The following is a 115,343-nucleotide window of genomic DNA, read 5'->3' on the forward strand; positions in this document are numbered from 1 at the left end:
CTGGGCCGAAGGGCAGCCGATGGATTCCAGGTAAGCCCGCTGCCACTCCTCTTCCACCCCCTCGGCCACCACGTGAATGTCGAAGTGGGTGCCGATCTCCACGATGGTGGCAAGAAGAAACCGGCTTTTTTCGTCTTCGGGGACCAGGGCGGCGATAAAGGAGCGGTCGATCTTCAGGGTGTCCACCGGCATGTTCCGAAGGTAGTTGAGGGAGGAGTAGCCGGTTCCGAAGTCGTCCAGGGCGATGGAGATGCCCATGGCCCGCAGCCGGTCCAGGGCGGCCACAGCCCCGGAGAGATTTTTCATGATGGCGGTTTCCGTCACCTCAAGTTCCAGCCACCCGGGCTCACAGCCCGTCTTTTTCAACATCTCCATCACCCTGTCCGGGAGCCTGTTGTCCCTGAAGTGCCACGCCGAGACATTGAGGGCAAGGCGCAGCGGGGGCTTGCCGGCCAGGGCCTCGCGCTCTTTGTTCCATATCGCCACCTGGGTGCACCCGGTTTCCAGCATCCACATATCCATGGGCACGATGAGGCCGTTGCGTTCGGCACAGGGGATGAACTCCGCCGGGGAACAGATCCCTTTCTGGGGATGGCACCACCGAATGAGCCCTTCCATGCCGAGGAGGGTGTGATCCACCATGTCGACCCGTGGCTGGATGTACATGGAAAACTCCTTTTTTTCCACGGCGGTGCGCAGGTCCTGTTCCATCTCGAAGCTTTGCCTGGCGTCCCGGTCCAGGCGGTGGGTAAAGAAGCTGTAGGTATCCCCCTGCTGCTTGGCCCGGTACATGGCAAGGTCGGCGTTCCGGATGAGCGTTTCTGCATCTTCCGCATCATCCGGGAATCGTGAGACCCCGATGCTCAGGGTGACGTGGAGTTGGGTGGCGCCGAGGGCAAAGGGCGCTCCGAAGGCGTCCTCCAGGCGGTAGAGGATGGCAAGGATGTCCTGGGTGCCCCGGATCTCTTCGGACAGGACGATGAATTCGTCGCCCCCCATGCGGGCCACGGTATCGCTGGTGCGCATGGTGCTCACCAGCCGCTGGGCCACCAGGGTGAGGAGCTTGTCGCCGCAGGGGTGGCCCATGGTGTCGTTGACGCTTTTAAAACCGTCCAGGTCGATGAGGAACAGGGCGATGGGGCGCTGCTTGCGCCGGGCCACGTCCAGGGCGTGGGTGAGGGTCTCTTCAAAGAAGCGCCGGTTGGCAAGGCCCGTGAGGCTGTCGTAGAACGCCTGGCGGCGCAGCATCTCTTCTGCCTTTTGCTGGCGGGTGATGTCGAGGATGGAGACGATGTGCTCCCGGGTTCCCGGCAGGCGCATGATGTGAATTTTGGCTGTGTGCGTCCCCCCGGGAAGGTCGTGGAAGGTAACCACCACGTTGTCTTCAAAGGAGATGCCGGTTTCTTTTTTCTCCGACAGGTAGGCCTCGATCCTTTCGCGGTCTTCGGTGTTGAGAAATTCAGACCAGTGCCGCCCCTGAAGCTCCAGGGGGCTTCCGGCTCCGGAGTACCGGAGGAACTCCCGGTTGAGCTTGGCGATGTGGCCGGTGGCCGAGAAGAGGACACTGGGGGTGGCGGAGTTGTGAAACAGGGTGCGGTAATGGGATTCGGAACGTTTGGCGTCTTCCAGGGCCGACTCCAGGGCCTGGATGTCCGTGAAGGTTTCGATGCGCAACGGTGTGCCGTGGTAACTGGTGGCAGTGGTGGCCCGAAGGACGTGGCGGGGCGAGTCTCCCCGGAGAATGCCTTTTTCCTGGTGAGGGCCTCCGGGCCTGTGTTCTCCGCTGCCCGAGAGATGGAACAGCTCGTCGGCTCGGTGTCCCACCAGCTCCTCCCGGGTTTTTCCCGTCATCTTCTGCATGCAGGTGTTGGCCTCATGGATGGTGTCGGACCGGGCATCAATCATGAGGATCCCCACATTGAGGGCGGTGAGGATGTTCTGGTTGAGGTTCTCCTCTTCCACGATGCGCTTGAAGACCTCGTTGATATCCATGGCCAGGGCCGAGAGCTCGTCGTTTCCACGTGGCTGGACGTTTTCTACCGGGGTCCTCGGTGCCGCCACAGGGGCCACCTGGTGGCGCAGGAAAAGGAGCCGTTTGAGCAGGGTCCGCTGGATGAGCAGGTAGGTGAGAAGGCTCAGCATCAGGCCGGTAAAAAGGATGCCGCCTTCGGTGAGGTTGACAAGGTTCCTGCCGGCAAGGGCGATGGTGGCGCTGCCCGTCAGGGTCAGTGTTACGGCGTCCTGGCCCGTATTGCCGGGGAGAGAGCCGGTGCAGAAGTAGTGGGACCGGTTGTCCGTGAAGGCGAACCGGATGGTGGCCGACGCCGTGGAGGCCGGGCGCGCGGCAACGGTGATCCTGGTGTCCGGTTCGGGAAAAAGGTCGGCAAAGAAGGTATCGCTGAGTTTCTGCACCATGATGAGCCAGCCACGGGACGGTCCGGTTTCATCGCTTCGAAGGATCGGGGTGCCAGCGATGATGTGCAGGGCGTCTTCACAGACGAAAAAACCGGGGGGCAGTGTGGCGTCCGCTCTCAGGCCCCTGAGTTCCCGGAGCAGGGCGCCGATGGTTCGGGCCAGAAATGGTGGCGGGGGCGCCATGGTTTGTGCTGAGTGATCGTAAAAGCCTTCCCACCGCGGTTCGCCTTCAAGGGGAAAAAAGCCGATGTAGCACAGGCTGGCGTCCACATACGTGTCTGCCATCAGGTTGCTCTCCATGAACCAGGGGGCCTGGTGGTCCATAAAGGCGTAGGTGTCGTTCCAGGAACCCCAGTCCCTGGTGAGCATGTGCAGGTTGTTTCGGCTGTTGTCCAACAGACGAAAAACAAAGCTGAGGCGGCTACGCGCCCTGTGCTCTTCAAGGGTGCTGAAGCGGGTTGTGATGGTGCGATCGGCAAGCTGGTAAAAGAGGCCGATGGAGATCACCACTGCGATGAGAATCGAGAGAATTGTTTTCTGGCGAATACCCATGGGGCCCCTTGTGATTTATCCCGGGTAAGGGACGGCGCAAGCTGAACCCGGGAAGGCCGAGTGGATGTGCCGATATGGCCTCGACCCCGACGTGCGTGGCGGTGAGATCCCTGCGTCCAAATGAGGACACGGCGCAAGCGACCTGTGTGCAGACATGTTGTTGGTGGAGATGGCATTTATTTTAGCCTGAACCGCAACACGGGTCAAAGGGAAACGCGGGGCGAATGGGCCGGGGATGATTGGTGATTTTAATGGCGATCCGGCTGGCATACGGGCGTTTTTTTGAGAGAAACGGCCGAAATACATCTCTATGAGCAGAGGATGGGCCTTGCTAAGGAGCGGTGTTGCAGGTACCCTGAATCTATTTCATATGTGTAATGAGTAGGTGCAGCAACATCATCATATCGTATCAATCTGCGGACTCCGGCAAAAAGGGGGGAGCCGCCATGACGCAACGGGGGGGGAAGGCATGACCATGTGGATGGATGAGGGCATCACGCGTTTTTCAGAACAGGCAGCCAGGTTGTGGGCCGATGGGGAGGGGCTTGGGGACGAGGTCCTGTTCGGCCGCCTCTGGGAACTTGCGGCCGGGGCCGGATTGTGCCGTGTGGGCATCCCCGAGGCCTACGGTGGAAGGGGCGGGGCCGGGCCGGAGATTTCCGAGATGGTACGGCGGCTCACCCTGGCCACGGGGAACCTGGGGCTTCCCCTTGCCCTGATGATTTCCCAGCTGGTGGCCCATTTTATGCTGGGGGCCCTGGGCAGCGACTCCCAGAAAGCAGCCTGGCTTCCTCCCATGGCTGAAGGGCGCTTCCCTTCGGCCTTTGCTGTGTCCGAACCCAAAGTAGGGGCCCATCCGGGTAAGCTCACCACCTACGCCGAGAGAGTCGACGATGGGTGGCGTCTCACCGGTATGAAATCGTACATCTCCAATGGGCCCCTGGCTGGTCTTGCGGTGATGGTTGCCGTGGTCGGGGAGGAGAAGGGGCGAAAGCAGTTCAGTGCTTTTCTGCTGGACGGTGACACGCCGGGTGTGGAGCGCTCCGATGCCATGGCCCTGCCTTTTCTGCGGCCCTCCCTTCACGGGAATATCCGCCTCGACGGGGTGGCCCTGGGCGCGGGATCGGTGCTGGGCAAGCCGGGAAACGCCTACCGTGAGCTTGTGCTTCCCTTCAGGCGCTTCGAAGATGCCATGATGATGGGGTGTGTGACAGGTGCCCTGCGGTTTGTGTTGAACAGGCTCGGCGATACCGCGGCGATGTTTGACGATGCGGTCTGTGAGACAGCCGGAAAACTGGCAGCCCATGTGACGGCCCTTGAGCGGGTTGCGCGGGTGAGCGCGGCCCTGACGGCGGACGTGTCGCCGTCTGCCGAGGAGGAGTCCACGGCCCTTTTGATTCATTTCCGGCAGGTGGCGGGCTGTTGCCGAGGCCTGGTGACGTCCCTTGAGGAGGCCGGGGTGGCCTTGGATCCGGCAAGCCGTGCCGTCATGGATGACCTTGCCGCGACATCGGGAATTGCCGCAAACATCGCCAGGGCAAAACAGGTCAAGCTCGGCAGGGCCTGCCTCACTGGAGAGGCGGAACCCTATTTTTAAATGAATCATTGAATAAAAAGTTCATTGATCTATAATTGACCGGGTAGAAAGTGTATTTGAACGCCCCGAAGGGAGACGCATGCCTGTGTCACGGTGATGGGCTGAAAGGCGTCGGCTCTTTTAATTGCTTGACCTGGTCTATGCTTGAAGTGTAAACAATGATAACTTAGCGGGAACATGGTTAATGACAGGGCAGGTTTCGCGCGGAGGGCCGGGGGCGACCGCAGCGAGAAGCGCCCTGAATGGACGTCATCAAACATGCAAGGAGAGGTTTTTTTAATCACAGGGGGGAGCATGGAACTCAACGCACATAGCGTGCTCACGGAACATGACGTGGCAGCCAAGCGTCTTGCCGAACTGGGCAACGGAACACGTCTTGCCATCATTCGGTATCTTGTCAACGAAGGGCCGGAAGGCGTGCCGGTGGGGCAGGTTCAGAAAGCCCTGGGAGTACCGCCTTCGACCTTGTCCCACCACATTGCACGCCTCATATCTGCAGGCCTTCTGCGCCAGGAGCGGAACAGCCGCACCCTGTATTGCCATGCCGAGGTGTCGGCCATTGATTCCCTGGCTTCGTATATCCGCTCCGCCTGCCTGAGCCCGGAAGCCGTATAAACGAGTCGGTGGATACCCGTTATGTCCATGGTGTAGCCGGGGCTCGGTACGATGATCACGTCTCTGTCCCCCCCTTATCCCTTTCTAAGGACCCACCATCCAGGATGTTGCCCAATGGCCCTTCTGCCATGGCCCGCTACCGTTCCGTGTTGACAGACGGTTGGGCATGGGAGACTTGGCATCTCTGCCGCTGGATAGCGTTCGTCACAACCCGGGGGCTGCGGCCGCCCCTGTCCTTGTCATGAACCTGCCGACACGATATGATTAAACGATCAATCCGTTTTTTCGTCGCGATATGTCGTATCGTGTAACGAAATCATTGAATCGTCCACCGGAATACGCAGGGTGGGGTCATCCGTGAGGGGGAGGTGTTGTGAAACGATTCACAGACAGCCGCGTGTTCATTGCAGGGGTCTCTTTGCTGTGTTTTTTGCTTCTTGCAGGGGGCAGCGAGTGCCTGGTTTACCTTGGAAAGGATCGCTGGCAGGCCCGGGAACGGGAGGCCTTGATCAAGGAGGCCGGCCGGGTTCGAACCCTTCTGGAGTCTGAGATCAACACCACCCTGAACCTGAACCTCGGGCTGGTGATCTACGTGGCCACCAACCCGGAGGTGCAGCCCGAGACCTTTGAGGTCATTGCCCGTCGCCTGATCCGAAGGACCCCCCATATCCGCAATATCGGCCTGGCCAGGGACAACGTCATCACCCACATCTACCCCCTGGAGGGGAACGAAGCAGCTTTGGGCTTTCGTTACAGGGAGAGCGAGGCCCAGTGGCCCATGGTGGAGCGGGCCATTGACACCCGGCGGACCGTGGTGGCAGGTCCCGTGGAACTGGTGCAGGGGGGGCGGGCCATCATCAGCAGGAGCCCCATTTATCTTACCGACGGGGACAACTCGTATTGGGGAATCTCCAGCATGGTGATGGATGTGGACTCCCTTTATGCGGCCAGCGGACTCATGGATGCCGGTTCCCTGGTGTATGCCCTGAGGGGAAAAGACGGCATGGGCGCCCAGGGAAAGGTGTTTTACGGGGACCCGGACCTGTTTGAACGCAGTGACGCGGTCCAGCTTCCCATTTCTCTTCCGGTGGGGACATGGCTCCTGGCGGCGGCGCCTTACCGGGGCGCCGTTGTCTACAAAGCCGAGGGATTCCTCCGTGCCTCCGGGCTTGGGCTCTCCCTGGTCATCACGGCCATGTTGTACGCCCTTCTCTCCTCCCTTTCCAGGATCCGTTACCTGGCCCATCACGACCCCATTACCGGGTTGCCCAATATCCGGTATTTCGAGGCCTACATCAAGCAGCTGATCACCGTCAATCTGTACAAGGATGAACCCTTTGCCCTTTTCTATATCGACCTGGACCGCTTCAAGCCCATCAACGAAGCTTACGGCCACAAGGCGGGAGATCGGGTTATGAGGGATGCGGCGGAGCGGCTTAAGGAGGTGGCTTCGGACGAGGCGCTGGTATGCCGCATGGCGGGCGATGAATTCGTGGTGGTGGTTGAGACGGTTCGAACGCGTGAGCAGGCCAATGCAAAAGCAGATGAATTGACGGAAAGCCTGGTGAGACCCTACACCCTTGCGGGCAGAGGGGATGTCTCCATTGACGCGCGGGTAGGGGTGAGCCTCTTCCCGTCCCAGGGCGTGACCTCGGAGATTCTCATCCGGGAAGCGGATCTGGACCTCTCCTTAAGAAAAGGGGAGCCCTTCCTTGCCACCGAGGGACAGACCGAGGCCTGATCTGCCCCTTTTTTCCCTATGACTGCGTACCGTCCCGGTAGGCGATGACCTCAATGGTCTCCCGGGTAATCATCCCTTTGACCAGAACGGACTCCAGATCCCTAAGAAAATCCTCAATGCGATGGGGGCGATCCACAATCTCCACCACCACGGGCAGGTCCTCGGAGAGACGCAGGATTTTGTCCGTGTGGATGCAGCTGCTCGCCCCGAAGCCCATATGGCCGCGAAAGACCGTGGCGCCTGCCATTTTTTTCCGCCTGGCCTCTTCGACAATCCACTGGTACAGGGGCGACCCCATGTGGCGGGCCTGGTCTCCGATGTAAACTCTCAGACGCTGTGCTTCCTCTTGAATGGGCATGGTACCTCCTGAAGTGACGGTTTCGGTTGATCAGATCAGGCGGGCCAGGGCGGCACCTGCGGCAAACAGGGCGAGGCCTGCTCCCACCTGAAAGACGATGTTTCCCATGGCCACCCACCATTGGGCTCCCACGGCCAGCTGGCCGGTCTCCGAAATAAAGGTGGAAAAGGTAGTGAAAGCCCCCATGAATCCGGTGAGGATAATGGTACGGGTTTCGGCACCGATGACCATACGGTCGGCCCCCAGTGTCCAGATCAGTCCGAAGAGGAAACATCCGATGATGTTGACGGTTGCCGTTCCCCAGGGAAACCCGCCTCCGGCGAGGCGTTGAACCAGGCCTGCCAGCCCGTATCTGGACAGGGTGCCCAGGGATCCGGCCGCAGCAATGCAGAGAAGTTTCTGATAGAGGATCATGGTGTGGAATCTCCCAGTGATGCCCGGCAGGGTCTGCCGGGATTTTTACGCATAAAAAAACCCGCAGTCGGCGGGTCTGTCTGGTGGCTGGATGCCCCCGGACAGACACAAAGGTACCGTCGGCAGGAGTCATCAGCCCAAGGGCAGTTTGTTCCGGTGCAAGGTCGCCGGATGCTGGGGAACTCCATCCCCGTGAAGATGTCCTAACCTTACTGGAAGGGGGGCGGTTCGTCAAGGCGGACGGCGGGGGGTGGCAAGGCCCGAAGGGCCACTTAATGGAAAATACGTGGGGCATTTTGCAAGGCATGAAGGCCCCTTGGAGTCGCTGAGGCACGTTGTTTTTCGGCGGCTTTTTTTTGTGGAGTTACTGTATAAATCCCTAAAAAATATTGACAATCAGAAGCTCTGGCGGTAAAAGCTCAATCCATATGCATTGGTTCTATATTATGTTAATGTATATCAACCAAGTATACTTAGCGGGAGAGAGGTGGCACAGCCGAGTCGCAGCGGCGTGCGAAACCATAACGCAGAGGAAGCTATGAAAAAGATTGTCATTCTTGGTTCCGGAGCCGGTGGAACCATGGCCGCCGCCCATCTGAGAAAACAGCTCAGCGTCGACGAATGGCGCATCACCATTGTCGACAACGATGAAGAGCACCACTACCAGCCCGGTTGGCTGTTTATTCCCTTTGGCATCTACACCCGTGACGATTGCGTGAAACCGAAGCGAGACTTTATTCCCAAAGGGGTGGAGTTCCTTCTGGATGAGGTTGTGGGGATCAATCCGGACCAGAACTACGCGGAAACCAAAGCCAACGGAAAGCTCCCTTATGATATCCTCATCGTTGCCACCGGGTGCGATATCGCACCGGATGAAGTGGAAGGCCTGGAAGAGTGGAAGGCCGACCCGGAAGGCAACGAGCACACCATCTTCAGCCTCTCAGGGGCCCTGGCCCTTGCCAAGCGCCTGAAGCGCTTTGAAAAGGGCAAGCTGGTGTTCAACATCGCGGAGATGCCCCACAAGTGCCCGGTGGTCCCCATGGAGTTTGTTTTCCTTGCGGACTGGTACTTCAGGGAAAACGGGGTACGCGACGACGTGCAGATCGAGCTGGTCACCCCCAACACCGGCATCTTCACTAAGCCCATTGCCACCAAGGTGCTCTCCAAGACCGCCGAGGAGAAGAACATCCTGGTCAAGCCCAACTTCGACCTGGCCGAGGTGGACACGGCAGGCAAGCGCCTGATCTCTCCCTCGGGTGAGACGGCCGATTACGACCTCATGGTCTCCACCATGCCCAATCTGGGGGCGGATTTTATCGACGAGTCCGGCCTGGGAGACGGCATGGGGTACCTCATGACCGATCACCACACCCTCAAGTCCGTGAAGTACGACAACATCTATGCCGTGGGGGATGTCTCCAACGTGCCCACCTCCAAGGCGGGGTCCGTGGCCCATTACCAGGCGGAGCTGGTCACAGAGAACATCCTGCGGGAGATTGAGGGGCTGGAGCCCAAGGCCTCCTTTGACGGCCACTCCACCTGCTTTATCGTCTCGGGTTACGACAAGGCCTTTCTCTTTGACTTCAACTACAAGACCGAGCCTCTTCCCGGCAAGTACCCCTTCCCGGCCCTGGGACCCTTCGACCTTGTGGGGGAGTCCCACATGAACTACTGGGGCAAGATGATGTTCAAGTGGGTGTACTGGAACCTGCTTCTCACCGGTAAAGAGTTGCCCCTGGAGCCCCAGATGTCCATGGCAGGCAAGTTCTGGCCCGCATTCGCCAAGTAGGAGGGGCCACATGACCAACGAGGAACTGATACTACAGAAACTTGAAAAGCTCGATCGCCTGGAAGAGCAGCTGGCCCCCATCATCCAGGGCCACAAGGCCCGCACCGAGCTCATGGCGGACCTGGCTCCCCTGGGGCGTCAGGCCGCCGACCTGGTGACCCGGGGCCTTCAGGAGGTGGAAACCAGCGTTCAACTCGACGATGTGTTGGAGCTGCTCACCATGGTGGCGCGCAACACGCGCAACTTTTCCTATGCCCTGCGCCAGTTCGAGAGCCTCCTGGACTTCATGAAGGACATGGCGCCGCTGATGAAATCCACGGTGCCCAAGCTCGTCACGTATCTGGATACCCTGGATCAGCGGGGTGTGTTCCGGGTTCTGAAGATCTGGATGGTGGATTTTAGGGAGAAGATCGCCGCCAACTACGGCCCGGAGGAGTCCGAAGAGATCATCGACGGCATCGTGGCCTTCATTGGCCTTGCCAGGACCCTCTCCGATCCGAAGGCTGTAGAATTCTTGAGGCGCGCCGCAGCCCTGCCCGGCCTGGTGGACCTGGACAACGCTCCCAAGGTGGGGCCGGCCGGTCTTGCCGTGGCAAGCTTCAGCGACGAGATGAAAGAGGGTCTCGGGGTGGTGGTGGAACTCACCAAGGCCCTGGGGAAACTCAAGGATAGCGAAGACGAAAGCGAGTAAGCTTTCTCATCGGCGGGATAAGAACAGGGCGGTCCATTTTGGGCCGCCCTTTTTTAACTGTGGGGATCCATGAGGTCGGAGATGGTGACCTGATCGAGGTTGGCGTACAGAGCCTCGGTGGCCTCTTTCCATGCCTGGCGGAACCTGCAGCTGGGGGCCTTGATGCAGGTCTCCGGCGAGCTGATGCACTCCACAAGCTCGTCCTGCCCTTCAAAGAGGCGCACCACGCGGCCCAGGCTGATCTCCTCCGGGGGGACGTTGAGCACATGGCCGCCCTTGGGCCCTCGCACGCTCCGCACAATACCGGCCAGCCGCAACAGGCGAATCAACTGCTCCAGGTATTTCATGGGAATGTCCTGACGGCGTGCGATTTCGCTGACCTGAAGGGGAACTTGCGTGGCATGGTGCCGGGCAAGCTCAACGAGGATGCGGGCACCGTAACGACTTTTCGTGGAGAGTTTCATGGGGATCCTTGGATGTGACGATTCATATCAACAAAGTCAAGTTAATGGAGTTCCCGCAGACGTGTCAATGTTTTTATGGGGTCCCGGTTTCCATGGGCCGGCCCCCGGGCAACAGGAGGAAAAAGATGCCGGATGCTTACCTCGTAGAGATTCACAGATTTCTCGCCGAGAAAAAAAAGGAAGCCATAAAAGGCCTGGAAGGGGCGGACGACGCGCTGACGCGGGCCTTCTACAGGGGCATGCTCAATGAAGTGGCGGCCATGACGGCCCACGTCACGGAGAGATACAACATGGCGTTCCGTGATTACGGGGAGGCCGTGTAATGAGCCATACCCATCTGATCGAACTCTACAGCTACATCGACGAAAGGCGCAGCAACGCAGAGACCCTGCGCACGGAGGCCGGGTCCTCCGATGCCGACCGTGAAGCGGCCCGGGGGGCAGAGACCTTCCTTGCCGATACCGCGGCGTTTCTTTCGTCCCGCTACCACGGCAAGCTCCCCAAGCGGCTTCGCGCCAGGCACCTTCCCCGGTAACTGTTGACGTTCCCGGCAATTGTGCCTTTTTGGTCCCTTTTATCTGTGATATGAAACATGGTTTTTAAGTTATAGATATGCAGAAGGAAAGGGGAGAGCCCATGCTCGGTACGATTGTCAACGCATGCGCCATTGTGGCAGGGAGCCTTACAGGCCTGGTGTTCAAAGGCGGCATCGCCGAAAAATACAAGGAGACGGTGATCCACGCCGTGGCCCTGGCCGTGGTTCTTGTGGGGCTTAAGGCCGCCTTTGCCTCCGAGGCCCTTCTCGTGGTGATTCTCTCGCTGGTCATTGGCGCCCTCATGGGCGAGTGGATGGATATCGAAGGCCGTCTCCAAAGGCTCGGGGAGTGGCTGGAGACAAAGGTCCCCGGCGGCGAAGGGTCCCTTGCCAAAGGATTTGTCACGGCCAGCCTGGTCTTCTGTGTGGGCTCCATGGCCATTGTGGGAGCCCTTGAGAGCGGGCTCACCGGCAACCATCAGACCCTCTACGCCAAGGCCATTTTAGACGGCATCATCTCCGTGATCTTCACCACCACCATGGGCATCGGCGTGATCTTCTCCGCCGTGGCCGTGTTCATCTACCAGGGAAGCATTACCCTCACCGCCACGGTCATGAAGCAGTTTCTCACCCCTGAGGTGGTGGCCCAGATGACCTCCGTGGGCGGCCTTCTCATCCTCACCATCGGCCTCAACATGCTTAACGTCACCAAGATCCGTGTGGGCAACATGCTCCCTGCCATCTTCCTGCCCCTGATCTGGTTCATCGCCAGGGGCGCCTTGCCTCTCTTTTCTTTTTAAATCATGCCTCCGGCGGGTCGCTTTTTGAAAAAAGCTCCGCAAAAACGTTCCAGTTGCCTCGTCTTCCGGCACCCAGGGCCGGAAGACGAGGCCGGTTTACATGATTCGTGAAACCTGTTTGTCTAACTTTTCAAAAGTTTGGCCCCCGGCTGGGCCGTCGGAGGCACGTTTTTTAGCCCTTGATCCCCCTGGGGCTCTCTTTCAAAAATGCCTGGAGTTTTCTTCCCGCCTTTTTGCCGGGCTCCACACCAGAGGGACCGGCGATGCAGCCACCTTCACATCCCATGATCTCCACAAAATTGCCCGGGCATTTCTTTGCATAGGATTTCAGTTTTTTCACCGACCGCTTGTCCAGGCCGTTGACGGCCACAGGCTCTATGGCAGCGCGTTCCCCGATATAGGCCTTGATGCCCTCGGTGACGCCGCCGGAGACGGGAAAGCCGCGGCCCTCGGCCAGGCCTGCCAGGTCAAAGTCGGTATCCACGCACTGGAGGATCTCGATGTTGCGCGCGGCCAGCAGGGCTCTTAGTTCCCGGAAGGTGAGGACGTGGTCCACAAAGGGATCGTCCGAGGCCTCTTTGCGTTTGGCCACGCAGGGGCCGATGAAGACGGTGACGTCGTCGGGGGCCTCTTCCTTGGCGGTCTGGGCCGTGTAGTGCATGGGGGTTCGGGTGTCCGAGACAAAGGGCTTGAGTTCGGGCAGGTGTTTTTCCACGCACTCGGTGTAGGCGGGGCAGCAGGAGGAGGTCATGAAGGGCGCGCCCTCTTCCATGCGTTCCACAAACTCGTCGGCCTCAAAGGCAGCGGTCTTGTCGGCTCCTGAGGCCACCTCAAAGACATGGGAGAAACCGGCGGCCTTCAGGGCGCCCACGAGCTGTCCCATGGTGGAAGGGGTCTCCCCAACGATGGCCGGGGCCACCAGGGCGGTGACGCGTTTCCCTTCGGCCATCTCGCGGATGACGTCCACCAGCTGGGAACGCTCCAGGATGGCGTTGAAGGGGCAGGCGGCCAGGCATTTTCCGCAGAAGATGCACTTGTCGTAGTCGATGGTCTCCTTGCTGTTGCTCATCTTGGAGATGGCCCCGGTGGGGCAGGACTCCTCGCAGGGGATGGGGATGCGTACGATGGCGTGGTAGGGGCAGACATCCATGCACTTGCCGCACTGGACGCATCGGTCCGGGTCGATGATGGACTTGCCGTTGACGAGTTTTACGGCACCCTTGGGGCAGACATCCACGCAGGCATGGGTGAGGCACCCACGGCAGGCGTTGGTGGCCTCGTAGCGGGTACGCACGCAGCCGTTGCAGGCCTCGTCGATGACCGTCAGCACGGGGTTGGGGGCGGACTTTCGGGAGAGGCTTAACTCCGCGTATCGGGAGAGGGGCACCATCTCGTCTTCTTCCTCTTCGATGCCGAAGCCCAGAAGGGCCATGAGCCGGTACTTCAGAATGGCTCGGTCCCTGTAGACACAGCACCGGGAGTGGTCTCCGTCCCGGGGGCGCATCTCAACGGGGATGCGGTTGACGGTGTCTGAAAAGTCCTGGGAATCAAAGGCCCGGATGAGGCGGACCATGAGCTCAAAGTGGGTGGTGTCACTGTAATTCTTGAAAAACACGGGCGGTTCCTTGGGTTTTGGGTCTGTCTGTGATGCATGTGGCGTAACGCCGTATACGTGCATCCATTGCCCTGTATGTAGCACAGGCTTCTAAGGAAACATGTCGCCTCGGGGACAGGACGCACAAGAAAGCCGCCCTCCACACTCTGGCCCGACGGCCGTGGAAGAGGCTTGTGAACATCATAAAAAATCAAAGCGGTTGTATATCGGATTGCCCCGGGTCGGGTCAATACCGGATTGGGGCTTGCGGGGAAGGGACGCAAAAACGCCCCTGGCCCACAGGGCCGGGGGCGTTTTTTTCGTTAGGTTATCGCTTGTTGATGGGGACGTAGTCGGTGGCAATGTTGCCGGTGTACACCTGGCGGGGCCTGCTGATCTTCCAGTTGGGGTCGTCGGCCCCTTCCTTCCACTGGGAGATCCAGCCGGGCAGTCGGCCGATGGCAAACATCACGGTGAACATCTCCGTAGGAATACCCATGGCCCGTAAGACAATGCCGCTGTAAAAGTCCACGTTGGGGTAGAGGTTCTTGTCGATGAAGTAGGGGTCGGTGAGAGCCACCTCTTCGAGCCTTCTGGCGATGTCCAGCAGGGGATCCTCCACCTTGAGCTTGGGCAGGACCGTGTCACACATCTTTTTCATGATCCTGGCCCGGGGGTCGTAGGTCTTGTAGACCCTGTGGCCGAAGCCCATGAGGCGGAAGGGGTCGTCCTTGTCCTTGGCCCGCCTGACCACATCCTCGATGTCCGCACCGCTCTTGTGGATGTTGGTGAGCATCTCGATGACCGCCTGGTTGGCTCCGCCGTGGAGGGGCCCCCAGAGGGCGGCGATGCCTGCGGAGATGGCTGCGTAGAGGTTGACGCGCCCGCTGCCCACCACGCGGACAGCCGCCGTGGAGCAGTTCTGCTCGTGGTCGGCGTGGAGGATCCAGAAGACGTTCAATGCTTCCACGATGTCCGGGTCGAGCTCGTAGGGCCGCACCGGCGAGTGAAACATCATGTTGAGAAAGTTGGCGCAGTAGGAGTAGTCCGCCCGGGGGTAGACCACCTTGTGGCCCCGGGAGATCCTGTAACTCATGGCCGCCATGGTGCGGATCTTGGAGAGGAGCCGCAGGAAGGTGCGGTTGATGCCTTCCGGGTCCGTGTCTTCGAGTTCGGGGTAGAAGCTTCTCAGGGCGTTGATCATGGCCGAGAGAATCCCCATGGGGTGAGCCCGCCTGGGGAAGTTCTGATAGAAGATCTGCATGTCTTCGTGGATGAGCGAGTCATCGTTAAGCTGAACGCTGGTGCGGGTGAGCTCCTGTTTGTTGGGGAGTCTTCCGTTGATGAGAAGGTAGGCGGTCTCGACGAAGCTGGAGTGCTCGGCAAGCTGTTCCACCGGGATGCCGCGATAGCGCAGAATGCCCTTTTCGCCGTCCATGAAGGTGATGGCGGACGTACAGCTGCCCGTGTTGCCGAACCCGGGGTCCATGGTGATGTACCCGGTTTGCTGGCGCAGTTTGGTAATGTCGAAGGCTTTTTCCCCTTCAGATCCCTCAATCACGGGGAATTCGTAGGTCTTTCCCTCGATGATCATTTTTACCACTTCAGACATGGTATTCCTCCTTTTAACGGTTGCCCTGCGGGGCTGTGCGGATACAGCTTCGGGAAGGTACCGAAGACAGCTTCGGGAAGACTCCGGCCGTGCTGGTTTTTTCGTTAAGCGGGCGGATGCGGTCAGCCAAAGGTGCGGTTCAGCCGCATGCTCATGATTCTCCGACAGGTGGTTCGGGGCAACGTGTTTCGGGTGTCCGGGTGACGCGACCGGATACCGAAATGGCGTTGTTCAAGGCGTGCCATCAAGTGTTCCACGAAAAGACTATCCCCATAGATCCGTGGAGTGAGGCCCCGTGCATGCGCGATTGCTCTGCGCATGTCGTCTATTTAGGTCTTCCGCCCTTGGGTCGGCTCGGTGATAAAACAGTCAATCATCCCATTTGCGTGCCTTTTCAGGGTGCAGGGGGGATCCGTTTCATTTTCATTTCGTGTTGTTGATCATTGCTAATGAGCCTGTCAGAGTGAGGTCAACGGCCTAAAATATCTGATTCATCCTTTGCGGTCAAGGGGTTCACGCGTTCTCTTTCCGGAGACGCGCTTTTTTTCATGGGCCGCGCAAAGAAGATGAAAGCTTGTTATTTAAGCGGTATTCGGCTATTTTGACCTGATTTTACGATGGCATCTCACTGTTTTATAAACGAAATGCCTCAAGGATTGATGTTCCCGGACGATATAGGGGACAACGGGGATGTCCCGCCATAATGATCGGCCCAAAATGATGGAGGAAACAATACGTATGAAACGATGGTTATTCATTCTGCTTGCAGTGGCAGCTGTGATGGTGCCCGGGCGCTCCTTTGCGCTCCTCGGGCTGGTAAGTGTGGAAGGGGCTGTGGGAGGGTTCATGCCGACTCCGTCCGGTGACTTCCAGTACAACGGCGGAACCAGTGGGGATGTGGAATCCATTCTGGGCTTTGACGACGAGGTGTTCCCCGCGGCCCGCCTTCGGGTGGAACTTCCCCTGGTGATTCCCAATGTCTACCTCATGACCACCCCCATGGAGTTCGAGGGGAATCTCTCCGAGGAGTTCAAATTCGGGGACGACACCTTTTCCGCCAACTCCGAAACCAAGCTGACCCTTGAGCAGTATGACATCGGCCTGTTCTACGGGGTCCCCTTTGTGGGGCTGGCCACCCTGGGCCGTGTGGGCCTGGACGTGGGCCTCAACGTACGGATCCTTGACATGGAGGCCGAGATGACCGGGCTCGTGTCAGGTAATCTCACCACTCGCACCGAAAGCGTCACCGTGCCCGTTCCCATGCTGTTTGTGGCAGGCCAGCTCAACCTCATCGGGGGCTTTGCCCTGGAGGCGGAAGTCAGGGGCCTGGACGTGAGCTATGCCCGCATCATCAGTGCCATCGGCCGCGTGAAATACAACACCATGGGGCCGTTTTTCGTGGCCGCCGGGTACCGCCACGAAGAGGTGGAGGTGGATGAGGACGACTTTGACGTCGACCTGACCTTTGCCGGACCCTTTGCCGAGGTGGGATTCTCCTTTTAGTCCGGTCCTCAGCGTTGGTGTGATGATATGATCAAAAGCGGCCTCCTTTGGGGGCCGCTTTTTTATTGGACGCCCATCTCCCTGAGGTCCGCCTCAAGGGCGGCTTTGTTAAAGACCTTGCCCCTTCGCCATACACCCTTGTACTCCAGGGTGGGCACCACCCATTCCCCGCCGTTGATCTCCGAGACCTTGTCCACGATCTCCTTTGGCGCGGTTTCGATGTTGATGGAATCAAAAGGGATATTCTGTTCTTTGAGGTACGCCTCTGTCTTGATGCAGTGGGGGCACCAGGAGGCGGAGTAAACTTTCAGCATGGGTTTCCTTTCTTAAAAAACGCCGGGCCCGGAGGGGAAGGGGCTTGGCGTTTCGTCATTCCGGTATTGTTGATCTTTTCCGGTAAGTGTGGCAGTGTGTTTTCCAGTTGATTTTTAAGGCATCCCGTAAGCAACGTACCGACTCCGTTGCAGATGACCCTGGCGTGGAGAGGTTTACCGGGGAAGTATATCATACTTACAGGGCCGTCCGGAAAAAGTCGACGCCTGAAAATGACCGAATCCCTGTCCGGAGTCACCCACATCATGCGGATGTCAGCAAGGCTGTCCTCGGCAGCGGGGCGGCAACGGCGGGTTTCGTCGCCAATTCATATTCAACTTGTACAGGAATTCTTCATGATGAAAAGAGTATCGATCATCGCTGCCTCCCTTTTTATGATTACCGCTTCCCTGTTGTCTTTCGGGTCCTCGGCATCTGCCGAGGGGCTCAGTCTGGGGATCTCAGCCAACAACCGTGCCGTGGGAACCAACGCCAGCATGTTGACGAGCAGCCCCCTGGGGACCCTTGAGGTCGGCGCTGGGCTGATGTACAACGAAGACCGTTACACCATCGGCAGTGGCCTTGTCAGCGTGAAAAGCGACAACCTCACCCCCGGACTCCGTTACGGCCTGGGCTTCAAGTACGTTCTGGGCTCCATGAAGAACAAGGCAAAGACCGAGCGGGCCGACCTCAGCGCCCTGGGCTTCAACCTCGGCGCCGGCTACGAGCTGCCGGCCACCATCAACCCCTTTAACATTCCCATCGAGGTGACCGGCGACATGACCCTTGCCCCCGAATCCATCACCTTCGATGAGACCAAAGGGTACATGGATTTCACCGTGGGCCTGCGCTTCTACCTCATCGAAAATGCCTACCTGACCCTTACCCACACCTATATCGACGCTGAATTCGACACCGGGAATTCCTGGAGTCGCTACATCAATGAAACCATGTGCGGCGTGGTGCTGACTTACTGATCCGTCAGCGCGTGCAGTGACGGGAAAGCATGTGAGGGTCGGCCACCGGGTGGCCGACCCTTTTTTTATGGCGAGCAGGGCACTCTTCGGATTCAATGGACCTGCCGTGCCGCCGACCCATTTGCCTGACGAGGCAGGAGTGATCGATGGAAGAAAAAGAAGGAACGGGCCTGGGGCTGAGAGCCCGCATCACCATATGGATCTCTGGGGTCCTTGTGGTCATGGCCCTGTTCTTTTATGCCTTTGTGCATTATCAGACACGGTCCGTTTACACAGCAACCCTTGATGGGGCCCTGCTGGCCTGGGGAGAGGGTGTCTCTCCGTCGGGTACGGTGCGTGCCGACGGGGCCCTTTCCATGGGAGGGCTCGTCCAGGGGGAGGGAACCCCGGAGACGTGGGCGCGATTCGGAAATGCCACGGGTGTCCCTGTGGCCGAGCTGGCGGCCCATGCGGACCTGCTGGCGGAGGCAAGGCGACAAGGCCGGGCCGTTGGCCGGACTGCAGCGCTGCCCAGCGGTACCGTTCGCCTCATGGCCCTGCCTTCCAAGGAAGATGGCGGCAGGGGCCGGTTGGTGTTTACCCCGGTTTTTACCCGTCCCGGAGGCACCGAAGAGCTTGGGTCCCGGTTTGCCGTGGCTGCGGTGTGTCTTTTCGGGGTTGTCCTGGTGGGTGGCTCTCTGTTTTCCTGGTTTTTGATTCGCCCCATTGAGGAGCTGCGGGATGTCTCGGAGAAGATTGCCGAAGGAAACCTTGACGAAGGGGTGCGGTTTTCAGGAAGCTCCGAGTTTGTTTCCCTGTCCCGGAGCATCAACCGCATGCGACGGGCCATTGCAGAGATGCTCCATGACTCCGAGGGCCAGAACCGGGCCCTGGCCGATAAGGGAAAAGAGCTCGAATCCTCCAACAAGGCCCTGGAGCGGGCCATCTTCACAGCCAACCAGATGACGGCCGAGGCCGAGATCCGAAGCTATGAGCTGGAGCACGAAATCGTCCAGCGCCACCAGGCGGAAGAGGCCCTCAGGTCCAGTGAGGAGAAGTACCGGACCATCGTGGAGAACATGAAGGAGGGGTATTGTGAGGTGGACCGGGAGGGCTGTGTCACCTTTGTCAACACCGCCATGTGTGAGATCTGCGGGTACGAAGCAGACGAGATCCTGGGGATGCACAGGGGCCGGTTCATCGCCGAGGAGAGCCGGGACGAGGTACTGACCCGGTTTGCAAGGATCCTCAAAGGCGATGAAGAGATGGCCGAGTTCGATTACCCCATCATCCGAAAGGGTGGGGACCGGCGCCATATCGGCGTGTCGGTCTCCGTCATCCGGGACAGCACCGGGGAGCGCACCGGGTACCGCACCATTGTGCGGGACGTGGAGGCACGGAAACGCTACGAGCAGGAACTGATCTACATGGCCTACCACGATCCCCTCACCGGCCTGAAAAACCGGAAGGGCTTCTACGAACGCCTGGAGACGGATATCCTGAGGGCCAAGCGCTACGGAGGGCAGGTGGCCCTGCTCTACATCGACATCGATCGGTTCAAAGAGGTCAACGACACCCTGGGGCACGAGGCCGGAGACGAGGTGCTCCGGGAGATCACCCGGCGCCTGGTGGACAATCTTCGCCAGTGCGACTGCGTGGCACGGGTGGGGGGCGATGAGTTTGCCGTGGTCCTGGACAACGCCGACGGCTGCGATGTGGAGGTGGTGGTGCGCAAAGTGGCCGTGATTCTGGCCCAGCCATACAGCGCCGGAGGGAGGGACGTGGCCTATGTCTCTGGCAGCGTGGGGGTGGCCGTCTTCCCCGACGACGCGGTGACGGCCAGTGACCTGATCCGGTATGCGGACAGCGCCATGTACGAGGTGAAACGAAGCCGCAAGATCTCACGGTGCCATGGCCGTATGAAAGGAGTGCATGCCTGATGGAATCCATACCGACAACCAGCTACAAAAACCGGTTTCCCTTTTCCCTTTCCGTGCCCTCCTGGCTTTACCCTGCGGGGTATGAGGAGAACGTGGCCCGCGTGGCCCCCTTTGTGGACGGGGTGGAGCTTCTCTTTTTCGAAGGCAGGCCCGATTGCCTGCCGGAGGCGAAAACCTTCCGGGCCCTTGCCTCCCTCCAGCAGGCCTACGGCCTCTCCTACAACATCCACATGCCCATCGACGAGAACCTGGCCTCGGTGGACCGTGCCGAAAAGATCCGGTCCCTGGACGCCCACAAGCGGGTTTTCGAGTTGACGGCACCCCTTGCTCCGGTGACCCATACCGTCCACCTGGAGCGCCCTTCCGGAACGGATCCCGAGGCGTGGTCGGAAGCCGCCCACAGGAGCCTTGAAGCCCTTGCAGGGGCCATGGACCCGGCCAGGGTCACCGTGGAGACCCTGGACTACGACCTGCTTCCCCTGGCCGACACCCTGGAGTCCATGGGCTACAGGATCTGCCTGGACCTGGGCCACCTGATTCACTTTGGCCTCCCCGTTGAAGAGACCATCCTCCGCCTTGGTCCCCTGTGCCGCATGGTTCACCTCCACGGCGTTGCCAACGGAAAAGACCACCGCGCCCTTCCCCTCATGGACCCTTCACTTTTTCACCGCCTCCTTCCCTTTATGTCCTCCTACACCCACACCCTCTCCATGGAGATCTTCAAAGCTGCCCCTTGCTTTGAATCCATCGATTTTCTCGCCACCCATTTCTGATACCGCCAGCCTTTTAGGGCTATGCCCTAAAATAATAATACATAACGATACCCCACCTTAAATTCGTTATGTGTCGAAGCAACGATCAAAAAATCATGCTGAGGACTTATGGGATGATCCCATCATGTGTAATTTATTCTTGGCATGGCCCTTATTTGTTTCCAGAAGAATGAAATGGGCCTCTCCTGCAAAAACGGTTGCCACATGTCATACCCCACGCGAATGCCCCGAAACCGTTTGCGGGATGTTTGCCTCCATGCATTCGCCAGAGGGTTTCCAGGTGCCCCCACCTGGCCGCCGGAGGCAGGCTTTTCCTGGCCCCTTTAACCATAGAAGGCATCTGAATGGTTTAATACGCTGGTCCTGGCCCCTGCTTGACACGTCCGGATGGGTGGTTAATTTTTCCGTTGAACGCATCGATAAGGACGCTAAAGCTTCTGCGATGGACAAAGCGAAACGCTGTGAAGGCCCGACCGTGGGGGAAGGGTCTTTCAGGACGAAAAGGAGTGGATGATGCGATTTGATCGATTGACGGTGAAGTCCCAGGAGATGATTCAGGAGGCCCATGAGATGGCCTCGCGCAAGGGCAACCCACAGATTGAACCCGAGCACATGCTGGCAGCCATGGTGGGGGACCGGGAGGGGATTGTCCTCTCGATTTTCCGAAAAATGGGGGTTCCTTTAGAAGGGCTCTCCGGTCAGCTGGCCGAGCTCATGGGGCGCCTGCCCCAGGTGAGCGGGGCCGCAGGGGACGCCGCTTTATCCCGGGAGTCCAGGCAGGTCTTAAGCCAGGCCTTTGACGAAGCCGAGACCATGAAAGATGAGTACGTCAGCGTGGAACACCTTCTCCTGGCCCTTGCCGGGTGCGGGAAAAAAGGGATGAAGGAGCTTTTTGCCCGGTTCGGCCTCACCCGGGAGTCCCTGCTTTCGGTGCTCATGGAGATCCGGGGCAGCCAGCGGGTCACCGACCCCAACCCGGAAGCGACCTACCAGGCCCTGGAGAAGTTTTCCCGGGATTTAACGGCGTTGGCCCGCGCCGGCAAGCTGGACCCGGTCATCGGTCGGGACGAAGAGATCCGTCGCGTGGTGCAGGTGCTCTCCAGGCGCCGGAAGAACAACCCGGTGCTTATCGGGGAACCCGGTGTGGGCAAGACCGCCATTGTGGAGGGGCTGGCCCGCCGCATCGTGGAAGGGGATGTGCCCGAGATCCTCAAGAACAGGCGCCTTGCGGCTCTGGACATGGGGGCTCTGGTGGCGGGCGCCAAGTTTCGGGGTGAGTTTGAAGAGCGGCTGAAGGCTGTCCTTAAAGAGGTGGAGGATGCCGACGGCGAGATCGTCCTGTTCATCGACGAACTCCACACCGTGGTGGGTGCCGGTGCGGCAGAAGGGTCCATGGACGCTTCCAACCTGTTGAAGCCTGCCCTGGCTCGCGGTGTGTTGCGCTGTGTGGGAGCCACCACCCTGGATGAGTATCGAAAATACATCGAAAAGGATGCGGCCCTGGAGCGGCGTTTCCAGCCGGTTTTTACCGCAGAGCCCAGTGTGGAGGACACCATCTCCATCCTGCGCGGGCTTAAAGAAAAGTACGAGGTTCACCACGGGGTGCGCATCAAGGATTCGGCCATTGTGGCGGCCGCCACCCTCTCCAACCGCTACATCGCCGATCGGTTCCTGCCGGACAAGGCCATCGACCTCATTGACGAGTGCGCCTCCCGGCTCCGCATTGAGATCGACAGCATGCCCGCCGAGATTGATGAGATGATGCGGCGCATCACCCAGCTGGAGGTGGAAAAGCAGGCCCTCACCAAGGAGAGCGACCGGGGTTCCAAGGACCGGCTGGAGGCCCTTGAAAAGGAGCTGGGACAGCTCCGGGAAGAGGCCAACAGCAAGAAGGCCCACTGGGCCAACGAAAAGGCGATAATCGATGGGATCCGGGGTCTCAAGGAAGAGCAGGAACAGCTGGGGATAGAAGAGGAACGGGCCGAGCGCGAAGGGGACCTGGCCAAAGTGGCCGAGCTCCGTTACGGGCGAAGCGATGAACTCAGGAAAGCCCTGGATGAAGCCAAGGAGACCCTTTCCGAGCTCCAGAAAGACCGGAAAATGCTCAAGGAGGAGGTGGACGACGAGGACGTGGCCGAGGTGATCTCCCGCTGGACCGGCATTCCGGTGGCCAAGATGCTGGAAGGGGAGATGGAGCGCCTTTTGGCCATGGAAGAGGGGTTGGGCAAGCGTGTGGTGGGTCAGAAACGGGCCATTTCGGCTGTTTCCGACGCGGTGCGCCGCGCCCGATCCGGGCTCCAGGACGCCAACCGGCCCGTGGGCTCCTTCATCTTCATGGGCCCCACCGGGGTGGGCAAGACCGAGCTGGCCAAGGCCCTTGCCGAGTTTCTCTTTGACGATGAGCGGGCCCTGGTGCGCATCGACATGAGTGAGTACATGGAGAAACACGCGGTGGCGCGGCTCATCGGGGCGCCTCCGGGGTATGTGGGCTACGACGAAGGCGGGTACCTCACCGAGGCCATCCGAAGGCGGCCCTATGCCGTGGTGCTTTTCGACGAGATCGAAAAGGCCCATCCGGACGTCTTCAACCTCCTGCTCCAGATTTTGGATGACGGGCGGATGACGGACAGCCAGGGACGCACCGTGGATTTCCGGAACACCCTCATCATGCTTACCTCCAACATCGGCAGCCACGTGATCCAGGAGTACGGCGGCAAGAACCGCCCGGAGATGGAGACCAAGGTGGAGTCCATGCTGCAGGCGTCGTTCCGCCCCGAGTTCCTCAACCGCATCGACGAGACCGTGATCTTCGACAGCCTGACCCGGGAAGACCTGTCCCGCATTGTGGAACTTCAGCTCAAGCGGGTGAGCGAGCGCCTCAAGGCTCGGGGCATCGGCTTTTCCGTGTCCGAGGCGGGGGTGGCCCACCTGGTGGACGCCGGGTACGACCCCGTGTTCGGAGCCCGGCCCCTGAAGCGCGCCATTCAGCGGGAGGTGGAGAACCCCCTGGCCGTGGAGATCCTCAAAGGGCGTTTTGGGGACGGCGACAGTGTGGCCGTGGATGTGGGGGGCGATGGCCTTGAGTTTCGCATGGGTGATGAGTCAAGATAGCAAATAGAAGTTTCCTTTTCGAGGAAGCTGGAAAACACTCAAAGGTCGGAACAGCAGAGTAATGGATGCTGTTTCGACCTTTTTTTATGTAATTTAGGCGGCGCTTCGGACGGTGCTCGGAAGTGAAATATTTGCGTAGGATGATTGGGTAAATGAGGATTATTCTGCTTTACTTTGATATGGGGATCATGTAATCATGCTTATTTACGACTCCCTCGTAAAGTGAGGAAATATCCGCCCCGTGGGGCGGTACGGTATAGTGAGACCCGCGTCCGCAGGGATGCTCGGAATATGGCCGACGCCATGCACCGACCTGCGGACCATCGCAGTTCCGGCCCGGATTTCGCCATCGCGCCACCGCAACGAAAAAAAGACCCACGCCGCAGGAATCGCCGATACATCGGCACTGGGGAACCCCTGCGGCCGGGATTGCGGGTGTGGCGAATCCTTCCTAACGATTTAAAGGAGTTAACTATGGGGAAAACAATGAAGACCATTGACGGCAACACCGCTGCCGTCCATGTCGCCTACGCCTTCAGTGACGTGGCGGCACTGTATCCGATTACGCCTTCAACGCCCATGGGCGAAACCGCCGACGCGTGGGCAGCCGCATCCCGGAAAAACATTTTTGACCAGGAAGTGATGGTTCGCCAGCTCCAGTCCGAGGCCGGTGCGGCCGGTGCGGTTCACGGGTCCCTGGCAGCCGGGGCGCTGACCACCACCTTCACCGCCTCCCAGGGCCTCCTGCTCATGATTCCCAACATGTACAAGATTGCAGGGGAGCTTCTGCCCTGCGTCTTCCATGTGTCGGCCCGTGCTGTTGCCGCCCATGCCCTGTCCATCTTCGGGGATCACCAGGACGTCATGGCCGTTCGGCAGACCGGTTTCGCCCAGCTCTGCTCCGGCAACGTCCAGGAAGTCCAGGACCTGGCCCTTGTGGCCCATCTGGCCACCATCGAGAGCCGGGTGCCCTTTGTCCACTTCTTTGACGGGTTCCGAACCTCCAGCGAGATCCAGAAGATCGAGATGATCGATTACGAGGATATGAAAGACCTCGTGAACATGGACGCCCTGGAAGAGTTCCGCGCCAACGCCATGAACCCTGAGCACCCCGAGATTCGTGGCACCGCCCAGAACCCGGATATCTACTTCCAGGGTCGTGAGGCCGCCAACCTCTATTATGAGGATGTGCCCAACATTGTGGCCGAGTACATGGAGAAGGTCACCAAGCTCACCGGCCGCCCCTACCGTCTCTTCGACTACGTGGGCCACCCCGAGGCCGAACGGGTTGTCATCGCCATGGGCTCCGGCTGCGAAGCCCTGGAAGAGGCTGTCTCCAAGCTGACCGCCATGGGTGAGAGGGTAGGCCTCGTCAAGGTTCGCCTCTATCGTCCCTTCAGCGCCGAGCACCTCCTGCAGGCCATTCCGGCCACGGCGTCCACCATCACCGTTCTGGACCGCACCAAGGAGTCCGGAAGCATGGGCGAGCCCCTCTACCTGGATGTTGCCGCCGCGTACATGGAGATGGGGGAGATGCCCCAGATCCTCACCGGTCGCTACGGCCTGGGCTCCAAGGAGTTCACTCCTGCCATGGCCAAGGCGGTCTTCGACAACATGAAGGTCACCGGGCCCAGGAACCACTTCACCGTCGGCATCAAGGACGACGTCTCCTACAGCTCCCTGGAAGTGGACGAGAGCTTCGATGCCGGCATCGAAGGCACCGTCAACTGCAAGTTCTGGGGCCTTGGCTCCGACGGAACCGTGGGTGCCAACAAGAGCGCCATCAAGATCATCGGCGACAACACCGACATGTACGCCCAGGGGTACTTTGCCTACGACTCCAAGAAGTCCGGCGGCATCACCGTGTCCCACCTGCGTTTCGGGGACGAGCCCATCAAGAGTACCTACCTTGTGGACAAGCCCGATTTCGTGGCCTGCCACAAGTCCAACTACGTCCACCTCTACGATGTGGTGGATGGGATCAAAGAGGGCGGCACCTTCCTTATCAACGCCCCCTGGACGGCCGAGGAAATGGAGGCCGAGCTTCCCGGTTCCCTCAAGAGTATCCTGGCCGCCAAGAAGATCCGTTTCTACGCCATCGACGCGGTGAAGGTCGCCGCCAACGTGGGCCTTGGCGGACGTATCAACATGATCATGCAGACCGCCTTCTTCAAGCTGGCCAATGTGATGCCCTTTGAGGAGGCCATTGCCCTCCTGAAAAAAGACATCAAGAAGACCTACATGAAGAAGGGCGATGCCATCGTGGACATGAACATCGCCGCTGTGGACCAGGCCCTGGAAGGTCTTGTGGAGATTCCCGTTCCCGAGGCGTGGGCCGAAGCCAAAGATGCCGCCTCCGAAGCCGAAGAGGCACCGGAGTTCATCACCGATGTGCTTCGACCCGTCAATGCCCAGAAGGGTGACTCCCTGCCCGTCTCCACCTTCCCCGCCGACGGTGTCTTCCCCGTGGGTACCTCGCGCTACGAGAAACGCGGCGTGGCCATCGAAGTGCCTGAGTGGATCGCTGAAAACTGTATCCAGTGTAACCAGTGCTCCTTTGTCTGCCCCCACGCGGCCATCGTTCCCATTGTGGTGAGCGATGCTGAGCTGGCCGATGCGCCGGAAAGCTTTGCCACACTGCCCGCCGCCGGCAAGGAGCTCAAGGAGTACAAGTTCCGCATCCAGGTCAACGCCATGGATTGTCTGGGCTGCGGCAACTGCGCCGACATCTGCCCGGCCAAGACCCCGGCCCTGGTGATGAAGCCCATCGCCTCCCAGGCCGAGGCCGAGGCGGACAACTTCGCCTTTTCCAAGACCGTGGAGTACAAGGAAGGCCTGCTCAAGCGCGAGTCCGTCAAGGGCAGCCAGCTCATGCAGCCCCTTCTGGAGTTCTCCGGTGCCTGTGCGGGCTGCGGGGAGACCCCCTATGTGAAGGTCCTCACCCAGCTCTTCGGCGAGCGCATGACCATCGCCAATGCCACTGGTTGTTCCTCTATCTGGGCGGGGTCCGCCCCCTCCTTCCCCTATTGCGCCAACAAAGACGGGTTCGGTCCCACCTGGGGCAACTCTCTCTTTGAAGACGCAGCCGAGTTTGGTTACGGCATGGCCCTGGCCACGAACCAGCGGCGCCAGAAGCTTGCCGACCTCATGGCCGAGGCCCAGGATTGCGAGATCTCCGACGAGATGAAGGCCGCCATGAAGAACTGGTCCGAGAACATGGGCGACGCCAAGCTCTCAAGGCAGTACGGGGACGAGATCAAGGCACGCCTTCTCACGGAGATGGGAGACCCCATCCTCGATGAAATCGATGCCATGAACGACCTGTTCACCAAGAAGTCCCACTGGATCTTTGGCGGGGACGGCTGGGCCTATGACATTGGTTTCGGCGGCCTGGACCACGTCATTGCCTCCGGGGAAGACGTGAACATCCTGGTCATGGATACCGAGGTCTACTCCAACACCGGCGGTCAGGCCTCCAAGGCGACCCCCACCGGTGCCGTGGCCAAGTTTGCCGCCTCCGGCAAGAAGATCGGCAAGAAGGACCTTGGCCTCATCGCCATGAGCTACGGCTATGTCTACGTGGCCTCCGTCTCCATGGGCGCCAACAAGCAGCAGCTCATGAAGGCCTTTATCGAGGCGGAGAACCATCCCGGACCTTCTGTGGTGATCTGCTACGCCCCGTGTATCAACCAGGGCATCAAAAAAGGCATGGGCAAGACCCAGGAAGAGATGAAGCTTGCGGTGGCCTCCGGGTACTGGCCCCTGTATCGCTACAACCCTGCCCTGGCCGAAGAGGGCAAGAACCCCTTCATCTTTGAATCCAAAGAGCCCGACGGCACCATTCAGGACTTCCTGGCCGGCGAGAACCGTTTTGCCAGCCTGGAGCAGATGTTTCCTGAAGAGTCCAAGAAGCTCCGCGGTCAGATCGAGATGGAGTTCGCCAAGCGCTACGAACACTACAAGCGCCTTGCCGAGTAACCCGCAGGGATTTGGGTCGCGGTAATACAGCGATCCTTCAGGGTGAAACACCTTGAAAACGTAAGGTAAACAAATCAGGCAGGGGTCTCTTGCGCGGTGCGCAGTTGGCCCTTGCCTTTTTTTCTGGTTTGATGTTTGATGACCTGCGGTATCGCACATGCTTTACGCTTCGTGCCCCAGGCTCATCACATGTGCTTACGGATTGCGCCGTGAACCCTGAAGGCAGGCTGGTGTCTGTGTGAAACCTGGTTGTTGAATTTTTTAAAAAAAAGTTGGTCCCGCCGGCAGGGCCGCCGGAGGCAATGGGGCTCAACATGATCTATATATAAGGAAGGGCTTTATGGAGTTTTTAACCGGCGGAAACGAAGGATGCAGCGGGTGCAGCGCTGCCCAGACATCATGCAACCACTGCGGCGCCTGCTGCACCGGGGGCGGCCCGGTGCTGCGGTCCCAGGATGAGCGGCTTATCAAGACAGGAAAACTCGACCTTTCCGTGCTGTACACCCTGAGGGCCGGAGAGCGCATGTTCAATAAAGAGTCCCTGAAGATGGAGCCCCTGGCCACGGATCAGATCAAGATCAAGGTGGACCCCGAGACTCTGCGCTGCCTGTTCCTGACCCCTGAGAACCGCTGCGACATCTACAGCCAGAGGCCTTTTGAGTGTCGCTCCTTCAAGTGCTGGGACGAGCGGGAGATCGTGGAGGTCTACGCCTCGGATACCCCCTTGTGCCGCGAAGACATCATCGGCGGGATCAAGGGGCTCTGGGATCTGGTGGCAGACCACCACGAGCGCTGCAGCTATGACCTGCTGGACGAGCTGATCCGGAAGGTGGACGACACCGGCGACCAGGAGGCCGCTGAAAAGGTTTGTGAGATGATCGCCTACGACCGGAGCCTCCGGGAGACCCTGGTGGAGAGCGGCAGGGTCAAGGCAGAGATCCTTGATTTTCTCTTTGGGCGGCCCTTGACCACCACCATTGTGATGTTCAACTACCGCATCGAGTCACAGGACGGCAAAGATGTCCTTGTGGCTGTCTCCTGAGGCAGAGCGCGTTCGTCGGCAGACTGCTATAGCACCAGTTAAAAAAAGCTCACCGGGAATTCCCGGTGAGCTTTTTTTATGGTGCGTGGTTCGTGTTGCCTTTATGCCGGGCGTTTTACGGGCTGCTTAGAGAAAATCTTTCTGGTACAGCTGGTAGACGTACGCATGGTACATGTGGTTGGCGATGCGCAGGGGCATGTTCCATGTGCCTCCGCAGAACATCAGGTGATCCAGCCAGTAGACCTTGTCGGCATTGCCGTAGCGGGGGCAGGTGGCGAAGGGGGAGCTGTCGTTCATCTGTCCGTCGGTGTCCACCAGGGGGCAGTTTTTGACATTGATGTGGGTGATGTTGGCCACCATCTCTTCGGTCACGGGCTGGCTTGCGCTGTCGATAATGCCCTGCTCAACCAGGGTGGCTGCGGTGAGGCCGGCTGCGTTGAAGCAGGTGGTCTTGACCCCGGTTTTCAGGCCGGTGATCTGCGCCAGGCCACCGCCCAGGCTGTGGCCGGCAATTTCCATGGTGTAGCTGTTGGCATCGGCAAAGGCCTTCAGTCCCACGGCAAGGTTTACAGCTTTTTCGTACTGCACCGAACCGATGGAGTTTACGAAAATATTGAGGGCCTGCCTGACGTCGGCAATCCAGTCGTTGACGTTGAGGGCTTCGGTGCCCCTGAAAACCAGAACAAGCTGCCCGGGGTTGTGGATGTTGATGTACACCTTTGCGTCCAGGCCGTCCCAGCCGCCCACATAGGTGTCCAGCAGGGTTGTCACTGCCGAACGCTGTGCTTCGGTCATGTAGTTCAGGACGTTTTCATCCCGTACAACATTGAGGTAGTTGGATGAATTGCCCACAAAGTCGAGTTTGTTCAGCAGGAAGGGCGCCAGTCTGTCCAGCATCCAGTCCCAGGCGTTGTCGTAGATCCGTGCCGTGAGGTTGGCCATGTCCAGGATGTATTCGTATTCAACCTGGGTCATCTGGGGTGGGAGGCCGGAGCCATCAACGTCCCTGCCATCGGCCGCAAGCGCGGACCCGGTTAACACAAAGAAAAAACCAATCATCATCACAAGTCGTCTCATTTCACCTAATCTCCTTTAGCAATGGTTAGAATTGATGCAGTGCTTACATTGTATGATCGGCGCACAGTATGCGCGGTGGTTATCATATGTGAGATGGCCCAGCCCGGCGGTGGGATGGCCGTTTGTCAACAATGGGTTAAGGGTGCATGTCGCGCCGCATGTGGCTTGCGTTTGCCACTGAATTTAGGCGAACGCAAGGGCCTGAAGGGAGCATCGGCGACCGATACCTAAGGGCAGGTGGAGGGTCGCGATGGTTTCAACGTATTCTTGCGGGTATTTACCCCTTGGCTCCGGTGCTGCTCGTGCAGCGATGCGTTTTCATGGTGTAGTGAAATGGATACTTGGTCTTTTTTATTGATAAATGCCATATTTCTAATAACATCGAATCATTAAATATTGATCATGGGATGTGCCAATGATTAAAGGGTGATGTCAGTCATATATATATCTACATTTTATGTGTCAATAATAATTTCTAAGGTGGTGCGGGTGTGAGTTAAGGGGAAGATGACTTAAGGCATGGGCGAACGCCATCAAAAGGCTGGGTGTTGTCTTCTTTCAGTTCTGCGGAAACAGGTTAACCACCTGTAAGCTATCGACTTTGGCGTCGGGGATTAAAAGTCGGGGCGGGTGTTGGGCAGGAAGTAGCGCATGGGGTGGGACCTGACCTCGGTCAGTTTTTTTTGGTCAATGTCCACGAGGTGGAGGCCTTCTGTAAGGCGTGGAGGTCCCGCAAGATGCCCCGAGGGGTCAAAGGCCAGGGCCAGGGCCGGAAAGGAAAGGTGCGCTTCGTTGGTGCCGCACTGGTTGACGGCAGCCACCCAGAAGCTGTTGTCAAAGGCCCGGGACGGCAGGTGACGCATCCAGGAATCGTATTTCTCTTCGCTGGTGCCCCTGGGGGAGGCGTGGGGTAGGATCACAAGGTCTGCGCCCTGCTGGGCCAGGTGGTGAAAGGCCAGGGGGAAGTGGGCGTCGTAGCAGAGCATCATGCCAATGGAAAACCCCTTGAAGGAAAAGAGGGGCAGGCCGGTGCCGGCGCTGTAGAGTCCCTTTTCCGGCGGGGCCAGGTGGAGCTTTCGGTAGGTGGTGTGACCTCCGTCCGGTAAAAGGGCTGTGTGGGAGGCGAACAGGTCACCGGAGGAGGCCTTTTCCGCATACCCGGCAAGGATCCCTAAGCCGGTTTCGTTTACGGCCTCCTGAATGATGCAGAGGGCCTCCCTTTCGGTGATGGCCCGCTCAAAGGCACCGGTTCCGTTGGCATAGCCGGTGAGGGAGAGCTCGGGAAAAGCGATGAGGTCGGCCCCGGCCTCCCGGGCCTTGCGACTGCTGCGGTGAAGGGTGTCTCTGTTGCCGGAAGGGTCGGCAAGGGAGGCGGGAACGGCGGCCAGGGCAAGGCGCAGGGTTTCCATGGCTACTCCACGGTGAATTCGGCGCGAATTTTAAAGATATGGGTGGCTGGCAGGTTGTAGATACTGGTGACCCCGGTACGCTCGGCAATTTCGGCCAGGTTGGCCTCAATCTGGGCCACGGAGTCTTCGATGAAGGTGAACCAGACGTTGAACTCGTCATCCCGGACGTAGTTGTGGGTAACGCCTTTGTAGCTGTTGACCACCTCGGCAAAGGTCTCAAGCTTCTCCTCGGGAACCCTGGCCCCGCAGAGGGTGCTGTGAAAGCCCACTTTTTCGGGGCTGAAGTTGCCGCCGATACGGCGGATGATACCCATCTCCTTGAGCTTTGCCACCCGCGTGATCACCTCGGCTTCATCCATGGACAGCGCGTCGCCGATGGCGGCATAGGGCCGTTTGCAGATGGGAAAATCGGATTGGATGTGGTTGATGATCTGCTTGTCCTTCTCTTCGAGGGTCATGTACGGATGCTCCTTTGGCCGCTCATGGGTAATCGCCTGGCAGGGCCTTATAATAAAGGGGGCCTGCGTGTCGTGTTTCTTGAATTCGATATCTTATGATGCCGGGGCCGTTGCGTCAACCGTTGGGGCCGGGCGCCATCGGGTCAACGCATTTATCCATTCAGTTGCCTCCGGCGGGTCGCTTTTTGAAAAAAGTTCCGCGAAAACGTTCCGGCAACCAAGGCGCTTGTCTTCTGCTCCTTGATAAAGAAGAATAAGAGGGGCTATGCGCCTGTTGGTGCCGCAGCCCTTCAGGGCCTTACCCCGGAAGGCACTTGAGGACCACCCGGCGTTTGCGGGGGCCGTCGAATTCGGCAAGGTAGATGCCCTGCCAGGTGCCGAGGACAGGGCGTCCCTCTTGGATGAAAATGATCTCGGACGAGCCGGTGAGGCTTGTCATGACGTGGGCATCGGAATTTCCTTCCAGGTGCCGGAAGGCCGGGTGATCGGGGAACGCCTTTTTCAGGGCGTAGATCACATCTTCCTGAACGGCGGGATCGGCGTTTTCATTGATGGTGACGGCAGCGGTGGTGTGGGGCACGAACAGGAAGAGGACGCCGTCGTGGCAGCCCCATCGGTCTATTTCTGCCTGCACGTCAGAGGAGATATCCACCAGCTCTTTGTTTTTTGTGGTCTGGATCAGAAGGGAAGTCTGCATGGGCGTTTGGGAAAGGCTTATAGGGTGAGGGGCTTAAACCAAAAAAGGCCCCGCCGTTACCGACAGGGCCTGATTTGATAAACTTAAAAACGGCGTCCGGTGACTATACGCAACCGGTGGGCTTGGGAAGACCAGCCATTTTGCAGGCGCCTTTGCCGGGGCCTGAGGGGAACAGCTCGTAGATGTGCTTGAGCTTGAACTTGGTCAGCTTGGAGAGAACGCGAACCATGGGAGCGATACCGTTTTTACGGTAGTAGTCCTGAAGAACGTCGATAACGAGCTTGTGCTCGTCGTTCAGCTCTGCAATACCTTCTTCTTTCATAACGATCTCCAGCCACTCTTCGGTGAACTGGTTGAAGTCAAGAAGGAAACCATCCTCATCTACGTCAAACGACTTTCCGTTGTATTCAATTGTCTCGGCCATTGAATCAAAACCTCCTGTTGAGAATTATCAATTTGAAAGGCTTATCCCTTATTTTGTCCTGTCCACTTCGAAGAGAAGAAATACAGTAAAGAAAGGGCAATGTCAACCCGTAACATACAATATGTTACGGGTTTAACCGCCTATATTCGTTTACTGATCCTCTTCCGGCATCTCATTGAGCTTGTCGAGGGTGAAGACGGGGCCGTCTTTGCAGACCAGCTCCTTGCCGATGTTGCAGCGACCGCACATGCCGATGCCGCATTTCATTCGGTTTTCGAGGCTCATGATGATGTGATCAGGCTTGTAACCAAGCTTGTCCAGGACAGGCTTGGTAAACTTCAGCATCATGGGGGGGCCGCAGAGGATGGCGTAGGTATCGTCATCGGCCTGGGGCGCCTGGGTTTCGGTGATGGTGGGCACGAAACCGGTGTGGTATTTCCAGTCGGGATCATCGGTGCCGTCAACGGTGAGGTTGAGGTTGATGTCGTCCCGTTTTTCCCACTCCACCAGCTCATCCTTATAAAGGATCATGCCGGGGTTACGCGCACCGTAGATCACGTCCAGTCGGCCGAAGCGCTTGCGGTTTTCGGGCTCGAGCAGGTACTTGATGGTGGAACGCAGGGTGGTAAAGGCAAAACCGGCGCCGATGATGACGATGTTTTTGCCTTCGAGGTCCTCGATGGGATACCAGTTGCCCAGAGGGCCTCGGATGCCCATGATGTCGCCTACCTTCATGTTGTGAAGGTGGTCGGTCACTTTACCGGTACGGAACACGGTAAACATGACAAAGCCCTTCTCGGAAGGGGAGGAGGCGATGCCAATGGGGATTTCACCCTGACCGGGGATGGAGAGCTCTGCGAACTGTCCAACCTTGTAGGCAAATTTCTCTTCATCTTCCGGGTTGAGAAAGACAAACTTAAAGGTTCTGAGCGTTTTATCCGCGGTCGCAACCTGAATGTCGTCAATGCGAACGGGATACGCCTTATAAGGATTCTGCACAGGTCTTCTCCTTTTTTTAGCTGGCGGCTTCGTAACCGTTCATCTTGTTACAGATGCTGCGGATATCAATGTTGGCAGGGCACTGCTGAACGCAGCGGCCGCAGCCCACGCACATCAGGCCCTTGTCGTACTTGTCGACAAAGTACTTGAGCTTGTGCATGAAACGCTGACGGAAGCGCTGATGCTTCTGTTCCCTGGGGTTGTGGCCGGAGCCGTGCAGGGTGAACAGAGAGGTCATGCAGCTGTCCCAGTTTCTCATGCGCACGCCGTCGTTGCCCTTGTTTTCGTCCTGGATGTCGAAACACCAGCAGGTGGGGCAGGCGTAGGTGCAGGTCCCGCAGTTGATGCATGCAAAGGAGAGTTCTTTCCAGAACGGTGCATCGTAGAGATCGAGGCTGTTTTTGCCCCGAAGCTTGGAGGACTCCACCTTGCAGGTGATCTTGGCTTCGGCTTCGGCTTTTTTGGGCTCGAAGACAGAGGCATCGCCTTCGGCTGCCCAACCGGCCGCTGCCAGGAGCTTCTCCCCTTTTTCCGTCAGGGCTTTGGCCTCGTAGGCATCGCCGCAGTCGGAGAGGAGAACGTCGAGGCCTTCCTCGTGGTAGGGGCCGCATCCTGCGCTGGTGCAGAAGCAAGTGTCGCAGGGGGCGTCACAGGCCAGGCCCACAAAGGTGGTGGCTTCGTAAGAGTCCATCCAGAAGGGGTCGCGGTAGTCTTCGGTGTCGAAGTTCATGCGGACCAGGGCCAGGGCCTTGGCGTCGCAGGGTCGCATCCCGATGACGGCCCGGGGGGAATAATCCTTGGGGGCGTCCTTGAGGAGGTGGTGTTCCGGATCAGACTCGTCCAGGCTGTACGTAAACATCGGCTCGGACTGGGGGAAGACCACGGACTTGGGGGAGAGACGGGTGTTGGTGTACGCCATGTCCGGCGTTTCGTCACTCGTCAGTTCCTTGTATTCGTGGGCATCACCCTGCATCACGGGGCCGAAGAGGCGGTAACCGCTTCTCAGGCTGTCAATCCCGCCGGCCCATGTATTTTTATCAATTTTGATGACCTTCATGATATTTGCCCTTGTTCATATGATGGTTCATTCGCTCAGTTCAGATAACACAAGAGAGGCGAACGGGATTACATGATGAATTTTTCGGGATCGTCCAGCTTGAAGCTGTCCAGCGGCGGACGCTGGTCGACGGTAAGTCCCGCTTCCCAACCGTAGAGCTCGTAGCAGTCTTTTTCGAGCTTCTTGGTGAAATTGCGCACCTTGATGTTCTGGGGGCAGGCCGCTTCGCAGGCGCCGCAGTCGGTGCAGCGGCCGGCGCAGTGGTAGGCCCTCAGGAAGTGGTAGGTGCGAATATCGATGGGATCGGTTCCTTTGCCTACCCACTGGGGTCGGGACTCATCCACGAAGCAGGTGGGGCAGTAGCACAAGGGGCATGCGTTCTTGCACGCGTAGCAGCGGGTGCAGCCGGAGAGGAGCTCTTCGAAGAAGGCCCATTTCTCCTGGGTGTCCATGGCTTCAACCTTGCGGACGTCTTCGTAGCGGTCCACGTCCTTCTGCTCTTCCACGAGGTCGGCACAGAGCTCGTCGTAGATGACGGGGTTTCTGTGGAGACAGGTGGCGCAGTTGGCCTGAAGCTGCTCGGGGTTGTTCTTGTCCACCATCCCTTTGCAGGGCACGCCGATGATCACAAGCTGATCGCGGGAGATCTTGTTTTCGATGATGTGGTTGACGATGTTTCGAGAATCACATCCCTTGGCGATGATGGCGATCTTTTCCGTACGGCCGGTGATGTAGTTGGCCAGGTTCAAACGGCAGTTTGCATCCCAGACAAGGTCTTTGGCATCTTCGGCTTTGGTGATCATGCAGGGCTCGTTGGTGTTGGCCACGGTTCCTTTACGGAATCCAACAACGCACTCGACGGTGCCGTCGTTCAAGAGCCTTTCCGATATCTCTTTGATTTTTCCGATGTATGATTCCATGGCTTAACCCTTCGCCGCGCTCTTTTTCACGTAATTGGTATTGGGACCCAGGGCCTTGACGGATTCCGTGACCTTGGTCACCACGTCCACGAACTTGGTGGACTCGGCGGACGAGATCCAGGAGAACTGCAGGCGGCCGGGTTCAACGCCCATATGCTCCATGAGGTTTTTCATCAGGGCGAACTTTCGACGTGCGTAGTAATTACCTTCCAGGTAATGGCAGTCACCGGGATGTCAGCCGGAAACCCAGACGGCATCAGCTCCTTCGCGCAGGGCGGCCAGGAAGAATTTGGGGCTCATGCGACCGGAACAGGGGATCCGGATCACGCGGACGTTGGCAGGGTACTGGGCTCTGCCCACACCTGCGAGGTCAGCGGCTCCGTAACTGCACCAGTTACAGAGAAAGCTGACGATTTTCGGTTCGAATTCAGCCATTTTTATTTAGTCTCCTTTGAATCCCGCCCCTTCGAAACTCGCTCGGAAAGGGCGGGACAAACAGGTTTAATGCGAATCTGTCCTTACGCTTCGTTCAGGGCAAAGATCTGCGACATGATCTGGTCGTTATCAAAGCCCCTGTGGCGAATGGCACCGGATCGGCAGGAGCCGACGCAGAGGCCGCAGCCCTTGCAGAGTACGGGGTTGATCTGGGCCTTGCCTGCGTCTCGGCCTTCGGTCATGAAGGAAGGCGCGGAGTAGGGGCAGACGCTGACACAGATCCCGCAGGAGCTGCAGAGCGCGGGGTTCACATGGGCGACCTGGCCGCTGGTGTGAATGGTCTCACGGGCCAGCAGGGTGATGGCGCGGGATGCCGCTGCCTTGGCCTGGCCGATGGCTTCGTCAATGGGCTTGGGATAGTGAGCCATGCCGCAGAGGAAGACGCCGTCGGTTGCGAACTCGCTGGGACCCAGCTTGGCGTGGCGTTCCACGAAGAAGCCGTTGTCGTTCATGGGCAGCTTGAAGAACTGGGCAACCTTTTCATCCCGGTAGGGCACCACGGCGGTGGCCAGGGAGAGGAGGTCTGCTTCGATCTCAACTTCGCGCCGGAGAACGTGATCGACGGTCTTGATGGATACCTTGTCTCCGTTGACGGCGACAACAGGCTTCTTGTCCACGTCGTAACGGATGAAGATAACGCCTTTTTCGCGTGCTTCGCGGTAGAGATGCTCGCGCTCGCCGTAGGTCCGGATGTCGCGGTACAGGATGTATACGTTGGCAAGGGGATTGCGGCGTTTGATTTCCAGGGCGTTGTCGATGCTGTGGGTACAGCAGACACGTGAGCAGAAGGGACGCTCGGGCTCACGGGAGCCGACGCACTGGATAAATACGGCTGAATTCACGGTGTTCAGCATCGGATCGTCGGCCTTGAGTTTTTCGTCCATTTCAAGGCTGGTGACGATGCGGTCGCTGGAGCCGTAAGAGTATTCTGTGGGGGTGTAGGGCTGAGCCCCGGTGGCCATGACGGCAACCCCGTGCTTCAGGACGGTCTCCGCTCCGTTGGAAGCGAGGGTGGATTCGAAGTTGCCCACGAAGCCTTCCACGTTTTCCAGGGTGGTGTTCAGGTGAACGGTGATGTTGTCGTCCTTGGTCACGTCGTCGATGAGCTCGACCAGCTTCTCTGCCACATTCTCGCCGGAGGCGGTGCGGTAGAGGCGGTTGGCGTTGCCGCCAAGCTTGTCTTCGCGCTCAACGATGTGGGTGGCGTATCCCTGACGGGAGAGGCTCTGGGCGGTGGTGATGCCCGCAAGGCCCCCGCCGAGGACCATGGCGGTCTGGTTGACCTGGAGCTCGGCTTCTTCGAGGGGCTGGAAGAGGGCGACCTTGGCCACGGACATGCGAATGAGGTCCTTGGCTTTTTCGGTGGCCATCTCCGGCTGATCCTTGTGTACCCAGGAGTCCTGGTTACGGATGTTGGTCATCTCGAAGAGGTACTTGTTGAGGCCGGCGGCCAGGAGGGTCTCCTGGAAGAGGCCTTCGTGGGTCTTGGGCGTACAGGCGGCAACCACAACGCGGTTGAGGCCCTTCTCCTTGATGGTCTCAGCGATCTTGTCCTGAGTATCCTGTGAACAGGAGAAGAGGTTGTTGGCCACGAACTCCACGTAGGGGAGGGACTTGGCGTACTCGGACACAGCCTCCACGTCCACGGTGCCTGCGATGTTGGTACCGCAGGAGCAGACGAAGACGCCGATCTTGGGTCGTTCGCCGCCCACGTCGAGCTGGGGCACCGTCTCGGCTTCCTTGGTCACGGTGTTCCGTGCCGAGGCGATGGACTCGCCGGCCGCGGCAGCTGCCGCACTGGCGTCCACGATGGACTCGGGAATGTCTTTGGGGCCCTGGAAGGCGCCGCAGACGTAGATACCCTCACGGCTTGTGGCCACGGGGTTGAAGGCGGAGGTGGCGGCAAAGTTGCTGGGGGTAAGCTCAATGTCCAGCTTCTTGGCCAGTTCCACGGTTTCCGGAGCCGCCTCGAGACCGATGGAGAGGACGATCATGCCGAAGACTTCGGTCTTGATGGTGCCGTCTTCGGTGACGTAGCGTACTTCCAGGTCATCGGTTTCAGGAATGGGGTTGATGGTGTGTACGCGGCTGCGGACAAACCGGATACCACGATCCTTGCTCTTCTCGTAGTACTCTTCGAAGTCCTTGCCCGGAGTACGCATGTCCATGAAGAAGATGGCGCAATCCAGATCGTCCCCGTTGTGCTCCTTGGCCATAACCGCTTCTTTGATGGCGTACATACAGCAGACGCTGGAGCAGTGGCCGTTGTCGCAGCGGTTGATGTCCCTTGAACCGATGCACTGGAACCAGGCGATCTTCTTGGGCTCTTCGCCGTCCTTGCTCCGACGGGTCAGGTGACCCTGGGTGGGGCCTGAAGCGGAGAGGATACGCTCGAATTCCAGAGAGGTAACAACGTTGGGGAACTTGGTGTACTGATAGGTGTCGAAAACGGAAGGATCAAAGGGCTTGAAGCCAGTGGCCAGGACCACGGAGCCGACGTTGAGGGTGGTCTCCTTGGCGGTCATCGTGTAATCGATGGCGCCGGTGGGGCAGACCTTCTCGCAGTTTCCGCACCTGTCCTTGGTAAGCTTGAGACAGGTGTCGGGATCAATGGCGTACTTAAGGGGTACGGCCTGATCATACTCGACGTAGATGGCTTTTCGCTTGATCAGATTAGCGTTGTAAGGGTCCGTGACCTTCTTGGGGCATTTTTCGGCACAGAGACCACAGGCGATACATTTGGACTCGTCCACGTATCGGGGCCTCTCGTTTAAGGTAACTTCAAAATTACCTGCCTCGCCCTGGATGTCGATCACGTCAGAAAGGGTTTTTAACTCAATGTTCAGATGCCGGCCGACCTCGACCAGTTTAGGTGAGATAATTCACATTGCACAGTCGTTGGTCGGAAAAGTCTTGTCCAGCTGGGACATGACACCGCCAATGGAGGCCCCTTTTTCGACCAGGTATACATAATAACCTGAATCGGCCAGATCCAGGGCAGTTTGCATACCGGCGATACCCCCCCCGACGACCATCACGGATCCGATTACATCCTTAGACATGGCTTCTTTCTCCTGTTGAATGGTGCGCAGGCGCATTCAAATCGCTGAGAACGGCCTTGCAGTGTTACAGAATATTCCAAATAAACCTGAAAAGTTATATTTCCAGAGTCGACGAGCGCGCTGGCTCGCAGCTATCTTACCTTATATTAAAGATAAAATGAGCAAATACACTTACTACCCGCTATATTGGGTGTTGTCAATAGAATTATATTTATATATTAAGGGACTAAATGTCCGGTATCCGTGCGGCTGTTCAATGGTGGACAACGGGAGAAACCGGCGTGAATCCGTTTAGGCTTGTTTACATTATTTACTGGTATGAATAGAAAAATTGTTGTGATATGTGGACCCACCGGTGTAGGAAAAACCTCTGCGGCCATAGAGGTTTGCAGACGGTTTTCCGGGGAAGTGGTCGGGGCGGATTCCATGCAGGTTTATCGGCAAATGGACATCGGCACGGCCAAACCCACCGAAGAGGAGCAGCGTCTTGCCGTTCATCACATGATTGACGTGGTGGACCCTGATGAACCTTACGACGCCGCCCTTTTTGCGGCCCAGGCCGATGGGGTGATCGACGCCCTGTGCGATGGCGGGGTGTTGCCCGTGGTGGCCGGCGGTACCGGCCTTTATGTGAAAGCCCTGGTTCACGGGCTCTCCGAGGCGATCCCGTCGGATCCCGTCATTACCGAGAGGCTTACGGCCGAGGTGGAGGCCTCGGGGCTTGCCCCCCTTTACGCCCGATTGGTTCAGGTGGACCCGGCGTATGCTGATAAAATAAGCGAAAACGATCCGTTGCGCATTGTTCGTGCCCTCTCTGTTTTCGAGGCCACGGGCAAGCCCTTCAGCGCCCACCACGCAGAGCACGCCTTTGCACAGGCCCGCTACGATGCCCTCAAGGTCTGTCTCTTTTCGGACCGGGAGACCCTGTACGACCGCATCAACCGGCGCGTGGACCTCATGGTGGCCGAGGGCCTTCTGGACGAGGTCAAAGGGCTCCTTGCCCGTGGCTACCACCGGGGCCTGAAGTCCATGGGGTCCATCGGGTACCGGCACATGGTGGAGCACCTGGAGGATGGCGTGCCCTGGGAGGAGACTGTCAGGCTCCTGAAGCGGGACACGCGGCGGTTTGCCAAGCGGCAGCTCACCTGGTTTCGGGCCGACCCCGACATGATCTGGCTGGACCCCGGGGATACCGAAGGTCTTTTTGCGGCCGTGGAATCGTTCCTTGCATGACAACCCACTATATTAAGGATGGCCAAAGGGTATGGCGATAAAGAACCCGTTGATAAAAAAAGGGGCCCGGGCACTGCTTTTCCTGGTGCTTATTCTGTGTTTGGTCGGTTGCGGGCAAAGGGGGTACGGCCCTGAGCGGGTCCTGCCGGAAGATGAGCAGCTTTTTGTCCGTGCGGAAGAGGCCTTTGGCGCACGGCGATACGACCAGGCGCTGGAGATGTATGCCGACGTGGTGGGCCGTTATCCCGATAGCCATGTGGCCGCTGCAGCCCTGTTGAAGCAGGGGATGATCTACGGCCTTACCGGTGCCTACGGCAAGGCCGACGTCGCTCTGGCCCGGGTGGCCGAGGTATATCCCGAGAGCCCCCTTGTGCCTGTGGCTCTGGTGGAGTCCATGATTCTTTCCTATCGCCGGGGAGATTTTCCCGGGGTGATCCGAAAGGGTGCGGCCATTCCAGATACCCTCTCTCCATCCGATTATCTGATGCGAAAATACGCCGTCATGGGGGATGCCTACCTGGCCCTGGGGGATACTGTGGACGCCGTGGGCGCCTATTTCAAGGCGTGCGAACTGGCCCATCCTGCAGAGCGCAGGGGGGTGACGGTCCGTCTCCGGCAGACCGTGGCCAACCTGACCCTTTCGGAAACCCTGGAGATGCTTTCGCGGGTCCACGACAAGGAGAAAAGGGGGTACCTGCTTCTGAGGCGCATGAGGGCCCTGGCGGAGGACGGGCAGGGTGACGAGGCCCTCCGGGGGGCGGTGGAGTTTCTGAGCCTTTACGCGGTTCACCCGGTGCGTGATGAGGTGGTGGCCTTTCGGGAGGCCCTCAGCCAGACCCATTTTAACCCCAGGGTGCTGGGATGCCTGTTGCCCTTTACGGGCCGGTATGCCGAGTACGGGCGCCAGGCACGGGAGGGGATTGAGCTTGCCTTCCAGTCCATGGCCGCTGACGAAAGGTATCGGGATGCCCAGTTGATTTTCCGGGATACGGGCTCCGATGACGAGACGACGCGCCAGGCTGTTCGTGAGCTGGTGGAGGCAGGGGCCGCAGCCATCATCGGTCCGGTGGGCAACGTGGAGAGCGCCGCGGCCGAAGCCCAGCTCAGGGGGATTCCCCTCATGACCATGACGGGCAAAGAGGGGATCACCGCCTCCGGCGACTTTGTTTTCCGGAACTTCATAACCCCCAGGATGCAGGTTCGCTCCGTGGTCTCCTACGCCTTTGAGGTGCTGGGCTTAAACGATTTTGTGATCCTCTATCCCGATGAACCCTATGGCCGGGATTTCATGAACCTGTTCTGGGATGAGGTGGAGCGCTACGGGGGAGAGATTCGCGGGGTGGAGGCCTACGCGGCCGGTACCGTGGACTTTTCACGGGCCATCAAGAAACTGACCGGGCTCTGGTACGCCAAGCCCCAGGTTCCCACCGGCATGCAGGCCTGGGGGCGTGTTCTGCCCGAAGATGCCAAAGGCTCGGGCCAGGTGGTGGACTTTGAGGCGATCTTTATTCCCGACGGACGGAAGAATCTTGAGATGATCCTGCCCCAGCTGGCCTTCCACGATTTAGGGGGTGTGTACACCCTGGGTACGAACCTCTGGCACAACACAGCCCTGAGAAAAGGGGTGTCCGGCCATCTTGGGAACAGCATCATCCCCGACGGTTTTTACGCGCGGAGCCGCGACCCGAAGGTCAAGGGCTTTGTAAGGGCGTTTAAAGGCGCCTATGGGCGAACCCCCGATTACATCGAGGCCGTGGCCTTTGACTCTGCTTCTTTGATGTTGAATATCCTCCTGGATTCGGCACCGGCATCCCGTGGTGCGGTCCGTGATGCCCTTCTGGCGGTGAACGCCTATCCCGGGGTCACCGGAACCACCTCCTTTGACGGAACCGGCGATGCGGACAAGGTCCTGACCCTTCTGAAGGGATCGAGGCGGCGGTTTGTGGAAGTGGGGAGGTAGAAAAAGAGGGGATAGGTAAAAGGGCATAGGTAAAAGGGGGCGCGTCGGCGCTTCACCACTTTAAAAATGGATGTGCCGCCACGCTGTTTCCGAGAATCACTTTGGAGCGCGTGGCGGCAACCGAAACGTTTTTGCGAGGCTTGTTTTGCCAAGTCGACCCGCGGAAGCGTTTTTTTTATGCCTTTTCCGGGGCGGGGTTCTTGAGGGAGCTTTGGCCCGTGGCCTCCAGCACCGTGGCCCAGAGCTTTCCGTCGGGGTCCACTTTTTTGCGCTGGGTGATCACCTCGTCCATGGGCACATGGACAAAGTGGTTGTTCCAGTGGCTCACCACCATCTTGGTTTTGCCCGCCATGCCGGCGTGGACCGCGTCGCGCCCGAGAAAGCTGCAGAAGACGTGATCGTTGGCGTTGGCCGGAAGGCTCCGGATGATGTAGCTGGGGTCGATGTACTTCAGGCTGACGGGGATCCCCTTCTCCTTGAAGTAGGCCATGATCTTGCTCTTGATGAGCAGGCCAATGTCGTAAAGCTTGACGTTGCCGGACGCGTCGTGCATTTTTTTGCGCCCTTCAAAGAACTCCTGGCCTGCGCCTTCGGCCACCACCACCACGGCGTGGCCGCGAAGGGTGACCCGTTTTTCCAGGTTTTCCAGGAAGCCGTTGGGGCCGTCCAGGTCAAAGGGGACCTCGGGGATCAGCACGAAGTTGACGTCCTGGCGCGCCAGGGCGGCGGTGGCCGCAAGGAAGCCGGATTCCCTTCCCATGAGCTTGATGAGGCCGATGCCGTTGGGGTAGGCCTCTGCCTCGTTGTGGGCTCCGCTGATGGCCTGGGTGGCGATGTCCACGGCCGTGTCGAAGCCAAAGGAGCGGGCCACGAGATAGACGTCGTTGTCGATGGTCTTGGGGATGCCGATGACGCTGATTTTCAGGCCGCGCTTGGTGATGGCCTCCGAGATCTTGGATGCGGCGGCCAGGGTGCCGTCGCCCCCGACCATGAAGAGGATGCCGATGTGCATGCGCTCCAGGCTGTCCACCACCTCTTCGATGTCCTGATCTCCCCGTGAAGATCCTAAAATGGAACCTCCGCTGTCCAGGATGTTGGTGACGGTTTCCGGGGAGAGGTCCACGGTGCTGTGCCCGTATTTGGGGATGAACCCCTGGAGGCCGTGCCGGATCCCGCAGATGTGCTTCACGCCGTAGCGGTGGTAGAGCTCCAAAACCACGGACCGGATGATGTCGTTGAGGCCGGGGCAGAGGCCGCCGCAGGTCACCAGGGCGCATCGGAGCTTGCTGGGGTCAAAGTAGATCTTGCGACGGGGCCCGGCTGATTCAAAGGCGGGGGCGGGGATGTCGTCGGCTTTGAGTTGGGCCACATGCTTTTCGTTGACGTGCAGGAGGATCCGCTCGTCGTCGTCCACGAAGTAGGCCCCGCATTCACCGTTATTCGGTTGCAGGAGGGGGGAGGGGATCTTGGCTTCACCAAGGGTCTGGATGGTGGTGTCGATGTGTTCGAATCTCATAATCACTCCCATCATGGCGTTGCGATGTGCCCCCGCATCCGGTTAGGGATACGGGGGCGTCGGGTATCTGTCATGATCCGATGCCGGATCAACGGATTTTTCGGGTGAACCGCGGGCGTCCCTTTTTTGCGCCCGGTCAAAAAGGAGAGGGGATCAGTTGCCGTTGAACTGAAACGCCCCTTTTCCGAGGATGTCGTGGAGGTGGAGCAGGCCCTTGACCCTGCCCTGGTCGTCGGTGGCGGGCAGGACCGTGATCTGGTGCGCTTCCATCATGTTGAGGGCGTCGTAGGCCGGGGCGTTGATGGCCACGGACCGGGGGGACCGGGTCATCACCTCGGAGACGGGGCGGGCAGGGTCGAAGTCCTCGGCTGCCATGAGGTGGCGGACATCCCCGTCGGAGAGCAGCCCTAGGAGCAGGCCCTTGTCGTCGGTGATAAACACGGCACCCAGGCGACGGGCGTCCAGGGCGGCCAGGGCGTCGCCAATGGAGGCGGAGGCCGCCACCAGGGGCACCATCTCGCCGGTGACCATCATCTCGGAGACCTGCAGGGAGAGCCGCTGGCCCAGGGCGCCCCCGGGGTGGAACTTTTTGAAGTCGTCGGGCTTAAAGCCCTTGGCGTCGATGAGCACCACGGAGAGGGCGTCGCCCATGGCAAGCTGGGCCGTGGTGCTGGAGGTGGGGGCAAGGCCCAGGGGGCAGGCTTCCTTTTCCACGCCCGTGTCGATGACCAGGTCCGCGTGCTGCCCCAGGGTAGACTTGGGGTTGCCCGTGAAGGCCACCACCGGGCAGCCAAGGGCCTTTATGCTGGGCAGCAGGTGGTTGAGCTCGATGGTTTCACCGCTGTTGGAGATGGCCAGCACCACATCTTTGGGGGAGACCATGCCGAGGTCGCCGTGCATGGCTTCCACCGGGTGCATGAAGACAGCGCGGGTTCCGGTGCTGCTCAAGGTGGCGGCGATTTTACGTCCGATGAGGCCGGATTTGCCGATACCGGTAATGATGACGCGCCCCTGGCTTTCCAGGATGGCGGTTACGGCTTTGTCGAAATTGTCGTCGAGTTTATGGGTCAGGTTGAGGAGGGCATCGGCTTCGGTGCGGATAACCTCGGCGGCCTGTTGGATTCGATTCATGGTGTTGTCCTTCAAGATGGTCTGTATGTATGGAATGCACCATGGACACATATGGACCGTGTGTCCATGATGTTGTGGTTTTGTGTGGGCCTTGCGAAAGGTCGGCTCATCACCTTACTTTCGTAAGTGGCATCAAACGGGCCAAAGATCAAGGGAAAAAGCCGCGCGGGGCCATGGGGAGATGTCCCCTTTTCCGGCGGCCTCAGCCATCCGGGGCACCGGATGGTGCCGGGGATCAAGCATCGGCGCAGGGGCAGGGGCGGTGCCATTTTTTAAAAGTCCCCATGAATTTGAATTTGACAAATGGGGCTGAGTTCTTTTATAAATATTTGGTTTAATTTTGATCTATTGAGATACCATGAGTCGGCCCCAGGGCCAAAATCTGTGATATGGAGAGTATATCCAATGATTTGTACAACAGTTCGAAACGGCAGCGATTGCCCTTTCATGACCAAAAGCGGTTGCTCCTACGAGGGCGGCGTCTGCAAACCCATTATCGAAAAGTGCGAAGGCTGCGGCCGCATCGGTGAGTTCGCCTCCGAAAAATACTGCACGTCCGCACCCGATCCCGATGCACGCTGGAAAAACGGCAACTGCAACCTTGCCACCCACGTGAAGAACGTGATCGTTGAGAAGAAGCAGAAGATCAACCCCATCAAAGCTTCAAAGCGTGGGGGAAGATAGCGTATCGAGTCGATGCAGAGCCGATCATAGATGCGCCTTTTCGGACGATTCAAAAGCCCCCGCCTTTTCACCTTTGTGGTACAACGACGGGGGTTTTTTTATCTTTTGGTTATTGCCTGGAGAATAGGGGCGGCACCTTGCCGCATGACACGTATATGATGAAGATGTGGCTGGTCCACATCGGAAGTGTCGAACCGACACAGATTTGAAGGAGCCTGATCCATGAACGAAATCGCCAGACAGCTGAATGAGGAAATCGCCCAGGGTAATGGTTATCTGATGGAGATGTTGTCAGAGGTTGGTAAAAATCTCTTTTTTCCCAAAGGGATTCTGAGCCAGTCCGCTGAAGCAAAACAAAAAGCGCACCGGATCAACGCCACCATCGGCATTGCCAAGGAAGAGGGCGGCATCATGCGTCTTCCGTCCGTCATGGACAGCATCGAGGGGCTGGCACCGGAAAACAGCCTGACCTACGCCCCCTCATTCGGTATCCCCGGACTCCGCGCCGCCTGGAAAGAGGCGATGTACGAGAAGAACCCCTCCCTTGACGGTGCAGAGGTGAGCCTGCCCGTTGTGACCTGCGGCATCACCCAGGCCATCAGCGTCATGGCCGATGTCTGGGTCGACCCCGGCGACGCGGTGATCCTGCCGGACATGATGTGGGGCAACTACAACCTGATCCTCTCGGTTCGTAAAGGCGCCACCTTGTCCAAGTACAACCTCTTTACCGAAGCCGGCGGCTTTGACCTGGCCGCCTTTGAGGCCAAGGTGAAGGAAGAGGCGGCGGCTCGCGACAAGATCATCGTGCTCCTCAACTTTCCCCAGAACCCCACCGGGTATACGGTGACCAATGCCGAAGCAGCCAGGATCGCCGACATCCTCGAAGAGGTGGCCAAGGGCGGGACCAACGTCATCGCCGTCACCGACGACGCCTATTTTGGCCTGTTCTACGAAGAAGACGTCCTCAAGGAGTCCATCTTCTCCCTCATCAGCGGTCGCCACGAGCGCCTCATGGCCATCAAGATGGACGGGGCCACCAAGGAAGATTATGTCTGGGGCCTTCGCGTGGGCTTTCTCACCTACGGCATTCCCGCCTGTGATAACCAGGCCGGTGTCTACGACGCCCTGGAGAGGAAAACCGCCGGTGCGGTTCGCGGTAGCGTCTCCAACGCCTCGCACCTGAGCCAGTCCATTGTCCTGAAGGCCATGCAGACCGAAGGCTACGCCGAGTCCAAGGACGCCAAGGGCGAGATCCTCAAGGCCCGCGCCAACAAGGTGGCCGAGGTGTCCCGCGATGCGAAGTACGCCGACGCCTGGAGCGTCTACCCCTTTAACTCGGGCTACTTCATGTGCATCCGCCTTAAGAACACCGATGCCGAAACCCTGAGACTCCATCTCCTGGATACCTACGGGGTGGGCCTCATCTCCCTGGGGGCCACCGACCTGCGCGTGGCGTTCTCCTGCATTGAGATCGAGGACGTTCGCGAGCTCTTCGACACCATTTACAAAGGTGTCCAGGACCTGGCGGGCTAACCGGTTCGTTTGTTGCACCCGGGCCTGACCTCGCTCCGGCCCGGGCTTTTAAGTGCCCTGCAGACTCTCTGCTGTGCGGGGCGGCACATGTGATTGCCCATTGGAGTTTATATGGTCTTGTTGACCAAAGGCGCACGGGGTCGGAAAGGGATCTACAACGCCGGCAAGTGGTTTTCCTACTTTTTGATCATTGGCCTCATTGCCGGGTGCGGATCTGTCCTTTTTCACTACCTGTGCCAGCTGGGAATCCACTATTTTATGGATTTCATGGCAGGGTACCGTCCCACGCCTCCCGCCGGAGAGCACCATCTCCTCGAACCCACCACCCGTCCTTTCAATCGGTGGATCCTCCTGTTTCTTCCCGCCCTGGGCGGTCTCGTCAGCGGCTGGCTGGTCTACACCTTTGCCCCGGAGGCCGAAGGCCACGGCACCGATGCAGCCATCGACGCCTACCACAACAAGGGCGGCTTCATCCGGAGCCGGGTGCCCATCATCAAAACCATTGCCTCCACCATCACCCTGACCACGGGTGGGTCCGGTGGCCGGGAAGGCCCCATCGCCCAGATCGGGGCGGGCTTTGCCTCGTTTCTGGCCACGCGTTTAAATCTGTCGGACCGGGAACGCCGCATCATGATGGCTGCGGGCATCGGCGCAGGGGTGGGCAGTATCTTCCGTGCGCCCCTGGCAGGGGCTCTGTTTGCTTCGGAGGTGCTCTACCGGGACCCTGAGTTCGAGTCAGATGTGATTATTCCTGCGGGGATCTCCTCGGTGGTGGCCTACTGCGTCTACTGCCTGGTTTATGGCTGGGGGTCCCTCTTTGAGTCCCCGGATTTTCTCTTCCGAAACCCCCTGGAGCTCGGGCCCTACCTGGTGCTGGCCGGGGTGCTGGTGGCCACGGGCTGGTTTTACGTGAAGGTGTTCTACGGCACGGAAAAGGTGTTCAAAAACCTCACCGGGGTGCCCAACCACTTGAAGCCTGCCATGGGAGGGCTCTGCACGGGCATCATCGGGTTTTTCTTTTCCCATACCCTGGCTTTCGGCTACGGGTTTATCCAGACGGCCCTCACCACGGGACTGCCCATCACCATGCTGCTCACCCTTGCCATCGGCAAGATCTTCACCACCTCCTTTTCCATCGGATCCGGGGGCAGCGGCGGGGTCTTCGGTCCGTCGGTGGTCATCGGCGGCGCCATGGGCGGCGTTGTGGGCCAGATTTTTCACCAGATCATGCCGGGGGTGGTAACGGCCCCCGGGGCCTTTATCATCGTGGGCATGGCCGGTTTTTTTACGGCTGTCTCCAACACCCCCATCTCCACCATTATCTTCGTCAGCGAGATGACCAACTCGTACCATCTCCTGCTGCCGAGTCTCATGGTCTGCTCCATCTGTTTTCTCATGGGCCAGAAGTTCACCATCTTTGAAAACCAGGTGAAGACCAAGGTGGATTCCCCGGCCCATGCCGGTGAGTTCATGGTGGATATTCTCCAGAAGCTTCGGGTAAAGGACCTCATGCCTGCGGTAAAGCAGGTGCCCCACGTCCATGAAGAGATGGGCTTTCTTGCCTTCAAGCGGTTCTTTTCGGAGACCAAGCAGCACTACTTTCCCGTGATGAACAAAGAAGAGCGCCTGGTGGGCATCTTTTCGTCCACAGACATCCGGAGTGTGATTTTTCTTCAAGAGGTGGAGCACCTCATTGTGATGCGGGACATCGCCACCACCGAGATTATCACCACCACCCCGTCCGAAGATTTAAACGCGGTGCTCCAGAAGTTTACTCAGAAGAACATCGACAGCCTGCCCGTGGTGCAGGAGCATGACGCGGGCATCCTCATCGGCATGCTGGATCGTCGCGACGTCATCGCCACCTACAACCGCCAGGTAGAACGCATGAAAACCACCAGGGGCTAAAGCCCCTGGGGATTGCGAATGCTCCTTGGGCTCGTTCCTCGCCCGCGTCGCATTCGCGTACGGGCTGCGCCCGTGGGAAAACGTGGGGTGACGGATAAAAAAAAGGGAGACCACGTCGCTGTGACGTGATCTCCCTTCTTTATTTGTAAGCCACGGGCGTCAGCCCGTCAGCGAATGTGATGAGCCTGAGGCACGAAGGCGAAAGAGCATTCGCGAACCTGGGGTCCAGGGGCTTAGCCCCTGGCCGCCGGAGGCATCGCTTTTGTCTGTTTTGTTTTTACAGCAGGTCGAGCAGCTCCAGGGGGTGGTTGATGAGGTGTTTGGCGCCGCTCTCTTCGAGCTCTTTTTGTTCGCGGAAGCCCCAGAGGACGCCCACGGGGACCATGCCGGCGCCCACGGCGGTTTTCATGTCCACGGCGGTGTCGCCCAGGTAGAGCATCTCCTCGCCTTTGATGCCGGTGGTCTCAAGGATCTCCAGGGCCCCTGCGGGGTCGGGCTTTCTGGGGACGCTTTCCCGGGCGCCCAGGACCTGGTCAAAGGTCCAGCGGGGCATGATGTCGGCGACGCACTCCCCGGCGGATTCGTGGGGCTTGTTGGTGAGGACAAAGAGTTTGATGCCTTTATCCGCAAGGGCGGTGAGGAGCTCGGGGATCCCATCGTAGGGATGGGCGATGGTGCCGGTGAGCTTGTGGTAGATGGAGAGGAATCGCTCCAGCAGGGGCTCGAACTTGTCGGGGTCGGCTGTGACCTCTTTGGGGGCGGCCCGCTCCACCAGGACCCGGGCCCCGTGGCCTGCAAAGTATTTGAAGGCGTCTTCGGGGTGGGTGGGGTAGCCGAAGGCCGCCAGGGTGCGGTTGGTGGCGGTGGCGATCTCTTCCAGTGAGTCGATGAGGGTGCCGTCCAGGTCGAAGACGACCCCTTTGATATGTGTTGTCATGAATGGTTCTCCTAACAGGGGCCGAGCCAGAGGCCGGCGGGGTAGAGGGGGGAGTCGGTGAACTCTCTCGGTGTGTGGGGCGTGTCTTCATACACCACGGATACGAGGAACAGGCCCCGGGAAGGGGCGGTGGCACCGGCGTGTTGTCTGTTGCAGGATGCAAGGATTTCCCTGAATCCGTCCGGGGTGGTGCGGGAGAGTCCCACATCCACCAAGGTGCCCACCAGGTTCCGCACCATGAATTTTAAAAAGCCGCTGCCGCAGAAGGTGAGGGTGATAAGCCCCTGACCGTGGTCGTGGACGCAGGCCTCAAAGAGGGTGCGCACGGTGGTGGCCCGGGGGCTGCCCGTGCCTTCGAAGGCTTTGAAATCATGGGTGCCCGCAAGGCATGCTGCCGCCTGCTGCATGGCCGGTATATCCAGGGGATTCCGGATGTGCCAGAAGGTGTCGGCGCTTACGGCCGGTGCCACCGGGCGGTTGATGATGCGGTAGGTGTAGCGCTTGCGCCGGGCGTTGAACCGGGCGTGGAAGGTGTCTTCTACCTTTTCGCATGCGTGGATGGTGATGGTCTCCGGGAGCATGCTGTTGAGGGCGTCCTGGAACTTTTCAGCGGATATGGCGGTGTCTGCCTTGAAATGGGCCACCTGGGCCACGGCATGGACGCCGGCGTCCGTGCGGCCTGAGGCGATGACGGTGACGGGTCGGGTGACCATGCGCGTCAGGGCCTTTTGGATCGCCTCCTGCACCGTGGGCTGGTCGGGTTGGATCTGCCAGCCGGCGTAGGGCGTTCCGTGGTATCCGATGGTCAGTTTGAAGGTGGTTTCCATATCAGATGCGGTTGATGGGCACGCAGGCCATTTTCCGTTCAAAGGCTTCGTCGATGAGTTCCTTGAGCCGTTCGGGGCGATAGCTTGTGTTGCAGGACCTGCAACGAAAGGTGACGCGGGTTCATGACCGCTGCACCTCAAGGGGGCTTCCGCATTCGGGGCACTCCCCGTGGGTGTCGGTTTGATTGAACATTTCAGAGGTTTCCTGTACATAGGGTAAGGGGCGCGCCGCAGTGAAGGCGCGGCCCCGATTTTTTGGGCCGGAAAGCGGCCCGGTGATCGCCATAGGTATATAGAAGAAACGGAGCGGATTCAACCGCTCTTTGGAAGGAGAAGGGGTTGTGACTGAGATTGAGGGGGTGCGCCTCCAGAAATACCTGGCCCATGCAGGGGTCTGTTCCAGGCGGGCTGCCGAAACCCTGATCAAGGAGGGGGCAGTGACCGTGAACGACCGGGTGGTGACGGAGCTGGGGTCCCGGGTGGATCCGGCAAAGGACCGGGTCTGCGTGAAGGGCCAGGCGGTTCGCACCGAAGAAAAACGGGTCTACCTTGCCCTGCACAAGCCCGTGGGGGTGATCACCTCCTGCAACCATGGGGATGCCAGGGTGGTTACGGACCTGGTGGATGTGCCGGAGCGGGTGTTCCCCGTGGGGCGTCTGGACCGGGATTCGTCGGGGCTCCTTATCCTCACCAACGACGGCAGGATTCATCACCGGCTCTCCCACCCCTCCTTTGACCATGAAAAAGAGTACCGGGTGCGGGTGTCAGCCGAGATTTCGTCCTCGGAGCTGTCCCGCATGGAAAAGGGGATACGCCTGAAGGAAGGCATGACCCGGCCCTGCAGGATTCGTCGGGAGGACAGGGACCGTTACACCATTGTGCTCAAAGAGGGTAAGAATCGCCAGATCCGGCGCATGGCGCAAAGCGTGGGCCATGAGGTGGTGACCCTGAAGCGTGTGCGCATGGCCAATATCCGGCTGGGGCAGTTGAAGCCCGGACAGTGGCGCCATCTCTCGCAAGGGGAGGTGGCCGAGCTCTTGAAGCGAACCGGGGTAGAGGCTGGCAAAGGGAGGCGACGCAGGTGATGGGCTTGTTTGGGCGCAGCACAGGATACAGGTATACGCCCCTGGGTGAGTTTTACTGCCCGGGATGCCGCCAGACCTCAGAGTGTCAGTCCATGGAGACCCTTACGGTGATCCGGCTGCTGGGGATGCCTGTGCGCACACGTTCCGAAGATGCCGGCCTGGTGCGCTGCCTTCGGTGCGGCGGGGTCTTTGACCGGGATGTGACAGCCCATAGCCCCACGGTGACCCGTGACGGGTTGAAGCCCGCGCTTTTGGCTGTGGTGCTGGCGATGATGGATGCCCACGGGGAGAAGGGCTGCTTGAAAGGAGCCGTTGACTCCCAGTTCATTGAGGACGTGACTGGGGTTGTTATGGATGCCGATGCCATGGCTCTGGAAACGCGTCGTTATGAAGCCGACCCCGATGCCCTGGGAGAGCGCCTGAAGCGTATCGCTCCGTATCTTGCCAACGCCGAGAAACGGATGCTCCTTGAGTCGGCCCATCGTGCGGCCCAGGCAATGGGGTATGTGTCCGGTCAGGCGGCCCTGTTGCAGCGCATCGCCTCTCTCCTTGAGGTCCCCGATTCCCTGGTCCGGGCGGCATACGATGCGGCCTCGGGTACTTGAGTGGCGACAAGGTTTCACTGATCGCGCTATTCTGTGCCCGTAGAAGGCGCGCATGGCAGTCATAAAAAAAAGGACACCCCCAGGCGGGGTGTCCTTTTTTGGTTTTGGTGCGAGAGGCAGTCGTTCAGGCTCGGCCTTGATAAGGCTTACCGGCTCGTGAGGGCGGCCCGGGCTTCTCCGGCCACGTAGAGGGATCCTGCCACGAGGACCAGTTCGTCCTGCCGGGCTGTGGAGCGGGCGGACTGGATGGCCTGCGCGATGTCGGGGATCACCGAGACGTCGCGGACGTATTTGGACGCAGCGGCCCGCATGGCTTCCGGGTCGATGCTTCGGTCGGTTTTGGCCTTGACGAGGATGACGCGCCTGCAGAAGGGCAGCAGGTTGGCAAACATCTTGGGATAGGCTTTGTCGTCGAGGATGCCTGTGACCAGGGTGATGTCCCGGCCCCGCTGCTCGTCTTCAAGGTACTGGACGAGGACTTTTATGGCTGCAGGGTTGTGCGCCCCGTCAATGATGGTCTCCGGGTTGCCGGCGACTCGCTCAAGGCGTCCGGGCCAGGGGGTGGTGGCCAGGCCCTGGCGAATGGTCTCGTCAGCGATGCGGAATGTGTCTCCTTTTCTCAAGGTGGCACAGGCTGCCACGGCAAGGGCGGCGTTATCCACCTGGTGCCTGCCGAGCAGGGAGGTGGTGAGGTCGCTGATGGAGATGCCGCTGCAACGGCAGCTAAAACCCTTGTCGGAGCGTCGGGTGTGGATGTCCCGGCCCAGGCGGATCACGGGGGCGTCCAGCTCCCGGGCGGTCTCTTCCACCACGCCGATGGCGCTGGCCTGGCGCACGCCCACGATGGCGGGGATGCCCTGCTTGATGATCCCTGCTTTTTCGTAGGCAATTTTGGCGATGGTGTCGCCCAGGTGGTCCTTGTGCTCCAGAGAGACGTTGGTGATGACCGACAGGGCCGGGGTGACGATGTTGGTGGCGTCCAGTCGGCCGCCCATGCCCGTTTCGATGATGGCCACCTCCACCCCTTTTTCGGCGAAGAGATCAAAGGCCATGGCTGTGGTCAGCTCAAAGAAGGTACCGGAGCGTTCTCCGACATTGGCGGCTTCCACCCGGTTGTAGCTGGCCACAACGTCTGCATCGGTGACCATCTCGCCGTCCACCACGATGCGTTCGTTGAACCGGACGAGGTGAGGAGATGTATACAGGCCGGTACGGTAGCCGGAAAGGGTCAGGATCCGAGATAGATAAGACGCCACGGAACCCTTGCCGTTGGTGCCCGCCACATGGATGACGGTGAATTTTTTCTCCGGGTTGTCCAGGCGTTCAAGGATCCCTTTCATGGTGTCCAGGCCCAGGATGATGCCGAAGCGGCCGAGTTTGTACATGGTGTCGAGACAGCGCTCGTAGTCGGATTGCATTGTCATGGTGGATGTTACTCTGAAGATGTTGGTGGTCTGCCAATACAAAAAACCCGGCTAAATGCAGAAAATGCCTAAGCCGGGCCTTTTGAAAAAGAATCGATAGCGATACAGGAAACTGTCAGGCCTTAGCGGTTGCGGGCACTGGCAATCCTCTGTCGACGCTGCGCTTCGCGCTGCTTGCGGCGTCGGAATTCGCTCGGCTTTTCGTAGCTCTTCTTGAGCTTCAGCCGCTTGAAAAGGCCGTCGTTCTGAATTTTTTTCTTCAGAATACGCATGGCTTTTTCGAGATCGTTATCGAGTACTTTAACTTCGATTTCCTTCAAATATATCGCCCCTTTCTCAACATCAGAGGCCGGTGATCTCTTGCGTTCGGCGTGATGGTTAGTCTGTATACTATTAAAAAGTAAACTCCTGTAAGGATAAAACAAAAAAAAGGTGATGGCAAGAAAAAAATCCTGCCATCACCTTTTCGGTGTCTTGCTGTCTGAAAGCCTCGGCCCAGGGCCGTTTGCGTATCCTACAGCTTGGAGATGAGTTCGTCGGTGACGGACTTCATGTCTTTTTCACCGGCCAGGGTGATGTACTTGGTGGCATCGCTCTTGGCGGCAACATCTTTGAAGTAGTAGGCCGCAGCCAGGGTGCCGTCCACTTCGTTGTAGTAGATGGAGTGGCGTTTGTCGATGGCTGCGTCATCCTGGTCGTCGGCGCGGGAGGTGAGGGCTCCGCCGCAGACGCGGCATTTGTCGCCATTGGGCTTGATGGCTTCGATGCCGATGTTGTTGGGGTGGTTGGGGTCGTTTTCGCAGAGGCGTCGGCCGGTGATGCGGAGCTTGGCAATCTCTCGGTCCAGGACAATCTCAACCACGTAGTTGAGTTCCATGCCGGCGGCCTTGAGGGATTCATCGAGTTTTTCGGCCTGCACCTTGTTTCTGGGGAACCCGTCCAGGAGCCAGCCGTTGGCGCAGTCGTCCTGCTTGAGGCGATCAAGGATCATGGGGATGGTGATGTCATCGGGTACGAGGTCACCGGCGTCGATGTAGCTTTTTGCTTTTTTGCCGAGTTCAGTACCGCCCTTGATGTTCTCGCGGAAGATGGCGCCGGACTCGATGTGGGCAGCATTGTACTTGTCCTTGAGGATGGATCCCTGGGTGCCTTTTCCGCTTCCGTTGGGGCCGAAAAATAAGATGTTCATGCGAAAATCCTTTCAGTTAAAGGGGTAAACGATAACCATATACAATTTTGGGTGGACAGAGTCGTTGCTTCGCGGCCCTGTCTCCTTTGGTCCGTGCGGGGTGCAAAGAAGGGGTTCCTCGCCTGGCCGGTACGAATTATTAGCCAATGGTTTGAAAAACGGCAACGCCTTTCGGCGGCTGAGTCTGATTGAGGAATCCATTCTTCGATTATTTTTTACATAATCATCAAAAAAGTTTAAGTAATAGAATGTAGGTGGCTTGTCAAGGGGAGGGATACATTGTATGGGAGGATGGGGGCTGATTCAGGGCGAATTTTCAATGACGTCCTGGGTGTGGTGTTGCGCAGAGAGTTCCCTGTGGTGTGGGGTGTTGCGAGGTTTTTTTTGACGTATTGGGGCGCCTTTCGGGCTCTGATTGATGGCCCGACGCGCTGGCGCCGGGTGGAAGGATGATGCGGGGATGGTCAAGGTTGGGTTGACCGGGGGGGCTGCCTCCGGAAAAACGACGGTATGTCGCCTGTTCAGGGAAAAGGGTGTGGCGGTGTCCATTGCCGATGAGCTGGCGCGGGAAGCCGTGAGCCCGGGAAGTCCGGGGTTTGATGCGGTGGTGGCCTGGTTTGGTGACGGTGTGGTCGGGGCGGACGGCGGCCTGGATCGCCCCGCGTTGAGGCGGAAGTTGATTTCCGACCCTGAAGCGCGACGCGTTTTGGAGTCCATTGTGCAGCCCGAGGTCATTCGCCTGATGAAGGTGTTTCTTGAAAGGGAGGAGGCGTCGGGGGCGGTGATGGCTGTGTGCGAGGTGCCCCTGCTTTTCGAATTGAACCTTGAAGCCATGTTTGATGTGACCCTCCATGTGGGGGTGGATCGCGCCACCCAGTGCGCCCGGTTGATGGAGCGGGATGGCGTTGCCGAGGCGGAGGCCCTGCGGCTTCTGGATCTTCAGTTGCCGGATGGCGACAAGCGGGATCGGGCTGATCTGGTGATTGAAAATATGCGGGGGCTTTCCGAATTGAAAGGGGCATTTTATAAGGTGTTTGAAAAAATTGTAAAAAAATGAGGTGCCCATTTATAAGTCCTTGACATGCCGCGCGCGGGATTGTATCTAACCAATAAAACCGCTCTTTTTGTTATTACCAACGTCATGATCCTTATAGGACCTGCAGAACAGACACTCACCTTACAGAAATCATGGTAAAAAATCTGTAACACATCCCGGCCTCACAGGTGACCTGTGTGGCACGATGTGCCTTCCGAAGGGGCCTTTTTATGTTTTCCATTGCGGGTAATACGGAAGGAGTGGGTATTATTGCACCGAATCAATACGGATTGGGACGACGCTGATTGTTGTTCTGGATGAGCATATAAACATGTGGGGAAACTGTTGATGAACATTGTTGAATTGAAAGCGATGCGGATTGAAGAGCTGGCCAAGATGGCGCGGAGTCTCAATATAGAGGGTGCCGGCGGTCTTCCCAAGCAGGAGCTCATTTTTATGCTGCTCCAGGCCCAGATTGAGCGGGAGGGTCAGATTTACGGGGAGGGTACCCTGGAGGTGCTTCCCGACGGGTTCGGTTTTCTTCGGTCTCCGGATTGCAACTACCTGCCCGGGCCCGATGATATCTACGTTTCCCCTTCTCAGATTCGCAGATTCAACCTCAAGACCGGGGACACGGTTTCCGGTCAGATTCGCCAGCCCAAGGAGTCTGAACGCTACTTCGCCCTCCTGAAGGTGCAGGCGGTCAACTATGAAGACCCCGATGTGGCGCGTGAAAAGATCTTTTTTGACAACCTCACGCCCCTTTACCCCGAAGTAAAGGTTCAGCTGGAGAACGACAAGGACAACTACTCCACCCGCATCATCGAACTCATGGCTCCCATCGGCTTTGGTCAGAGGGGGCTCATCGTCTCCCCTCCCCGTTCCGGTAAAACCATGATCCTGCAGACCATCGCCAACAGCATGATCAAAAGCCATCCCAATATTGTTCCCTTTATCCTTCTTATTGACGAACGGCCCGAGGAAGTGACCGACATGGCTCGCTCCGTCAAGGCTGAAGTCATCAGCTCGACCTTTGACGAGCCCGCCGAACGTCACGTTCAGGTGGCTGAGATGGTTATCGAGAAGGCCAAACGCCTTGTGGAGCACAAAAAAGATGTCGTGATCCTTCTGGACAGTATCACCCGTCTGGCCCGTGCTTACAACTCGGTGATGCCTCCGTCGGGCAAGATCCTCTCCGGTGGTGTGGACTCCAACGCCCTGCACCGTCCCAAGCGTTTCTTCGGCGCGGCCCGAAACGTGGAAGAGGGCGGCAGCCTTACCATCATCGCCACGGCGCTTATCGATACGGGCAGCCGTATGGACGAGGTGATCTTCGAGGAATTCAAAGGAACCGGCAACATGGAGCTGGTTCTTGATCGCAAGCTGGCTGATCGCCGCATGTTCCCTGCCATTGACATCAAAAAGTCCGGTACCCGAAAAGAGGAGCTTCTGGTTGAGAAGGGCCAGCTCGACAGGATCTGGATCCTGCGCAAGCTTTTGGCATCCCTCAACACCGTGGACAGCATGGGCTTTTTGCTTGACAAGATTAGCGGAACTAAGGATAATATGGAGTTTCTTGATTCCATGAATTCATGATACCACCGCTGCCTATCATCGGCAGCGTAAGGCGGCCCTTCGGGGTTCCCCTCAGGTGGTATGTTTTCATATATTTATCTTTTAAGGAGTTTTACCTCATGAAAAAGGGCATTCATCCCGAATACAAAGCAGCCACTGCCACCTGCGCATGCGGCAACGTCATGACCGTGGGTTCTACCCGCGAAGAGATCAAGGTGGAAATCTGCTCAAGCTGCCATCCGTTCTTCACCGGTAAGCAGAAGCTTGTGGATACGGCTGGTCGTATCGATCGTTTCCGTAAGAAATTCGCAAACTTCGATGCCAGCAAGGTTGGCAAGTAAGTATCGCGACGAAATCAAGACCGTATGGCTTGGGAGAAGAAGGGGAATCGGTTTTTACGATTTCCCTTTTTGTCGTCCGGACGGCGGGTCCGGGCAACGACGGTGCGAACACTTCCCTTTGTGTGCCGGTGGCGCATGACAAAGGGGTAATGGGGCAGGCAAGATAATGTTTGGTAAACTCGAAGGTGTGGAAGACCGGTTCATAAAACTGGAGCAGCTTCTCAGCGATCCCGCTGTGGTCAGCGATCGGGTTCAGTATCAGAAGTACATCAAAGAGCACGGTGAGATCACCAAGCTGGTGGAAGCGTATCGTCGGTACAAGAAGGTTGTGGCTGAGCTTGAGGAAGCCCGGGAGCTTCTCAACGACGACGATCCCGATATGAAAGAGATGGCTGCAGAAGAGATCGGCCCCCTGGAAACTCAGGTGGAGGAGATGGAAGGGGAGATTAAGATTCTCCTGGTTCCCAAGGATCCTCTGGATGAGAAGAGTGTCATCGTGGAGCTTCGCGCCGGTACCGGCGGGGACGAGTCCTCACTGTTTGCCGGGGACCTGTTCAAGATGTACACCCGATATGCCGAAGGTCGGGGTTGGGGTGTGGAGGTCATGGACTCCCACGGATCCGATGTGGGCGGCTACAAGGAAGTCGTCTTCCAGGTGAACGGCAAGGGCGCTTACAGCTCGTTCAAGTATGAGAGCGGGGTTCACAGGGTTCAGCGCGTTCCCGCTACGGAGACCCAGGGGCGTATCCATACCTCTGCCGTGACCGTGGCGGTGCTTCCCGAGGCGGAAGATGTGGAGCTGAAGATCGAGCCCAATGAACTGCGTATCGATATTTTCAGATCCTCCGGCCCTGGCGGTCAGAGCGTCAACACCACGGACTCCGCGGTCCGTATTACGCACCTTCCCACGGGTATCACAGCCACCTGCCAGGATGAAAAGTCCCAGCACAAGAACAAGGACAAGGCCATGAAGGTGCTTCGGTCCCGTATTCTGGATAAGATGATCCAGGAGACGGAAGCCGAACGTTCCGCCGCCAGGAAGGGCCAGATCGGCAGCGGGGACCGCAGTGAGCGTATCCGTACCTACAACTTTCCCCAGGGTCGCATGACCGATCATCGCATCGGGCTGACCCTCTACCGACTGGATGCCATCATGGAAGGGGATATCGAAGAGATCATCGCATCCCTTAGAACCCACGCCCAGGCCCAGGCCCTCCAAAATGAACAAACCCTCTGATTTGCTGTTTGAAACCTCTGCCACCATCGCCCAGGTGTTGGCGGAGGCTGCCCGTCTTTTTGAAGATGCCGGTGTGGATTCCCCGAAGCTTGCCGCGGACCTTTTGATGATGCATCATCTCAAGGTGGGGCGTGCCGGTCTTTTGTTGAGAAAAGACGACCCTGCTTCGGCGTCGCTGAAGAAGGGGTACGAAATTCTTGTCCGGAGGCGGCTGGAGCGGGAGCCCATTGCCTATATCATGGGTGAGACCGGGTTCTGGGATCTCGATTTGACGGTCGCCCCGGGGGTGCTGGTGCCTCGGCCCGATACCGAAACCCTGGTGGAAGCGACTCTGGAGGTTTTGCAGGGTGGGGATAAGGGAGTGCAGCGCGTTGTGGATCTGGGAACAGGGTCCGGTGCCATTGCTCTTTCCCTTGCCAAGGCGTGTCCCGAGCACACGGTTTTGGCAACGGACCGTTCCACAACGGCTCTTGGTGTGGCTCGGGAAAATGCCCGGCGTAACGATCTGGAAGGTCGCGTTTCCTTTATTCAGGGCGTCTGGTTCGCTCCCTTTGTCGAGGCTCCGCTGTTTGATGTGGTGGTCTCCAATCCTCCCTATATTCCCACGGCGGATATCGATCTGCTGGAGCCGGAAGTGGCGGTTTTTGAGCCTCGCCTGGCCCTGGACGGCGATGCCGACGGTTTGCGGGATCTCTCCCTGATTATCTCCGGGTGTCGAACGCACCTGAAACCTGGTGGATGGCTTCTCCTTGAAATGGGCTGGGATCAGCGCGAGGCGGTTCGCGGGCTCCTTGAGGCGGAAGGAATTTTTGATTCCATTCGCTTTTTTGATGACTACGCAGGCAACAACAGGGCGGTGCGGGCTCGTCGCAAGGCTTGATGTCTCTGTGCGGCTTTGAGGGTGTCGGCGTTGTTTCGGCGGGGTATGGAAACGCTTGGCTAAGGTCTGTTTGTTATGCTTTCCAGAGGGTTTTTTTTTTGTGGTCCCGCCGGAGGCCTTTTAAATCTGGGCAGTTGTCTTTTCTTTCTTTTCCCATGCCGCAGGCGCGGCGTCATTTTTCCGGTCTTCCGTGTTCTGGAGGGGCGGTCTTCCTTGTATATCTGTTGGGTTCTCGCTGGTCGATGCCGGGGTTTTTTGATGGCTGGTTGGATTGCCCTTGTCATGCGTCTCTGGACCTGTTATGAATGTTAGGATTTATCGATCGAGGCGCATTTTTGCGCCCGACGGTCCGAGCGTGCCCTCCGGGGTGCCAATTTTCAAGCGGCGTCAACAGCCGCTTTTGTTTAATTTGCCCGATTCACGGGCAGATGCATTTTAATGACACACGCCTTCCGACCCGTATCAGGTTCTTTCCCCGTTTTATCGGGGCGAGTTGATTCCGGGGATGACGGGGGCGGTGGAAAAACCAAAGGAGTAAGGATATGTCTTACGTAAGCATGAAAGAGCTTCTCGAAGCCGGATGCCATTTCGGTCACCAGACCAAACGCTGGAACCCGAAGATGAAGCCGTATATTTTCGGCGCCCGCAACGGTATCTACATCATCAACCTTCAGAAGTCCGTCGGGATGTTCAAGAACGCCTACGACTTCGTCGCTGATGTGGCCGCTGCCGGAAAGTCCGTACTTTTCGTGGGCACCAAGAAGCAGGCCCGAGAAGCCATTTACGAAGAAGCCAACCGCGCTGAGATGTTCTACGTGCAGAACCGCTGGCTCGGCGGCATGCTCACCAACTTCCAGACCGTTAAAACCAGCATCGAGCGCCTCAACAAGCTCAATGAGATCCAGAACGACGGAACCATTGAGAGCTACACCAAAAAAGAGCGCCTCAAGCTCGGTAAAGAGCGCGACAAGCTGGAAGCCGTTATCGGCGGTATCAGCTTCATGAACGGCCTTCCCGGTGCCATCGTCATCGTGGACCCCAAGAAAGAGAGCATCGCCGTCAAGGAAGCTCAGCGTCTCAACATTCCCATCGTTGCTCTTGTGGATACCAACTGTGACCCGGATCCCATCGATTACGTGATCCCCGGTAACGATGATGCCATCCGCTCCATTCGTCTGATCACCTCCCGCCTTGCCGATGCCTGCATCGAAGGCCGCAAGCGCTTCAACGAAAAGCGTGCTGCCGCAAGCGACAAAGGCAACGACGAAGTGGAAACCAAGGCAGCAGCTGTTGCCGAGGCCGCTGCAGGTGACGCAGAAGGGCCCGTGGTTGAAGTGATCCGTAAGAAAACCGAGAATGATGCCCCGGCAGCAGACGCCGCGGCCGATAATGCAGGAGAGTAGTCATGGCAGAAATCAGCGCAGCAATGGTAAAAGAACTTCGTGAAAAGACCGGCTCCGGAATCATGGATTGCAAAAAAGCCCTGAAGGAGAGCGACGGCGATGTGGCCAAGGCCCTCGACTTCCTCCGGAAAAAAGGCCTGGCAGCCGCTGCTAAGCGTTCCGCCCGAGCCACTTCCGAAGGCACCGTCATGAGCTACATCCACATGGGCGGCAAAATCGGTGTTATGGTTGAGATCAACTGCGAAACTGACTTCGTTGCCAAAAACGAAGACTTCCAGGCCTTCGCCAAAGACATCGCCATGCACATTGCAGCCGTCAACCCTGCCGGTCTTGCCCCTGAGGACATTTCCGAAGACGTTGTAGCCAAGGAGCGGGAAATTTACCGTGAGCGCGCCCTTGAGCAGGGCAAGCCTGAGAACATCGTGGACAAGATCGTTGAAGGTCAGGTCCAGAAGTTCTACAAGGATTCCTGCCTCATGAGCCAGGCTTACGTAAAGAATCCCCAGATCACCATTGAGGACTATACAAAAGAGGTTATCGGCAAAATGGGCGAGAACATCCGTATCCGCCGTTTCGTCCGTTACCAGTTAGGAGAGTAGATGACAGCGGCGAAGCCTGCCTTCAAGCGTGTTCTTCTTAAATTAAGTGGTGAAGCTCTGATGGGTGATCAGAGCTTCGGTATCAGCCCCGACATGATGAAATACGTCGCCGAAGAGGTGAAGTCGATTCATGAGCTGGGCGTTGAGGTGGCCATTGTCGTTGGCGGCGGTAATATCTTTCGGGGTATCGCCGCAAGCTCCTACGGCATGGACAGGGCACCTGCCGACCATATGGGGATGCTGGCCACCGTCATCAACAGCATCGCCCTTTCCGGTGCCCTTGAAAAGATCGGCATTCCCACCAGGGTCCAGTCCGCCATCAGCATGCATGAGGTGGCCGAACCCTTTATTCTCCGTCGGGCGGTTCGCCACCTGGAGAAGGGACGCGCCGTGATTTTCGCCGCAGGGACGGGCAGTCCCTACTTCACCACCGACACGGCGGCGGTGCTTCGCGCCCAGGAGATCCATGCGGAACTCCTGATGAAGGCCACCAAGGTGGACGGCATCTACGACAAAGATCCTGTCAAGGAGAAGGACGCCACGTTCTTCCCCCGGATCAAGTACATGGAAGTCTTGGAGAAGCAGCTCAATGTCATGGACATGACTGCCATCTCCCTTGCCATGGACAACAACCTGCCCTTGTCGGTGTTCAATCTCTCCGGCAAGGGAAATATTTTCAAAGTGGTCACCGGGGCCAAGGATGTAGGCACCCTGATTGACAACTGATGATCTTACGGGTATGAATGAGATCAGGTTCGCGATACGCGGGCCTGATCTTTTTCTGTTTCAGGGGGAGGCACCGGACCTGAGCTCTGACCGGTCTTTGATCCCTTTTTATCCCCCCCCTTGCCATACCTGATTTTACAACCATCTAATCTAATCTTAATGAAGACAGGAAAGGTGACGATATGATCAACGCGCTTCTCGAAGAGACCAGTGAGAGAATGGGCAAAACCATGGACGCTCTTGAAAAAGAGATGGGACGTGTTCGCACCGGTCGCGCCTCGGCCAATATGCTCGACAGCGTGAAGGTGGACTATTACGGTACCCTGACCCCCCTGAACCAGATGGCTTCCGTCTCTGTTCCGGAACCTCGCCTGCTCGTCATTCAGCCCTGGGATGCTACAGCCCTCAAAGAGATCGAAAAGGGCATCCTCAAAGCAAACATCGGCCTGACCCCCTCCAGCGACGGCAAGCTGATTCGCATCTCCGTGCCCCCCCTCACCGAGGAGCGGCGTAAAGAGATCGTTAAGCTTGTGCACAAGACCTGTGAAGACCACAAGGTGGCGGTCCGAAATATCCGGCGCGATTCCAACGAGACCCTGAAAAGCCTGAAGAAGGACGGGGAGATCTCCGAGGACGATCAGTTCAAGGCCCAGGATCAGGTCCAGAAGGTCACCGATGATTTTGTGGGCAAGATCGACGCGGTTTACAAAGACAAAGAAAAAGAGATTCTCGAGGTTTGATGGAACGAGAGCTTCCCGACGGACTGTCAGCAGACCAGCTGCCCGAGCATGTCGCCTTTATCATGGACGGCAACGGCAGGTGGGCCAAAAAGCGGGTGATGAACCGTGTCAAGGGCCATGAAAAGGGCGCGGGCGCGGTTCGTACGGTGGTGGAGAGCTGCACGAAGTTCGGCATCCCCTACCTGACCCTCTATGCGTTTTCCACGGAAAACTGGCAGCGGCCGAAAAAAGAGGTGGATGCCCTTATGGGGCTCCTCACGCGGTTTCTTCGAAACGAGAAAGCGCAGCTCGTCAAAAACGGCGTCCGCTTGACGGCCATCGGTGAGCTTCATCGCCTGCCGGAGGAGGTGCGGCGCGAGCTCGACCTGGCCATGGAGGCAACGCGTCACAACGAGCGCCTGACCCTCTGTCTGGCCCTGAGCTACGGCAGCCGTTCCGAGCTGGTGGCGGCGGTGCAGGGCATCGCCGACGAGGTGAGCCAGGGGCGTCTCCGGGCCGCCGATGTGGATGAAGAGATGGTGTCACAGCATCTGTTTACCCGCGGTATCCCCGATCCCGACCTGGTGATTCGTACCAGCGGGGAGATGCGCCTCAGCAACTTTTTGCTCTGGCAGTGCGCCTACAGCGAGATATTTTTTACCGAGACCCTTTGGCCCGATTTTAATGAATCGGAGTTTGCTTCCATTCTCAAGGATTTCCAGGCGCGTGAGCGCCGCTATGGAAAGGTGCTTCAGTCCTGAGTCGAGAGTGAACAACGTGGGTACCCGAAGGGAGTATCGGCTGCCGCATGCGGCGGGACCGGTCTCCCTTTTGCTGTATTAAAAAGGATGTGAAACCCATGCACCTGAAACGGATTCTTTCAGCGGTTGTCGCGATTCCCCTGCTTTGGCTTTTTATCTTAAAAGGCGGGGCCCTGCTCTTCACACTTCTCATCATGGCCGTGGCCGTGATCGCCCTGTCCGAGTACTACCCCCTGGTGGACGATACAGCCGACCGGTTCGATGCCCTTCCCCTCCTCGGGTACGGCTCCTCCCTTGTCATGGTGGCTTTGGCCCATGGCATGTCCAACCCCTGGGGCGCCCTTTTGGGTGTGATGTTCCTCAACATCCCCTTGGGCGGCTTTTTCCTTCTCTCCCGGTTCGAGACCGATCCCAAGGTGGTCAAACACCTTTTGACCCACATCTTCGGCCTTTTGTACATTCCCATGATGCTGGCTGCCGTGATGCGACTTCGCCTGGACCCCGAGCACGGGGTGATGTGGATCTTTACCCTGCTTGTGACCGTGGCTGCCTGCGATACCGGCGCCTTTTACGCAGGGACCTTCTTCGGCAAGCGCAAGCTCTGTCCGGCCGTAAGCCCGGGCAAAACCGTGGAGGGGTTCATGGGCGGCATGGCCGGGGCCCTGGTGGCCGGGTTTGTCATGAAGGCTCTTTTCGTCCCCGAACTGGGCTGGTTTGCCTGTTTGTTGCTCTTTCCCCTGGCCGGGGCTGTGGGGCCTCTGGGCGATCTGTTTGAGTCGTCCCTGAAACGTTCGTCCGGCCTCAAGGATTCCGGTCAGCTCATTCCGGGCCACGGCGGCCTGCTCGATCGTATCGACGCCCTTCTCTTCGCGGCGCCTCTGTTCTATTTCTTTATGGTGCTTGGCGCCTGAAGGGGAGTCCCATGAAATACCTGACCCTGCTGGGATCTACCGGGTCCATTGGAAAAAACGTCCTCGAGATTGTCCGGATGTATCCGGACCGCTTTGCGGTAAAAACCCTGTGCGCCGCCACCAGCGTGGAGCTGTTGGCGGAGCAGATCCTTGAGTTCTCGCCGGAGCTTGCCTGCGTCATCGACGAGGCCCACCGGGACCGCCTCAAGGCGCTTCTTCCGCCTTCGTGCGCCACAGAACTTCTCTTCGGGGAGAGCGGGTACAAGGCGGCCGCTTCCTGCGACGGTGTCTCCATGGTGGTTTCCGCCTTTGTGGGGGCCGCAGGCCTTGTGCCTACCCTTGCAGCCATTGAGGCCGGAAAGGCCGTGGCCCTGGCCAACAAGGAGACCCTGGTGACGGCAGGGGATCTGGTCATGCCCCTGGCCGCTGAAAAGGGCGTGCCCATCCTTCCGGTGGACAGCGAGCACAGCGCCATTTTTCAGTGCCTGAACGGTGAGAACCCCAGGGAGGTGAGTAAGCTGATCCTCACGGCCTCAGGAGGGCCGTTTCGAGGCACACCCAGGGACGCCATGGGGGATATTTCCCTGGCCCAGGCTTTGAATCACCCCACCTGGAGCATGGGCAAAAAGATCACCATCGATTCGGCCACCCTCATGAACAAGGGCCTGGAAGTTATTGAAGCCCATCATCTTTTTGATGTGGAGGCCCAGCGGATTGAGGTTGTGGTCCATCCCCAGAGTATTGTACATTCCATGGTGGCCTATGTGGACGGGGTGGTGATGGCCCAGTTGGGGCAGCCGGACATGAAGGGTGCCATCGCCTATGCCTTGAATTATCCCAGCCGCATGGACATCGGCATGGATCCCCCGGATTTTGCAGCCCTTGCCGCCCTGACCTTTGAAGCACCTGACTTTTCGAAGTTCCGATGCCTGAAGCTCGCCTTTGAGGCGGCAGGTGCTGGCGGGACGATGCCGACGGTTCTAAATGCCGCCAACGAAGTGGCTGTGGCCTCTTTTCTTGAAGAGCGCATCGGTTTTCTCGACATTCCCCGCATTATCGAAGCAACCATGGATGCCCACCCCGTGGTCACCCGGCCCGCCCTGGACCATGTTCAGGAGGCCGATGCCTGGGCCCGGCGTAAAGCAACCGAATTTATTTGCCCTTAGCGGCATCAACCATGCAGGACAATTCATGACGACCAACCTTTTTTCCATCATCATTGTATTGGGCGTTCTCGTCTTTTTCCACGAACTGGGGCACTTTCTTGTGGCCCGCCTGTTCGGCGTGGGGGTGGAAAAGTTCTCCCTGGGCTTCGGCCCCCGGATCTTTGGCCGCAAGGTGGGCATGACCGAGTACCTGGTCTCTGCCATTCCCTTAGGGGGATACGTCAAGATGGTGGGGGAGGAACCCGACGCTGAGATTACTGACGAGCAGCGGCACCTCTCCTTTACCCACAAGGCGGTGTGGCAGCGGATGCTCATCGTGGCCGCAGGGCCGGTCTTTAACCTGGTGCTGGCTGTGGTGATTTACACGGGCCTTTTTGGGGTGCACGGGGTCAACGGCCTTGCCCCGGTGGTGGGCCAGGTGGTGGCGGATACCCCGGCGTCCCGGGCTGGTCTGGCCTATGGCGACCGGCTCACAGAGGTGGGCGATGAGCCCGTGACCCTCTGGAGCGATGTGGTGGAGGCCATAGAATCCAGCAGCGGAAAGCCCCTTTTCCTGACCTACGAGCGAGCCGGAGATACCCGCACCGTGGAGCTCACCCCAGAGGCATCCACCTCCCGGAACCTGTTCGGAGAGGAGGTCCCCTCCTGGGCCGTGGGCATCGGTCCTGTCCAGGATCCCATTATCGGAGGGATCCAGAGTGAGTCACCTGCCGAAAAGGCAGGCCTTAAGGTCAAAGACCGGCTCCTTGCCGTGGATGACACCCCCCTTTCAGTGTGGACCGATGTGGTAACGGCCATTACGGGGAGCAAGGGCAAGGCTGTCACGCTGCGGGTTTTAAGGGATGGCAAAGAGCTTACCGTAAGCCTAACGCCGGAGCAGCTCGACGGCAAAGAGGGCGCCTGGCGCATCGGTATCGCTCCGTATTACGAGGTGGTAAACAAGCGACTCGGATTTTTCGGCTGCATCACCGAAGGGGTTGCCAAGACCTGGTTCCTTGGAAAGCTCATGGTGGTGGGTCTTGTGAAGATGGTGAAGGGCAGCATTCCCGCTGATCTGGGCGGCCCCATCATCATCGCTAAGATGGCCGGGGACCAGGCCCGTGTGGGGCTCTCTTCCCTGATCTCTTTTATCGCTTTTATCAGCATCAACCTGGCCATTCTCAACTTTTTGCCCATTCCGGTACTGGACGGGGGGCATCTTCTCTTTTTTACCATTGAGTGGATCACCGGAAAACCGGTGAACGACAGGATCCGTGAGACGGCCAGCCAGGCCGGGATGTTTCTCCTGCTCTCCCTTATGGTGTACGTTTTTTACAGCGACATCATGAAACTCTTTTTCAAATGATGATACCTGAGGGCGCGCCTTTTCTCGGCAATGCGTCCCATGACGTGTGATATGAAAAGGCCCCGGGAGAGATTCCGGGGCCTTTTTTTGTAAAGAGTGAACAGTGAGAGTGAGTCGTGAATGGTAAATGGTGAATAGAGAGTCCATGCGGTGGGAGGGGATGACAGGCAAAAGGGTCTCTCCTGCCCGCCACCAAATTTCATGATAGACCGTTTAGGTCTTGATGGAAGCAAGGCCTGACAACCGAAACGTTTTTGCGGAGCTTTTTTCAAAAAGCGACCCGCCGGAGGCTGAAAAGATGAATGACTACCGATTGAAATTAACAACCACCGAGGCTGCCACGGGATATTTTGCCGTGGTGCCCGAGGGCGTGGAGAGCCTCGATGCGGCCCTTACGGCCCTGCGCAAGGCCCCCATGGACGCCTTTATGCGCCAGGCTGCCCTGACCCTGCTGGGTGCTCTGGGGGAGGAGGGGATGACCGAAAAGCTTAAGGGGGCCGATGAGCTTCTCAAGGGGCTTCTCTATGAGGCAACCCTTGCCTTTGATGCATTTCCGGCCATTCGGGAGGCTCTTGAGAAAGAGGGCTGGACCCCGGAAAAGGTGGAGAGCCCCTTGATCTATGCTCGCTTTGTGTCGGCCCACGGAGTATCTGCCCACCCCTGGGCAGAGATGCTGCAAGGCAATGCGGACCGTCTGGAAGAACTCCCCTTTATTGATGAGGCTCCAGTTTTGCTGACGGCCCCTGGCCCCATGGGGCCTTCCGAACCCCTTCCCGTGGGGAGCATGGCTGATCAGGTGCGCCAGGAGGTTCCGCCGGTCCAGCGGGTTTCGGCTGCTGAGACAGCCTCTGTGGCCAAGGCCCGGCTGGAAGCAGTGGGGATCTTCAACGGCGGTGAAATGCGTCACCAGGCCTCCCTCTCCCCCTTTGCCCTGCAGAGGAAGTGGCAGGTCTCGACGCGGGTGAGCCAGGGAGATCTGGCCTACACCCTCACCGGTGAGCAGACCAGTTACGGCAAAGGGCTCTCGGTGGCTGATGCCAGGGCCTCCCTGTACATGGAGATCGCCGAGCGCCTGAGCTCCTATGCCTCCATTGAAGGCGGACGCGTGGTGAGCACGGTCAACGACCATGAGGTGACCAGGGCCCGCTACAGCGAGCTTCTGGCAGGCGGAAAAAGAGCGCTGGACCCCAACGCCTTGATGCTGGATGTCCCCTATGGGGACGAGCCCCTCCATTGGATGGAAGGCGTGACAACAGTCCAAAGGGCAGAGGTACCCATCCTGGTTCCGGTTCAGGCGGTGTTTCTCTTCATGAATCTCGACGAGCCCGGCCTTTTCTCCAGCCTGGGGTCCACGGGGCTTGCTTCGGGGAACACCCTCGACGAAGCGTGTGTTTCCGGCCTCTACGAAGCCCTGGAGCGGGAGGCCGAAGCCACCCAGCCCTACGATCCGGCCCTGTGCTTTGAGCTCTATACCGCCAACGAAAACCTGGGCCCGCTTCTGTCCGCGTACCGCCAGGAGGGGGTGAACCTGTTTTTCCAGGAACTCACCGGCCGTCTGGGCGTGCCCATCTGCAAAGCCATGGTGATAGATCATGAGGGCGTCGTGGCCAAAGGGTGTGCGGCCCATCTCAACGCCAGGCGGGCCGCGGTTTCGGCCATGACCGAGGTGCCCTTTGCCTTTCCCGGGGGCGAGGCGTCCATGGCCCCTCCGGCACGACCTGTTCCCGTCCACGAAGAGCAACTCCCCGATTACTCCACGGGCTCGGCAACAGGGGACAAAAAGCTTCTTGAGCAGCTTTTGGGCAAAGAAGGGTTTGCTCCTGTGTATGTGGACCTCACCCGAACGGATCTTGAGATTCCCGTTATCAAAACCCTGGTCCCTGGCTTTGCCTTTACTGCCGATTTCGATCGGTTTACCCGCCTGAGCCCGAAGATGATCAGCTGCGCCTCAGCCATGATGCAGGCAAAACACTGCAAGTCGTAATGTTTATGGGTGACTTTTGTTCCTCTTTTTACTATGAGTAAAGTCAAAAACCATCAAGTGGCTGCCTCCGGCAGGCCGCTATATTGAAAAAAACTCCGCAAAAAATTTTCCTGAATGCACCCGCAGGTCGCTTTGATCTCCCTTTGGGGCGATCAAAGCGACCTGCGGGTGCGACATAGTTTCGGCAAAGCCTACAAAAGGCTTACCCAAGATCTGTTTATCTATTTTTTCAAAAGCTTGGTCCCCGGCATGGCTGCCGGAGGCGATTGTGCGCGAACGTCAACAAAAAGGCATCTTGCATATGTCCACCGGCATCAAGACAAGCATCAGTGTGAACCTGGCGTTTCTCTTTCTCTTTGCCATGGGGGTCACCGCCTTTTGCGCCTTGACTCTGGTGCGTCAGGTCATGGTGAAAAAAGAGGCGGAAAGGGCCCTGCATTTGGTACGGGCTGTAACGGACTACGGGTTCGACGAGGCCGGGAAGCGAGACGTTGATAGCCTTCGGTTGGTCCTCGGGGGCATGGTGGAAGGAAGCGCCGTGACCCTGGTGAAGGTGTCCCTCCTCGACGAGCAGCTGAGCTACGGGTTCGGCACGGATGAGCGCGGGGCAGAGGCTGGGGAGGCCATCGAAAAGGCCGTGACAAGGGGAGGGCCGGTTCTTGTCAAGGGGGCTGGTATGGGGCTGTTGGGACTGGGTGGGGCTGTGGTTGCAGCTGTTCCTTTTGAGGCGCCTGTTCGGGGTGGTGTGGCCGCGGTTGTGGATACGGGCAAGGTGAGTGCCTGGCTCACCGACACCATCAAGCTTCTACTCCTTTATATCCTCATCAACCTTGTGGTGGTTACGTTTGCCGGGGTGAGCCAGGTTTCCAAGGTAGCCGTCAAGCCGGTGGCGCGGCTTCTCGCAAAGGCCGAAGATGCCGGAACCGAAGATCCCTTCATGTTTCAGGAAGAGGCGGGCAGCGAATTTTCAAGACTCTCCATGGCGTTGAACACCATGGTCAGCCGCATCAACGCCGACCGTGAAAAGCTTAAGATTTCGGTCCGGGAGCTGAAGGAGCTCAATACCGAGCTCTCCCGGGCCCAGGAGGACGTAGTCCGTGCCGAGAAACTCTCGGCCATGGGGCGCCTTGCCTCTGGTGTCGCCCATGAAATCGGCAATCCTTTGGGGATCATCACCGGGTATCTTTCCCTTATCCAATCCGCTGAAACCGATCTGGAACGTTTTGATTATATCGCCCGAACCAACGAGGAGTTGTCACGTATTGACGGCATTATCCGGCAACTCCTGGATTTTAACCGCAGTGGAGACTGTGGGGACAAAGACGTGGTGGCTGTCCATGACCTGATAGCCGAGATTCGCGAGCTGGTTCGTGTTCAGCCCCTGTTGAAAGATATTAACGTTATGACCAATTTAGGGGCCCATGACGATGGCGTCATGGCCACCACAGGCGCCTTACGCCAGGTGTTTCTTAACCTGGTGCTAAACGCGGCCGATGCCATCGAAGGTGCCGGCAGGGAGAATGGTTCCCTGGTGATCTCCACCCGCAACGTAGTTGAAGACGACAGGCGCCAATACCTTGAAGTCGTGGTGGAAGACAACGGCGGTGGGATTTCGGATGCGGACCTGCCCAATATCTTTGATCCGTTTTATTCCACCAAGGAGCCAGGGCAAGGTACCGGGCTGGGGCTCTCTGTCTCCTTTCTTATCGTGGAAGGACTCGGCGGGAGCCTGCGTGCTGAAAGCCGGCATGGCGAGGGCGCTCGCATGATTCTGTGCCTGGAGACGTCGAAGGGGGCAGCGGTTTAGTTGCCTCCGGCGGGTCGCTTTTTGGGAAAAAAGCTCCGCAAAAATTTTCCGGTTAGATCATTAGAAGAGCTCAAGATTCAGGAAACACCTTCGAATAGTCAAAAAACGTACGTGAGACCTGTTTGTCTAACTTTTCAAAGGTTTGGCCCCCAGCAGGGCCGCCGGAGGCATGTTTTTTCAGAACTCATTTAGAGGGGGATGGGGTGGCGGGAAAGATCCTGATCATTGACGATGAGAAGAACATGCGGCACATGCTCTCGGTCTTGCTGGAAAAAGAGGGCTATGCCGTGGAGACGGCGGCTTCAGGGGGGACCGGTGTTAAGATGGCCGGCAGGGCCGCGAAACTTGATTCTCCCTATGATTTTATCCTCCTTGACGTGAAAATGCCCGGTGTGGACGGGGTCTCCCTGCTCAAGGAGAACAAGGCGGTTTTTTCGCGCTCCATGGTGATCATGATGAGCGCCTACGGCACCATCGACACCGCGGTTTCAGCCATGCGACACGGAGCCTTTGACTTCATCTCCAAGCCCTTCAAATCCGACGAGGTGACCCTTCTCCTCTCTCGTGCCGCAGAGCACAGGGATCTCAAAAACGAAAATCTCTATCTCAAAGACCAGCTGGGCCTCATGGAAGGCCGGTTTCGGTTCTCCAACATGGTGGCAAAAAGCGATAGCATGAAGGATGTTTTTGTCCTGGCACGCAAAGCAGCACGGTATGCCACCACGGTCTTGATCTCGGGCGGTAGCGGAACGGGCAAGGAACTCATCGCACGCGGCATCCACACGGCGAGCGAACGGGCCCAGGGGCCCCTGGTCCCCGTGAACTGCGGCGGCATTCCTGAGACCCTCATGGAGAGCGAGCTTTTCGGGCACAAAAAAGGGGCCTTTACCGGGGCTGTTCAAGACAAGAAGGGGCTTTTTGAAGAGGCCCACGGCGGAACCCTTTTTTTAGACGAGATCGGAGAGCTGCCTCTGGCCATGCAGGTCAAGCTCCTTCGGGTGCTTCAGGAGGGCGAGGTGCGCCCCGTGGGAGGCGTTCAGACCCGGAAAATCGATGTGCGCGTCATCGCTGCCACTTCGCGGGATCTGCGGGCAGAGGTAGCCCAAGGCGCCTTTCGCGAAGATCTCTTTTTTCGCCTCAACGTTCTTCCCCTTGACCTTCCCCCATTGTCGGAACGCCCAGAAGACATCCCCCTGCTGTGCGAACACTTTCTGAAGATGTTTAACCGCAAGCTCGGCAGCAGGGTGATCGGCGTCTCTCCAGCCGCCATGAAGCGTCTTTTGGCCTACCCCTGGCCCGGCAACGTCCGTGAACTGGAGAACGCCATGGAGCGCGCCGTGGTCCTTGCCAACGGCGATCAGGTTGAACCCGATACCCTGCCCACAGCCATTGTAGGAACACCCCAGGAAAGACCTTGTTCAAAGGACGAGTTTTTCCTTGACGGATTTTCCCTCAAAGCCGCTGTACGAAAGCTCGAAGGGATAATGATTCGCCGCGCCCTGGAAGAAACAGGCGGCAACCGCACCCAGGCCTCCAGGCTTCTTGAAATCAGCCATCCCTCCCTCCTGTCCAAAATGAAATTTCATCATTTAAAGTAAGTGTCGGGACGAAAAGTACACCAAGAGTCAACGTATCAGTACAATACACCTTGAAAGTCGTTATTCGACGTACTTTATCCATCACCCCTCCAGTTAAGTCACTGTGGCTTTCATGGGTGTTTTACTATCCCAAACCACGGCCCCGCCGTCGCATCGTCACGATGCAAAGAAATTTCTCTCTATAAAAATAAGTGATGCCCTTTGACTTGTGGCATGGTCTTATGTCCTTTTGCAGGGATATTGATTCGTAAACGATCGTAAAATTTTTTTTATCACCGAGATGCAACGATTGATGAGAGTGTGCTTGTGCTATTTTTATCGTAATTATAGCGTTTTACCGTTTTTGGGGGCTTGGCGGGCGAACCTATGTGGAAAATTTTTTAATAGTTTGGCTGTTAATTTAACTCTCTGTTTTTATATGTTTTGAGCTCGTTCTGTAAATATATTTAATAGTTTTTTGGTTGTATGAAGTGATTACGGTGAGTGGCTGGAGTTTGCCGATTATTACGCGAGTGCATAACAAAGAGCTATTAATATGATGAAACACGCTTTGCTTGTGAATCTTCTATGTAAGTAGAATCGTTGTTTTTGGAACAAAGTTCACGAATGGATCAAGGCTTGCATGAAAGGTTATATGCTTTTCAATGAAGTTGGTCGCATTGTGATATTTAGTGGTGTGATAATAGTATAACTCCGAAAAAATATATTTACTAAAAGTGTCTACCAGGAGCGTATCATGAAAAACCAGAGAGGCTTTACCCTCCTCGAGTTGATGGTTGCCGTCGCCTTGGTCGCCATCGTGGTTTCCATTGCCTCCCCCTCCTGGCGGGAGTTTGTTTCTAATCGAAAAACGGCCGGCGTATCAAGGGAACTCTATAATAGCCTTCAGCATGCGCGCATGAAGGCCATTAAGGAAGGGCAAACCATTACAATAATCTATTACGACGACAAGAATGAGCCTGTCGCCGACGCCACAGGTGGAGCCCCCAAAACCTTTGTGTCTGCACGAATCAGCTGGGATGAGGACGGTGACGGGGAGCAAGACACTACGGAAATCTTCAGTGCACCGGAATTTGTTATTTGTGATACCAACCGGGACTCAACTGGTTACAATTCGAGGGGAACTCTTCAGGGAGCTAACAACGGTACCCTGAGAATTTGGAATGATTATACCCTTCGCGAGTACAGAGTGGTCATCAGTAACCTGGGGGTTCTGAGCCGGGCAATGGGGGTTCACTCGGCATCACAGGTTGGCACCTCCGAAGAAGGTCATGGCGAAAGCCAGGAGGAAACATTATGAAGGTCGAAAATCGATACGTTGTTTTGCAAAAAGCTTCGTTGGAGGGTTCCAGGGGCTTTACTCTTCTTGAACTTTTAATCGCTCTTGCCCTTGGGGTCGTTCTCATTACAGCGGTCTGTGTCCTTATTATCGACCAGGCAAAGACCCATGAAGATCATCAGATGAAGGTCATGATGCAGCAAAACGGCAGGGCAGCCATGGCGGTGATGTCCAATGAGCTCATGTTGGCGGGGTATTGTGCAAACGAATTAACTGATGGGACAGTTATCCATGCAGCCATTGATATGATTGGTATCAGGTACTGCAATGACAATGGTGGCGATGAGTGGCGCGAGTATTCATTTATCGATTCCGAAGATCGTATCGGGGTACGGCTCCATAGAAGTGGTAATCGGATTACCCTGCTAAAGGATGTGGAGGTGTTTCGGATTCTTTATGCCTATGATGTCGATGATATCGGTTCGGGAAATGATGGGTATGGCGTTTTAGAAGAGGAATCTGATGGTTCCGGTGGTGGTGGGGTCGCTTGGGCATTCAGTTCGCAGGGTAATGGCGTTTTGGATAGATACTATATTCTCGATGATTCGGGACATATTAAGACGGATGATGAGTCACCGAGAGTAAATAATGATAATCCTCCTTCACTTGATAGAATCCGTGCCGCCAAAATTTGGTTGCTCATGCGAAGCACAAAGCGAAAGAGTAAACGGGTGTCCGAAGCAAAGCTCGATTATATTCCGGATTTTGAGGTGGATGGTCTTGATACCGATAACTACTCTTATCGTCTTTTTACAACCACAGTAAAAATGAGGAACATGTACTATTGAAGACAAGATCATTGGAGGGATGGGAATGAGATGCGAAAACGGTTTTACCCTGCTGGAAGTGCTTTGTGCCATGGCTATTTTTGCTGTTGCCATGCTCGGTGTGATGGGGCTTCAAATGACGGCTATTTTAAATGATGAAGAGACACGGCGTAAGGACATGGCTTCGCAATTGCTCACGGCTGGCGTTGAAATCGTTGAATGCACAGATTATGCCGCAACGGACGGGGCCGGTGACCTTTTCCGGAAGAGCAACCTACTTACCGAAAGCAGCTTTGGTGCGTTTATAGCCAAAGTAGGTAATGATAGCATCGTTGATTCGAATTCCTGGATGACATGGGGGAATGGAAAGGCCAGGTTGTTTTTGAGGCACCGGGTAGTGGATACCGATGCGGACGGGGATGGGAATACTGATTTTTCTGTCCGGAATGTTTGTCTTGTAGCATCTTGGGACTCCATAAAGTCGCAAGAAACAAAGACGTTGAGCCGGATGGTAGTAAAGCCCGCAAATCAATTGCAATAGGGGGATACGATGCTGAAGCACTTTACCGATGACACGGGGTCCGTGATGCTTTTTACCCTTATGTTTATCCTCATCATTACGGTAATGGGGCTGATCGCCACTCAGACATCTGTGTTCGAGATTAAAATTACAGAAAATGCTCGAAGATACACCGAAGAGTTTGCAGCTGCTGAAGCAGCGTTGAACCATGCCATCGCCAATTTTAGAAATCTCGATGAAGTAAGTGAAGAGGTTGGTGGGGCAGATGGAAACCCTCAGAGCCAAAAGGTCTGCAGCATTGATGATCTTCTTAATGATATACGCTATCCCGATCATAAAAATGTTTTTTATATCGACGATTCTCCGCTCATGCATGAAGGTGGAATCCATAAGAGCCTTGCAAAAATTGAAATGCGGAGAATTGTAAAAAGCAAAGTGAAGTGCAAAAAGGACGACGGCTCCCCTGGAGCCGACGCTGGCTGTGGGCTTTGCAGAACCCTGACTCCACAGGCTGTTGACATACCTACCGGCTTATCCCACAGGAGATACGACGGCTCTATAGATAAACGTCGCTTCGCCATTACCGCTACAGCATACAAACGAAATTCGTCTGAACTTTCATCGACCTGGGTTCAGAAAGGTGTGTCCATTCCCGTGGAACAGGATCGCGACCTTTTTTAAGGCATCTTGGAGGATCTGTGCATGAAAAAAATACTGTTCATAATGGCGTGTCTGATGACCCTCAACGGCTGGGGATATGCCGAGGATGTGGATATATTTCAAGAGTGTTCGGATGTGTTGAAGCCCAATGTGTTGGTCTTGTTTGATACATCGGTGAGCATGAGGGAAGTTGATGTACTGGATTCAGGTATCCCAGCTTACGATCCTGAAAAAACGTATGAAGGGAGTTTCGGAAAAAATCAGGTATGCAAGTTTCAGGCAGGTATCTGGCAGTCTCTTGGGGTAAACGTTCAATTACATAATATCGATACCTGTGTCAGTGAGAACGGTTGTACTGCATATACTGACCTGAAAAATAGTTATTACTCACTTGATCAGAAAATTATCTGGGCCGGTAAGGTTATTTCAGATCCTAACAAATTTAAGTGCGGGGGATTAATAAAATATCAGTTGGCACTAGGGAACTATGTGAACTACTTGAGACTCGTTGAAGAACAGCAGGAAAAATATCAATACAATGAAAATGACTATGATCATACAATTGATTACGGTGCTGACATGCCGGACGGAAAGGACAGGGATCAATTGTTCTATTTTGACGGAACAAAAACAAGACCCCTTTGTTTACCTGCTAAATATGCGACTGATATAACATATAGAACAGACATAACCAAAGATTATATGACGGAGAATCGTGAGAAACTGATTCATAATGGTTGGAACAGAATGCAAATAAGCCCTTGCACTCTTAGGTGGGGTATTTTTCCCTATTTTTTGAAAACAGGAAACTTTATTAATTATTTGGAGAAAAAATATTCAAGGAGATATGTGTGCATCAATGCCGTAAAAAATGTGATCGAAGCGAATCATTCCCGAGTCCGGTTTGGCATTATGCAGTTTGATTTGGGGTTTGCCTGGCAAAGCGCAACAAAAAATTACGCCATATGGAAAAGTCAGGGCGGGGATCTGGCCGCACCTTGCGGGGCCTCAAAGGCTGACTTATTGCATGTGCTGACCGGGAAATACAATCTTGAAGAAAAAAAAGAGTATCTTCAACCGCTTTTTTTTGGCCACTCCTACGTGTTTTCGACAGATAGTATTGATGTTACCAAAATGACGCCCCTGGCTGAGTCCATGGTTGAAGCTGGATTGTATTTTGCTGGGAAAAACAGCTGGTTCAATTCATATCCTGGTGCAAATCCCTATACGTCACCAATACAATGTCCAGGCCATAAGAATTACATCGTTATCTTGACAGACGGTAAGCCTCATTTGGATTTTTTCGGTGATTCGTCTATCAAAACCAAAGAATTCTACCCTTTATTTCCCGGCGGTCTGATTGGTGATAGTGATAGCGATGGCGACGGGAAATATGATGAAACATGGGTAGATGATGTCGCAAAGTTTCTTTATGAAAATGATATTTCTGAAGAAGGTGGGGAAGAAAATATCATTACGTATCCTATTGCACTGAAAATTGACAGGTTTACGGATGGTTACAAAGTTGACCCCGAGCTGATGCAGGATACAGCCGATAATGGGCAGGGACTCGGGGAAAATCAAGGAAATTACTATGAGGTGACAGACCAGCAGGGCATTGAAGATGCATTTGAAAGTATCCTCTATGTTGTAGTTAAAAACGCCAACTTTACGGCTGCTGCCACACCCACTACACAGGATGATTTCGTTTATTCCGGTGATTATACTTATCTCAGCTATTTCAGAATTGAAGGTGGGGATAAGGGGAAGGGGAATATAACCAAATACATCTTCAGAGACGGAAAAGTTGTGGATTCCCGGGGAGTACGGGTTGGGGGGGGGAGTTTGACCTATGATCTGTGGTCGGATGGGCCTCTGGCTGATTCTGATGATAACCAGCCAGATAAGAATGACCCATATGAAGGTGCTGCGTTTGTATTGAAAAAAAAGCTGGACGAGGTTTCGTTCGAAGATGAGGATTCTGTGGGTCAGAAACTCGATAAAGTTGCTGCCAGTCGAAACATATTGACACATGGCTCAGCCACGGCACCCCTTGTCTTCCTTGCATGCGGTGCCTCCCCTTCGGTGACAATCAAGAAGGACTCTCAACACAATTTCGAGGCAAACAGCGATGAGTTAAAACAATTTTTGCTCACGACGGTCTACGGCCATGGTGAGAAGTGGCCCTTGGGGGATATTGTGCATACCAACGTTCTTGTTGCTGAATATGCCGTGCAAAGTGGATCCCGCATAGAGAATGAACACGACGTGAAAACCTATATTCTTGCAGGTGCCAACGACGGTATGCTTCATTGTTTTGATGCCGACGACGGGACTGAAGCATGGGCCTTTATCCCACCGACACAGGTTGATCGACTTTATTTGCTGAAGTCTGGGTATCACAACTGGTTTGTCGATGGAGGGATGAGCCTATACTATGAATCTGTACCTTATAAGGATGGCGTTGAGGTCTCTGCTGAGAAAGCTGAATATCATGTTCGCAAACCCAAATACCTTATTTTCGGTGAACGGAAAGGCGGTAAGGCTTATCATATTCTCGATATCTCAAAGGAAAATGAACCTGAATACAAAAAGGCCGTTGCTGGTGACGACAGTGTCGACTGGGGTGAATCGTGGGGGCAACCCGATTTTTGCAAGGTGATGGATAGTGCGACCAATGCACCCAAAAAAGCCTTTCTGGTTCCCGGAGGGTACGATCCGAATCAGAATAAAATTAACCCGGGAAATGATTCGAAAGGGCGACATCTTGCTATCTACAGCCTGGAAGAAGAGTCTTTGGGAGAGTTGATAACCCTTATCGACCATTGCAGTCCGGATAAGTCGTCGGCTGACAGTCATCCCATTGAAGCGAGCATTATCGGTGCCCGAATCATCGACCACGATCATGATGGGAGCAGGTTGTTTACGAAAATTTATGCTGCGGATATGAAAGGTAACGTCTACTATTTTGCAGATGAAGCGGCAGAATTCTTGAACATGGGGGATCCAAATTATAATTATAATGAGTTTAAGAACGGGCCTTGGTCAGTGAGGAAAAAGTTTTTCCAAGCACAGTCCTTTCCCGTCGATGTTGTGGTAACATCGACGGGAGTCGACGGGACCGAAAGTTCTGAAACGGTCCATACAACTTATTATCAGAAGATTTTTCATGCACCTGTTGCCGGGTACGCGTGCTATACGGGTCTGACGTTTTTCGGCTCCGGGGACCGGGAACACCCTTTATTCTGTGATTCTCAATTTCAAGACAGTATTTATGCAGTCAAAGGGCTTGCCCCAGATGACGAATTTTATACGAAGGATGATCTTCGGGAATGCATATTGACGTATACCGGCCGGTCTACGCAGAACAACCAAATCGAGCTTTACGGAACCAGCTTTACGCAGGATGCATGCAACCAAAACGGATGGTATTTTGATTTTCCGACTGAAAGGGCTATGGGGGCTGTTTATGGGGAAAAAATGATATCAGACCCCATTGTCATGGATGATATCATGATTTTTGGGAGCTATACCCCGCCTCAAACCTCATCGCCGCGATCTTCTTCCCGTGTTGATGAGTCTGTCGACTGCAGTGCGACAAATTGCGATCCCGGTGAGGGACGAATTTATGTTGTCAATACGTGTATGGATTCATTTGGTGTTAAGTCTTTCTATCTGGGAGAACGAAACCCCATGCCCCAGCCCACAATCGTTTTTGAGCAGGAAACAGGAAAAATTCTCATCAATACCGGAAGCGGTGAGATCATGGACCCAAATCTTCCGGTGCTTGTCCCAGATTACTGGAAACATAGTGGGGCGAACCTATAGATGATTTGTTTCATAATGGAAAGGACAAAGCCAACTCGCCGTCAGGCTGGTTGGCTTTGTTTATTTGAAGATGGTATTTGTCAATGATATTTCCAGAGCGGCTCATCCCTTACAAGCCAAAGGCTGTTGCCTTGCCTACTAACGCCGAGAGTCTGGCCAGGGCCGGGTTGCCCAAGGGCCTCAATCGTTGTGCCAGGGTAGTCAAGGCGCTGGGAATGTGCTCCTTGAACCCTGGTTTTCCGAGGCCGGAAAGCTTGCCGAAGGCACCTAACATCTGGAGGTTTCGGGCAATGGCACAGAAGGTGTAGCTGGTGTGAAATGTCTCATCTATAAAAATGCCCCGGGTTTCCAATGCTTGGGCAGCGTGGCTCATGAGTCGCGCCTGGAGGGCTTCGGAGAGTCCTGCATAGGGGTCGATGAGCAGGGAGGCGAGGTCGTACTGTAAGGGGCCTTTACGGGCTCCCTGAAAATCGATGATGACAGGGCCGTTGTCTGAGATCATGATGTTGCGGGACTGAAAATCCCGGTGCATGAGACCGGTTAACCCGCCTTCAAGGGCCTTGTCGGCGATGAGGTTGAAGGCGGCCTGGTAGGGCTCTGCGGATTCGTTCATGCCAAGGTAGCCGTTGATGAAGGCATTCATGAAGTAGCGGCACTCCATGGTGAGGATCATCTCTTTATCATACGCAGGTGTCTGCCAGCACCATGCGCTCTCAAATCCTTGGATACCCTCCTGTGAGAAACGGATCAGCGTGTTGATGACCTTTTGGTATAGGCTTTCTACCTCGGGCTCGGGTAGGGTCCTGGCCACTTCGGCGAGGTGGGTGTTGCCGGCGTCTTTGACGAGGACAAGGCCGGAGACGGCATCACCGCTGACAACGGGGGAGACGGGAATGCCTTTGGTGCGGAGGTGGGTGCCGATGCGGATCATGGCTTCGGCCTCGCCTGTGGCAAAGCCTGGATGAATACCGTGCTCACAGGAAATGAGGGTTCCCTCAGGGCTTGTGATGCGGGACCACCTGCGGTCGGAGCCGTCCCCTTTCAAGGGGATTGTTTCAAAGGGCCCCTGGGCCGAGTCAAAGGTGTTTTTGAAGGCCTCCGGGACCATGAGGGCCTTGGTGGCTTCCAGGTACCGGGCCTCGGTGCCGCAGTCAAACCAGAGGCAAGTTTCCAGGGCAATACCCTGAACCTTTTTGCCCTTGGCGATGAGGTCCCGGTAGAGGTCCACCATGCCGTACGCTCGTTTGGGAATGGCAGCCACTGCTTCGGGGGACAGCACCTGCATACCGGTGAAGGCAAGCCTTTGCATGTCTTTGGGGGTGGGCTCCCGAAAAGCGCGGACCTGCCCTTGGGTATCCACGGACACATTATTGAACTCAGGGCGATCCATAAGGGCCAGGGTGGCCGTATTGTCTTGTTCCAGGTGGGCTTCGTAAAGGGCCTTGGGGTCGATGTCCGTTAAGGTATCCCCGTTGACAACCAGCAGGGGGGAGCCGTCCAGAAGGTCCGCCACATTGGCCACGGCACCGGCGCTGTCCAGCAGGGTCTCTTCCTGTCGCAGGTGGACCTTTACCGGCCATGATTTGTGGTCGATAAACCGGTGGACCTCTTTTGCCAGGTGGCAGGTGTTGATGATGACAGCGTCAAATCCTGCGTCGGCCAAGGCATTGATGCGCCGCTCCAGAAGTGTGACCCCGCCGATGGTGAACAACGGCTTGGGCCGAACCTCGGTATGGGGAAGCAGCCGGGTCCCAAGCCCCGCCGCCAGTATCATTGCCTGCATGTCATTGCCTTCTATGGTTAAAGTACATGAAAAAGCCTGCCTCCGGCGGCGAGGTGAGCCACCTCGAAAGCTGATTGCCCTTGCGCTTAGTCCCTCGTTCCTCGGGCCAAACCGCAAGGGCCTTTGACTCGGGCTTCGCCCGACACAAACGCTGATGGTGTGTGCGGACTGCCTCACAAGCTTCGACCCAACAGGATACGTTGTTCCTACTTGGCCATTATGAATTTAACCGCACTGCCTCCGGCGGCCAGCTTTTTGAAAAAAGCTGGGCCAAAAACTTTTCGGTTGTAGCTCTCTTTTCTCTCAGCCCCGAGGGGCTGAGGGAAAAGAGAGCTACAGACTTAGTAAGTCCAAAGCATATGATTCGCCAGTATCAGTGACGTGGCCGAAATTGCTCTCGAATCCTGTTTGTCAAACTTTTTAAAAGTTTGGCCCCCGGCAGGGCCCCCGGAGGCTTTTTTGATCTCAACAGTGACGCCCTTTTTTTCTGTTCACCAAAAAAGCCGCGGGCCACTCCAGCGAGTCGCCCACGGCTTTGATTCATCACGTGACAGCTCCAACCGAAGCTGCTTAAGGTCCTTTAGCCTTTAGCCTTTAGCCTTTTTAGCCAAGCTATTTCTCCATCACCTCCAGGTAGTGGCGAATGGAGTTTTTGTAGAAGGAGTGGGTGGCTTCTCCGCTGGCCTCGTCGAGGATGCCTTTGTCCTTGAAGTGGCGAACCGCGTTTTTGAAGGTGATGTCACTCAGGGCTTCAGGGAGTTCGATCTCGTTGACCTTGTACATCTTTTTGCCGAGGGTCTGGCATTTTTTCACCATGGCCTTGCCGTCCAGCTTGGGAGCCTTTTTGGATTCATAGGCGGTGAGGGCCACCAGGTACGACTCCAGGTAGGTTCTGAGGAATCGGGAGAAGAGGGTGAGCTTTCTCAGGCCGTCCGGGGTGATCTCGTAGGTGTCCGGGCTGGATTCGTGGGGCACGATGGTGTGGGTATCGATGAAGGCCTTGAGGTCTTTTCGCACCATGTACTCCGAGGTGGCCGTGCGGTTGAAGGCAAACTCCGGGTCAAAGAGGTCGGCCAGGAAGTCGTAGGCTTCCAGGAGCTCGCCCGCCTGGAACTGGAATCGGTTGACCTCCTTGATGGCAAGGGCGGTCATGGCCGCGGAGATGAAGTGGATGATGCAGTTGTTTTTGTAATAGTCCAGAACGGGGCGCTGGCCGTCGGGAAGGTTGAAGACCGTTCCCGGGTCCAGGTGGCCTTTGCAGTCGGAACCGCACTCCAGGAATTTTCGCCTGACGTAGCTGTCCAGAACGCTCTGGAATGATCGCTCCCGGTTTTCCCCAAGAGAGTCGGCCACCCAGACGTCCATGGCGTCCAGGTGATCGGTGTAGAGGCGAATATCTTCCAGGGCCTGCTCAAAGGTGAAGCGTTTTTTCATGCTGTTGAGCACTGCACTTGCCACGACCCCGTAGGGTGTGGCGATGGAGACATCGTTGATGCTGTTGATGATGCGGTAGCCCAGGTCGTTGCAGAATGTGTTGTGTTGATCCGTGTCCATGGCCTTGAAGTCGAGCCCCTGCTCTTTGACCACGTCGGACAGGGAAATGGGCTCATGGAAGTTGACGTACACTTTGCCGTAGCGGCGTTTCAGGAAACGGCGCGCCTTGATAAGCTGGCCCAGGTTTTCCGACTCTTTGTCCCCGCCTTCCACTTCGTGGAGGTAGGCGTCCTCTTCCAGCACCCTGTCGTAGCCGAAGTAGACCGGCACGAACTGCAGGTCCTCGCAGGCCCCTTGCCTGCAGGCATCCACCAGCATGGAGAGCAGGCCAACTTTGGGAGAGAGGAGCTTACCGGTCCGGCTTCGGGTACCTTCGATGAAGAGCTCCACGTTGAACCCTTCGGAGAGGAGCTTGGACATGTACTCGAAGAAGACCCGGGAGTAGAGCTTGGCCCCTTTAAAGGTGCGGCGCATGAAAAAGGCGCCTCCGCCCCTTAAGACAATGCCCAGGGGCCAGAAGGAGAGGTTTCGTCCTGCAGCGATATGGGGACAGGGCATGTTGTGCTTTTTAAAGACGTAGGAGAGGATCAGGTAGTCCAGGTGGCTCTTGTGGCAGGGGACCAGGATCAGTGGGGACTGCTTGGAGCGGATCTTGACCCGGGCGATCCCTTTTTTATCGGTGACGATGCCTTCAAAAAGGCTCTTGAAGAGGCGGTCCAGAAATACCTCGAAGATGCGGATCCAGCGGGAGCTGTAGTTGGCGGCAATCTCGTCGAGATAGGTGTCCGCCTTCTTGTGGACCTCCTGCAAGGGGGTGTCGCTCTCTTCAGCGTGCCGGATCATAAAGTTCTTGAGGGGCTTTCCGGTGAGGATGCTCTCGCGGATCTCCTGGCGGCTTTTCAGGACCGGGCCGGTGATGGTCTGGCGGTGGCGGTTGAGCTGCTCGATGAGCTCGCGGCGCAGAAGCAGGGCCTGTTCTCCCAGGGATTTTTCTTCCATGCCCGGGGCGGCCAGCCAGGTCTTGAGGCAGACCGGATCGCAGAACTCCACAAAGCTCTCTTTGTTGCGTTTGAAGATGCCGGCAAGGCGTCGGACCTTTCCCGGGCGCTCCCGGGTCCCGAAGAGGATGTCGAAAAAGGAGAGCCCGCTTTTCTTGGGCTTCATGGAAAAGATCATCACTTCGGGGATGATGTACAGGGGGCGGTCGGTTTCGGCCTGGAGTTCCAGCAGGCAGGCAATGGGATCGGTTTTGGACTTGACGAAGCTTCGGTAAAAGGCATCCCGTCCGATGAGGGGCAGGATGGCGGTTTTGCCGTTTAAGAGCTGGTTTTTGAAGTGGCCGCTTTCCACCGGGTCGGGCACGGAAAAGTGGCGGAAAAAATAGCGGATGTGAGAGCCCATGATCCCCAGGAGGTGGCCGATGGGCTGCCATGCGTAGATGGTGCAGTCAAAGCCGATGGTGGGGAAGGGCAGGCCCATCTGTTTGAGCCGGGTGTGAAAGTAGAGAAAAGAGAAGTGGCTCCGATACTTGGACGCATAAACAAAGATGCCGTTTTCGTCCAGTTGGGTGATCTTTTCTTTCTCCGTCTCGGAGAGCACGATGTTTCTGAACATGAATCGGCGCAGCAGATCGGAGACGGCGCCCCCTCTTTCGGGGATGTAGTTCGAGTAGTGGACCCGCATGGCATCGCCCACGGGGGTCTTGGTTTTGCGTTTTCGTCGAAAAGTCAACATGTCTCAAAAATTCCGATTGTTTGGGTGTCCGGATTGCGAAGCGGCCTTGGCTGGCAGGATGCCGAAAGGCACGGCGGCACACGTGGCAAGGCACTTGAACTCTTTTTGCTTAAGTTGCATCGCAGCGGTATAAAAAAGCCTGATCAGAACCTGCTTCGGTGGGTCAAAACAAAGAAGCGGGGCTGAGCTATCCAGGGCCCCGTCGTATCCAGGCAAGGGGCTCTTGGGTTTAACGCTTGTAAATAATATAGATCCTGTGATTGTGCAACTCTATTATCCCGGGTGAGACGGGGTGTGCGCTTTCAAAGGTCCACTATTTCAGGCGGTTGGGGCGGCTGCTGCAGAGTCGGCGGTCATCCGCCGCCGGGATGTTGTCACTCATCTTCAGGGGTACCGGGGCTCTGTCAGACACCTTGCTACGCATCATGGATAAATTAAGGTGGCATGTGATGCTTCCTTCCATGAAATCCTGTGGTAAAAGAGACAATGAACGGTCGTTCATCGCTGCTAATCACTCGTAAATTTATCGGGATTTGGGGTTGCGTAGAATCCGTTGATATGGTACCTTCCACAAGTTATATTCTAAAGAGAAACAGGCGTCATGCAGGGCTCTATTTTGTTGAAATGACATACGTATTCAGTTTGTATTTCGTTGTTTTTATCAAGGTTTAGCCTGTCGCCTCTCCCGCCGGTGTCATCGGCAGTGTTCTTTCGTAAGGATCCCCGGTTGGGGAGATTATAAAGTTAAAAATAAAGAAAATTTATGCTTAAAGGAGGAACTGGTTTATGAAGACGTTAATCGGTGGTGCTATTGCAGCGGTTCTTGGCCTGATTGGTATTGCGGTATGGTTTGATGCACTGCTTCAGCTTCTTGCAGGAACAGTACCCGCGCTTCTTCTTCTCGGTGGCGCACTCGCTCTTTACCTCGGCTTTGACGAGCTGAAGGAATCCTGGAAGAACGACGAAGGGGTTGAGGAAGAAAAACCCGCCGAGAACGACTAGTCAGTTTTTTCAAAGTTCCAAGTGCTTTGTTGGAAAGCCCTGTGGCGTCTTGTCGCCCCAGGGCTTTTTTTGTGCGCACGTTTCCGGGGCTCTGAATGGGCGGCTGGTCGGGGCCGGTTTATTTATCTGCCGCAGCGGCGTTCAGAAAATTTACCCCCGGGAACCGGTTTCGGGTTATAATCGTCTGTAACCGAACACAACGCTTCATTTTTCCAGCCTTCGGGGCGCTCGCCTGTGGCCTTCTTCGCGTTTCCCTCCTGTTGTGGCCAGGCGCTCCGGAAAGGAGCCATCATGGAGACCACCCCAGACGTATTGTACCATCTCACGGACAGCGGTGTGCGTGACAAGCTGCGCGGCATGGACAACCGCTTTGTGTCCGATAAAGAGGTGTACGCCCTTTACAACCATCTCCGCCACGCCTACGACCTCAAACCCGACACCATCCTGGATGCCATCGAGACCGTGCTGACCAAGACCGATCTCGGTCCCTATTTTTACCGGTCCCTTGCCACCGAGGAGATCGCTTTTCTTATTGCGGGAAGCCGTTATCAGGAGGCGATGCTCAAAAATCGTTACGCCTCTGGAAGCGGGGAGGGGATCAACGTCACCGGCCGTTTCGGCAACAAGCACCTTTTTTTCATTTCCGAGACACGGGAGCTGGTACGTGAAACCCTGGAGGCCATCAAGGCCCTGATGCGGGAACACCCCATGCAGAGCTTTCGCATGAGTTCCTATGTGGTCTGCCTGGAAGGGAACCCGGAGGCCAACCGCCGGTTGTATATTGTGGAAGGGGAGACGCCCGGGGTGAGAAAGCCGGGGCTCATGAACCATGCGGCCCAATATATGGAGGAGAAGCTGGGGAAGGTGGCCGGTAAAAAGGAGGTGATGGATTTTTTGGGGACCGCCACCGAGCGGTTTGTCCATGCCCTCCTCCACAATCAGCGGATCCGTACCCTTGAGAACTACTTTACGGCCTGGAACCGGGTGGTACGCCGCTTGAAAAAGGGGACGACGGTTCACATCTGCATCGACCAGAACATCATCGCCGACGAACCGGTCCCGGAACGAAGGCTCCAGCTCTGGCTCCCTTACGAGAATTTTCGGAACAACCTCACGACCATCGAAGGCATTTTCGACAAAAAGGGCATCCCCTTTACCCGGCAGTATTTTGAAACCTTTGTCATGGCCAACCGGCGCATGGTGGCCTTTTCCACCTATATCGCCGATGCCCTCATCACCCCGGAACTCGACGGGTTTCTGCGAAACGAGCTTGCCACCCGCTCCATGCTGATGAAGAGCGACCCCATTCCCACGGGGCAGATAGGTGATTTTCTGGGTAACCTTGCGCTGGCCGATTACAGGGGAAAGCTTGCCTATCTGGGCCGGATGCAGGCCCACCGCCACAAAGAGTATCTCATTCCGCTGGTGTTTCTTCTCTCCGATGAGAGCCAAAGGGTAAGGAAGGTGGCCTTTGACACCATCAGGAACTACCTCATGGCACCGGACGGGGAGATGAAGAGCGACTACTATTGGGCCACCCTCTACCATATTTTTGCTGCGGCCACCGTTCCCGTGGAGATCCCCGGGGCCGGAAAAAGGGCCCTTTTCGGCGATGAGATCTCCCGGCTGGTCCGGTTTCGAGGGATTCATTACGAAAACTATTTTGATGATCACTCCGGCAAGAGCTGCCTTTTTATCCGCATGAACGGGGAGGGCATCGGCAAAGGGGGAATCCGCTGCCACAAAACCCATGTCTCCTTTTCCGGGGAAGGGGCCCTGTCCACCAACATGCTGTTCAAGAGTCTGGGGCTCGGGATTCCCTATTATGCCACGGGCAAGGGGGGGATTCTGGGTAGCCTTGGGACGGGAGAGGTGCGCGAGCGGGTCCTTGCCGCCTACGGCCGATTTTTGTTTAAAAAGGCGGGAATCGGGCCCTTTTCCGATGTGCCGGCAGGGGACGTGGGGGTCGGCCCGCAGGAGATCGGAACGCTCTTTGAGGTGATCACCGACGAGGTGTCCCGAGACCTGGGTGCCATTGCCGAAGGGAGCCTGGAGCTTGCCTCCGAGAAGGCAGAGCGCCTGAGGCGCCATTTCGGTATCGATGTAGGGAACAAGGCTCTTGTGACAACCCTTGCGGCAGATCGGGAGGAGGTCAAGGGGTATACTTCCTCGGCCATCACCGGAAAGCCCGGGGGGCGCGGCCTGGCCCTGCGGACCGGTGCCACGGCCCGGGGGCTTTACGAGGTGCTGGCGGTGCTCAAAGGGTTTCATCGGTATAACGATGCCGACCTCTGGCTGAACCCTGCGCGTATTGATGAAGCCCTGGACACGGAACCCCAGTTCTATCACGCTGCAGACGCCAACATTCGCATGCTCTCCTTTGCCGTTCAGGGGTTTGGTAAGGTAGGCGGTGCCTTTGCCGCCATCGTTCACGGCAAAGGCGCGTCGATTCACATGATCTCCGATGCCGGGGGCACCCTGGTGAATCTGCGGGGTATACCCCAGGTGGACGAGCTGGCTCGAGGGGCTGCTTCCGGCAAGCTGCTGTCCGAGATGGCGGATGACACCATGGGCCGATTTGTGGAAGGGGACACCACCCGGCCCCTTACCGCCACGGTGGATGTGGTGGTGCCCGCAGCCCTGGAGGAGGTGGTGACCCTGGACGCGGAGATGCGGACCGGTGCTGTCCATGCCTCCAGGGTGGATGCGGATTACATCCTGCAAGGGGCCAACGGCCCTCTGACCCCCGAGGCCGAGACCTACCTGGAGGACCGGGGGCGCATTTCCATCCCCGATATCCTGGCCAACGCAGGCGGGGTTCTGGGATCATATCTCGAATGGGTGGACGGGCTGATCAAGATGTTCGGGTATGGAAAGGTCCGCAAACACGGATTGGTGCACCCCGTAGTGCAGGGGCTGGTGTCCCGGCATTACGGCGATGGAGCAGAAGACGAGCTCTACGCCGTGGATGAGCTGATCTACAGCCGGGCATTCCGGTTTATCATGCGGGGCACGGCCATGGGGAGCGCTAAGCTGGCTTCGGAGCGGCGCATCTCCCTGCGTACGGCCTGGATGGCTGAAGGCATTGGGGCTGCGGCCCGAGAGGGGCGCCTGGACGACAGCTTCAGCGACCGCGTGGATCACCTGAGGCGCCATTTTGCCTCGCCCACGCAGGGTGGACCGCAAAAGGTGAGGCCGGTGGTGGCGCGGTAAGGGGACGGGATGGTGGTGTAAGGCGGATGTTTTTGAACGTGCGGCCCGAGAAGGGCCGCACGTTTTTTTTATGCGTTGAGGCTGGGGCGGGGGCCGTCGGGGCCGGTGATATCCCGGTAGTAGGCGGAAAGGAAGCGCAGGTCGCTCTCCATGTCTCCGGTGGGAGAGAAGAAGACGCTGGAGCTGTCCACGTAAGCCCGGGTGTCGGCGTCGATGGCGTCGTAGCCGGAGAACACCTCGGCTTCACCGTACTGGTCCGGGTATTTGCCGGTGACGTTGCTGTAGAACCCCTTGATGAGATCCATGTCTGCCTCAATGTCCCCGGTGGGGATCAAGGCCGGGCCGAAGCCTCCCATTTTCAGGGAAAAATCAAGGAACCCCATGGCAATGGGAACCCCTGCTCCGTTGGCGATATGGTAAAAACCCGTCTTCCAGTACCGGGCCTTGGACCGGGTACCCTCAGGCGGAATGATGAGGACAAGCTTTTCGTTTTCATTGAAGGCTGCAATGGATTGCTCCACGGTGTTTCCGGCCTTGGTCCGGTCGATGGCGATGCCGCCGAGCCAGCGCATGATGGGGCCTGCCGGGCCTTTGAAGAGGGTGTGCTTGCCCATCCAGAAAACCTTGACGCGAAGCTTCAGGGCGATGCAGATGGTCCAGATAAAGTCCCAGTTGGAGGTGTGGGGGGCGGCAATGCCGACGTATTTGTCCACGGTGGGCAGGGTGCCGACGGCTTTCCAGCCCCCGGCTTTCAGGGTCATGATGGCTGCCCAGCGCATGATGGTGCGCAGGATGGGGGTATCAAAAACAGTGGTTCTCATGGTGCCTCTTGGGTCACAGGTGTCAGGAAAATGGCAGACCGTCATAAATGATGCCTGGAAAAAAATGGCGAGACGTTGTGGAGGGAAAAACCCTTGCAGTGGTGAGCGGTTACAGCGTCGTTTCGTTTTTTTACATTGTCATCACCTTTCGGAAGCCTCGGGTCGACCGGTGGTGCCATGGGTAACATAGCAAAATATATACCCGAATGGGTGGAAAAAGATAACATATTTGAATGGTATGGTAAAATTTCTGGTAGCTCGGCGTGTGGATCGTGGCTGGCGGGGCGAATGTACAATTGGTGATCTGTTTATGTACGGAGAATGAACATGCCTCGGGCGGGGCAGAAATTTCCCTTCAGGCGCCAAAAGGGAAAATTGTGCTGGGGTGGGGGATGTGGGATTTGTTTGGTTTAATCTCCTGAAAATATTGTAATTTGCATTGATGTTGGAAGGTTGGCATGGGCTTTGCTTTTTGTCAGAGGGCATGCGGTGTCCCACCGGTGGGGCCCGCAAGCCGAACGCACCTGATGATACAGGGTAGGGGAATTACGGTAACCCCAGGCAACCCAACCGGGAAAGTGAAGAGGTTCATGCAGACAGCAGTTCAAACCACATCGGAAGCAACCTCGGGCCTTCAGGCCGCGGGCAGGCAGCGCGGGGCAAAGGGAAAACAGCCCGGCGGCTTTGCCGCTCTCCTGACGGCTTTCTTCGGAAAAGGCAACGCGGCCAAGGGCATGGCCCCTGAAACCAAGGGAGAGGGTGCCGAAGCCGGGACATTATTAAAGGGAAAGGCCCCGTCGGGTAAAAAGGCTGCTCTTTCCATGGCGGAAGGAAAAGGGCCGGTTAAAAAAGGCGCGTCCGCCGAGGCAGAGGACACCAAGGGCAATGGCGATGAGGCGGTGGCCGAGCTTCTTGCCGGGTTGGCGGTCTCCCCGCTGGTTCCGGTTGTGAAATCAGGCGGCCCCGCGTTGGCAGAGGGCCCGCTGGAACACGGACCGGAAAAAAGTGCCGGGGTACCCGGAAAGCCCGGGGCAAAGATGCCCTTTACCAAGGGGGGCATGGCGCCCGGCCCCGCTCAAGTGGGTGGCGCAGCCGCAGCCGGCAAGGTTCCTCAACCCGCTGGAGAGGTGGGGGTAGACCGCTTCGCCGAGATGGTTCGCGGTGCCGCTGAGGGGAAGAAAGCCACGCGGCAGGAGACTCCTCCGTTGTCTGCGCCTGGCACATCCCCTGCCTCCGCGGACGCTAAAGTCCCGGCTGCAGCCGCAGGCATTGCAGAAGGACTTGGCAACACCCTGGCACGTTCCGGGAACCGGGCCACAGTGCGCGGGGCAAAAGCAGCGTCCCCTGCAGAGGTCGCTCTTGATGACACCGGGGCAGCCCGGCTGGCCAAGAAAGATCATCCGGCCATGGCTCCCGGCCCCGGAGCCCGACCCAGAACGGCTCCGGTGGACGAGCCTGCGGCTGCTCCCCTTCAATCCGTAAAGTCCGTTGGGTCCGACCGTGCAGGCGCCCCGGTGGTGCCCACCCCCTCGGACGTGGTGGCAGCCGCCGCAAGCGAGCTGGAGCCTTCCTCTTCGGTGGATACGCCCAAAAGCGGGCTGACCCGTCAGCTGGCCCTTCAGGTGGGGCGGCAGATCGCCACCTCCTTGAAAAAGAACGATCGCGAAGTGACGTTTCAGGTGCGTCCCCCCTCCCTGGGGCGGATTCAGATACGCATCGAAAAAGAGGGCGAAGGTGTTTCGGTACGCATCGTCTCCGAAAAAGAGAAGGCAGGAGAGATCCTTGCTGCAGGCAAGCATGATCTCCGGGCCCTCATGGCCGACCACGGGATTCGCCTGGATCGCATTGAGGTGGCCACCGGGGCGACCATGGACTTCATGGCCCAGAACGGCGGGGGTATGGAGGGTCGAAGCGGAAGGGGGCGTTCCAGCCCACGGCAGGGTGGTCAGGGCGGAACGGGAGAGCCCGAAGGCGAGGCCTCGGGCCCGACCAAGCGAGAACACGAGGGCGCCATCAGCGTGGTGGCATGAGCAAGGGGCGGATGCGATGGCGCCCAGACAGGGAATCATCGGTGATAATCAGTAAGGAGAGCGCATGACAACGCCGGGAGTTGAGAGCACATACAACAACCGATCCATTTTCCTCGACGGCCAGTCCCATAACAAGACCGGCCGCACAAAGGATGAGGACGAGGCCCTGGGAAAAAACGCCTTTCTCACCATGATGGTGGCACAGATGAAAAACCAGGATCCCCTGAACCCTCTGGACGGAACCGATTTTACCGCGCAGCTGGCCCAGTTCTCCGGGCTGGAGCAGCAGGTGAACATGAACGACAACTTAAAATCCCTGCTGGCCGTGAACCAGGCCAGCAAGGAGGAGAACAACATCTTCGACTACATCGGCAAGGAGGTGGTCTCAAACGGCAACCCCGTCTCCCTCAGTGCCGGTAGTGTAACCTCCGGCGGGCACTACACCCTGAAGGAGCCGGCCAGGGTCAGCGTGATGGTCTACAACCCCGACGGCGTCTTGGTCAAAGAGATCAGCTCCGGTACCGACTTCATCTCTCAGGGCCGCCAGCAGATCGCTTGGGACGGCACCGATGAAGACGGCAACCGTCTTTCCGACGGCAAGTATGTTTACAAGATCATCGCCCGTAATGCCAAAGGCGACTACGCCTCCGTCTCCACCACCGATCGCGGGATGGTGGAGGGGGTAACCCGGGAGGGTGGGCGCAGCTTTCTGGTGGTGGACGGCCGCAAGGTGGCGCCCGGGAGTGTGGCCACGGTGGTGGCCCCTGAAAAACCCCAGGTGGCAGCCGGTCCTTTACTGCCGGGCGGTGCCGTGCCCGGGGGGCTTCCCCCGGAGATCGCCGCTCAATTGTTCGGAACCCAAGGGGCTCAGCCCCGGGCAGCCATGGCTGCCGCACCGCAGCCCCAGGCAGCTCCGTCTGCCGATGGCGGAAACCGATAGAGGAGAAATCAACGCATGTCACTTACCAGTTCACTCTTTTCAGGCGTCAGCGGCCTCTCGGCCATGGGCAATGCCATGACCGTCATCGGCGACAACATCGCCAACGTCAACACCATCGGTTTCAAATCCAGCCGGGTCACCTTCCAGGATGTCCTGAGTCAGACCGTGGCCACCAACTCCGGAAGCGCCCAGGTGGGGCGCGGCACCTCCGTGGGCGAGATCGCCGGACAGTTTGCCCAGGGGTCCTTTGAATCCACGGAGTCCCCCACGGACCTTGCCATCGGCGGTGAGGGCTTCTTTATCGTGCGTCACCCCAAAAACGAAGCCGAGCAGTACTTCACCCGGGCCGGTGAGTTCCGGTTCGACAAGGACGGCAACTTCACCACCCCCTCCGGCTACATCACCCAGGGGTGGGCTGTCCGGCGAAACGAGGCTACGGGTGACGTGGAGGATGTGGGTTCCATCCAGGATATCCAGCTGGAGTCCTTTACTTCGCCCCCGGAAAAGACCAACAAGATCTCGGTTATCACGAACCTGGATGCCAGGGGCAAGGACAACACCGTGGGTCCCGGAGTGCCTTTGTCCACGGCCTGGGACGGACGCCCCGGCGCGGGGATCAACATCAGCGACCTTGCCTTTGAGTACCAGACCACGGTCAAGGCCTTCGACGCCCTGGGCAGTACCCATGACCTCACCCTCTACTTCGACAAGGGCGCAGGGGACGGCAGCTACGAGTACATCGTCACCTGCAACCCGGAAGAGGACATGAGGGACATTTTTAACTCCGATGAGGACAGGGGGCGGGGCCTTCTGGGGCGTGGTACGCTGAACTTCACCACCGACGGCCTGCTGGCAAGTCAGACCTTTGAGCGGTTTGTGGGCAATTCCGGTGGCAACCTCACCGTGGCCAACTCCACGTGGACCAGCGGCACCCCCAAGGTCAGCGGCGACTGGAGCGGTGACCCCGCGGTCCTGGCCGGCGGCCCCCCCGCCACGGAAACCTACAGCTTTACCGTGGCCCCTTCCGCCACAGCGGCAGATCCCGCGGCAGACCCGGCTGCAGGGGGCGGTATCGTGGGCACCAACCCCATTGTCCTGAACTGGACGGCGGCAGGCAGCGGCAAGACCGGCACCATCACCGTGCCCGCAGACTTCAAGAACGGCAACTCCGTGGAAGGCCCGGACGGCATCGTTCTGCGCCTGGAAGAGGACACCAGCGTGGCCGTGGGAAGTACCTTTGATGTGGTGATCTCCGCAGGGGATCCCGACGCTCTGGACAACGCCGACGGCTGGTCCGACATGAGCGGTGATTTCCAGAACCAGCACTTCACCGTGGCCGCCGACTTTTTAGGGGGCAACAACCGCACCACGGAGATGGGCATCGAGCTGGACATGGGCATCGCCTTTGACGGCACCAACTGGGCCCCTGCAGGGCTCTCCTCCACCCAGTTCGCTTCAGCCTCCACCACGGTGTTCCAGTCTGCCAGCGGCTACGGGGCGGGCAGCCTCCAGAACATCAGCGTGGACGTGGACGGCGTCATCACCGGCCAGTACTCCAACGGCCAGGTGACCCCGCTCTTCCGTGTGGCCCTGGGCAAGTTCCAGAACGTTCAGGGGCTCTTCAAGGAAGGAGGCAACCTCTTCAGCGAGACCCGTCTCTCGGGCTCAGTGATCACCAACCGTCCGGGCACCAACGGTCTGGGCAGCCTGGCCCCCAACTCCCTGGAGCAGTCCAACGTGGACATGGCCTCTGAGTTCGTGAAAATGATCACCAACCAGAGGGCCTACCAGGCCAACTCCAAGATCGTCACCACCGTGGACACCATGCTTGGGGACACCATCTCCATGAAGCGATAGCCAGGGTATCTATGGCTTTTTTATAAAACGCGGCCGAACCGGGGAGCATTGCCCGGGGCCGCGTTTTTTTTGTTCGGGTGTCATGTTTTTGACGATTCTGCCGATACCTGAAAAAGAGGGGGTGCGTCGCAGGGACGCTTGTTATGGGCCGCCTGTGTTGCAATACCTCGAAATACATCGAACTTTTTTGAGCCCTTGCCGGGAAAAGGGGAATCCAAGGGGCGTTGGCACGGTGGTTGCTCTACCTTCGGGTGGCGCGCTTGGGGCTGTATCCGGGGCCCGTGGCATTTCCAGTGGGCGTCTCAAGTCCCTGTCGGGCATATCCGGCTGATCCCCTTGGGGTTTGGAGACACAACGAAGGCGAAAGGCGAGTCATGCCGGGTTTCTTGAAAAATAAAAAAATGGTGATCATCCTTGCGGGATGCCTTCTTCTGGCTGTAGCTTGTGCTGGTGCGGCGTGGTTTCTTCTCGGGCAACCCGACGAGGAGGTCGCCGCGGATACCGAGTCCCTGCCGCCGCGTCACAAGGAGCCCTTCCAGGCCCTGTGGCCCCTGACGGACATTCAGGTGCCCCTTTCCGGGCGCATGGGGGACCGGACCCTGACCCTCGGGTTCAGTTTTGACCTCAACTCCGAGGGGCTGGCCGAGGAGATGACCCTTCGCAAGGAGGAGATCGTCGAGGCCCTGGGCCTTGCCCTTGCCGGGCGGTCCGTGGAGGAGATGGAGCGCAGCGGAAGCAGGGTACGCCTTAAATACGAGACCCTGCGCCTGGTCAACGGTCTTCTGGAGAGTGGGCGCGTCAAAGGTGTTTATATCACTGAATTTTTTATCCTGTAGGTGGCCATGAGCGATATTCTGTCACAGGAGGAGGTGGACAGCCTCCTGTCCGGCTTGAGCACCGGAGACATTGAAACGGAGACCGAATCGGGCCAGCCCGACCCCGACGGGGTGCTTCCCTACGACTTTACCAGCCAGGACCAGGTGGTGCGTGGGCGCATGCCCACCTTTGAGGTCCTGAACGATCGTTTTGCCCGGGAGATCCGCACGAGCCTGTCGGCCCTTCTGCATACCAACGTGGACATTGCGGCAGAGTCCCACGACATTCTCAAGTTTGCCGAATTCGGCCGCAGCCTGCCCGTGCCCACGAGCCTCCATGTGTTCCGGCTGGAGCCCTTGAGGGGCCACGCCCTGTTTGTCATGGAGAGCCGCCTGGTCTTCAACCTCATCGACCAGTTTTTCGGAGGCAAGGGCAACTCCACGGCCCGGGTGGACGGCCGGGAGTTCACGACCATCGAGCAGGCCATGATCCTCAAGGTGGTGAGGGCCTGCCTCAAGGATTTCGAGACGGCCTGGATGCCGGTGGAGCAGGTGCATCCCGCCATGGTCCGGTCCGAGGTGAACCCCCAGTTTGCCGCCATTGTCATGCCCACGGACCTGGTTATCGTCTCCCGTTTTGAGGTGGAGCTGGAGCAGTCGGCGGGTACCCTCATCGTGTGCATCCCCTATGCCATGATCGAGCCCATCCGCGGCAAGCTCTCCGCCGGGTTCCAGGCGGAAACCGAGGACGTGGACTACACCTGGCAGAAACGCCTTAAGGAGATCATCTTTGACTCTGAGGTGGAGATGGCGGTGAGCCTTGGCACGAGCGAAATTACCGGCGAGCGCCTCATCGGCCTGAAGGAGGGGGACGTCATCGAGTTGACCCAGGATGCCTCAGACACACTTCTGGCCATGGTGGGCGGCGTGAAGAAGCTAAAGGGCTTTGCCGGGACCCAGCGTGGGTTCCAGGCCTTCAGCATTGAAGAAAAACTCTACACCCGATAGCAAAGGGACAGACCTATGGAAGATAAAAACGGCAACAAGACCGACGAAATGGACGATTTCGGGGCTGAAACCCAGGACATCGATTTTATCCTGGATATCCCTCTGGAGCTCTCCGTGGAACTGGGCCGTCGAAAGATGCTGGTCAACGACCTGCTCCAGCTTGGCCAGGGCTCTATCGTGGAGCTGGACAAGCTCGCCGGCGAGCCCCTGGAGATCTACATCAACAGGAAGCTGGTGGCCCGGGGCGAGGTGGTGGTGGTCAACGAGAAGTTCGGCGTACGTTTAACCGACATCATCACCCCCATGGAACGGGTGCGCAGCTTGAGGTCGTAAGGGGGGAAGGCCGTGGAGGCGGGAGCGGTTCAGGATATTTCAGCGATCCCCGACATGGGGGCGCTGGTGCTTAAAACCGGGGGCATGCTGCTTGTTGTGCTGGCCGTTCTCATGGGCGTTGTGTTTCTTCTGAAGCGCATCGGCGGCATGCGGCAGCTTGCGGGTCAGGGAGCCGTGGCGGTACGGGGGACTTACCATTTGGGCCCCAAGGAGCGCCTCATGCTCGTGGATGTGGAGGGCGTGCGCCTGCTTCTGGGGGTGACCCCGGCCGGGATCAGTACCCTGCATACCTTTGGTGAGGTTGAGGACACGGCCAATGCGGACGAGGCCTCTCCGTCCTTTTTCGAGACCCTGCTCAGGCGCCGCATGGCCAGGGGCGAAGCAAAACAAGGGGAGGCCCCGGATGAGACGTGATTGCAAAGGGCTGATAAGGCACTTTTGCCCGGCTGCTTTCATCGGGGTGTTGTTCCTTTTGCCCGTGAGTGCCTGGGCTGAGTTTCCCATCCCCTCCCTTCAGATCGGGGTGGGGCAGGCCACCACTCCTTCGGAGGTGGGCGTCGCCCTGGAGGTGCTGGCCCTTCTCACGGTGTTGGCCCTGGCTCCTACCATTCTTATTCTCATGACCTCCTTTACCCGGGTGGTGGTGGTGTTCCACTTTCTCCGCCAGGCCCTGGCCACCCAGTCGGCGCCCCCCAACCAGGTGCTGGTGGGCCTGGCCCTGTTCATTACCTTTTTTGTCATGAAGCCGGTGTGGCAGGAGGCCTACGACAAGGGACTCAATCCGTACCTGGAGGAGAAGATCCCCTTTACCGAGATGGTCCGTGAGGTGGAGAAGCCGGTGAAAAAGTTCATGCTGGCCAACACCCGGGAAAAGGACATCGCCCTCTTTGTCAAGGTCGCCCGGGACAAGCGGCCGGAAACCCATGACGATTTGCCCCTCACCACCCTGGTGCCCGCCTTTGTCATCAGCGAGCTGCAGACGGCCTTTATCATCGGCTTTCTCATCTATGTTCCCTTCATTATCCTGGACATGGTGGTGGCCAGCGTGCTTCTCTCCATGGGCATGATGATGCTGCCCCCAGTGATGATCTCCCTTCCCTTTAAGCTCATGCTGTTTGTGCTGGTGGACGGCTGGAACCTCATCGTGGGGTCCCTGGTCAAAAGCTTTGGCGTATAAGGAGGCTGCTGATATGACCCCTGAATTTGTGGTGACCTTTGCCAAGGAGAGCATCATCTTGACGTTGCTGCTCTCTGCTCCCATGCTGCTTCTGGGTCTTCTGGTGGGGCTGTTGATTTCCATTTTTCAGGCGGTCACCTCCATTCAGGAGATGACCTTGAGTTTTGTGCCCAAGATCGTGGCCGTACTTTTGGGGTTTCTCTTCTTTTTGCCCTGGATGCTGGAGAAGATCACCACCTTTACCATCCGGGTGATCGAAAACATCCCCATGTACATCCGGTAGGCCCATGGAGATCCTCAACTTTCCCACCGCGGAGTTCCGCATCTTCCTGCTGGTGCTCTTAAGGGTGAGCACCCTTCTTTTTCTCTTTCCCTTTTTCGGCAGCCCGGTGATCCCGGTGCGGGTGAAAACCGCCCTTTCCTTGGTGCTGGCCTTTACCCTCTGGCCTGTGGCGGCCAAAACCGCCCCGGTGTTTCCCCACGGGACCGTGCCCATGGTGATAACCATGGGGGCGGAGTTGATCCTCGGGATGTGCCTGGCCCTTTCCGCCCGTCTCTTTTTTGCGGCGATACAGCTGGCAGGGGGCATCATCAGTTTTCAGATGGGTTTTTCCATGATCAACACCATCGATCCCCAGTCCGGGTCGCCCATGGCCATCATGAGTCAGGTGGGGTATCTCGTGGCCACGCTCCTTTTTCTGGCCTTCGGGGGGCACCATGTGGTGATCACCGCGTTGGCCGACAGTTTTTTTCTGGTGAAGCCCGGGGGGCTGCTGCTCACCCAGAGCCTCTGGAACACTCTGGAGACCCTGGTCTCTGCCATGTTCACCGTGGGCATCCGCGTGGCGGCCCCCACCATGGTGGCCCTTTTCTTTACGAGCTGTGCCTTTGGCATGTGCGCCCGTTTTGTGCCCCAGATGAACGTTCTGGTGCTTGCTTTTCCGGTGAAGATCGCCGTGGGGCTTTTTCTCTTTGGCCTGACCCTTCAGGTGATTCACATCATGGTGGGGCGCTTTGTGGGGGACTACGCCACCCTTCTCACCCACATGCTGGAGATGATGGGAGGCACCCGTGGCTGAAGACTCCATGCAGGAGAAAACCGAACCGGCCACCCCGAAAAAACGGGAGAAGGCACGGGAAGAAGGGGACGTGGCCCGAAGCGCCGAGCTGCCGTCGGTTTTTGTGCTTTTGGGGGCCATTTTCATTCTTTTGTTGACCTCCAGCTTTATCTCCGGGCATTTTGAGGATCTCTTCCGGGACGCCTTTGCCTTTGAGTCGGTGGAGGCGCTGACCCTCAAGGCCGTGGTGGATCTGTGTTTCCATATGGGGGGGCTCTTTCTCCTCATCATGGCACCGGTGCTTCTGGCGGTGTTTGTGCTGGGGCTTTTTTCTAACGTGATCATGGTGGGGTTTGTCATTTCACCCAAGGCGGTGATGCCCAAGATCGAGCGCATCGATCCCATCAAGGGGTTCCAGAACAAGTTTTCCCTTCATGCCGTGGGAGAGCTGGTCAAGAGTCTGGCCAAGCTCACCATCATCATCTATGTGGCGTGGCTGGTGATCAAAGGGGAGCTCTCCCGCATTCCCCTTCTCTACGATGAGTCGGCCCTGCGGATTTTCCTCTACATGGGGCGGGTGGCCTTTAAGATCTTTCTGGCCGTGACCCTGCCCATGGTGGCCGTGGCGGTGGCTGATTACGTTTTTCAGCGCTGGCGCTTTGAGGAGAAGCTCAAGATGACCCGCCAGGAGGTCAAGGAAGAGCACAAGGAGATGGAAGGGGACCCTTTGGTGAAATCCCGTATTCGAAACCTCCAGATCGAGGCCTCCAGAAAGCGGATGATGCACGAGGTGCCCGACGCCGACGTGGTGGTGGTCAACCCCGTGCGCCTGGCCGTGGCCATCTCTTACAAGCCGGGGCAGATGGCCGCCCCCAAGGTGGTGGCCAAGGGTGCGGGAAAAATTGCCCAGCGGATCCGGGAGATTGCCCGGGAAAACGGGGTTCCCCTGGTGGAAAATCGCCCGTTGGCCCGGAATTTGTATAAAGTAGTGGAGGTGGGCAGGGAGATTCCCGACGACCTCTTTCAGGCGGTGGCAGAACTTCTCGCCTACGTATTCCGCCTCAAAGGGCGGTAATGTAATCGCTTTTTGATGTAAAAGACGTGTCGGGACGCTGCCCGCAAGGCCCGGCACCAGGGGGTGACAAAGGGGCGGCAGAGAGGCGGGGTGACAAAATCATGACGCCCGCCGACGGATATCGGACGCAGCCGGACAACACTTCGGATCAGAGCAGGACAGACACGAGATGGCAAGCAGCACAGGCAACGCGCCCCCTCTTTTGGGGGCATTGAAAAAGGAGTCGGCGGAGATCGCCGTGGTGGCAGGCGTCATGGGGATCCTCACCGCCATGATTCTTCCCCTGCCCGCCGTGATTCTGGACCTCCTCCTGGCCCTGAACATCACCCTGGGGATCATCGTTTTGATCACCACCATTTATACGGTGAAACCCACGGATTTTGCCGTGTTTCCACCGTTGCTCCTGGTGCTGACCCTGTTTCGCCTGGCCCTCAACGTGGCCTCCACCCGCCTCATCCTTCTCCACGGCAACGAGGGCGCCTCGGCCGCGGGCTCCGTGATCCAGGCCTTCGGTAATTTTGTGGTGGGGGGCAACTACGTGGTGGGCATGGTGATCTTTGTCATCCTGGTCATCGTGAACTTCAAGGTGATCACCGCCGGTTCCGGCCGTATCGCCGAGGTGGCGGCACGCTTTACCCTGGACGCCATGCCCGGCAAGCAGATGGCCATCGACGCCGATTTGAACGCGGGCAACATCGATGAAGAAGAGGCCCGGAAGCGCCGCGAGCTCATCGCCCGGGAGGCAGAGTTCCACGGTGCCATGGACGGTGCCAGCAAATTTGTCAAAGGCGATGCCGTGGCAGGCATCATCATTACGGGCATCAACATTTTGGGCGGCATCGTCATCGGGGTGATGCAGCTGGACATGGACGTGGCCACGGCCGCGGGGAACTACACCCTGCTCACCGTGGGGGACGGGCTGGTGAGCCAGATCCCTTCGCTGGTCATCTCCACATCCGCCGGTATCCTCGTCTCCCGCTCCGGCTCCGAAGGGCGCATGGGCGAGGAGTTTGCCAAGCATATTTTCTCAAGTGCCTTTCCTATTTACGTCGGCTCGGTTATCGTGTTTCTGCTGGGGCTGGTCCCCGGGCTGCCCGGGTTTCCCTTTATGATTCTGGGGCTGGGCCTGGCCGGAGCGACCTATGCTTTCGGTCCCCGGGAAGGCGAATCCGTGGATGAGATGCCCCCCGACGAGATGGAGGAGGCCCCGGCCGACTCCGGTCCTGATGACGTGGAGAGCCTCCTGGCCATGGACAGCATGGAGCTGGAGGTGGGCTACGGGCTTATCTCCCTTGTGGACCGGAACCAGGACGGCAGCCTCCTGGGCCGCATCAAGGCCATCAGGCGCCAGTTTGCAACGGAGATGGGCATTGTGGTGCCCCCCATCCATATCCGCGACAACCTGAAACTGAAGCCTTCCGGGTACCGCATGTTGATCCGCGGGGTGGAGATGGCCGCAGGCGAGATGATGGTCAACCACCTTCTGGCCATGGACCCCGGAGACGTGAACCAGACCATCGACGGCATTCCCACCCGGGAGCCGGCCTTTAACCTGCCGGCCATCTGGATTCCCATGGAACGGGAGGAGGACGCCAAGTTTGCCGGGTACACGGTGGTGGACACCTCCACGGTCATCGCCACCCACATCACCGAGGTGGTGCGAAACAACGCCTACGAGCTGCTGGGACGCCAGGAGGTGCAGGCCCTTCTGGACAACCTGGCCAAGTCCAGCCCCAAGGCCGTGGAGGAGCTGGTGCCCTCCCTCATGACCCTGGGCATGGTGCAGAAGGTGCTCCAGAACCTGTTGCGGGAGCGGGTCTCCATCCGGGACCTTCTCACCATTGTGGAGACCCTGGCCGATTACGCTCCCATGAGCAAGGACACGGACTTGTTGACCGAGTATGTGCGCCAGCGCCTTGCAAGGGGCTTTCTCTCCCAGTACCAGCAAGGGGACGGCTCGTTGCCCGTGATCCTCCTGGATCAGCCTCTGGAAGACCAGCTCAGCGGAGCCTTGCAGAACTCCGAAGGGGGCGCCTGGCTCGCCCTGGACCCCATGGTGTCGGAACAGGTCATCATGGCAATTCAAAAGGAAGTGGACCGAAATATGGGATTGAATGTTCAACCGGTGATTCTCTGTTCGCCGGTGTTGAGACGGCATGTTCGGGCCCTTATCGAACCCTGGATTCCATCGGTGATGGTGGTGTCCCACGGCGAGATTACCCGCAACATGAACATCAAGGCCACGGGCAAGGTCTCCCTGCCCGGCGGAATGGAGTCGGCCCATGGCAGTTAAGACCTTTACGGCAGGCAGTATGCAGGCGGCCGTGGCCAAGGTGAAGGAGAGCATCGGGGACGACGCCATCATTTTATCGACCCGGCGCATTCCTGTGGGGGTGAATAACCCGTACGGACGTGATATCTTCGAGGTGGACGCGGAAAAGCCCCCGGCCGGGAATACCGACTCCCTTTTTTCCGAGGCGGTCCCTGTGACCAAGGGCGGGGTTGACTCCCGTTCGGTGCGGGATATAACCGAAGAGAAACCTTCGCCCGAGGGATGGGCTGCCGTTCAGTCGGAGCTGGCAGCGTTAAAGGAGCTGATGCTTCTCTCCCAGCAGGCCGAGGAGGAGCGTCAGATCCTCCGGAACCCGGAAACCCAAAGCATTTTTACGACCCTGCTCCGTGCCGGGGTCTCGGATTCCCGGGCCCGTGAAGTGGTGGGCCGGGCCGAGGAAAGGCTTGCGAGCCGGGCAGGCGACGGCGAGTTGCCCGCCGACAGCATCGGGCGGGAAGTGCTGTCCCTGCTAGTGGGACAGGTGAAGGTGGCCGATCCCTTCGGCCTTTCCGGCCGGGCGCAGGAAGGGCGCCAGGTGGCGACCTTTGTAGGGCCCACGGGATCGGGCAAGACCACGACCATCGCCAAACTGGCGGCGGAGCTGTTTTTAAAGCAGGGGAGAAAGGTGGGACTCATCTCCGTGGACAGCTACCGCATCGGCGCCATCGATCAACTCAAGACCTACGCCTCCATCATGGGCATTCCCTTTGTTCCGGCCTTCAGCCGGGAGGACCTGGTGTCGGCCCTCTCCAAGCTGGAGCGCTGCGAGGTGATCCTCGTGGACACGGCCGGCCAGAGCCATCTGGATACCGCCCGCATGGAGGAACTCAAGACGATCCTGGGCAGTGGCGTGCCCCTGTCGGTGCACCTGGTGGTGAGCGCCGTCACAGGGCGCCTGGATGCCCGGGAGGTGGTGCAGCGATTTTCGGTCTTAAGGCCGGAGACCCTTGTCTTTACCAAGGTGGACGAGACAAGGCGTGCCGCATCGATTTTCGACACCATGGCAGAAGCCCGGCTTCCCTTATCGCTCATTACCAATGGGCAGAGGGTGCCGGAGGACCTGGTGGTCGCAGACAGAAAAAGTGTGCTGGGGCTGGTCCTTTCAAACCCCTCTCAAGAAACCGACATGGAGCAATAGTACAACAGTGGATCAGGCAAGCAGTCTTAGGGAAATGGTTAAGGGCAGAGGGGCCTCTTCCGTTCGCAGGGGGGGCTTACGGGCATCTTCCACGCGCGTGATTTCCATCACCAGCGGCAAAGGAGGCGTGGGCAAGACCAATATGGTGGCCAATCTCGCGGTGGCTTTTGCCGACATGGGAAAGCGGGTGTTGATCTTTGACGCCGACATGGGACTGGCCAACGTGGACATCATTTTCGGGATTCACCCGAAGTACCATGTGGGGCATGTGATCACAGGCGAGAAGGAGCTATCCGAGGTGATCACACCGGCTTCCGGTCGGGTTGGGGTGATTCCGGCTGCGTCCGGAGACACGGCCTTTGCTGATCTTACCGAGGGGCAGAAGTTGAGTCTTTTGGCTGAATTTGAGGGCCTGGATAACCTTTACGATATTATGTTGATCGACACGGCGGCCGGGATTTCCTCAAATGTAATTTACTTTAATTCAGCTGCTGAAGAGTGTATAGTGGTCGTTACCGGTGAGCCGACGTCGGTAACCGATGCCTACGGCATGATCAAGGTCATGTTCCTGAACGGCACCAAGCATTTCAAGTTGCTCGTCAATATGGCCCGCGGCCTTCAGGAAGCCAAGGCGGTCTACGCCACCTTGAGCCAGGCGGCGGACAGGTTCCTTAAAGGGGTTGTGCTTGAGTTTGTGGGGTACGTTCCCTTTGATGATCATTTGAGACAAGCTGTCGTCGGGAGAAAACCCGTAATTGAGCAATACCCTGCAGCCGCATCAAGCAGAAGTATTACTAAAATAGCTGAACAGATCCTCAAATCCCCGTCCGGAACACCCGGTACCGGCAACATATCGTTTTTCATGAACCGCCTGATTTCCGGGGAGAACCCCTAGCGCCTTCAGCGGTCAGACAGTCGAGGGGGGGAGAGGTCCATATCTGCGACCGTTGGCAGGCGATATATTTCGCCGGTGACGGGCGTGTCGGATAATCGGATCGTTTGCATGACGTCTGCCTACGAAAAGAAAATGGAGAAGAGGCGATGCCACTTCTCACCGCTTGTACGGGATGAGATGATCCGCAAGTACGCGTATCTGGTGAAGTACATCGCCGGACGCGTGGCGTCTCGCCTTCCCGCCAACGTCGCCTTTGACGAGCTGGTGAGCGCCGGATCCCTGGGGCTTATCGATGCGGTGGACAAGTTCGATCCTGAAAAGGATGTGGGGCTCAAGACCTACGCCCAGTATCGCATCAAGGGGGCCATCCTGGATGAACTCCGAAGCATGGACTGGTACTCCCGATCCATGCGGAAAAAGATCCAGGACGTAGAGGCTGCCGTTCAGAAGATTGAGGCCCGCAAAGAGAGGCCCGCCAGCGACCTGGAGGTGGCTGAAGAGCTGGGCATGCCCCTTGAGAAGTACTACAAGACCCTTTCGGACATTCACAGCGCCGCCATTTTGAGCCTTGATGCGTGCATCCGCAACGACGACAGCGACGAGGGCAGCGGCAGTACCTTTTCCGAAGGCATCCGAAGCGAAGACGATCCTTCGGATTCGGTGATGAAAAAGGAGCTGAAACAGGTTCTCATCGAAGCCATCCAACGGTTGACGGACAAGGAGCAGACGGTTATCTCCCTGTACTACTACGAAGAGATGACCTTAAAAGAGATCGGCAAGATCATGGATCTCACCGAGTCCCGTATCTGTCAGATTCACACCCAGTCGCTGATCAAACTTCGATCACGCATTCGCCGGTATCAAAAGTAGCGCCGTATGTCCCGCCCCAATAGCCCATATGCCGATAATTTCGTTTCCCAGGAACAGATCGACACCCTGCTCAAAGGACAGGGTGACTTTGCGTTTCCCGATGGGGACGATTCCCTTGGGGATATTTCGGACTTTATCGATACCGATGAAATAGACCGCCTCCTGAGCGACGACGACCCGGAGGCCACCCCCGAATCCAGCAGGGAGGATGAGATGACTGACGAGCTGCTTCCTGAGGATGATGGCACAGACGACGAAGACCTTTCCATGATCTCCATGGACGATATCCAGCGGGTGCTCTCCGAGGCGGACCCCGGGGCAGATCCCGAGGGGCCCCCAGATGAGCTCTCCCTGGATGATGTCCCCCCGGCAGATACCGGCGAGGCCGAGGGCACCGACGAGGATCTCATCAGCCAGGACGACATCGATCGCCTGCTGAAAAACAGCGGTGTGGATGGCGAAGAGCCTGCACCCTCAGGGGATGAGGGGTTCCAGATTTCCGATGAAGAGATCGAGACCATCCTCACCGACACCCTGGAAGACCCGCCCCAGACCCGCGCAGACGAGATCGAAACACCTCCCTCCGGAGAGCCTGTCGAGGCTGCGGACCCGGAACCCGCCCGGGAGTCCTCCGGCGGAAAGAAGAAGCGGGTGCTCATGGCGGCCGGTGTCGGCCTGTTTTTTATTCTGGGAGGGGTGGCAGGCTGGATATTTCTCAAAGGGGACGACCCTGCCGTTCCCGTGGCCCAGGTGGGCGAGTCCGCCGGGGTCGAGGAGGCGGAGGCTTTGCTGGACTCCGGTGAGCCCGGCGAACCCCAGGTGATCTCCCGCCTGGAGAATTTTCTTATCCCTGCCGCCGACGGAAACGACTACGCCTTTGTGGCCACACATGTGGTGCTTACCATAAGGGGGGTAAAAAAAGATCCCCTGGCAGGCTATGAAACCTTTTACCGGAAGCGCATCTACGATGAGCTTGCCGCACGGCTCGCCTCGGTGTCCGGGGAAAAACCCGTGGAGCGTGAGTTGCGTGAGTTGGTCCGCAAGACCGCCGGGGCCCTTCTTACCGAAGGGGTCATTGACCGGGTTGTTCTGGAGGGGTATCGCCTGATGTAGGCCCGGGCGGTGGCAAAGGGCCGCCGGCCCTTTGTGTTTGGTTCGCGAGATGTTTCGCCATGTTTTTTTCAGCACGGATCTTCAGGAGAGGGGGACACGTCCATGACTCTGTATACGATGCTGGCTTTTCTGCTCTTCGGCCTTGGTACTGCCTGTCTGGCACTGGCTCTGTCCGAATTGATCCAGACCCGGCGCACACGGCAACGCCTGGAGGCTGAGTCCGTCCGTGCGGCCCATTCCCGGGTGCTCTCCCTGCTGGAGCCCGTGCTCTCCGAGGCCAAGGCCGTGGCCGACGCCTTTGACGGGCATGTGGCCGAAAAACGCCTCATAGTCACCGAACTGAACCAGGGCCTGGAAAAGCGCATCGCCTCCCTGAAATTACACCTGAACCGCGCCGATGCCCTCATGGCTCGTCAACAACAGACCGCCGTCGAAGAAGAGAACGCCGAGCAGCGCATCTCCGAATCCCGCCAGAGAATCGTTCAGCTTGCCGCCAAAGGGCTCTCCGTGGACGAGATCGCCGAACGCCTTACCCTGCCCAAAGGGGAAGTGGCCCTGGTGGTGGGACTCCGGGGCGGCAGGTAGGGCCGCGGGAGGCCACAACAGACTGAAGCGTCTCTTTTGAGGGATGGATTGATGCAAAAGGGTTTTTCATGCAGATAGCGTTTGTAACCGTCGGAACCGACGACATGGATGCCTCGGTGAACTTCTACACCGAAGCCCTTGATTTTCAACTGAGCAGTCGCCTGACCCCGTCCCCCGGGGTGGAGCTGGCCTTTTTGACAGACCCTTCGGGCGTCAAGGTGGAGCTTATCAAGCGGGCCACCGACCCTCCTGTGACCAATGCCGCCTGTTCGGTCTCTCTGACCTTCCACGTGGACGACATCGAGGCCACCCACGCCCGGCTTCTGGATAAAGGCACGCCGGGACTTGAGAGTCCTAAAACCCTGCCCGGCGGATTGCGGCTGCTGCTGGCCAAAGACCCCAACGGCGTGGTGCTTGGGTTTATTGAGGAGACAGGTTAACCCGGGTATTTCCTTTCCATATCCTCGGCAAACGCCTCCACCCTGTCCTGGGTGATGCCGTGATCTTCACCGTTTTGGACGCAGAGCAGGGCCGGATTCTTTGCCATGGCAAGGCCGCTGAATTTTTTCCCGGCCCTGATATTCCCCTTGCCCGCATAGGTGCAGAAGAATCCTGCGGCCGATTCCTTGGCGAGAGGGGCGTTCCGGGTGAGCCAGGTGCGGATGGCAGGGGATAGGTTGCCGTACCACACCGGGCTTCCGACGATGATCCGGTCGTAGTTTGCCGGATCGTTGGACGGTTTGCTGATGGCAGTCTGCCTCTGAAACAGGGCGTCTAAGCCCCCCATGAGATTCCCGAAAAAGCCGCTCCGATTCTTCAGGTCAAAGACCTCCTCCATGTCGCAGTTCAGCCGCGCCCGGATTGTTTCTGCCAGTGCCTTGGTGGTTCCGGTTCTTGAGTAAAATACGAGTAATGTGTTTCGCATGTTCTTTGCCTGGTATCTGATGGTTTCAGGCTGTTATTTAGCCTGTTAATATCTCTTTCTATTCCTTATCAGATAAGCCGGTGGGCGTCATGCACGGAATGAACAGGGGCCATTAATCGGAAATACTGGCCCATTTGTTGATGGCCTCAAGAAAGACAAAACTTTCGGTTCCCCTCACGCCGCTGACGGTGGCAAGGTCTTCGATGAGGAATTTTCTGAGTTCGCTGCGAGAGTCCACAAAGACCTCAATGACAAGGTCGTAGCGTCCGGTGACGTTGTTGACGGACTGAACGCCCTTAAAACGTGAGATCTGTTCCATCACCTCCTTGTTGGCAGGTTCTTCGAGATTGAGGCCGATCTGGGCCATGATGCAGTTTTCGAAAAAGAGCGGGTCCACCGACGCGCTTATTTTCAGGTAGTTGTTCCGGATCATTTTTTCTACGCGGAGCCTCACCGTACCGTCCGATACCCCAAGCTCCCTTGCGATGTTCTTGTACGATTCGCGTCCGTTTTTCTGCAATGCCTTGATGATGGCCCTGTCGATATGGTCCGTCTGGAAACTTCGCTCTGACATATGGTTTGTTCCTTGGTTCTGGTGGAAGGGAGAAACACCGGGCAACACGGTCGCCGTTTCGGTCCATGCCTTCGGATTCTGCAACACCTCTGCCGCCTGATGAATATACCTTGATTACCCCACGAAGATATCGCTGCACAACTCTTTTTGTTACCCCTGGGTTTCCTTTTTCAGGACGGGCCGGATTCGTTTTGCATTGTTGTTGGTTCTCTTGTGCCGGGTGTCCCTGGTATCGCCACCACATGTCGGGGCGATGGGTGAAAATGCCTGTGGATTGAGAAACGCGAAAATTGCCAGCGTAAAATTAACGATTAAAGATTTTATCAAGTTGTATTTTGCGCAATGGGTAATTTTTGGGTTAAAATTTAATTGACAACCCACAAGGAGTATGTTTTGACAATAATCAGGCGATGATGGACCGATAACGGGGGCTCCAGCTTTCCATGGGGCCGGTACAGGGCCCTTTCTGTTTAACCGGGTGGTCATCATCACAAGCCTTCGATGCGAGAAGGGGTCTGTTTTATTTGCCTCAACCAACCATGGGGGATGTTATGAAGACGGAACTGCTTACGCACCTTGCCAAAGAGACGGAGGCCCTGAAGGCTGCCGGGCTTTACAAAGAGGAGCGCGTCATCACCTCTCAGCAGCAGGCTGAGATCAGCGTAAAGGGACCCCGTGAGGTCATCAACCTCTGCGCCAACAATTACCTGGGTCTCTCCAACAACCAAACGCTCATCGACGCGGCCCACGCGTCCCTGGATCGTTACGGGTTCGGCATGAGCTCCGTTCGGTTTATCTGCGGCACCCTGGATATCCACAAAGAGCTGGAGGCTGCCCTAAGCGAGTTCCTGGGCATGGAGGATACCATCCTCTACAGTTCCTGCTTCGACGCCAACGGCGGTCTTTTCGAGACCCTTCTGGGGCCTGAAGACGCCATCATCAGCGATGCCCTCAACCACGCCAGCATCATTGACGGGGTGCGCCTCAGCAAGGCCAAACGGTTCCGGTACGCCAACAACGACATGGAAGACTTGGAAGCCCAGCTCAAGGCTGCCCAGGGGTCCCGCTTTGTCCTCATCGCCACCGACGGGGTCTTTTCCATGGACGGAACCATTGCAGACCTCGCCCCCATCTGCGATTTGGCCGATGCCTACGGGGCCTACGTCATGGTGGACGACTCCCATGCCGTGGGCTTCACCGGCGAGACAGGCAGGGGCACCCATGAGCTCTGCGGGGTCATGGGCCGGGTGGATATCATCACCGGTACCCTGGGCAAGGCCCTGGGGGGCGCCTCCGGCGGATACACCTCGGGAAAAAAAGAGGTCATCGACTGGCTTCGGCAACGCTCCCGCCCCTATCTCTTCTCCAATACCCTGGCTCCGGTGGTCACTGCCACCTCCATCGCCGTTCTCAATCTGCTCAAGTCCAGCTCCGAGCTCATCGACACCCTCAAAGAAAACACCCGGTATTTCCGGGCCGCCCTGGAAGAGGCCGGTTTTGACCTCGTCCCCGGAAACCACCCCATCATCCCCGTGATGCTCGGAGACGCTGCTCTGGCCAAAGAGATGGCCACCCGCCTTCTTGCCGAAGGCATTTATGTCATCGGGTTCAGCTTTCCGGTGGTTCCCAAAGGCAAGGCACGCATTCGCACCCAGATGTCCGCAGGCCTCACCAAAGCCCATCTGGATAAGGCCATCGCCGCCTTTATAAACGTGGGCAAAGCGTTGCATATCATTGAATAAAAACAAGCCTTCGGCGGCAAGGTGTGCCACCTTGAAAGCTGGTTACGAATGCGTTTTGCCTTCGTTCCTCGGGTCAAATCACATCCGTATTTATGTTGGCGCAAACTTAAAATATGGCTTTGGGGCCTGTTTGTTCAACTTTTCAAAAGTTTAGCCCCCGGCAGGGCCGCCGGAGGCGTTTTTTAACGTTTACACGAAGATGAGGTGAGCGATGGAGACAATGAAGGCGTTGAGCAAGGCAAAGCCCGAACCGGGGATCTGGATAGAAGAGGTTGAGGTTCCCAGGCCCGGTCACAACGACATCTTGATCAAGGTGAAGAAAACCGCCATCTGCGGCACCGATATCCATATCTACAATTGGGACGAGTGGTCGCAAAAGACGGTGCCGGCCCCCATGGTCATCGGCCATGAGTTCGTGGGGGAGATCGTGGAGGTGGGAAGCGAGGTGGAGGGCTACAAGGCGGGGGATCGGGTGTCTGCCGAGGGGCACATCACCTGTGGCTACTGCCGGAACTGCAAGGCGGGAAAACGGCATCTCTGCCGCAACACCGAAGGCATCGGCGTGAACCGCACCGGCTGCTTTGCCGAGTACATTGCCGTGCCTGCTGTAAACGCGTTTCGGATCCCCCATGGCATCAGCGATGAGACCGCCTCCATCCTCGACCCCCTGGGCAACGCCACCCACACGGCCCTCTCCTTTGACCTGGTGGGCGAGGATGTGCTCATCACCGGGGCCGGGCCCATCGGCATCATGGCCGTTGCCATCGCCAGGCACGCCGGGGCTCGCCATGTGGTTATCAGCGACGTAAACGACTATCGCCTGGACCTGGCCCGGAAGATGGGAGCCACACGGGCCGTGAACGTCTCCGGGAGCAATGGCTCCATCCCGGGTACCATCACCGAGCTGGGCATGAGCGAGGGTTTTGACGTGGGTCTTGAAATGTCGGGAAGTCCCCAGGCCTTCCGTGACATGCTCGACGCCCTGAATTTTGGCGGCAACATTGCCCTTCTGGGCATTCAGCCCCCGGAGACCGCCGTGGACTGGTCCCAGATTATCTTCAAAGGCCTCAAGCTCAAAGGCATCTACGGCCGGGAGATGTTTGAGACCTGGTACAAGATGAGCAGCATGCTCCAGAGCGGCCTGGACATCTCTCCGGTCATCACCCACCGCTTCGGCATCGACGACTTCCAGAAAGGCTTTGATGTCATGCGCTCGGGGGAATCCGGGAAGGTCATTCTGGAGTGGTAGCTGTCGGGTGAACCCGCTTTCAAGGCGGTTCACCTTGAAAGCGGCGGGCCGCAACTTAAAATCGAGCCCTGAAGGTGACCCCTGCGGTAAGGGGATCGCCGGACTGTCCCACGGGGTCAGACCCGGGAAACTCAAAGGCTACCACGCGGTAGTCGGTATCCAGAAGGTTCTTCGCCCAGAGGACAATGTCGTATCGCTCGCTTTCCAAGCCCATGCTGAGGTTGACGAGTTCATAGTCCTCCTCTTTGATGGTGTTGGCGGTGTCCCAGTAAAAGGATCCGGTGCCGTTGAGTTCAGAGCGCGTAAAGGCGTCCCAGGTGTGGTTGATGGGGCGCCTGTAGGTGAGGGCCAGGTTGTAGGTGTACGAGGGGGCCATCATGGCTTCGTTTCCCGTATAGTCGGCACCGGAGACATTGTCTTTGTAGTCCTTGAATTCGGCATCGGTATACCCGAAGCCGGCGTCCAGGGTCAGGCCCGGGGCCAGCAAGGCACTGGATTCCACCTCAACCCCCATGCTCCGTGACTCACCCACATTTCGGATCACCGTGTCGGCCGAAGGCAGGAGCTGGACCACTTGCTGATCCTTCAACTCAATGTAAAAAAGGGACGCGTTAACGGTGAGCCGGTTATCAAACCAGCTGGATTTGACGCCGGTCTCGTAGTTCCAGCTGAACTCGCTGTCAAAGGTAAGGTCTTTGGGGGCAAGGTGGGAGGTGTTGAACCCTCCGCTTCGATAGCCCTTTGATACGCCGACATAGGTCATGAGACCCGGTGTCCATCGGTAATCAAGCTGCAGCTTTGGCAGCCATGCATCCTGCGTGTCCGACGCATCGACGCTACTGTCCATCAGGGTGGTGCCACCTGAGGTGGTATCCATGGTGTGGTCTATCTCACTTTTTTCGTGGTCATACCGAAGGCCTGCCGTGACGGAAAGGTGCTCTGTTGCCCTGAGTGTGGCCTGGCCGAAGAGATCGGTGCCCGTTGTGGTGACATTGGAGTCCGTGAGCCGACGGACAGCTCCGGGGACAGGGTACATGCCCGGGGCAAAATCGAGGGCCATCAGGTGGTCTTTGTCTTTTTTGTATCCGTAAAAACCGGCCAGCCATTTCACACGTGCGTTTTCTTCATCCCTGGATGCCAGTCGGAGTTCCTGGGAGAACTCCTTGTCGTCGATGGTTTCATGGGACGTGATCATGGGGTAGGTCGTGAAGTCCTGATCGTTTGATGCCTCGTCCTCGTAGTCTCGATACGCCGAGACGGACGTGAGGTCAAACCAGGGCAGCTGCCAGGCCACCTTCAGATGGGTGGCGGTGCTGTCCCGGTTGTACGTGCCCTCACGGTCAAAGGCCACCGTGGAGGAGTCGGTGTCAAGGCCCTTGAGCTTGGCCAGAGGGAAGGCCCCGTCCCGAAGCTGCTCCGCGTTGAAACCCAGGGAGACATCCAGGGTGTCGCTGGGCAGCCAGCGAAGAAATCCCCTGCCGTTGAGCGACCTGCGGCTGTCCACATCCTTTCCGAGATAACTGTTTTCAAAGTAACCGTCACGTGACTCGCCCCCTGCGCTCAGCCCCAGAAACAGTCGATCTTTTACCAGCGGTGTCCGCAGATAAGCATGACCCCGATTCAGGTTGTAATTGCCCAGGGTGTATTCCAGGCCTGCGTGGGTTTCGTTGTCCGGCTTTCGGGTGATGATGTTGATGACACCGGCCAGTGAGTTGCGTCCGTAGAGGGTCCCCTGGGGGCCACGAAGCACTTCGATGCGCTCAATGTCAAAGAGCTGGGTGTCAAAACTTCGGGCATCCATGTAGCCCACATCGTCCACGTAAAACCCCAGGGCGGGCTCGTTGTTCACCGATCCGATGCCCCGGATAAAGGCATAGGAGGTACCCCGGATTCCCCAGTTGGCGATGTAGAGGTTGGGGACCAGTCGGGACATTCCCTGGATGTCGGAAAGACCTGCGTCTTGAATCTCATTTCCGGACAGGGCCGTGATGCTGACCGGAATATCCTGAACGTTTTCCCGGCGCTTTTCGGCGGTCACCACCATGGCTTCAAGGTGTGTTTTTTCTTCAGCGCCACTTTCGGCCTGGGCCATGACCGCTCCTGCCTGGCAGGTCAGAGCCAGGATCATCAGGGCGTGAAGGGCATATTTTAACGAATGCTTCATCTGTGTCTCCTTGGGCTACGCTTTTCGGGCAATATCAAGTTCCATCTTGCCGATGGGGGTTTCCATGGTTTGGGACCGAACATGGCGGAAACCGGCCCGAAGGGCGGCATCGGCGATCTCTCCCTGGTCGAAGCAGTAATCCAGGTCCATCATCATGCAGGGAATAATGGCCCCGAGCATGGTATCGGGCCGGGTCTGCTCGTGGGTGAGGCCATCCTGAAAGCTGACGAAATATCCGCCCGGGTTCAGGGACTGGTGGATTTTTGTGAGCATGTGGTCCATGCGTCCCCGGGCAAAGTTCAGGGTGGCACTGGCGAAGATGAGATCGTAGCCCCGGCCAAGGTCGTCGGTGAGATAATCCCCGGGCCGATAAGAGATCCTGTCCTGGGCGTCAAATGATTCGATGAGGGGCTTTGCCGCTTCAAGGACGCCCTTGCGGTCCATGAGTACCCCGGACATTCCCGGGTTCTGCTCCAGGAGATAGAGGGAAAAGACGCCGTGGCCGCACCCCATGTCCATGAAGGTTTTCAGGTTCTCAAAGCCGGGCAGGTCGGCAATGCGGGTTGCAATCCTGCTTCCCACACCACCCAAAACCCATCCGGAGGACGCCTTGACCTCTTCGGCCCAGAGGGCTTCATCGGTCATGTCCATGGGGGATGGGTGGGCTTCCGGCCCTTTGGCAACAAGTGTTTTCAATGCTTCTAAGGGGTTCATGTCGGGGTTTTGTGTCTGTGTGAGAAGGGGGCCGATAAACTGGGGCGAGTGGCTGACCAGAAAGGTGTTCGCCAAGGG

The 115,343-nt window shown here is 57.7% G+C and carries 96 protein-coding genes, 1 pseudogene and 1 riboswitch (2 of these 98 running past the window's edge); of the genes and pseudogenes, 65 read left to right on the forward strand and 32 right to left on the reverse strand.

Annotated features, from left to right (window positions below; genetic code table 11):
* A protein-coding gene (locus ACOYW0_RS16625; RefSeq protein ID WP_482414949.1) for an EAL domain-containing protein crosses the window boundary here: on the reverse strand, positions 1 to 2,967 show its 5' portion. 72 nt of this gene lie to the left of the window's left edge; 2,967 of the gene's 3,039 nt are visible here — the first part of the coding sequence; the start codon lies at positions 2,965 to 2,967; its stop codon lies beyond the left edge, outside the window.
* A 469-nt stretch (positions 2,968 to 3,436) separates the two neighbouring features.
* Here ACOYW0_RS16625 and ACOYW0_RS16630 point away from each other — a divergent pair, with 469 nt between their 5' ends.
* The 3 genes from ACOYW0_RS16630 to ACOYW0_RS16640 all read left to right on the forward strand — a co-directional run bounded on the left by ACOYW0_RS16630 (position 3,437) and on the right by ACOYW0_RS16640 (position 6,920).
* Complete coding sequence (locus ACOYW0_RS16630) at positions 3,437 to 4,564, forward strand: acyl-CoA dehydrogenase family protein (RefSeq protein ID WP_482414950.1); 1,128 nt, start codon at positions 3,437 to 3,439, stop codon at positions 4,562 to 4,564.
* 294 nt (positions 4,565 to 4,858) lie between these two features.
* Positions 4,859 to 5,179, forward strand: a complete 321-nt coding sequence (locus tag ACOYW0_RS16635) for an ArsR/SmtB family transcription factor (protein ID WP_482414951.1) — start codon at positions 4,859 to 4,861, stop codon at positions 5,177 to 5,179.
* A 373-nt stretch (positions 5,180 to 5,552) separates the two neighbouring features.
* A complete protein-coding gene (locus ACOYW0_RS16640) occupies positions 5,553 to 6,920 on the forward strand; it encodes a diguanylate cyclase domain-containing protein (RefSeq protein ID WP_482414952.1) in 1,368 nt (455 codons plus the stop codon).
* A 16-nt stretch (positions 6,921 to 6,936) separates the two neighbouring features.
* Here ACOYW0_RS16640 and ACOYW0_RS16645 read toward each other — a convergent pair whose 3' ends face one another.
* Both ACOYW0_RS16645 and ACOYW0_RS16650 read right to left on the reverse strand, forming a co-directional pair.
* Positions 6,937 to 7,278 carry a DUF190 domain-containing protein gene (locus ACOYW0_RS16645; RefSeq protein ID WP_482414953.1) on the reverse strand — a complete coding sequence of 114 codons (342 nt, stop codon included), beginning with the start codon at positions 7,276 to 7,278 and terminating at the stop codon, positions 6,937 to 6,939.
* Between the two features lie 30 nt (positions 7,279 to 7,308).
* Complete coding sequence (locus tag ACOYW0_RS16650) at positions 7,309 to 7,692, reverse strand: fluoride efflux transporter FluC (RefSeq protein WP_482414954.1); 384 nt, start codon at positions 7,690 to 7,692, stop codon at positions 7,309 to 7,311.
* Positions 7,693 to 7,808: 116 nt separating this feature from the next.
* Positions 7,809 to 7,893, reverse strand: a riboswitch (Fluoride riboswitch).
* Between the two features lie 337 nt (positions 7,894 to 8,230).
* Here ACOYW0_RS16650 and sqr point away from each other — a divergent pair.
* Positions 8,231 to 9,481, forward strand: coding sequence for a type III sulfide quinone reductase, selenoprotein subtype (gene sqr, locus ACOYW0_RS16655; protein WP_482414955.1), 1,251 nt, complete (start codon positions 8,231 to 8,233; stop codon positions 9,479 to 9,481).
* A 10-nt stretch (positions 9,482 to 9,491) separates the two neighbouring features.
* On the forward strand, positions 9,492 to 10,172 hold the full coding sequence (locus tag ACOYW0_RS16660; RefSeq protein ID WP_482414956.1) for a DUF1641 domain-containing protein: 681 nt from the start codon (positions 9,492 to 9,494) through the stop codon (positions 10,170 to 10,172).
* A gap of 53 nt (positions 10,173 to 10,225) precedes the next feature.
* Here the strand turns inward: ACOYW0_RS16660 and ACOYW0_RS16665 are convergent, their stop codons facing one another.
* Positions 10,226 to 10,636: an RrF2 family transcriptional regulator gene (locus ACOYW0_RS16665; RefSeq protein ID WP_482414957.1), complete on the reverse strand. Its 411-nt coding sequence runs from the start codon at positions 10,634 to 10,636 to the stop codon at positions 10,226 to 10,228.
* Between the two features lie 125 nt (positions 10,637 to 10,761).
* Between ACOYW0_RS16665 and ACOYW0_RS16670 the strand changes: the two genes are divergently transcribed.
* The 3 genes from ACOYW0_RS16670 (at position 10,762) to ACOYW0_RS16680 (ending at position 11,971) form a co-directional block, all read left to right on the forward strand.
* Positions 10,762 to 10,959: a hypothetical protein gene (locus ACOYW0_RS16670; RefSeq protein WP_180136930.1), complete on the forward strand. Its 198-nt coding sequence runs from the start codon at positions 10,762 to 10,764 to the stop codon at positions 10,957 to 10,959.
* Positions 10,959 to 11,171: a hypothetical protein gene (locus tag ACOYW0_RS16675; RefSeq protein WP_482414958.1), complete on the forward strand. Its 213-nt coding sequence runs from the start codon at positions 10,959 to 10,961 to the stop codon at positions 11,169 to 11,171. The genes ACOYW0_RS16670 and ACOYW0_RS16675 overlap by 1 nt, the downstream gene beginning before the upstream one ends.
* 101 nt (positions 11,172 to 11,272) lie before the next feature.
* Positions 11,273 to 11,971, forward strand: coding sequence for a DUF554 domain-containing protein (locus ACOYW0_RS16680; protein ID WP_482414959.1), 699 nt, complete (start codon positions 11,273 to 11,275; stop codon positions 11,969 to 11,971).
* Positions 11,972 to 12,143: 172 nt separating this feature from the next.
* Here the strand turns inward: ACOYW0_RS16680 and ACOYW0_RS16685 are convergent, their stop codons facing one another.
* Together ACOYW0_RS16685 and ACOYW0_RS16690 are read right to left on the reverse strand one after the other, a co-directional pair.
* Positions 12,144 to 13,586: a monomeric [FeFe] hydrogenase gene (locus ACOYW0_RS16685; RefSeq protein WP_482414960.1), complete on the reverse strand. Its 1,443-nt coding sequence runs from the start codon at positions 13,584 to 13,586 to the stop codon at positions 12,144 to 12,146.
* A 307-nt stretch (positions 13,587 to 13,893) separates the two neighbouring features.
* Positions 13,894 to 15,177 (reverse strand): citrate synthase, encoded by a 1,284-nt coding sequence (locus ACOYW0_RS16690; RefSeq protein WP_180136926.1) that lies wholly within the window; start codon positions 15,175 to 15,177, stop codon positions 13,894 to 13,896.
* Between the two features lie 738 nt (positions 15,178 to 15,915).
* On the opposite strand from ACOYW0_RS16690, the gene ACOYW0_RS16695 reads away from it, so the two are divergent.
* Positions 15,916 to 16,680, forward strand: a complete 765-nt coding sequence (locus ACOYW0_RS16695; protein WP_482414961.1) for a TIGR04219 family outer membrane beta-barrel protein — start codon at positions 15,916 to 15,918, stop codon at positions 16,678 to 16,680.
* A gap of 62 nt (positions 16,681 to 16,742) precedes the next feature.
* On the opposite strand, the gene ACOYW0_RS16700 is transcribed toward ACOYW0_RS16695, so the two are convergent.
* A complete protein-coding gene (locus ACOYW0_RS16700) occupies positions 16,743 to 16,994 on the reverse strand; it encodes a glutaredoxin family protein (RefSeq protein WP_180136924.1) in 252 nt (83 codons plus the stop codon).
* A gap of 354 nt (positions 16,995 to 17,348) precedes the next feature.
* Here ACOYW0_RS16700 and ACOYW0_RS16705 point away from each other — a divergent pair, with 354 nt between their 5' ends.
* The 6 genes from ACOYW0_RS16705 (at position 17,349) to ACOYW0_RS16730 (ending at position 28,792) form a co-directional block, all read left to right on the forward strand.
* Positions 17,349 to 17,969, forward strand: a complete 621-nt coding sequence (locus ACOYW0_RS16705) for a hypothetical protein (RefSeq protein ID WP_180136923.1) — start codon at positions 17,349 to 17,351, stop codon at positions 17,967 to 17,969.
* Between the two features lie 146 nt (positions 17,970 to 18,115).
* On the forward strand, positions 18,116 to 19,888 hold the full coding sequence (locus ACOYW0_RS16710; protein WP_482414962.1) for a diguanylate cyclase: 1,773 nt from the start codon (positions 18,116 to 18,118) through the stop codon (positions 19,886 to 19,888).
* Entirely contained in the window at positions 19,888 to 20,661 is a 774-nt protein-coding gene (gene cbiR / locus ACOYW0_RS16715; protein WP_482414963.1) for a cobamide remodeling phosphodiesterase CbiR, read from the forward strand. Before ACOYW0_RS16710 ends, cbiR begins: the two co-directional genes overlap by 1 nt.
* 513 nt (positions 20,662 to 21,174) lie before the next feature.
* Entirely contained in the window at positions 21,175 to 23,772 is a 2,598-nt protein-coding gene (gene clpB, locus ACOYW0_RS16720) for an ATP-dependent chaperone ClpB (RefSeq protein WP_482418841.1), read from the forward strand.
* Between the two features lie 474 nt (positions 23,773 to 24,246).
* Positions 24,247 to 27,750: a pyruvate:ferredoxin (flavodoxin) oxidoreductase gene (gene nifJ / locus ACOYW0_RS16725; RefSeq protein ID WP_482414964.1), complete on the forward strand. Its 3,504-nt coding sequence runs from the start codon at positions 24,247 to 24,249 to the stop codon at positions 27,748 to 27,750.
* A gap of 340 nt (positions 27,751 to 28,090) precedes the next feature.
* Positions 28,091 to 28,792, forward strand: a complete 702-nt coding sequence (locus ACOYW0_RS16730; RefSeq protein WP_482414965.1) for a YkgJ family cysteine cluster protein — start codon at positions 28,091 to 28,093, stop codon at positions 28,790 to 28,792.
* Positions 28,793 to 28,918: 126 nt separating this feature from the next.
* Here the strand turns inward: ACOYW0_RS16730 and ACOYW0_RS16735 are convergent, their stop codons facing one another.
* From ACOYW0_RS16735 to ACOYW0_RS16780, 10 genes are all read right to left on the reverse strand, one after another.
* The gene (locus tag ACOYW0_RS16735) at positions 28,919 to 29,869 is read right to left on the reverse strand and encodes a Tle-like phospholipase domain-containing protein (RefSeq protein WP_482414966.1); all 951 of its coding nucleotides are present in this window, start codon (positions 29,867 to 29,869) and stop codon (positions 28,919 to 28,921) included.
* A gap of 614 nt (positions 29,870 to 30,483) precedes the next feature.
* Positions 30,484 to 31,278 carry a nitrilase-related carbon-nitrogen hydrolase gene (locus ACOYW0_RS16740; RefSeq protein ID WP_482414967.1) on the reverse strand — a complete coding sequence of 265 codons (795 nt, stop codon included), beginning with the start codon at positions 31,276 to 31,278 and terminating at the stop codon, positions 30,484 to 30,486.
* Between the two features lie 2 nt (positions 31,279 to 31,280).
* Positions 31,281 to 31,736 carry a siroheme decarboxylase subunit alpha gene (gene ahbA / locus ACOYW0_RS16745; RefSeq protein WP_180136916.1) on the reverse strand — a complete coding sequence of 152 codons (456 nt, stop codon included), beginning with the start codon at positions 31,734 to 31,736 and terminating at the stop codon, positions 31,281 to 31,283.
* Positions 31,737 to 32,034: 298 nt separating this feature from the next.
* Positions 32,035 to 32,433, reverse strand: coding sequence for a secondary thiamine-phosphate synthase enzyme YjbQ (locus ACOYW0_RS16750; RefSeq protein WP_482414968.1), 399 nt, complete (start codon positions 32,431 to 32,433; stop codon positions 32,035 to 32,037).
* Between the two features lie 103 nt (positions 32,434 to 32,536).
* Complete coding sequence (locus ACOYW0_RS16755) at positions 32,537 to 32,857, reverse strand: TusE/DsrC/DsvC family sulfur relay protein (RefSeq protein ID WP_482414969.1); 321 nt, start codon at positions 32,855 to 32,857, stop codon at positions 32,537 to 32,539.
* A 150-nt stretch (positions 32,858 to 33,007) separates the two neighbouring features.
* Entirely contained in the window at positions 33,008 to 33,856 is an 849-nt protein-coding gene (locus tag ACOYW0_RS16760) for an FAD/NAD(P)-binding protein (protein ID WP_180136913.1), read from the reverse strand.
* A 16-nt stretch (positions 33,857 to 33,872) separates the two neighbouring features.
* Positions 33,873 to 34,913, reverse strand: a complete 1,041-nt coding sequence (locus ACOYW0_RS16765; RefSeq protein WP_482414970.1) for a 4Fe-4S dicluster domain-containing protein — start codon at positions 34,911 to 34,913, stop codon at positions 33,873 to 33,875.
* Between the two features lie 68 nt (positions 34,914 to 34,981).
* Positions 34,982 to 35,833, reverse strand: coding sequence for a 4Fe-4S ferredoxin (locus ACOYW0_RS16770; RefSeq protein WP_482414971.1), 852 nt, complete (start codon positions 35,831 to 35,833; stop codon positions 34,982 to 34,984).
* Positions 35,834 to 35,836: 3 nt separating this feature from the next.
* The gene (locus ACOYW0_RS16775; RefSeq protein ID WP_180136910.1) at positions 35,837 to 36,268 is read right to left on the reverse strand and encodes a hydrogenase iron-sulfur subunit; all 432 of its coding nucleotides are present in this window, start codon (positions 36,266 to 36,268) and stop codon (positions 35,837 to 35,839) included.
* Between the two features lie 83 nt (positions 36,269 to 36,351).
* Positions 36,352 to 39,390 carry an FAD-dependent oxidoreductase gene (locus tag ACOYW0_RS16780; RefSeq protein ID WP_482414972.1) on the reverse strand — a complete coding sequence of 1,013 codons (3,039 nt, stop codon included), beginning with the start codon at positions 39,388 to 39,390 and terminating at the stop codon, positions 36,352 to 36,354.
* Between the two features lie 318 nt (positions 39,391 to 39,708).
* Here ACOYW0_RS16780 and miaA point away from each other — a divergent pair, with 318 nt between their 5' ends.
* Together miaA and ACOYW0_RS16790 are read left to right on the forward strand one after the other, a co-directional pair.
* Complete coding sequence (miaA, locus tag ACOYW0_RS16785; protein WP_482414973.1) at positions 39,709 to 40,623, forward strand: tRNA (adenosine(37)-N6)-dimethylallyltransferase MiaA; 915 nt, start codon at positions 39,709 to 39,711, stop codon at positions 40,621 to 40,623.
* Positions 40,624 to 40,654: 31 nt separating this feature from the next.
* A complete protein-coding gene (locus tag ACOYW0_RS16790; protein ID WP_482414974.1) occupies positions 40,655 to 42,583 on the forward strand; it encodes a penicillin-binding protein activator in 1,929 nt (642 codons plus the stop codon).
* A gap of 175 nt (positions 42,584 to 42,758) precedes the next feature.
* On the opposite strand, the gene ACOYW0_RS16795 is transcribed toward ACOYW0_RS16790, so the two are convergent.
* Together ACOYW0_RS16795 and ACOYW0_RS16800 are read right to left on the reverse strand one after the other, a co-directional pair.
* Positions 42,759 to 44,099: an ATP-dependent 6-phosphofructokinase gene (locus ACOYW0_RS16795; RefSeq protein WP_482414975.1), complete on the reverse strand. Its 1,341-nt coding sequence runs from the start codon at positions 44,097 to 44,099 to the stop codon at positions 42,759 to 42,761.
* A gap of 153 nt (positions 44,100 to 44,252) precedes the next feature.
* Entirely contained in the window at positions 44,253 to 45,230 is a 978-nt protein-coding gene (locus ACOYW0_RS16800; protein ID WP_482414976.1) for a KpsF/GutQ family sugar-phosphate isomerase, read from the reverse strand.
* 405 nt (positions 45,231 to 45,635) lie between these two features.
* Here ACOYW0_RS16800 and ACOYW0_RS16805 point away from each other — a divergent pair, with 405 nt between their 5' ends.
* From ACOYW0_RS16805 to ACOYW0_RS16815, 3 genes are all read left to right on the forward strand, one after another.
* Complete coding sequence (locus tag ACOYW0_RS16805; protein WP_180136904.1) at positions 45,636 to 45,914, forward strand: PxxKW family cysteine-rich protein; 279 nt, start codon at positions 45,636 to 45,638, stop codon at positions 45,912 to 45,914.
* Between the two features lie 222 nt (positions 45,915 to 46,136).
* Positions 46,137 to 47,447: an aminotransferase class I/II-fold pyridoxal phosphate-dependent enzyme gene (locus ACOYW0_RS16810; protein WP_482414977.1), complete on the forward strand. Its 1,311-nt coding sequence runs from the start codon at positions 46,137 to 46,139 to the stop codon at positions 47,445 to 47,447.
* Between the two features lie 111 nt (positions 47,448 to 47,558).
* Positions 47,559 to 49,355 (forward strand): chloride channel protein, encoded by a 1,797-nt coding sequence (locus ACOYW0_RS16815; RefSeq protein WP_482414978.1) that lies wholly within the window; start codon positions 47,559 to 47,561, stop codon positions 49,353 to 49,355.
* 277 nt (positions 49,356 to 49,632) lie between these two features.
* On the opposite strand, the gene ACOYW0_RS16820 is transcribed toward ACOYW0_RS16815, so the two are convergent.
* The 3 genes and pseudogenes from ACOYW0_RS16820 to ACOYW0_RS16830 all read right to left on the reverse strand — a co-directional run.
* Positions 49,633 to 50,292 (reverse strand): HAD family hydrolase, encoded by a 660-nt coding sequence (locus ACOYW0_RS16820; protein WP_482414979.1) that lies wholly within the window; start codon positions 50,290 to 50,292, stop codon positions 49,633 to 49,635.
* An 11-nt stretch (positions 50,293 to 50,303) separates the two neighbouring features.
* Positions 50,304 to 51,119: a tRNA pseudouridine(38-40) synthase TruA gene (truA, locus tag ACOYW0_RS16825; protein WP_482414980.1), complete on the reverse strand. Its 816-nt coding sequence runs from the start codon at positions 51,117 to 51,119 to the stop codon at positions 50,304 to 50,306.
* Between the two features lies 1 nt (position 51,120).
* Positions 51,121 to 51,228: pseudogene (locus ACOYW0_RS16830) on the reverse strand (dual CXXC motif small (seleno)protein); the annotation flags it as partial.
* Between the two features lie 232 nt (positions 51,229 to 51,460).
* Here ACOYW0_RS16830 and ACOYW0_RS16835 point away from each other — a divergent pair.
* Both ACOYW0_RS16835 and ACOYW0_RS16840 read left to right on the forward strand, forming a co-directional pair.
* Positions 51,461 to 52,204, forward strand: coding sequence for a pseudouridine synthase (locus tag ACOYW0_RS16835; protein ID WP_482414981.1), 744 nt, complete (start codon positions 51,461 to 51,463; stop codon positions 52,202 to 52,204).
* The gene (locus ACOYW0_RS16840) at positions 52,201 to 52,809 is read left to right on the forward strand and encodes a hypothetical protein (RefSeq protein ID WP_482414982.1); all 609 of its coding nucleotides are present in this window, start codon (positions 52,201 to 52,203) and stop codon (positions 52,807 to 52,809) included. Before ACOYW0_RS16835 ends, ACOYW0_RS16840 begins: the two co-directional genes overlap by 4 nt.
* 146 nt (positions 52,810 to 52,955) lie before the next feature.
* Here the strand turns inward: ACOYW0_RS16840 and ACOYW0_RS16845 are convergent, their stop codons facing one another.
* The 3 genes from ACOYW0_RS16845 to ACOYW0_RS16855 all read right to left on the reverse strand — a co-directional run bounded on the left by ACOYW0_RS16845 (position 52,956) and on the right by ACOYW0_RS16855 (position 55,422).
* On the reverse strand, positions 52,956 to 54,233 hold the full coding sequence (locus ACOYW0_RS16845; protein ID WP_482414983.1) for a bifunctional folylpolyglutamate synthase/dihydrofolate synthase: 1,278 nt from the start codon (positions 54,231 to 54,233) through the stop codon (positions 52,956 to 52,958).
* Positions 54,234 to 54,355: 122 nt separating this feature from the next.
* On the reverse strand, positions 54,356 to 54,553 hold the full coding sequence (gene rpsU / locus ACOYW0_RS16850) for a 30S ribosomal protein S21 (RefSeq protein ID WP_092207517.1): 198 nt from the start codon (positions 54,551 to 54,553) through the stop codon (positions 54,356 to 54,358).
* A gap of 194 nt (positions 54,554 to 54,747) precedes the next feature.
* Positions 54,748 to 55,422, reverse strand: a complete 675-nt coding sequence (locus ACOYW0_RS16855; RefSeq protein WP_180136898.1) for an adenylate kinase — start codon at positions 55,420 to 55,422, stop codon at positions 54,748 to 54,750.
* Between the two features lie 460 nt (positions 55,423 to 55,882).
* On the opposite strand from ACOYW0_RS16855, the gene coaE reads away from it, so the two are divergent.
* The 21 genes from coaE (at position 55,883) to ACOYW0_RS16960 (ending at position 80,624) form a co-directional block, all read left to right on the forward strand.
* A complete protein-coding gene (coaE, locus tag ACOYW0_RS16860; RefSeq protein WP_482414984.1) occupies positions 55,883 to 56,479 on the forward strand; it encodes a dephospho-CoA kinase in 597 nt (198 codons plus the stop codon).
* 327 nt (positions 56,480 to 56,806) lie between these two features.
* Positions 56,807 to 58,054: a transcription termination factor Rho gene (rho, locus tag ACOYW0_RS16865; RefSeq protein WP_180136896.1), complete on the forward strand. Its 1,248-nt coding sequence runs from the start codon at positions 56,807 to 56,809 to the stop codon at positions 58,052 to 58,054.
* 98 nt (positions 58,055 to 58,152) lie between these two features.
* Positions 58,153 to 58,374 carry a 50S ribosomal protein L31 gene (gene rpmE / locus ACOYW0_RS16870; RefSeq protein ID WP_180136895.1) on the forward strand — a complete coding sequence of 74 codons (222 nt, stop codon included), beginning with the start codon at positions 58,153 to 58,155 and terminating at the stop codon, positions 58,372 to 58,374.
* Positions 58,375 to 58,540: 166 nt separating this feature from the next.
* On the forward strand, positions 58,541 to 59,611 hold the full coding sequence (prfA, locus tag ACOYW0_RS16875) for a peptide chain release factor 1 (RefSeq protein ID WP_482414985.1): 1,071 nt from the start codon (positions 58,541 to 58,543) through the stop codon (positions 59,609 to 59,611).
* Positions 59,595 to 60,491, forward strand: coding sequence for a peptide chain release factor N(5)-glutamine methyltransferase (gene prmC, locus ACOYW0_RS16880; RefSeq protein WP_482414986.1), 897 nt, complete (start codon positions 59,595 to 59,597; stop codon positions 60,489 to 60,491). Before prfA ends, prmC begins: the two co-directional genes overlap by 17 nt.
* 542 nt (positions 60,492 to 61,033) lie before the next feature.
* Positions 61,034 to 61,894, forward strand: coding sequence for a 30S ribosomal protein S2 (gene rpsB, locus ACOYW0_RS16885; RefSeq protein WP_180136892.1), 861 nt, complete (start codon positions 61,034 to 61,036; stop codon positions 61,892 to 61,894).
* 2 nt (positions 61,895 to 61,896) lie between these two features.
* Positions 61,897 to 62,493: a translation elongation factor Ts gene (tsf, locus tag ACOYW0_RS16890; protein ID WP_180136891.1), complete on the forward strand. Its 597-nt coding sequence runs from the start codon at positions 61,897 to 61,899 to the stop codon at positions 62,491 to 62,493.
* On the forward strand, positions 62,494 to 63,219 hold the full coding sequence (gene pyrH / locus ACOYW0_RS16895; RefSeq protein ID WP_180136890.1) for a UMP kinase: 726 nt from the start codon (positions 62,494 to 62,496) through the stop codon (positions 63,217 to 63,219).
* A 182-nt stretch (positions 63,220 to 63,401) separates the two neighbouring features.
* On the forward strand, positions 63,402 to 63,959 hold the full coding sequence (gene frr / locus ACOYW0_RS16900; protein ID WP_180136889.1) for a ribosome recycling factor: 558 nt from the start codon (positions 63,402 to 63,404) through the stop codon (positions 63,957 to 63,959).
* Positions 63,959 to 64,699: an isoprenyl transferase gene (locus ACOYW0_RS16905; protein ID WP_482414987.1), complete on the forward strand. Its 741-nt coding sequence runs from the start codon at positions 63,959 to 63,961 to the stop codon at positions 64,697 to 64,699. The genes frr and ACOYW0_RS16905 overlap by 1 nt, the downstream gene beginning before the upstream one ends.
* Before the next feature lie 98 nt (positions 64,700 to 64,797).
* Positions 64,798 to 65,610, forward strand: coding sequence for a phosphatidate cytidylyltransferase (locus ACOYW0_RS16910; RefSeq protein ID WP_482414988.1), 813 nt, complete (start codon positions 64,798 to 64,800; stop codon positions 65,608 to 65,610).
* Positions 65,611 to 65,621: 11 nt separating this feature from the next.
* Positions 65,622 to 66,776, forward strand: coding sequence for a 1-deoxy-D-xylulose-5-phosphate reductoisomerase (locus ACOYW0_RS16915; protein ID WP_482414989.1), 1,155 nt, complete (start codon positions 65,622 to 65,624; stop codon positions 66,774 to 66,776).
* 25 nt (positions 66,777 to 66,801) lie between these two features.
* Complete coding sequence (gene rseP / locus ACOYW0_RS16920; RefSeq protein ID WP_482414990.1) at positions 66,802 to 68,121, forward strand: RIP metalloprotease RseP; 1,320 nt, start codon at positions 66,802 to 66,804, stop codon at positions 68,119 to 68,121.
* Between the two features lie 298 nt (positions 68,122 to 68,419).
* Positions 68,420 to 70,105, forward strand: a complete 1,686-nt coding sequence (locus ACOYW0_RS16925; RefSeq protein WP_482414991.1) for a YcaO-like family protein — start codon at positions 68,420 to 68,422, stop codon at positions 70,103 to 70,105.
* 268 nt (positions 70,106 to 70,373) lie between these two features.
* Positions 70,374 to 71,912 carry a sensor histidine kinase gene (locus ACOYW0_RS16930; RefSeq protein WP_482414992.1) on the forward strand — a complete coding sequence of 513 codons (1,539 nt, stop codon included), beginning with the start codon at positions 70,374 to 70,376 and terminating at the stop codon, positions 71,910 to 71,912.
* Between the two features lie 203 nt (positions 71,913 to 72,115).
* Positions 72,116 to 73,510, forward strand: coding sequence for a sigma-54-dependent transcriptional regulator (locus ACOYW0_RS16935; protein ID WP_482414993.1), 1,395 nt, complete (start codon positions 72,116 to 72,118; stop codon positions 73,508 to 73,510).
* Between the two features lie 736 nt (positions 73,511 to 74,246).
* The gene (locus ACOYW0_RS16940; protein WP_482414994.1) at positions 74,247 to 74,810 is read left to right on the forward strand and encodes a GspH/FimT family pseudopilin; all 564 of its coding nucleotides are present in this window, start codon (positions 74,247 to 74,249) and stop codon (positions 74,808 to 74,810) included.
* On the forward strand, positions 74,807 to 75,637 hold the full coding sequence (locus ACOYW0_RS16945) for a PilW family protein (protein ID WP_482414995.1): 831 nt from the start codon (positions 74,807 to 74,809) through the stop codon (positions 75,635 to 75,637). Before ACOYW0_RS16940 ends, ACOYW0_RS16945 begins: the two co-directional genes overlap by 4 nt.
* A gap of 25 nt (positions 75,638 to 75,662) precedes the next feature.
* Complete coding sequence (locus ACOYW0_RS16950) at positions 75,663 to 76,157, forward strand: type IV pilus modification PilV family protein (protein ID WP_482414996.1); 495 nt, start codon at positions 75,663 to 75,665, stop codon at positions 76,155 to 76,157.
* Positions 76,158 to 76,166: 9 nt separating this feature from the next.
* On the forward strand, positions 76,167 to 76,817 hold the full coding sequence (locus tag ACOYW0_RS16955) for a PilX N-terminal domain-containing pilus assembly protein (protein ID WP_482414997.1): 651 nt from the start codon (positions 76,167 to 76,169) through the stop codon (positions 76,815 to 76,817).
* A gap of 21 nt (positions 76,818 to 76,838) precedes the next feature.
* Positions 76,839 to 80,624, forward strand: a complete 3,786-nt coding sequence (locus ACOYW0_RS16960) for a pilus assembly protein (protein ID WP_482414998.1) — start codon at positions 76,839 to 76,841, stop codon at positions 80,622 to 80,624.
* A gap of 109 nt (positions 80,625 to 80,733) precedes the next feature.
* On the opposite strand, the gene ACOYW0_RS16965 is transcribed toward ACOYW0_RS16960, so the two are convergent.
* Positions 80,734 to 82,407 carry a sugar phosphate nucleotidyltransferase gene (locus tag ACOYW0_RS16965; protein WP_482414999.1) on the reverse strand — a complete coding sequence of 558 codons (1,674 nt, stop codon included), beginning with the start codon at positions 82,405 to 82,407 and terminating at the stop codon, positions 80,734 to 80,736.
* A 612-nt stretch (positions 82,408 to 83,019) separates the two neighbouring features.
* Complete coding sequence (locus ACOYW0_RS16970; RefSeq protein ID WP_482415000.1) at positions 83,020 to 85,635, reverse strand: 1-acyl-sn-glycerol-3-phosphate acyltransferase; 2,616 nt, start codon at positions 85,633 to 85,635, stop codon at positions 83,020 to 83,022.
* A 786-nt stretch (positions 85,636 to 86,421) separates the two neighbouring features.
* Between ACOYW0_RS16970 and ACOYW0_RS16975 the strand changes: the two genes are divergently transcribed.
* On the forward strand, positions 86,422 to 86,637 hold the full coding sequence (locus tag ACOYW0_RS16975; RefSeq protein WP_092207469.1) for a hypothetical protein: 216 nt from the start codon (positions 86,422 to 86,424) through the stop codon (positions 86,635 to 86,637).
* A gap of 291 nt (positions 86,638 to 86,928) precedes the next feature.
* Positions 86,929 to 89,850 carry a Glu/Leu/Phe/Val dehydrogenase dimerization domain-containing protein gene (locus tag ACOYW0_RS16980; RefSeq protein ID WP_482415001.1) on the forward strand — a complete coding sequence of 974 codons (2,922 nt, stop codon included), beginning with the start codon at positions 86,929 to 86,931 and terminating at the stop codon, positions 89,848 to 89,850.
* 68 nt (positions 89,851 to 89,918) lie between these two features.
* Here ACOYW0_RS16980 and ACOYW0_RS16985 read toward each other — a convergent pair whose 3' ends face one another.
* Positions 89,919 to 90,671, reverse strand: coding sequence for a lysophospholipid acyltransferase family protein (locus ACOYW0_RS16985; RefSeq protein ID WP_482415002.1), 753 nt, complete (start codon positions 90,669 to 90,671; stop codon positions 89,919 to 89,921).
* A 590-nt stretch (positions 90,672 to 91,261) separates the two neighbouring features.
* Here ACOYW0_RS16985 and ACOYW0_RS16990 point away from each other — a divergent pair.
* The 18 genes from ACOYW0_RS16990 to ACOYW0_RS17075 all read left to right on the forward strand — a co-directional run bounded on the left by ACOYW0_RS16990 (position 91,262) and on the right by ACOYW0_RS17075 (position 108,337).
* The gene (locus tag ACOYW0_RS16990; protein WP_482415003.1) at positions 91,262 to 92,701 is read left to right on the forward strand and encodes a flagellar hook-length control protein FliK; all 1,440 of its coding nucleotides are present in this window, start codon (positions 91,262 to 91,264) and stop codon (positions 92,699 to 92,701) included.
* 64 nt (positions 92,702 to 92,765) lie between these two features.
* Positions 92,766 to 93,641: a flagellar hook assembly protein FlgD gene (locus ACOYW0_RS16995; RefSeq protein ID WP_482415004.1), complete on the forward strand. Its 876-nt coding sequence runs from the start codon at positions 92,766 to 92,768 to the stop codon at positions 93,639 to 93,641.
* A gap of 15 nt (positions 93,642 to 93,656) precedes the next feature.
* Entirely contained in the window at positions 93,657 to 95,498 is a 1,842-nt protein-coding gene (locus tag ACOYW0_RS17000) for a flagellar hook protein FlgE (RefSeq protein WP_482415005.1), read from the forward strand.
* 386 nt (positions 95,499 to 95,884) lie between these two features.
* On the forward strand, positions 95,885 to 96,334 hold the full coding sequence (locus ACOYW0_RS17005) for a flagellar basal body-associated FliL family protein (RefSeq protein ID WP_482415006.1): 450 nt from the start codon (positions 95,885 to 95,887) through the stop codon (positions 96,332 to 96,334).
* 6 nt (positions 96,335 to 96,340) lie between these two features.
* Positions 96,341 to 97,321, forward strand: a complete 981-nt coding sequence (gene fliM / locus ACOYW0_RS17010; RefSeq protein ID WP_482415007.1) for a flagellar motor switch protein FliM — start codon at positions 96,341 to 96,343, stop codon at positions 97,319 to 97,321.
* Between the two features lie 15 nt (positions 97,322 to 97,336).
* Complete coding sequence (gene fliN / locus ACOYW0_RS17015; RefSeq protein WP_482415008.1) at positions 97,337 to 97,654, forward strand: flagellar motor switch protein FliN; 318 nt, start codon at positions 97,337 to 97,339, stop codon at positions 97,652 to 97,654.
* A gap of 12 nt (positions 97,655 to 97,666) precedes the next feature.
* The gene (gene fliO, locus ACOYW0_RS17020; protein ID WP_482415009.1) at positions 97,667 to 98,068 is read left to right on the forward strand and encodes a flagellar biosynthetic protein FliO; all 402 of its coding nucleotides are present in this window, start codon (positions 97,667 to 97,669) and stop codon (positions 98,066 to 98,068) included.
* Positions 98,058 to 98,831 (forward strand): flagellar type III secretion system pore protein FliP, encoded by a 774-nt coding sequence (gene fliP, locus ACOYW0_RS17025; protein WP_482415010.1) that lies wholly within the window; start codon positions 98,058 to 98,060, stop codon positions 98,829 to 98,831. Before fliO ends, fliP begins: the two co-directional genes overlap by 11 nt.
* A 13-nt stretch (positions 98,832 to 98,844) precedes the next feature.
* Complete coding sequence (gene fliQ, locus ACOYW0_RS17030) at positions 98,845 to 99,114, forward strand: flagellar biosynthesis protein FliQ (RefSeq protein WP_180136866.1); 270 nt, start codon at positions 98,845 to 98,847, stop codon at positions 99,112 to 99,114.
* Positions 99,115 to 99,118: 4 nt separating this feature from the next.
* Positions 99,119 to 99,910: a flagellar biosynthetic protein FliR gene (gene fliR, locus ACOYW0_RS17035; RefSeq protein WP_180136865.1), complete on the forward strand. Its 792-nt coding sequence runs from the start codon at positions 99,119 to 99,121 to the stop codon at positions 99,908 to 99,910.
* Positions 99,903 to 100,964: a flagellar biosynthesis protein FlhB gene (flhB, locus tag ACOYW0_RS17040; RefSeq protein WP_482415011.1), complete on the forward strand. Its 1,062-nt coding sequence runs from the start codon at positions 99,903 to 99,905 to the stop codon at positions 100,962 to 100,964. Before fliR ends, flhB begins: the two co-directional genes overlap by 8 nt.
* 169 nt (positions 100,965 to 101,133) lie before the next feature.
* Positions 101,134 to 103,257, forward strand: a complete 2,124-nt coding sequence (flhA, locus tag ACOYW0_RS17045; RefSeq protein WP_482415012.1) for a flagellar biosynthesis protein FlhA — start codon at positions 101,134 to 101,136, stop codon at positions 103,255 to 103,257.
* Positions 103,247 to 104,434: a flagellar biosynthesis GTPase FlhF gene (gene flhF / locus ACOYW0_RS17050; protein WP_482415013.1), complete on the forward strand. Its 1,188-nt coding sequence runs from the start codon at positions 103,247 to 103,249 to the stop codon at positions 104,432 to 104,434. The genes flhA and flhF overlap by 11 nt, the downstream gene beginning before the upstream one ends.
* Positions 104,435 to 104,441: 7 nt before the next feature.
* Positions 104,442 to 105,329 (forward strand): MinD/ParA family protein, encoded by an 888-nt coding sequence (locus tag ACOYW0_RS17055; RefSeq protein WP_482415014.1) that lies wholly within the window; start codon positions 104,442 to 104,444, stop codon positions 105,327 to 105,329.
* A gap of 108 nt (positions 105,330 to 105,437) precedes the next feature.
* Positions 105,438 to 106,199 (forward strand): FliA/WhiG family RNA polymerase sigma factor, encoded by a 762-nt coding sequence (locus tag ACOYW0_RS17060; RefSeq protein WP_482415015.1) that lies wholly within the window; start codon positions 105,438 to 105,440, stop codon positions 106,197 to 106,199.
* 6 nt (positions 106,200 to 106,205) lie between these two features.
* Entirely contained in the window at positions 106,206 to 107,312 is a 1,107-nt protein-coding gene (locus tag ACOYW0_RS17065) for a hypothetical protein (RefSeq protein WP_482415016.1), read from the forward strand.
* A gap of 102 nt (positions 107,313 to 107,414) precedes the next feature.
* Entirely contained in the window at positions 107,415 to 107,897 is a 483-nt protein-coding gene (locus tag ACOYW0_RS17070; RefSeq protein WP_482415017.1) for a DUF6115 domain-containing protein, read from the forward strand.
* A 68-nt stretch (positions 107,898 to 107,965) separates the two neighbouring features.
* On the forward strand, positions 107,966 to 108,337 hold the full coding sequence (locus ACOYW0_RS17075) for a VOC family protein (RefSeq protein ID WP_482415018.1): 372 nt from the start codon (positions 107,966 to 107,968) through the stop codon (positions 108,335 to 108,337).
* Here the strand turns inward: ACOYW0_RS17075 and ACOYW0_RS17080 are convergent.
* On the reverse strand, positions 108,334 to 108,822 hold the full coding sequence (locus tag ACOYW0_RS17080; protein ID WP_482415019.1) for a flavodoxin family protein: 489 nt from the start codon (positions 108,820 to 108,822) through the stop codon (positions 108,334 to 108,336). The two genes, ACOYW0_RS17075 and ACOYW0_RS17080, sit on opposite strands and share 4 nt — an antisense overlap.
* Positions 108,823 to 108,934: 112 nt before the next feature.
* On the reverse strand, positions 108,935 to 109,396 hold the full coding sequence (locus tag ACOYW0_RS17085; RefSeq protein ID WP_482415020.1) for an Lrp/AsnC family transcriptional regulator: 462 nt from the start codon (positions 109,394 to 109,396) through the stop codon (positions 108,935 to 108,937).
* Positions 109,397 to 109,947: 551 nt separating this feature from the next.
* On the opposite strand from ACOYW0_RS17085, the gene ACOYW0_RS17090 reads away from it, so the two are divergent.
* Together ACOYW0_RS17090 and tdh are read left to right on the forward strand one after the other, a co-directional pair.
* Entirely contained in the window at positions 109,948 to 111,138 is a 1,191-nt protein-coding gene (locus tag ACOYW0_RS17090; protein WP_482415021.1) for a glycine C-acetyltransferase, read from the forward strand.
* A 211-nt stretch (positions 111,139 to 111,349) separates the two neighbouring features.
* Positions 111,350 to 112,387: an L-threonine 3-dehydrogenase gene (gene tdh, locus ACOYW0_RS17095; protein WP_482415022.1), complete on the forward strand. Its 1,038-nt coding sequence runs from the start codon at positions 111,350 to 111,352 to the stop codon at positions 112,385 to 112,387.
* Positions 112,388 to 112,442: 55 nt separating this feature from the next.
* Here the strand turns inward: tdh and ACOYW0_RS17100 are convergent, their stop codons facing one another.
* Entirely contained in the window at positions 112,443 to 114,551 is a 2,109-nt protein-coding gene (locus ACOYW0_RS17100) for a TonB-dependent receptor (RefSeq protein ID WP_482415023.1), read from the reverse strand.
* A 15-nt stretch (positions 114,552 to 114,566) separates the two neighbouring features.
* Positions 114,567 to 115,343, reverse strand: the 3' portion of a protein-coding gene (locus tag ACOYW0_RS17105; protein WP_482415024.1) for a methyltransferase family protein. 246 nt of this gene lie beyond the right edge of the window; the window shows 777 of its 1,023 coding nt (coding positions 247–1,023); its start codon lies off the right edge, out of view — the gene reads right to left on this strand; the stop codon is at positions 114,567 to 114,569.

It is taken from the genome of Desulfoluna sp. HI9BLuna, from assembly GCF_056829775.1.

Coding starts and splice junctions, on each gene's coding strand:
- ACOYW0_RS16965 (WP_482414999.1), bottom strand. CDS start 82,407: ATGCAGGCAATGATACTGGCGGCGGGGCTTGGGACCCGGCTGCTTCCC.
- ACOYW0_RS16735 (WP_482414966.1), bottom strand. CDS start 29,869: ATGAGACGACTTGTGATGATGATTGGTTTTTTCTTTGTGTTAACCGGG.
- ACOYW0_RS16905 (WP_482414987.1), top strand. CDS start 63,959: ATGGAACGAGAGCTTCCCGACGGACTGTCAGCAGACCAGCTGCCCGAG.
- flhA (WP_482415012.1), top strand. CDS start 101,134: ATGGCAAGCAGCACAGGCAACGCGCCCCCTCTTTTGGGGGCATTGAAA.
- ACOYW0_RS16690 (WP_180136926.1), bottom strand. CDS start 15,177: ATGTCTGAAGTGGTAAAAATGATCATCGAGGGAAAGACCTACGAATTC.
- ACOYW0_RS17070 (WP_482415017.1), top strand. CDS start 107,415: ATGACTCTGTATACGATGCTGGCTTTTCTGCTCTTCGGCCTTGGTACT.
- tsf (WP_180136891.1), top strand. CDS start 61,897: ATGGCAGAAATCAGCGCAGCAATGGTAAAAGAACTTCGTGAAAAGACC.
- ACOYW0_RS17085 (WP_482415020.1), bottom strand. CDS start 109,396: ATGTCAGAGCGAAGTTTCCAGACGGACCATATCGACAGGGCCATCATC.
- ACOYW0_RS16985 (WP_482415002.1), bottom strand. CDS start 90,671: ATGAGAACCACTGTTTTTGATACCCCCATCCTGCGCACCATCATGCGC.
- ACOYW0_RS16810 (WP_482414977.1), top strand. CDS start 46,137: ATGAACGAAATCGCCAGACAGCTGAATGAGGAAATCGCCCAGGGTAAT.
- ACOYW0_RS16675 (WP_482414958.1), top strand. CDS start 10,959: ATGAGCCATACCCATCTGATCGAACTCTACAGCTACATCGACGAAAGG.
- ACOYW0_RS16855 (WP_180136898.1), bottom strand. CDS start 55,422: ATGAACATCTTATTTTTCGGCCCCAACGGAAGCGGAAAAGGCACCCAG.
- ACOYW0_RS17060 (WP_482415015.1), top strand. CDS start 105,438: ATGACGTCTGCCTACGAAAAGAAAATGGAGAAGAGGCGATGCCACTTC.
- ACOYW0_RS16820 (WP_482414979.1), bottom strand. CDS start 50,292: ATGACAACACATATCAAAGGGGTCGTCTTCGACCTGGACGGCACCCTC.
- ACOYW0_RS16925 (WP_482414991.1), top strand. CDS start 68,420: ATGAATGACTACCGATTGAAATTAACAACCACCGAGGCTGCCACGGGA.
- truA (WP_482414980.1), bottom strand. CDS start 51,119: ATGGAAACCACCTTCAAACTGACCATCGGATACCACGGAACGCCCTAC.
- ACOYW0_RS17075 (WP_482415018.1), top strand. CDS start 107,966: ATGCAGATAGCGTTTGTAACCGTCGGAACCGACGACATGGATGCCTCG.
- ACOYW0_RS16710 (WP_482414962.1), top strand. CDS start 18,116: ATGGAAGAAAAAGAAGGAACGGGCCTGGGGCTGAGAGCCCGCATCACC.
- ACOYW0_RS17080 (WP_482415019.1), bottom strand. CDS start 108,822: ATGCGAAACACATTACTCGTATTTTACTCAAGAACCGGAACCACCAAG.
- nifJ (WP_482414964.1), top strand. CDS start 24,247: ATGGGGAAAACAATGAAGACCATTGACGGCAACACCGCTGCCGTCCAT.
- ACOYW0_RS16990 (WP_482415003.1), top strand. CDS start 91,262: ATGCAGACAGCAGTTCAAACCACATCGGAAGCAACCTCGGGCCTTCAG.
- ACOYW0_RS16955 (WP_482414997.1), top strand. CDS start 76,167: ATGCTGAAGCACTTTACCGATGACACGGGGTCCGTGATGCTTTTTACC.
- ACOYW0_RS16960 (WP_482414998.1), top strand. CDS start 76,839: ATGAAAAAAATACTGTTCATAATGGCGTGTCTGATGACCCTCAACGGC.
- ACOYW0_RS16970 (WP_482415000.1), bottom strand. CDS start 85,635: ATGTTGACTTTTCGACGAAAACGCAAAACCAAGACCCCCGTGGGCGAT.
- ACOYW0_RS16795 (WP_482414975.1), bottom strand. CDS start 44,099: ATGAGATTCGAACACATCGACACCACCATCCAGACCCTTGGTGAAGCC.
- ACOYW0_RS16635 (WP_482414951.1), top strand. CDS start 4,859: ATGGAACTCAACGCACATAGCGTGCTCACGGAACATGACGTGGCAGCC.
- ACOYW0_RS16790 (WP_482414974.1), top strand. CDS start 40,655: ATGGCGATAAAGAACCCGTTGATAAAAAAAGGGGCCCGGGCACTGCTT.
- cbiR (WP_482414963.1), top strand. CDS start 19,888: ATGGAATCCATACCGACAACCAGCTACAAAAACCGGTTTCCCTTTTCC.
- ACOYW0_RS16910 (WP_482414988.1), top strand. CDS start 64,798: ATGCACCTGAAACGGATTCTTTCAGCGGTTGTCGCGATTCCCCTGCTT.
- clpB (WP_482418841.1), top strand. CDS start 21,175: ATGCGATTTGATCGATTGACGGTGAAGTCCCAGGAGATGATTCAGGAG.
- ACOYW0_RS16915 (WP_482414989.1), top strand. CDS start 65,622: ATGAAATACCTGACCCTGCTGGGATCTACCGGGTCCATTGGAAAAAAC.
- ahbA (WP_180136916.1), bottom strand. CDS start 31,736: ATGACCCTCGAAGAGAAGGACAAGCAGATCATCAACCACATCCAATCC.
- rseP (WP_482414990.1), top strand. CDS start 66,802: ATGACGACCAACCTTTTTTCCATCATCATTGTATTGGGCGTTCTCGTC.
- ACOYW0_RS16800 (WP_482414976.1), bottom strand. CDS start 45,230: ATGAATCGAATCCAACAGGCCGCCGAGGTTATCCGCACCGAAGCCGAT.
- ACOYW0_RS16940 (WP_482414994.1), top strand. CDS start 74,247: ATGAAAAACCAGAGAGGCTTTACCCTCCTCGAGTTGATGGTTGCCGTC.
- ACOYW0_RS16660 (WP_482414956.1), top strand. CDS start 9,492: ATGACCAACGAGGAACTGATACTACAGAAACTTGAAAAGCTCGATCGC.
- tdh (WP_482415022.1), top strand. CDS start 111,350: ATGGAGACAATGAAGGCGTTGAGCAAGGCAAAGCCCGAACCGGGGATC.
- ACOYW0_RS17000 (WP_482415005.1), top strand. CDS start 93,657: ATGTCACTTACCAGTTCACTCTTTTCAGGCGTCAGCGGCCTCTCGGCC.
- fliQ (WP_180136866.1), top strand. CDS start 98,845: ATGACCCCTGAATTTGTGGTGACCTTTGCCAAGGAGAGCATCATCTTG.
- pyrH (WP_180136890.1), top strand. CDS start 62,494: ATGACAGCGGCGAAGCCTGCCTTCAAGCGTGTTCTTCTTAAATTAAGT.
- ACOYW0_RS16815 (WP_482414978.1), top strand. CDS start 47,559: ATGGTCTTGTTGACCAAAGGCGCACGGGGTCGGAAAGGGATCTACAAC.
- ACOYW0_RS16665 (WP_482414957.1), bottom strand. CDS start 10,636: ATGAAACTCTCCACGAAAAGTCGTTACGGTGCCCGCATCCTCGTTGAG.
- ACOYW0_RS16980 (WP_482415001.1), top strand. CDS start 86,929: ATGGAGACCACCCCAGACGTATTGTACCATCTCACGGACAGCGGTGTG.
- rpmE (WP_180136895.1), top strand. CDS start 58,153: ATGAAAAAGGGCATTCATCCCGAATACAAAGCAGCCACTGCCACCTGC.
- ACOYW0_RS16670 (WP_180136930.1), top strand. CDS start 10,762: ATGCCGGATGCTTACCTCGTAGAGATTCACAGATTTCTCGCCGAGAAA.
- fliN (WP_482415008.1), top strand. CDS start 97,337: ATGGAAGATAAAAACGGCAACAAGACCGACGAAATGGACGATTTCGGG.
- ACOYW0_RS16995 (WP_482415004.1), top strand. CDS start 92,766: ATGACAACGCCGGGAGTTGAGAGCACATACAACAACCGATCCATTTTC.
- ACOYW0_RS16700 (WP_180136924.1), bottom strand. CDS start 16,994: ATGCTGAAAGTTTACTCCGCCTCCTGGTGCCCCCACTGCATCAAGACA.
- ACOYW0_RS16645 (WP_482414953.1), bottom strand. CDS start 7,278: ATGCCCATTCAAGAGGAAGCACAGCGTCTGAGAGTTTACATCGGAGAC.
- miaA (WP_482414973.1), top strand. CDS start 39,709: ATGAATAGAAAAATTGTTGTGATATGTGGACCCACCGGTGTAGGAAAA.
- ACOYW0_RS16730 (WP_482414965.1), top strand. CDS start 28,091: ATGGAGTTTTTAACCGGCGGAAACGAAGGATGCAGCGGGTGCAGCGCT.
- ACOYW0_RS17065 (WP_482415016.1), top strand. CDS start 106,206: ATGTCCCGCCCCAATAGCCCATATGCCGATAATTTCGTTTCCCAGGAA.
- rpsB (WP_180136892.1), top strand. CDS start 61,034: ATGTCTTACGTAAGCATGAAAGAGCTTCTCGAAGCCGGATGCCATTTC.
- ACOYW0_RS16845 (WP_482414983.1), bottom strand. CDS start 54,233: ATGACAATGCAATCCGACTACGAGCGCTGTCTCGACACCATGTACAAA.
- ACOYW0_RS17090 (WP_482415021.1), top strand. CDS start 109,948: ATGAAGACGGAACTGCTTACGCACCTTGCCAAAGAGACGGAGGCCCTG.
- ACOYW0_RS16680 (WP_482414959.1), top strand. CDS start 11,273: ATGCTCGGTACGATTGTCAACGCATGCGCCATTGTGGCAGGGAGCCTT.
- fliR (WP_180136865.1), top strand. CDS start 99,119: ATGGAGATCCTCAACTTTCCCACCGCGGAGTTCCGCATCTTCCTGCTG.
- fliM (WP_482415007.1), top strand. CDS start 96,341: ATGAGCGATATTCTGTCACAGGAGGAGGTGGACAGCCTCCTGTCCGGC.
- ACOYW0_RS17100 (WP_482415023.1), bottom strand. CDS start 114,551: ATGAAGCATTCGTTAAAATATGCCCTTCACGCCCTGATGATCCTGGCT.
- flhF (WP_482415013.1), top strand. CDS start 103,247: ATGGCAGTTAAGACCTTTACGGCAGGCAGTATGCAGGCGGCCGTGGCC.
- prmC (WP_482414986.1), top strand. CDS start 59,595: ATGAACAAACCCTCTGATTTGCTGTTTGAAACCTCTGCCACCATCGCC.
- ACOYW0_RS16695 (WP_482414961.1), top strand. CDS start 15,916: ATGAAACGATGGTTATTCATTCTGCTTGCAGTGGCAGCTGTGATGGTG.
- ACOYW0_RS16770 (WP_482414971.1), bottom strand. CDS start 35,833: ATGGAATCATACATCGGAAAAATCAAAGAGATATCGGAAAGGCTCTTG.
- ACOYW0_RS16945 (WP_482414995.1), top strand. CDS start 74,807: ATGAAGGTCGAAAATCGATACGTTGTTTTGCAAAAAGCTTCGTTGGAG.
- ACOYW0_RS16750 (WP_482414968.1), bottom strand. CDS start 32,433: ATGCAGACTTCCCTTCTGATCCAGACCACAAAAAACAAAGAGCTGGTG.
- ACOYW0_RS16975 (WP_092207469.1), top strand. CDS start 86,422: ATGAAGACGTTAATCGGTGGTGCTATTGCAGCGGTTCTTGGCCTGATT.
- ACOYW0_RS16740 (WP_482414967.1), bottom strand. CDS start 31,278: ATGGAAACCCTGCGCCTTGCCCTGGCCGCCGTTCCCGCCTCCCTTGCC.
- ACOYW0_RS16705 (WP_180136923.1), top strand. CDS start 17,349: ATGATGAAAAGAGTATCGATCATCGCTGCCTCCCTTTTTATGATTACC.
- sqr (WP_482414955.1), top strand. CDS start 8,231: ATGAAAAAGATTGTCATTCTTGGTTCCGGAGCCGGTGGAACCATGGCC.
- ACOYW0_RS16950 (WP_482414996.1), top strand. CDS start 75,663: ATGAGATGCGAAAACGGTTTTACCCTGCTGGAAGTGCTTTGTGCCATG.
- fliP (WP_482415010.1), top strand. CDS start 98,058: ATGAGACGTGATTGCAAAGGGCTGATAAGGCACTTTTGCCCGGCTGCT.
- ACOYW0_RS16765 (WP_482414970.1), bottom strand. CDS start 34,913: ATGAAGGTCATCAAAATTGATAAAAATACATGGGCCGGCGGGATTGAC.
- coaE (WP_482414984.1), top strand. CDS start 55,883: ATGGTCAAGGTTGGGTTGACCGGGGGGGCTGCCTCCGGAAAAACGACG.
- rho (WP_180136896.1), top strand. CDS start 56,807: ATGAACATTGTTGAATTGAAAGCGATGCGGATTGAAGAGCTGGCCAAG.
- ACOYW0_RS16805 (WP_180136904.1), top strand. CDS start 45,636: ATGATTTGTACAACAGTTCGAAACGGCAGCGATTGCCCTTTCATGACC.
- prfA (WP_482414985.1), top strand. CDS start 58,541: ATGTTTGGTAAACTCGAAGGTGTGGAAGACCGGTTCATAAAACTGGAG.
- ACOYW0_RS16630 (WP_482414950.1), top strand. CDS start 3,437: ATGACCATGTGGATGGATGAGGGCATCACGCGTTTTTCAGAACAGGCA.
- ACOYW0_RS16755 (WP_482414969.1), bottom strand. CDS start 32,857: ATGGCCGAGACAATTGAATACAACGGAAAGTCGTTTGACGTAGATGAG.
- frr (WP_180136889.1), top strand. CDS start 63,402: ATGATCAACGCGCTTCTCGAAGAGACCAGTGAGAGAATGGGCAAAACC.
- ACOYW0_RS16650 (WP_482414954.1), bottom strand. CDS start 7,692: ATGATCCTCTATCAGAAACTTCTCTGCATTGCTGCGGCCGGATCCCTG.